At 44.5% G+C, this 115,343-nt stretch carries 104 protein-coding genes, 2 pseudogenes and 1 riboswitch (2 of these 107 only partly in view); of the genes and pseudogenes, 63 read left to right on the top strand and 43 right to left on the bottom strand.

What is annotated here, in order from left to right; all coding sequences use genetic code 11:
* The 4 genes from MHI45_RS02535 to murB all read left to right on the top strand — a co-directional run.
* On the top strand, nt 1-911 hold the 3' portion of the coding sequence (locus MHI45_RS02535; protein WP_076111155.1) for a FecCD family ABC transporter permease. It extends 124 nt beyond the left edge of the window; the window shows 911 of its 1,035 coding nt (coding positions 125-1,035); the start codon falls outside the window, past its left edge; its stop codon occupies nt 909-911.
* A gap of 117 nt (nt 912-1,028) precedes the next feature.
* Nucleotides 1,029-1,835, top strand: a complete 807-nt coding sequence (locus tag MHI45_RS02530) for an ABC transporter ATP-binding protein (RefSeq protein WP_038592689.1) — start codon at nt 1,029-1,031, stop codon at nt 1,833-1,835.
* A 44-nt stretch (nt 1,836-1,879) separates the two neighbouring features.
* The gene (locus MHI45_RS02525; RefSeq protein WP_076111154.1) at nt 1,880-2,689 is read left to right on the top strand and encodes a (2Fe-2S)-binding protein; all 810 of its coding nucleotides are present in this window, start codon (nt 1,880-1,882) and stop codon (nt 2,687-2,689) included.
* A 186-nt stretch (nt 2,690-2,875) separates the two neighbouring features.
* On the top strand, nt 2,876-3,787 hold the full coding sequence (gene murB, locus MHI45_RS02520) for a UDP-N-acetylmuramate dehydrogenase (protein WP_076111153.1): 912 nt from the start codon (nt 2,876-2,878) through the stop codon (nt 3,785-3,787).
* An 81-nt stretch (nt 3,788-3,868) separates the two neighbouring features.
* Here murB and MHI45_RS02515 read toward each other — a convergent pair whose 3' ends face one another.
* The gene (locus MHI45_RS02515; protein WP_076111152.1) at nt 3,869-4,204 is read right to left on the bottom strand and encodes a hypothetical protein; all 336 of its coding nucleotides are present in this window, start codon (nt 4,202-4,204) and stop codon (nt 3,869-3,871) included.
* 155 nt (nt 4,205-4,359) lie between these two features.
* On the opposite strand from MHI45_RS02515, the gene MHI45_RS02510 reads away from it, so the two are divergent.
* The 11 genes from MHI45_RS02510 (at nt 4,360) to MHI45_RS02460 (ending at nt 12,434) form a co-directional block, all read left to right on the top strand.
* The gene (locus MHI45_RS02510; protein WP_083675674.1) at nt 4,360-5,208 is read left to right on the top strand and encodes an ABC transporter ATP-binding protein; all 849 of its coding nucleotides are present in this window, start codon (nt 4,360-4,362) and stop codon (nt 5,206-5,208) included.
* Between the two features lie 5 nt (nt 5,209-5,213).
* A complete protein-coding gene (locus MHI45_RS02505) occupies nt 5,214-5,888 on the top strand; it encodes an ABC transporter permease (RefSeq protein WP_256718123.1) in 675 nt (224 codons plus the stop codon).
* A gap of 114 nt (nt 5,889-6,002) precedes the next feature.
* Nucleotides 6,003-6,046: riboswitch (PreQ1 riboswitch) on the top strand.
* Nucleotides 6,047-6,216: 170 nt separating this feature from the next.
* The gene (gene queF / locus MHI45_RS02500) at nt 6,217-6,717 is read left to right on the top strand and encodes a preQ(1) synthase (RefSeq protein ID WP_038592676.1); all 501 of its coding nucleotides are present in this window, start codon (nt 6,217-6,219) and stop codon (nt 6,715-6,717) included.
* 30 nt (nt 6,718-6,747) lie between these two features.
* On the top strand, nt 6,748-7,410 hold the full coding sequence (gene queC / locus MHI45_RS02495) for a 7-cyano-7-deazaguanine synthase QueC (protein WP_038592673.1): 663 nt from the start codon (nt 6,748-6,750) through the stop codon (nt 7,408-7,410).
* On the top strand, nt 7,410-7,892 hold the full coding sequence (locus tag MHI45_RS02490) for a 6-pyruvoyl trahydropterin synthase family protein (RefSeq protein ID WP_076111149.1): 483 nt from the start codon (nt 7,410-7,412) through the stop codon (nt 7,890-7,892). The genes queC and MHI45_RS02490 overlap by 1 nt, the downstream gene beginning before the upstream one ends.
* Entirely contained in the window at nt 7,885-8,607 is a 723-nt protein-coding gene (queE, locus tag MHI45_RS02485) for a 7-carboxy-7-deazaguanine synthase QueE (protein WP_256718120.1), read from the top strand. The genes MHI45_RS02490 and queE overlap by 8 nt, the downstream gene beginning before the upstream one ends.
* 179 nt (nt 8,608-8,786) lie before the next feature.
* Complete coding sequence (locus tag MHI45_RS02480) at nt 8,787-9,305, top strand: cysteine hydrolase family protein (RefSeq protein ID WP_076111147.1); 519 nt, start codon at nt 8,787-8,789, stop codon at nt 9,303-9,305.
* On the top strand, nt 9,302-10,144 hold the full coding sequence (locus MHI45_RS02475) for a VanW family protein (protein ID WP_076111146.1): 843 nt from the start codon (nt 9,302-9,304) through the stop codon (nt 10,142-10,144). The genes MHI45_RS02480 and MHI45_RS02475 overlap by 4 nt, the downstream gene beginning before the upstream one ends.
* 4 nt (nt 10,145-10,148) lie before the next feature.
* Nucleotides 10,149-10,334 (top strand): hypothetical protein, encoded by a 186-nt coding sequence (locus tag MHI45_RS02470; RefSeq protein WP_076111145.1) that lies wholly within the window; start codon nt 10,149-10,151, stop codon nt 10,332-10,334.
* Between the two features lie 301 nt (nt 10,335-10,635).
* Nucleotides 10,636-11,550 carry a DMT family transporter gene (locus MHI45_RS02465; protein WP_179091756.1) on the top strand — a complete coding sequence of 305 codons (915 nt, stop codon included), beginning with the start codon at nt 10,636-10,638 and terminating at the stop codon, nt 11,548-11,550.
* 50 nt (nt 11,551-11,600) lie between these two features.
* The gene (locus MHI45_RS02460) at nt 11,601-12,434 is read left to right on the top strand and encodes a class I SAM-dependent methyltransferase (protein ID WP_076111143.1); all 834 of its coding nucleotides are present in this window, start codon (nt 11,601-11,603) and stop codon (nt 12,432-12,434) included.
* A gap of 225 nt (nt 12,435-12,659) precedes the next feature.
* On the opposite strand, the gene MHI45_RS02455 is transcribed toward MHI45_RS02460, so the two are convergent.
* A complete protein-coding gene (locus tag MHI45_RS02455) occupies nt 12,660-13,556 on the bottom strand; it encodes a LysR family transcriptional regulator (protein ID WP_076111142.1) in 897 nt (298 codons plus the stop codon).
* Nucleotides 13,557-13,812: 256 nt separating this feature from the next.
* Between MHI45_RS02455 and MHI45_RS02450 the strand changes: the two genes are divergently transcribed.
* From MHI45_RS02450 to MHI45_RS02405, 10 genes are all read left to right on the top strand, one after another.
* Nucleotides 13,813-14,766: a phosphate ABC transporter substrate-binding protein PstS family protein gene (locus MHI45_RS02450; RefSeq protein ID WP_038592658.1), complete on the top strand. Its 954-nt coding sequence runs from the start codon at nt 13,813-13,815 to the stop codon at nt 14,764-14,766.
* Nucleotides 14,767-14,867: 101 nt separating this feature from the next.
* Nucleotides 14,868-15,770, top strand: coding sequence for a phosphate ABC transporter permease subunit PstC (gene pstC, locus MHI45_RS02445; protein ID WP_076111141.1), 903 nt, complete (start codon nt 14,868-14,870; stop codon nt 15,768-15,770).
* Nucleotides 15,767-16,663, top strand: coding sequence for a phosphate ABC transporter permease PstA (gene pstA / locus MHI45_RS02440; RefSeq protein ID WP_038592653.1), 897 nt, complete (start codon nt 15,767-15,769; stop codon nt 16,661-16,663). Before pstC ends, pstA begins: the two co-directional genes overlap by 4 nt.
* A gap of 37 nt (nt 16,664-16,700) precedes the next feature.
* Nucleotides 16,701-17,477: a phosphate ABC transporter ATP-binding protein PstB gene (gene pstB / locus MHI45_RS02435; RefSeq protein WP_038592650.1), complete on the top strand. Its 777-nt coding sequence runs from the start codon at nt 16,701-16,703 to the stop codon at nt 17,475-17,477.
* Nucleotides 17,478-17,768: 291 nt separating this feature from the next.
* Nucleotides 17,769-18,371 (top strand): nitroreductase family protein, encoded by a 603-nt coding sequence (locus MHI45_RS02430; protein ID WP_076111140.1) that lies wholly within the window; start codon nt 17,769-17,771, stop codon nt 18,369-18,371.
* 168 nt (nt 18,372-18,539) lie between these two features.
* The gene (locus MHI45_RS02425; RefSeq protein WP_076111139.1) at nt 18,540-18,740 is read left to right on the top strand and encodes a helix-turn-helix transcriptional regulator; all 201 of its coding nucleotides are present in this window, start codon (nt 18,540-18,542) and stop codon (nt 18,738-18,740) included.
* Between the two features lie 2 nt (nt 18,741-18,742).
* Nucleotides 18,743-19,207, top strand: a complete 465-nt coding sequence (locus tag MHI45_RS02420; RefSeq protein ID WP_076111138.1) for a DUF6773 family protein — start codon at nt 18,743-18,745, stop codon at nt 19,205-19,207.
* Between the two features lie 92 nt (nt 19,208-19,299).
* Nucleotides 19,300-20,019, top strand: coding sequence for an MBL fold metallo-hydrolase (locus MHI45_RS02415; protein WP_076111137.1), 720 nt, complete (start codon nt 19,300-19,302; stop codon nt 20,017-20,019).
* Between the two features lies 1 nt (nt 20,020).
* A complete protein-coding gene (locus MHI45_RS02410) occupies nt 20,021-20,593 on the top strand; it encodes a TetR/AcrR family transcriptional regulator (protein WP_076111136.1) in 573 nt (190 codons plus the stop codon).
* Nucleotides 20,594-20,651: 58 nt separating this feature from the next.
* Nucleotides 20,652-21,341, top strand: coding sequence for an AlkZ-related protein (locus MHI45_RS02405; RefSeq protein ID WP_076111135.1), 690 nt, complete (start codon nt 20,652-20,654; stop codon nt 21,339-21,341).
* A gap of 225 nt (nt 21,342-21,566) precedes the next feature.
* Here the strand turns inward: MHI45_RS02405 and MHI45_RS02400 are convergent, their stop codons facing one another.
* The 3 genes from MHI45_RS02400 to MHI45_RS02390 all read right to left on the bottom strand — a co-directional run bounded on the left by MHI45_RS02400 (nt 21,567) and on the right by MHI45_RS02390 (nt 24,521).
* The gene (locus MHI45_RS02400; RefSeq protein ID WP_179091755.1) at nt 21,567-21,740 is read right to left on the bottom strand and encodes a hypothetical protein; all 174 of its coding nucleotides are present in this window, start codon (nt 21,738-21,740) and stop codon (nt 21,567-21,569) included.
* A gap of 286 nt (nt 21,741-22,026) precedes the next feature.
* The gene (locus MHI45_RS02395) at nt 22,027-23,256 is read right to left on the bottom strand and encodes an aminopeptidase (RefSeq protein ID WP_076111134.1); all 1,230 of its coding nucleotides are present in this window, start codon (nt 23,254-23,256) and stop codon (nt 22,027-22,029) included.
* A 32-nt stretch (nt 23,257-23,288) separates the two neighbouring features.
* Nucleotides 23,289-24,521: an aminopeptidase gene (locus MHI45_RS02390; RefSeq protein ID WP_076111133.1), complete on the bottom strand. Its 1,233-nt coding sequence runs from the start codon at nt 24,519-24,521 to the stop codon at nt 23,289-23,291.
* A 163-nt stretch (nt 24,522-24,684) separates the two neighbouring features.
* Between MHI45_RS02390 and MHI45_RS02385 the strand changes: the two genes are divergently transcribed.
* Nucleotides 24,685-24,963: a hypothetical protein gene (locus tag MHI45_RS02385; protein WP_076111132.1), complete on the top strand. Its 279-nt coding sequence runs from the start codon at nt 24,685-24,687 to the stop codon at nt 24,961-24,963.
* A 78-nt stretch (nt 24,964-25,041) separates the two neighbouring features.
* On the opposite strand, the gene MHI45_RS02380 is transcribed toward MHI45_RS02385, so the two are convergent.
* Nucleotides 25,042-26,394 (bottom strand): TrkH family potassium uptake protein, encoded by a 1,353-nt coding sequence (locus tag MHI45_RS02380; RefSeq protein ID WP_076111131.1) that lies wholly within the window; start codon nt 26,392-26,394, stop codon nt 25,042-25,044.
* A 145-nt stretch (nt 26,395-26,539) separates the two neighbouring features.
* Between MHI45_RS02380 and MHI45_RS02375 the strand changes: the two genes are divergently transcribed.
* Nucleotides 26,540-26,893 carry a VOC family protein gene (locus tag MHI45_RS02375; RefSeq protein WP_076111130.1) on the top strand — a complete coding sequence of 118 codons (354 nt, stop codon included), beginning with the start codon at nt 26,540-26,542 and terminating at the stop codon, nt 26,891-26,893.
* A gap of 63 nt (nt 26,894-26,956) precedes the next feature.
* On the top strand, nt 26,957-27,469 hold the full coding sequence (locus MHI45_RS02370; RefSeq protein WP_439823168.1) for a GNAT family N-acetyltransferase: 513 nt from the start codon (nt 26,957-26,959) through the stop codon (nt 27,467-27,469).
* Between the two features lie 60 nt (nt 27,470-27,529).
* Here MHI45_RS02370 and MHI45_RS02365 read toward each other — a convergent pair whose 3' ends face one another.
* Nucleotides 27,530-28,852, bottom strand: a complete 1,323-nt coding sequence (locus MHI45_RS02365) for a hemolysin family protein (protein WP_076111129.1) — start codon at nt 28,850-28,852, stop codon at nt 27,530-27,532.
* Nucleotides 28,853-28,967: 115 nt separating this feature from the next.
* On the opposite strand from MHI45_RS02365, the gene MHI45_RS02360 reads away from it, so the two are divergent.
* The 10 genes from MHI45_RS02360 to MHI45_RS02315 all read left to right on the top strand — a co-directional run bounded on the left by MHI45_RS02360 (nt 28,968) and on the right by MHI45_RS02315 (nt 42,868).
* On the top strand, nt 28,968-29,735 hold the full coding sequence (locus MHI45_RS02360; RefSeq protein WP_076111128.1) for a DUF1836 domain-containing protein: 768 nt from the start codon (nt 28,968-28,970) through the stop codon (nt 29,733-29,735).
* A 90-nt stretch (nt 29,736-29,825) separates the two neighbouring features.
* Nucleotides 29,826-31,028: an MFS transporter gene (locus tag MHI45_RS02355; RefSeq protein WP_076111170.1), complete on the top strand. Its 1,203-nt coding sequence runs from the start codon at nt 29,826-29,828 to the stop codon at nt 31,026-31,028.
* A gap of 194 nt (nt 31,029-31,222) precedes the next feature.
* Complete coding sequence (locus MHI45_RS02350) at nt 31,223-32,812, top strand: TerB N-terminal domain-containing protein (protein ID WP_076111127.1); 1,590 nt, start codon at nt 31,223-31,225, stop codon at nt 32,810-32,812.
* A gap of 8 nt (nt 32,813-32,820) precedes the next feature.
* The gene (locus MHI45_RS02345; protein WP_076111126.1) at nt 32,821-34,140 is read left to right on the top strand and encodes an ATP-binding protein; all 1,320 of its coding nucleotides are present in this window, start codon (nt 32,821-32,823) and stop codon (nt 34,138-34,140) included.
* Nucleotides 34,137-36,335: a DEAD/DEAH box helicase gene (locus MHI45_RS02340; RefSeq protein WP_076111125.1), complete on the top strand. Its 2,199-nt coding sequence runs from the start codon at nt 34,137-34,139 to the stop codon at nt 36,333-36,335. The genes MHI45_RS02345 and MHI45_RS02340 overlap by 4 nt, the downstream gene beginning before the upstream one ends.
* A gap of 264 nt (nt 36,336-36,599) precedes the next feature.
* On the top strand, nt 36,600-37,970 hold the full coding sequence (locus tag MHI45_RS02335) for an extracellular solute-binding protein (protein ID WP_076111124.1): 1,371 nt from the start codon (nt 36,600-36,602) through the stop codon (nt 37,968-37,970).
* Nucleotides 37,971-38,086: 116 nt separating this feature from the next.
* Nucleotides 38,087-38,977, top strand: a complete 891-nt coding sequence (locus MHI45_RS02330; RefSeq protein ID WP_038592609.1) for a carbohydrate ABC transporter permease — start codon at nt 38,087-38,089, stop codon at nt 38,975-38,977.
* Nucleotides 38,978-38,994: 17 nt separating this feature from the next.
* Nucleotides 38,995-39,819: a carbohydrate ABC transporter permease gene (locus tag MHI45_RS02325; protein WP_076111123.1), complete on the top strand. Its 825-nt coding sequence runs from the start codon at nt 38,995-38,997 to the stop codon at nt 39,817-39,819.
* 77 nt (nt 39,820-39,896) lie between these two features.
* Nucleotides 39,897-41,663: a cache domain-containing sensor histidine kinase gene (locus tag MHI45_RS02320; protein WP_038592604.1), complete on the top strand. Its 1,767-nt coding sequence runs from the start codon at nt 39,897-39,899 to the stop codon at nt 41,661-41,663.
* The gene (locus tag MHI45_RS02315; RefSeq protein WP_076111122.1) at nt 41,660-42,868 is read left to right on the top strand and encodes a response regulator; all 1,209 of its coding nucleotides are present in this window, start codon (nt 41,660-41,662) and stop codon (nt 42,866-42,868) included. Before MHI45_RS02320 ends, MHI45_RS02315 begins: the two co-directional genes overlap by 4 nt.
* Nucleotides 42,869-42,954: 86 nt before the next feature.
* Here the strand turns inward: MHI45_RS02315 and MHI45_RS02310 are convergent, their stop codons facing one another.
* The 5 genes from MHI45_RS02310 to MHI45_RS02290 all read right to left on the bottom strand — a co-directional run bounded on the left by MHI45_RS02310 (nt 42,955) and on the right by MHI45_RS02290 (nt 46,775).
* Nucleotides 42,955-43,299, bottom strand: coding sequence for a DUF4190 domain-containing protein (locus MHI45_RS02310; RefSeq protein ID WP_076111121.1), 345 nt, complete (start codon nt 43,297-43,299; stop codon nt 42,955-42,957).
* A gap of 87 nt (nt 43,300-43,386) precedes the next feature.
* Nucleotides 43,387-44,172: a GNAT family N-acetyltransferase gene (locus MHI45_RS02305; RefSeq protein WP_076111120.1), complete on the bottom strand. Its 786-nt coding sequence runs from the start codon at nt 44,170-44,172 to the stop codon at nt 43,387-43,389.
* Nucleotides 44,173-44,190: 18 nt separating this feature from the next.
* Nucleotides 44,191-45,453: an MFS transporter gene (locus tag MHI45_RS02300; RefSeq protein ID WP_256718119.1), complete on the bottom strand. Its 1,263-nt coding sequence runs from the start codon at nt 45,451-45,453 to the stop codon at nt 44,191-44,193.
* 55 nt (nt 45,454-45,508) lie between these two features.
* Nucleotides 45,509-46,444 (bottom strand): LacI family DNA-binding transcriptional regulator, encoded by a 936-nt coding sequence (locus tag MHI45_RS02295; RefSeq protein WP_076111119.1) that lies wholly within the window; start codon nt 46,442-46,444, stop codon nt 45,509-45,511.
* A gap of 160 nt (nt 46,445-46,604) precedes the next feature.
* A complete protein-coding gene (locus tag MHI45_RS02290) occupies nt 46,605-46,775 on the bottom strand; it encodes a hypothetical protein (protein ID WP_179091754.1) in 171 nt (56 codons plus the stop codon).
* Between the two features lie 167 nt (nt 46,776-46,942).
* Between MHI45_RS02290 and MHI45_RS02285 the strand changes: the two genes are divergently transcribed.
* Nucleotides 46,943-47,470, top strand: a complete 528-nt coding sequence (locus MHI45_RS02285) for a GrpB family protein (protein WP_144024335.1) — start codon at nt 46,943-46,945, stop codon at nt 47,468-47,470.
* Nucleotides 47,471-47,557: 87 nt separating this feature from the next.
* On the opposite strand, the gene MHI45_RS02280 is transcribed toward MHI45_RS02285, so the two are convergent.
* Nucleotides 47,558-48,688, bottom strand: a complete 1,131-nt coding sequence (locus tag MHI45_RS02280) for a C45 family autoproteolytic acyltransferase/hydolase (RefSeq protein WP_076111118.1) — start codon at nt 48,686-48,688, stop codon at nt 47,558-47,560.
* A 312-nt stretch (nt 48,689-49,000) separates the two neighbouring features.
* Nucleotides 49,001-49,192, bottom strand: coding sequence for a hypothetical protein (locus MHI45_RS02275; protein WP_076111117.1), 192 nt, complete (start codon nt 49,190-49,192; stop codon nt 49,001-49,003).
* A gap of 233 nt (nt 49,193-49,425) precedes the next feature.
* On the opposite strand from MHI45_RS02275, the gene MHI45_RS02270 reads away from it, so the two are divergent.
* Both MHI45_RS02270 and MHI45_RS02265 read left to right on the top strand, forming a co-directional pair.
* Entirely contained in the window at nt 49,426-49,824 is a 399-nt protein-coding gene (locus tag MHI45_RS02270) for a hypothetical protein (protein WP_144024334.1), read from the top strand.
* Nucleotides 49,825-50,012: 188 nt separating this feature from the next.
* Nucleotides 50,013-50,336, top strand: coding sequence for a YolD-like family protein (locus MHI45_RS02265; RefSeq protein ID WP_076111115.1), 324 nt, complete (start codon nt 50,013-50,015; stop codon nt 50,334-50,336).
* A gap of 78 nt (nt 50,337-50,414) precedes the next feature.
* On the opposite strand, the gene MHI45_RS02260 is transcribed toward MHI45_RS02265, so the two are convergent.
* Nucleotides 50,415-50,636 (bottom strand): hypothetical protein, encoded by a 222-nt coding sequence (locus MHI45_RS02260; RefSeq protein ID WP_076111114.1) that lies wholly within the window; start codon nt 50,634-50,636, stop codon nt 50,415-50,417.
* A gap of 368 nt (nt 50,637-51,004) precedes the next feature.
* Here MHI45_RS02260 and MHI45_RS02255 point away from each other — a divergent pair, with 368 nt between their 5' ends.
* Nucleotides 51,005-51,262: a hypothetical protein gene (locus MHI45_RS02255; protein WP_076111113.1), complete on the top strand. Its 258-nt coding sequence runs from the start codon at nt 51,005-51,007 to the stop codon at nt 51,260-51,262.
* A 113-nt stretch (nt 51,263-51,375) separates the two neighbouring features.
* Here the strand turns inward: MHI45_RS02255 and MHI45_RS02250 are convergent, their stop codons facing one another.
* Entirely contained in the window at nt 51,376-52,236 is an 861-nt protein-coding gene (locus MHI45_RS02250; RefSeq protein WP_083675671.1) for an AraC family transcriptional regulator, read from the bottom strand.
* Nucleotides 52,237-52,508: 272 nt separating this feature from the next.
* On the opposite strand from MHI45_RS02250, the gene MHI45_RS02245 reads away from it, so the two are divergent.
* The 5 genes from MHI45_RS02245 (at nt 52,509) to MHI45_RS02225 (ending at nt 56,703) form a co-directional block, all read left to right on the top strand.
* Nucleotides 52,509-53,807, top strand: coding sequence for an alpha-glucosidase/alpha-galactosidase (locus MHI45_RS02245; protein WP_076111111.1), 1,299 nt, complete (start codon nt 52,509-52,511; stop codon nt 53,805-53,807).
* A 172-nt stretch (nt 53,808-53,979) separates the two neighbouring features.
* The gene (locus MHI45_RS02240) at nt 53,980-54,660 is read left to right on the top strand and encodes a succinylglutamate desuccinylase/aspartoacylase family protein (protein WP_076111110.1); all 681 of its coding nucleotides are present in this window, start codon (nt 53,980-53,982) and stop codon (nt 54,658-54,660) included.
* 165 nt (nt 54,661-54,825) lie between these two features.
* A complete protein-coding gene (locus MHI45_RS02235) occupies nt 54,826-55,206 on the top strand; it encodes a GntR family transcriptional regulator (protein ID WP_038592576.1) in 381 nt (126 codons plus the stop codon).
* Nucleotides 55,203-56,072, top strand: coding sequence for an ABC transporter ATP-binding protein (locus MHI45_RS02230; RefSeq protein WP_076111109.1), 870 nt, complete (start codon nt 55,203-55,205; stop codon nt 56,070-56,072). The genes MHI45_RS02235 and MHI45_RS02230 overlap by 4 nt, the downstream gene beginning before the upstream one ends.
* The gene (locus tag MHI45_RS02225) at nt 56,065-56,703 is read left to right on the top strand and encodes an ABC-2 transporter permease (protein ID WP_076111108.1); all 639 of its coding nucleotides are present in this window, start codon (nt 56,065-56,067) and stop codon (nt 56,701-56,703) included. The genes MHI45_RS02230 and MHI45_RS02225 overlap by 8 nt, the downstream gene beginning before the upstream one ends.
* Before the next feature lie 85 nt (nt 56,704-56,788).
* Here MHI45_RS02225 and MHI45_RS02220 read toward each other — a convergent pair whose 3' ends face one another.
* Complete coding sequence (locus MHI45_RS02220; protein ID WP_076111107.1) at nt 56,789-57,130, bottom strand: ribosomal protein L7/L12; 342 nt, start codon at nt 57,128-57,130, stop codon at nt 56,789-56,791.
* Between the two features lie 183 nt (nt 57,131-57,313).
* On the opposite strand from MHI45_RS02220, the gene MHI45_RS02215 reads away from it, so the two are divergent.
* Entirely contained in the window at nt 57,314-57,658 is a 345-nt protein-coding gene (locus MHI45_RS02215; protein WP_076111106.1) for a hypothetical protein, read from the top strand.
* Nucleotides 57,659-57,677: 19 nt separating this feature from the next.
* Here MHI45_RS02215 and MHI45_RS02210 read toward each other — a convergent pair.
* Nucleotides 57,678-57,871 (bottom strand): annotated as a pseudogene (locus MHI45_RS02210) (AraC family transcriptional regulator); the annotation flags it as partial.
* Nucleotides 57,872-58,173: 302 nt separating this feature from the next.
* Here MHI45_RS02210 and MHI45_RS02205 point away from each other — a divergent pair.
* From MHI45_RS02205 to MHI45_RS02190, 4 genes are all read left to right on the top strand, one after another.
* Nucleotides 58,174-58,884: a response regulator transcription factor gene (locus MHI45_RS02205; protein ID WP_076111105.1), complete on the top strand. Its 711-nt coding sequence runs from the start codon at nt 58,174-58,176 to the stop codon at nt 58,882-58,884.
* Complete coding sequence (locus tag MHI45_RS02200) at nt 58,874-59,917, top strand: sensor histidine kinase (RefSeq protein ID WP_083675669.1); 1,044 nt, start codon at nt 58,874-58,876, stop codon at nt 59,915-59,917. Before MHI45_RS02205 ends, MHI45_RS02200 begins: the two co-directional genes overlap by 11 nt.
* A 79-nt stretch (nt 59,918-59,996) precedes the next feature.
* Complete coding sequence (locus MHI45_RS02195; protein ID WP_076111103.1) at nt 59,997-60,761, top strand: ABC transporter ATP-binding protein; 765 nt, start codon at nt 59,997-59,999, stop codon at nt 60,759-60,761.
* The gene (locus MHI45_RS02190) at nt 60,751-62,709 is read left to right on the top strand and encodes an FtsX-like permease family protein (RefSeq protein ID WP_076111102.1); all 1,959 of its coding nucleotides are present in this window, start codon (nt 60,751-60,753) and stop codon (nt 62,707-62,709) included. Before MHI45_RS02195 ends, MHI45_RS02190 begins: the two co-directional genes overlap by 11 nt.
* Before the next feature lie 154 nt (nt 62,710-62,863).
* Here the strand turns inward: MHI45_RS02190 and MHI45_RS02185 are convergent, their stop codons facing one another.
* A complete protein-coding gene (locus MHI45_RS02185) occupies nt 62,864-63,616 on the bottom strand; it encodes an SDR family NAD(P)-dependent oxidoreductase (RefSeq protein ID WP_076111101.1) in 753 nt (250 codons plus the stop codon).
* A gap of 3 nt (nt 63,617-63,619) precedes the next feature.
* The gene (locus tag MHI45_RS02180) at nt 63,620-64,033 is read right to left on the bottom strand and encodes a MarR family winged helix-turn-helix transcriptional regulator (protein WP_076111100.1); all 414 of its coding nucleotides are present in this window, start codon (nt 64,031-64,033) and stop codon (nt 63,620-63,622) included.
* A gap of 632 nt (nt 64,034-64,665) precedes the next feature.
* On the opposite strand from MHI45_RS02180, the gene MHI45_RS02175 reads away from it, so the two are divergent.
* The 3 genes from MHI45_RS02175 (at nt 64,666) to MHI45_RS02165 (ending at nt 66,560) form a co-directional block, all read left to right on the top strand.
* Entirely contained in the window at nt 64,666-65,313 is a 648-nt protein-coding gene (locus tag MHI45_RS02175; protein ID WP_076111098.1) for a FusB/FusC family EF-G-binding protein, read from the top strand.
* Between the two features lie 275 nt (nt 65,314-65,588).
* Complete coding sequence (locus MHI45_RS02170; RefSeq protein WP_341118891.1) at nt 65,589-66,059, top strand: DinB family protein; 471 nt, start codon at nt 65,589-65,591, stop codon at nt 66,057-66,059.
* Nucleotides 66,060-66,110: 51 nt separating this feature from the next.
* Nucleotides 66,111-66,560, top strand: a complete 450-nt coding sequence (locus MHI45_RS02165) for a DUF1905 domain-containing protein (protein WP_076111096.1) — start codon at nt 66,111-66,113, stop codon at nt 66,558-66,560.
* A 903-nt stretch (nt 66,561-67,463) separates the two neighbouring features.
* Here MHI45_RS02165 and MHI45_RS02160 read toward each other — a convergent pair.
* The 4 genes from MHI45_RS02160 to MHI45_RS02145 are packed head-to-tail and all read right to left on the bottom strand — an operon-like array spanning nt 67,464 to nt 72,605.
* On the bottom strand, nt 67,464-68,954 hold the full coding sequence (locus MHI45_RS02160) for a TniQ family protein (protein WP_076111095.1): 1,491 nt from the start codon (nt 68,952-68,954) through the stop codon (nt 67,464-67,466).
* 21 nt (nt 68,955-68,975) lie between these two features.
* Nucleotides 68,976-69,944 carry an ATP-binding protein gene (locus tag MHI45_RS02155; RefSeq protein ID WP_076111094.1) on the bottom strand — a complete coding sequence of 323 codons (969 nt, stop codon included), beginning with the start codon at nt 69,942-69,944 and terminating at the stop codon, nt 68,976-68,978.
* A 14-nt stretch (nt 69,945-69,958) separates the two neighbouring features.
* Nucleotides 69,959-71,941, bottom strand: a complete 1,983-nt coding sequence (locus MHI45_RS02150) for a hypothetical protein (protein ID WP_083675666.1) — start codon at nt 71,939-71,941, stop codon at nt 69,959-69,961.
* A complete protein-coding gene (locus MHI45_RS02145) occupies nt 71,919-72,605 on the bottom strand; it encodes a TnsA endonuclease N-terminal domain-containing protein (protein ID WP_076111093.1) in 687 nt (228 codons plus the stop codon). Before MHI45_RS02145 ends, MHI45_RS02150 begins: the two co-directional genes overlap by 23 nt.
* 165 nt (nt 72,606-72,770) lie before the next feature.
* Between MHI45_RS02145 and MHI45_RS35085 the strand changes: the two genes are divergently transcribed.
* On the top strand, nt 72,771-72,983 hold the full coding sequence (locus MHI45_RS35085; RefSeq protein ID WP_076111092.1) for a helix-turn-helix transcriptional regulator: 213 nt from the start codon (nt 72,771-72,773) through the stop codon (nt 72,981-72,983).
* 11 nt (nt 72,984-72,994) lie between these two features.
* On the opposite strand, the gene MHI45_RS02140 is transcribed toward MHI45_RS35085, so the two are convergent.
* On the bottom strand, nt 72,995-73,309 hold the full coding sequence (locus MHI45_RS02140; protein WP_144024333.1) for a hypothetical protein: 315 nt from the start codon (nt 73,307-73,309) through the stop codon (nt 72,995-72,997).
* A gap of 142 nt (nt 73,310-73,451) precedes the next feature.
* Here MHI45_RS02140 and MHI45_RS02135 point away from each other — a divergent pair, with 142 nt between their 5' ends.
* Both MHI45_RS02135 and ku read left to right on the top strand, forming a co-directional pair.
* Nucleotides 73,452-73,793, top strand: coding sequence for a helix-turn-helix domain-containing protein (locus MHI45_RS02135; protein ID WP_076111090.1), 342 nt, complete (start codon nt 73,452-73,454; stop codon nt 73,791-73,793).
* Between the two features lie 90 nt (nt 73,794-73,883).
* On the top strand, nt 73,884-74,705 hold the full coding sequence (ku, locus tag MHI45_RS02130; RefSeq protein ID WP_076111089.1) for a non-homologous end joining protein Ku: 822 nt from the start codon (nt 73,884-73,886) through the stop codon (nt 74,703-74,705).
* 117 nt (nt 74,706-74,822) lie between these two features.
* Here the strand turns inward: ku and MHI45_RS02125 are convergent, their stop codons facing one another.
* Together MHI45_RS02125 and MHI45_RS02120 are read right to left on the bottom strand one after the other, a co-directional pair.
* Complete coding sequence (locus tag MHI45_RS02125; protein ID WP_076111088.1) at nt 74,823-76,496, bottom strand: hypothetical protein; 1,674 nt, start codon at nt 76,494-76,496, stop codon at nt 74,823-74,825.
* Nucleotides 76,493-76,798 (bottom strand): hypothetical protein, encoded by a 306-nt coding sequence (locus MHI45_RS02120; RefSeq protein ID WP_144024332.1) that lies wholly within the window; start codon nt 76,796-76,798, stop codon nt 76,493-76,495. The genes MHI45_RS02125 and MHI45_RS02120 overlap by 4 nt, the downstream gene beginning before the upstream one ends.
* Nucleotides 76,799-77,173: 375 nt before the next feature.
* On the opposite strand from MHI45_RS02120, the gene MHI45_RS02115 reads away from it, so the two are divergent.
* Complete coding sequence (locus MHI45_RS02115) at nt 77,174-82,156, top strand: ATP-binding protein (protein ID WP_144024331.1); 4,983 nt, start codon at nt 77,174-77,176, stop codon at nt 82,154-82,156.
* Nucleotides 82,157-82,337: 181 nt separating this feature from the next.
* Here the strand turns inward: MHI45_RS02115 and MHI45_RS02110 are convergent, their stop codons facing one another.
* The 5 genes from MHI45_RS02110 to MHI45_RS02090 all read right to left on the bottom strand — a co-directional run bounded on the left by MHI45_RS02110 (nt 82,338) and on the right by MHI45_RS02090 (nt 96,272).
* Nucleotides 82,338-85,883, bottom strand: a complete 3,546-nt coding sequence (locus MHI45_RS02110; RefSeq protein ID WP_076111084.1) for a hypothetical protein — start codon at nt 85,881-85,883, stop codon at nt 82,338-82,340.
* 111 nt (nt 85,884-85,994) lie between these two features.
* A complete protein-coding gene (locus tag MHI45_RS02105) occupies nt 85,995-87,071 on the bottom strand; it encodes a hypothetical protein (RefSeq protein ID WP_076111083.1) in 1,077 nt (358 codons plus the stop codon).
* Nucleotides 87,072-87,736: 665 nt separating this feature from the next.
* Entirely contained in the window at nt 87,737-88,879 is a 1,143-nt protein-coding gene (locus MHI45_RS02100) for a DUF3800 domain-containing protein (RefSeq protein WP_076111082.1), read from the bottom strand.
* A gap of 1,054 nt (nt 88,880-89,933) precedes the next feature.
* The gene (locus MHI45_RS02095; protein ID WP_076111081.1) at nt 89,934-90,776 is read right to left on the bottom strand and encodes a hypothetical protein; all 843 of its coding nucleotides are present in this window, start codon (nt 90,774-90,776) and stop codon (nt 89,934-89,936) included.
* A gap of 1,734 nt (nt 90,777-92,510) precedes the next feature.
* A complete protein-coding gene (locus MHI45_RS02090) occupies nt 92,511-96,272 on the bottom strand; it encodes a hypothetical protein (RefSeq protein ID WP_076111080.1) in 3,762 nt (1,253 codons plus the stop codon).
* Between the two features lie 322 nt (nt 96,273-96,594).
* Here MHI45_RS02090 and MHI45_RS35080 point away from each other — a divergent pair.
* Nucleotides 96,595-96,901: pseudogene (locus MHI45_RS35080) on the top strand (transposase); the annotation flags it as partial.
* Nucleotides 96,902-96,967: 66 nt separating this feature from the next.
* On the opposite strand, the gene MHI45_RS02075 reads toward MHI45_RS35080, so the two are convergent.
* From MHI45_RS02075 to MHI45_RS02055, 5 genes are all read right to left on the bottom strand, one after another.
* Nucleotides 96,968-97,225 carry a hypothetical protein gene (locus tag MHI45_RS02075; protein ID WP_144024330.1) on the bottom strand — a complete coding sequence of 86 codons (258 nt, stop codon included), beginning with the start codon at nt 97,223-97,225 and terminating at the stop codon, nt 96,968-96,970.
* A gap of 72 nt (nt 97,226-97,297) precedes the next feature.
* The gene (locus tag MHI45_RS02070; protein WP_076111078.1) at nt 97,298-98,152 is read right to left on the bottom strand and encodes a hypothetical protein; all 855 of its coding nucleotides are present in this window, start codon (nt 98,150-98,152) and stop codon (nt 97,298-97,300) included.
* Nucleotides 98,153-98,227: 75 nt separating this feature from the next.
* The gene (locus MHI45_RS02065) at nt 98,228-98,917 is read right to left on the bottom strand and encodes a hypothetical protein (RefSeq protein ID WP_076111077.1); all 690 of its coding nucleotides are present in this window, start codon (nt 98,915-98,917) and stop codon (nt 98,228-98,230) included.
* A 717-nt stretch (nt 98,918-99,634) separates the two neighbouring features.
* Nucleotides 99,635-100,618, bottom strand: a complete 984-nt coding sequence (locus tag MHI45_RS02060) for a restriction endonuclease (RefSeq protein WP_076111074.1) — start codon at nt 100,616-100,618, stop codon at nt 99,635-99,637.
* Between the two features lie 116 nt (nt 100,619-100,734).
* Complete coding sequence (locus MHI45_RS02055) at nt 100,735-101,361, bottom strand: hypothetical protein (RefSeq protein WP_076111072.1); 627 nt, start codon at nt 101,359-101,361, stop codon at nt 100,735-100,737.
* Nucleotides 101,362-101,466: 105 nt separating this feature from the next.
* On the opposite strand from MHI45_RS02055, the gene MHI45_RS02050 reads away from it, so the two are divergent.
* The 3 genes from MHI45_RS02050 to MHI45_RS02040 all read left to right on the top strand — a co-directional run bounded on the left by MHI45_RS02050 (nt 101,467) and on the right by MHI45_RS02040 (nt 110,057).
* The gene (locus MHI45_RS02050) at nt 101,467-102,021 is read left to right on the top strand and encodes a papain-like cysteine protease family protein (RefSeq protein WP_076111071.1); all 555 of its coding nucleotides are present in this window, start codon (nt 101,467-101,469) and stop codon (nt 102,019-102,021) included.
* A gap of 96 nt (nt 102,022-102,117) precedes the next feature.
* Nucleotides 102,118-106,239, top strand: coding sequence for a hypothetical protein (locus MHI45_RS02045; RefSeq protein ID WP_076111070.1), 4,122 nt, complete (start codon nt 102,118-102,120; stop codon nt 106,237-106,239).
* Nucleotides 106,240-106,256: 17 nt separating this feature from the next.
* Nucleotides 106,257-110,057 carry a hypothetical protein gene (locus MHI45_RS02040; protein ID WP_076111068.1) on the top strand — a complete coding sequence of 1,267 codons (3,801 nt, stop codon included), beginning with the start codon at nt 106,257-106,259 and terminating at the stop codon, nt 110,055-110,057.
* Between the two features lie 1,036 nt (nt 110,058-111,093).
* Here MHI45_RS02040 and MHI45_RS02035 read toward each other — a convergent pair.
* The 6 genes from MHI45_RS02035 to MHI45_RS02015 all read right to left on the bottom strand — a co-directional run.
* On the bottom strand, nt 111,094-111,576 hold the full coding sequence (locus MHI45_RS02035) for a hypothetical protein (RefSeq protein ID WP_076111066.1): 483 nt from the start codon (nt 111,574-111,576) through the stop codon (nt 111,094-111,096).
* Nucleotides 111,577-111,660: 84 nt separating this feature from the next.
* Nucleotides 111,661-112,410: a sigma-70 family RNA polymerase sigma factor gene (locus MHI45_RS02030; protein WP_076111065.1), complete on the bottom strand. Its 750-nt coding sequence runs from the start codon at nt 112,408-112,410 to the stop codon at nt 111,661-111,663.
* Between the two features lie 84 nt (nt 112,411-112,494).
* Nucleotides 112,495-112,890 (bottom strand): hypothetical protein, encoded by a 396-nt coding sequence (locus MHI45_RS02025; protein ID WP_144024329.1) that lies wholly within the window; start codon nt 112,888-112,890, stop codon nt 112,495-112,497.
* A 286-nt stretch (nt 112,891-113,176) separates the two neighbouring features.
* Nucleotides 113,177-113,374 carry a hypothetical protein gene (locus tag MHI45_RS35075; RefSeq protein WP_076111063.1) on the bottom strand — a complete coding sequence of 66 codons (198 nt, stop codon included), beginning with the start codon at nt 113,372-113,374 and terminating at the stop codon, nt 113,177-113,179.
* A gap of 555 nt (nt 113,375-113,929) precedes the next feature.
* Nucleotides 113,930-114,520 (bottom strand): thioesterase II family protein, encoded by a 591-nt coding sequence (locus MHI45_RS02020; protein WP_083675662.1) that lies wholly within the window; start codon nt 114,518-114,520, stop codon nt 113,930-113,932.
* A gap of 36 nt (nt 114,521-114,556) precedes the next feature.
* Nucleotides 114,557-115,343, bottom strand: the 3' portion of a protein-coding gene (locus tag MHI45_RS02015) for an MFS transporter (RefSeq protein ID WP_076111062.1). It continues 479 nt past the right edge of the window; only the last 787 of its 1,266 coding nucleotides appear in the window; its start codon lies beyond the right edge, outside the window; it ends in the stop codon at nt 114,557-114,559.

The raw sequence follows: 115,343 nt of genomic DNA, 5'->3' as shown, positions 1-115,343 counted from the left end.
GATTATCACCGCTGGATGTTTTACACACAGTCCTTGGAGAGGGGACGCAGCAGCAAAAGCTGATTCTCTTTGATTTCCGGCTGCCGCGCATAGTGATCTCTCTGCTTGTCGGCGCAGGATTTGCGGTTTCCGGCTGCATTCTGCAAAGCTTGTCGCGCAATGCGCTGGCAGAGCCTTCCACACTGGGGATTAATGCCGGTGCCGGGTTTGCGGTGATTATCTTTATCTCATTTGTTCCGGCAACCTCGGCAGCTCCAATCTTTGTTCTTCCGCTGCTGGCGCTGGCCGGAGCAAGTCTTACGGCTGCACTTATTTATTTCCTGTCTTTCCGGCGCGAGGATGGCCTCTCGCCGACAAGAATGATACTTATCGGGATCGCTGTAGGTGCAGGCATCTATGCTTTCCAATTGATCCTGTCGTTAAGGCTGGATCCGCAGAATTATCAGTTTGTGGCGATCTGGATGGCCGGTAAAATCTGGGGCGGCGACTGGAGATTTGTGCTTGCGCTGACACCTTGGATAGCCATCTTGCTGCCATTTGCGTTCTACAAAGCCCGGGTGCTGAATGTACTTAACCTCGGGGACCAAACCTCGGCCGGGCTGGGCATGCCGGTGGAGAAGGAACGCATTCTGCTGCTGGCCGCCGCAGTCGCGCTGTCCGGCTCCTGTGTCGCCGTAAGCGGCGGCATAGGCTTTGTGGGGCTGATTGCGCCCCATCTCGCCCGCAGGCTCGTTGGACCGAAGCATCAGGTGCTGCTGCCCGCCTGTGCCTTAATCGGTGCGCTGCTGCTGCTTACCGCGGATACTATTGGCCGCTGGATTCTGCAGCCGGCTGAAATACCGACAGGTATTGTAGTTGCGCTGATCGGCGCTCCCTATTTCCTATATTTACTGGCCAAATCAAAAGCCTGATTAACTAAAGGAGCAAAATGCTCCATAAAACTAAGCGAATGCTTACGAAGTCAGTTTTATTGCGTCGTTAATCTTAAAGGAGCACATGCTCCATAAAACTTTCAAGGAGTGAAGATCATGTCGGAACGTTTGAATACAGAACAGCTGAGTATTGGTTATGCGGAGGCTACGATTGTTAAAGGGTTGAACCTGTCACTCCCAACAGGGAAGATTACAGCGCTGGTAGGAGCGAACGGCTCCGGGAAATCCACGATTCTCAAGACGATGGCACGGATTATGAAGCCTAAGAGCGGCAATGTCATGCTCGACGGCAAATCAATTCATACCCTATCTACTAAAGAAGTGGCTCGTCAACTGGCCATTCTGCCGCAAAACCCGACGGCTCCGGACGGACTGACTGTATCCGAACTGGTTGGATACGGGCGTTACCCGCATCAGAAGGGCTTCGGCACCATGACTCCTGAAGACCGGGCGATTATTGCCAATGCGATTTCTGTTACCGGGATGGAAGAGTTCCATGATCGTCCAATCGACCGCCTCTCCGGTGGACAGCGCCAGCGTGCCTGGATTGCCATGGCTCTGGCACAACAGACAGATATCCTGTTCCTTGACGAGCCGACCACGTTCCTTGACATGGCTCACCAGCTGGAAGTACTGCAGCTGCTGCAGAAGCTGAACCAGGAAGAGGGCCGCACGATCATTATGGTGGTGCATGATTTGAACCATGCCTCCCGTTACGCGCAGCATATGGTAGCGATCAAGTCGGGCACCGTAATCAGCGAAGGGAACCCGATGGAGGTTATGACACCAGATGTGCTTCGCAAAGTATTCGGAATCGAATGTGATATCGTTCCCGATCCGCGTACAGGTGTACCTTTATGCCTTCCTTACGAGCTTGCTGCTTATAAAGCTGTCGGCATGTAATTTACAAGTGAAGGATTAGCTGGGGGAATTAAGGAGGAAACGAAATGAATGAGGCACAGATAAAAGACATAGGCAGCAAATTTGATCTTTATCCATCTCCCCCAGACGAGGCGAGGTATTCATTTACAGCGCAGGATCTGATTAGTGTAGAGGGTATGAGAGCATTTATGGACTGCTACAGACCGCTGATGAAGGCGCTGGACGATAAGGCTGTGGCTGCATACTTCGGCGGCTGGTTCTCCAGCGTGGCGCTGGCAGTACAATATTCGGTCTCGTTATATTCCAATGTTCCGGTGATCAACTTATCTAATTTGCGCATTCATCTCATTCCGGCGAGCGGGTATTGCCGCGTTGCCTTCTCCTTGGATTCCTGGGTGATAGATCCAGCGCCTGCTGACGAACAGGGTCGGGTTACTTGGCGTAATAAAGTGTTCACAGAGTTCTACAGGAACACAGCAAGCCCGCTGCTGCATGCAATGTCTGCCGCCAGTGGTTTGAGACTGGGAGAGATCTGGGGACAGCTCCCCTCTAAGTTCAACTATTATATTGAAATGCTTGCAGCAGGTAGCAGCAATAAGGAATTTCTGATTCATGTGCAGGACGACTACAGTTGTCTAAGGAAAGGCCTGGCTGCAGAAGTGTTCCAGCTTCCCAGAAATCCATTTGAAGTTGAGGTGCGCAAGATCGAATCCCTTGCCGATCCAGAGCAGAGGGTACACATGCGTAACCGCTGCTGTCTGTATTACCGAACTGAAGGCGGAAGTGTCTGCTATACCTGCCCCCGTCTGAAAGAAGAGGAACGGGCCACACGTAGAGCCGAATACCGCATTCAAGCTGCGTCACCGCAGGTTTAGGATATAACTGTAAGAATTGTTTCATACTAAAAATTGCAGGCATACCGCAGCAGGCTCCCGTCATTGACAAGGGAGCCTGTTCGTTGTTAAAGTTGTGGTTGCCATAGTTCAATGTAAAGCTGGATCAACATAAACATTATAAAAGGTAAGATTTATTATTTTCATAGCGTAAAAGGAGCATGAAGGATGAATATCAGCGAAATTCAAGAGGATCTGCAGCAACTGGCTCCTGCCGGTACGGTAAAAAGCCATGAAGTGCTTAAGGATTATGTATTCACCCAAATGGGCGGCCGTGCAGATATACTGGCTGAACCTGCCACTTATGAGGAAATTCAAAATATTGTTACATATGCCCGGAAGAATGATATTCCTCTCACAGTACTGGGAAATGGTTCAAATGTAATTATCCGTGACGGTGGAATCCGCGGGATCGTCCTGCAGACCTCAGGCCTTAACGGTATGGGGATTCAAGGAGATCTTCTATACGCCCAGTGCGGTGCCAAGATCATTGATGTATCCAGGTATGCCCTGGAGCAGGAGCTGGCAGGTCTCGAGTTTGCCTGCGGCATCCCCGGAACAGTTGGTGGTGCTCTCTATATGAATGCTGGCGCTTATGGAGGGGAAGTTAAGGATGTGCTGCAAAGTGCGCTTGCTATCAATAAGGCAGGGCAGCTGGTCACCCTGCAAGGGGATGAGTTTCAGTGGGGATACAGACAAAGTGTCTTTGCGAGCGGTGAATATATCGTGCTGGAAGCCAGATTCGCACTGATTCCGGGGGATTCTGCTTTAATTAAAGCTTCCATGGATGAATTGACCTATCTGCGTGAATCCAAGCAGCCGTTGGAATATCCGTCATGCGGCAGTGTCTTTAAACGGCCGCCGGGCCGTTATGCCGGACAGCTGATTCAGGAAAGCGGGCTTCAGGGGACCCGGATTGGCGGTGCGGAAGTCTCACGTAAACATGCCGGATTTATTGTTAACGCAGATAATGCCACTGCGAGCGATTATATCGGACTCATTCAGCATGTGCGGGCTGCAGTGAAGGATAAATTCGGAGTCGAGCTGGAGACTGAAGTGGAAATTATCGGAGAAGAATAACTTCATTTCGTTGGCCGCGGGAGCAATTACCGCGGCCTTTCTTTGCATAGAGACATGTGCAGTGGGCTCTCAGTATTCTGATTAGCTTATGGAGAGAGCATACTTGGCTCTAGCTGTCTGGAGTTCCGCGTTACCTTCACCAAGATTATCCAAATGTAGTCCGCTGACGGCAATTTCATAGCTATGCTGTGGAAGCGGCACAAGTTCACCATCCGCATTCAGGGTATTGCCTGAGCCCCTTAAGATAAGCGCATCATCCAGATAATCATCGATCGTATCCTCAGCAGTGCGGTACTCTACGGTTTCCAATTGAAAGTGGACTGTATCGAGATCTTCAAGCTCCTGCTTTTTGATTACAATGGTTTTGTTTGCGTGAGCATCGAGCCAATCTATAAGCTTCTGTACCGTTTGATCCATACGTTGATCCCATCCTTATTTAAGAGATTATTAATTCTAAGTTACCCCTTTCGTTGAAATTGAATCCATATTTCTGAAACAGTTCCTTGGGATATTCTCAATTTCTACGAATAAGCTTGAAGGAAAGCAAACTTTAGGCAAAGGTGGGTAGGCCATTGATTCAGCTTACGGAGGTATCGAAATCGTTTCAGGAGAAGCGGGCGGTAGACCGGCTGTCTTTTTCAGTGGGGGAAGGGGAAGTATTTGGCTTTCTAGGCCCCAACGGGGCGGGGAAAACAACAACCATTCGGATGATGACCGGCCTGCTTCAGCCTAGTGAAGGACAAATATTAATTAATGGCATGAATATTTCACAACATAAAAAGAAGGTTCACGCTCAAATCGGGGTTGTCTTTGAGCTGCCAAATCTTTATGTACGCAGTTCGATCCGCGACAACCTTGAACTTTTTGCCGATTTGTACGGTGTGTCAAAGGGTCGGGTGGATGAAGTGATTGGCAGCCTGCAACTGGAGGAACGACAGAAATCCAAGGTTGGCAGCTTGTCCAAAGGCTGGAAACAGCGTGTGTTAATCGCCAGAAGCTTGCTGCACAGGCCCAAAGTACTGTTCATGGATGAACCGACAAGCGGATTGGATCCCAACTCGGCGGCGCTAATCAGGAAATACATAATGAGGATTAAGGATGAAGGAACCACGATTGTTATCACCACCCATGATATGCATGAGGCGGAAGAATTAAGCGACCGTGTAGGCATTATGCATGCAGGACGATTGGTGGCACTGGGTAACCCGCTGAGCTTGAAAAAGGCTTACGGAAAGGCAGAGATAGAAGCTGAATATTGGCAGGAGGATAAAGTGATGAGCACATCCTGGCCATTGGCAGATGAGATGACGAAAGACCACATTTATCAGCTTATGGCGAGCGGGAAGCTTATCAGCCTGCACAGCAAAGAAGCTTCTTTGGCTGACGTATTCGCCGCCCTGACGGGAAGTGAGCTGAGTTGAGTCAAGTGATGAAGCTGATCCGTCATGAATGCAAGGATTTGCTCTGCAACCCTTCTATAATTATCCTCGTGATGCTGCCGATTTTTATGTCCAAAATCATCATCTCGGTCATGGACAAAAACGGGATTAACTTTATGCTGCTGTCTACGTGGATTTTGTTCGCCCAGGTTATGGTAGGTATCATGATGACCGGTCCGGGTCTCATTGAAGAACGGGAAAGTAAAACCTTTGATGCGCTGCTTATATCACCGCTTGGCAGAGGACAGATTATCGTGGCGAAAGGTTTGACAGTTCTGCTGTTTTCTGTCTTGTCGCAAACAGTTGTATTTCTGCTCAATCAGGGATTTGCCTCAGAATTGCTGTTGGTATTTCCGTATATGCTGGCTGGAGGGATCCTTTTTGTAGAGGTTGGAATGATCATCGGATTGAAGATCGACTCTTCTAAGAATGGTTCTGCCGTCAGTTCTGCGGTCATGGTTATTTTTTTCCTGCTTGCTTCCGTATATCAGGCACTGCCGGACTGGACTTATCCGTTCTTCGCCGCTTTGCCAAGCATTGAAATCGTGGAAAATTTAAATCGTATTCTAAACGGTGACGGCCCGCTACTTTTCGAGAGTCTGCTGCTCCCGCTGTGGATGACCGTTCTGGCACTATGGATCTGGAGAACCGGCAAAGAGTAGTAATGGCAATTAGTCTGTTAGCAGGCAAATTCTTAAGGGTTGTCAATCTTCTGCCAATCATGTTATAGTTCAAGACGTTAATAAAAAGCTTAAGAAGAAGTCTGCGTGTACATCGCAGGAGAGGTTCGCAAACTCCCTCTATAAAAAACTAAGACATCTTGATGCATAGAAAGTCTCCGGTTGAAAGGGGCTTAAGGGAGTATAGGGAGATGCCTATACTTATTTCCTGCTATGCTGTGTAATTTCTTAGTAGGGCCATGTTTTCGAAATCTCGTTCTTCTTTCCGGTTCCGGCAGTAAGCCGGGGGAAAAGAGAGGGGTTTTTTGTCATGTCAGAAGGCAGATTGAAAGAGGAAATGCAAGAGGTCACCCTGCTGGGCAATCAAGGGACGCAGTACAAATTCGGTTATGATCCGGAAATTCTCGAGGTGTTTGACAACAAACATCCCGGCCGCGATTATTTTGTGAAGTTTAATTGCCCCGAGTTCACCAGCCTGTGCCCTGTAACCGGACAGCCGGATTTCGGTGTGATGTACATTTCGTACGTTCCGGAACAAAAGATGGTCGAGTCCAAGTCCCTGAAGCTCTATCTGTTCAGCTTCCGCAATCATGGTGACTTTCATGAAGACTGTGTCAACATTATTATGAATGACTTGATCTCGCTCATGGAGCCGCGTTACATCGAAGTATGGGGCAAATTCACCCCGCGCGGCGGAATATCCATTGATCCTTACTGCAACTGGGGGCGTCCGGGAACCAAATATGAGGCGATGGCCGAACACCGGCTGATTAATCATGACCTATATCCAGAAAAAGTGGATAACCGATGATCCCAGATCGTGGAGAGGAGAGAGTGTGAAATGAATAAAAAAGCGCTCGTCGTATTCAGCGGCGGACAAGACAGTACAACCTGCCTCGTATGGGCTATTCAGCACTTCGAGGAAGTTCAGGTCGTTACTTTTAACTATAACCAGCGCCATGCCGCTGAAATTGAGGTTGCGAAGGAAATTGCCGCCAAGTTCAATGTGAAGCAGCATATTCTTGATTTGGGCTTGCTGAATCAGCTGGCCCCCAATGCTTTGACCCGTGATGATATAGAAATTGTATCCGGTGAAGGGGATGAATTGCCCAGCACCTTTGTAGATGGCCGGAACCTGCTGTTCCTGTCCTTTGCGGCAATTCTGGCGAAGCAGCTGGGGTATGCCAATATAGTCACCGGCGTATGCCAGACCGATTTCAGCGGGTATCCAGACTGCCGCGATGTGTTTGTGAAATCATTGAATGTAACTCTCAATCTGTCCATGGATTATGAGTTTGTCATTCATACACCGCTAATGTGGCTGGATAAAAAAGAAACCTGGAAGATGGCCGACGAGCTGGGCCAGTTTGATTACATCCGTCAGCACACACTGACTTGCTACAACGGTATCATTGGCAGCGGCTGTGGTACCTGCCCGGCCTGTTTACTTCGTAAGCGTGGCCTTGAGCAATATGTGGCTGAGAGAAAGAAGGTCGGCTTATAATGCTGGGCGAAGTATCGGTCTGTAAAATATTCACTTTTGACGCTGCACATCAGCTGATTGGACATAAGGGAAAATGCAGCAATCTCCACGGCCACACCTACAAGCTTGAGGTGGTGCTGAAGGGCAAACCTTCCGTAGAGGCGGGGCATTCGGACGAAGGCTTCGTGATTGATTTCAGCGATATTAAAAGCACGGTACAGCAGAGTCTGGTCGACCGGCTGGATCACGCTTTTCTGGCGATGGGCAACGAGCCTGTGCTGGATACATTGACAAATACGGGATCGAAGGTAGCACTGCTCTCTTTCCGCACGACGGTGGAGAACATGGCATGTTATATAGCCTACAAGCTGAAGCAGGCGGCGTTGCCGCTATATTCCGTTAAGCTGTGGGAGACGCCCACTTCCTGGGCGGAGGTGCTGGCTGAGGACATTCCGGAGGATGGACCCTCCTACCGTATGCATGGGGGTTGTGACTGTGAGTAAGATTCCGGTGATAGAAATGTTCGGCCCAACCATCCAGGGGGAAGGCGCGGTTATCGGAGTGAAAACCATGTTCGTCCGTACCTATGGCTGTGACTATCGCTGCAGCTGGTGCGATTCCGCATTCACATGGGACGGTTCGGCCAAGGATAAGGTGCGGATGCTTACGCCAGAGGAAATTATGGCCGAGCTGCTCTCACTAGCCGGAAATAATTTCGACTGTGTAACCATCTCCGGTGGCAATCCTGCACTAATTGGCGAGGCGATGGGTACGTTCATCATGGGGTTGCACGAACGGGGCATTCAAGCAGCAATTGAAACGCAGGGCAGCCGCTGGCAGGAATGGTTCAACGATGTGGATGTGCTGACAATCAGCCCCAAGCCGCCAAGCTCTGGCATGAAGACAGATTGGGAGATCCTCGATGGTATTATGGGGAAGCTGCATGATAAAGGCAAAGCTGCCCACAGCCTGAAGGTGGTTGTCTTTAACGAAGGCGATTATGAATATGCCAAAGCAGTGCATAAACGATACCCTGAGGTACCACTTTTCCTGCAGCCGGGCAATGAAGATGTAACGGAGGAAGGTGACATTTCCGTACGTCTGCTGGGTAGACTGGAATGGCTGTTTAATCAGGTGATCGTCGATCCGGAGATGAACCGGGCGCGGGTACTCCCTCAGCTTCATGCACTCATCTGGCATAATAAACGAGGGAAATAATCAGGATTCGAACCGGACTTTTGCTATGCAGAGGCCCGGTTTTTTGTTGTACAAGAAATTATATAAAGAGATGACAATTTCATAATGTTTGAAGATGAATTTGTAAAATATCAAGGGGATTCTTCACATATTCTTCTGGTATAATTATTGAAAAATCAGGGAATAGCGAGGGAGCATACATGACAACAGCCTTATTAATTATCGATGTCCAAGAAGCCATGTTCTCTTATGATGTGAAGCTGCATGATGAAGGAGGCGTGATGGACCGGATTATATCACTATTGAATAAAGCCCGCTCCGCAGGGGTCCCGGTTGTTTATATCCAGCATACCGAGGATGAGGAATATACGAAGGGTTTGCCCACCTGGCAGATCAGCAGCCGAATTACGCCGAAGGAGGAAGACTCCATCGTCGAGAAGCCGACTTGGGATGCTTTTCACCGTACCCGGCTGCATGAGGAGCTGCAGCGTTTGGGTGTGACCGATCTTGTCATATGCGGGATGCAAAGCGAATTCTGTGTCGATACAACCACTAGACGGGCCTACAGCATGGGGTATTCCAGCGTACTGGTCCAGGATGCGCATAGCACTTTCGGCAATGCCAATTTTAGCGGTGAAGAGATTGTCAGACATCATAATTCAGTACTGGGCGGGAGATTCGCCGTGCTTCGGCCGGAGCGTGAGGTAGAATTCCAATGAATGCAGGGAAATCTGCGATGAAGCCAGTGCGCCGGTCCAGGTTGAGATTGTTCGCCGGCAAGCGATATTTTACCTGGAAAAGATACTGGACATGGTTTATCCGGCGCGGGAACAAGGCAACTAAACATCGGTCTGAGGCATTGCCCTATAAGGCAGCCGGGCATTCAACCCCGCTCCTGCGCAGACTGCGAAATGTGGACATGCAGCTACAGTACAATAAGATTGCAAATCTGCGTCTGGCCGTCGCCAGGCTGGATGGTCTGGTGATCTCTCCAGGAGAGACCTTCTCGTATTGGCAAACGATCGGCAAGCCAACCCGGCGCAAAGGTTACTTGGACGGAATGGTTCTATATTACGGTGGTTTTCGTTCCGGCACAGGAGGCGGATTATGCCAGCTGTCCAATCTGATCTACTGGATGACGCTGCACACCCCGCTGACCGTGACCGAGCGGCACCGCCACAGCTATGATGTATTTCCCGACGAACAGCGGACACAACCTTTCGGCAGCGGGGCTACTTGTGCATATAATTATTTGGATCTGCAGCTTCAGAACAATACAGACCGGACATATCAGTTGAAGCTGCACCTGGATGATACTCACCTGTACGGCGAATGGAGATGCGATGACAAGCAGCTTTATCATTATGAGGTATACGAGGCTGATCATGTTATCCGTCTGGAGCCATGGGGCGGTTATGTCCGCAGCAACAGCATCCGCCGCAGAGTATTTACGCGGAGCGGCGAGCTTGCAGGGGATGAAGCGGTAGCCGAAAATCATGCCCTGATGATGTACTCTCCGCTGCTGCATCCGCCCACAGAATTAACGGAAGGGCGATGAACCGATGAATCTTGACGGTGATTGGTACTGGAAGTCAGATGATGAAGTGGGAATGGGACGCTCAAGCAGACTGAAACGCAATATTAGGGTATGGGCTGTGTTACTTGCTGCTCTATTGGCAGCGGCTGCGCTTGCAGGCTGGCTGGTACTACAAGGAATATTCGATTTCTTTGAATATTTAGGCATCTAGGAAAGAGACTTCGGGGGGATAACGGATAAACACCGCGACTTTGGGGTTATAACATAGTATGTTGCTAGCCAATCAGCAGAGCGGAGCATGGCTACCAGGTGTTCGGAGACAAGGAAGAGGATTGTATCAATCAAATATACGAAGGCATGGGTTTCCGCCGCAGGCCGGGAGGCCATGCCTTTGATGTTTTTCAGGAAGCTGCAGCCTTTGTTGCGAATTTTCATGAAAAAAGCTGCATTTTTCCGGATTCTGCGGTAAATTTACATAAGTGACTTTTATCTGAGCCGAAAGGATGCCTGCCGTGACTTCAAAAAAACCGCCTGTTCCCATTCCGCTATTGATGCTGATTGGAATTGTGGCTATTTCTTTTTCTTCTATTTTTATAAAATGGTCATCCGCTCCGGTTTCGGTTCAGGGGATGTACCGGCTGCTGTTCACCTCTCTATTGATGCTGCCCTTTGCCCGGCCTTACAGCGGTGCCGCTTTTGCCCTGCGCCGGAAAGACTGGCTGCTGCTGGTTGTGTCCGGGGCGATGCTGGCTCTGCATTTTTTACTATGGATGGGTTCACTGAAATTCACCTCTGTAGCCAGCTCGACGATGATTATGGCACTGGAGCCGGTGTTTATTATGCTGGGAGCCTATTTGCTGTATAAAGAAAAAAACAGCATGTCCGCCATAGCGGGGCTTGCCATCGCGATCTTTGGAGTTGTATTTATTGGCTGGGGAGATATCGGCCTGTCCTCCGATAATTTAAAAGGTGATTTGCTGTCCATTGGCGGAACAGCAGCAGTTGCCGCTCATTTGCTGATCGGACAGAAGCTGGTAGCCCGCATGCCATCGTATTTGTATAGCCTGATTGTATTTATCGCAGCGGCTATTGTTTTTGCAATATACAATCTGCTGGCGGGCATTCCGTTCTTTGATTATCCGCCAAGGGAGTGGGGAATCTTCGTATTGCTGGCAATCGTCCCGACCGTATTCGGCCACATTTTGTTTAACTGGCTGCTGCAGTACGCTTCGGCGACTACCGTTTCGATGAATATTCTAGGAGAGCCGGTTGGCGCAAGTATTCTGGCCTTTCTGCTGCTTGGCGAACAGTTGACAATCCTCCAATGGGCCGGCGGTGTATTGGTAATGGGGGGGCTTGCAGTCTATTTGTATGCAGGACGAAGGAAAGCGGAGAAGAGAAGTGAGGCTCTGACCAGCATCTCCTAAAGCACACATTCTAACAGACAACTTATCAACCTAAAGGGGTATTTCACAGTATGAATGATCAAGACTTAGAGCAAGAACCGCAAGACAATCCGGGAGCTGCGCCTTCCAGTGAAGAACTCTGGAATGAGGATACCTATGCCGCATGGACCAGCAGATTTGGCACTCCGTCAGAGGCAGCAGCAAAGTTGTCTAAAGATCCAGTGTCCCGGCTGTTCCCGTTAAACGCTTATTTCGGTGAGGTTCGCGGGAAGAAGATGATGAATCTGATGGGCTCGAACGGCATGAAGGCGGTAGCCCTTGGGTTGCTGGGAGCTGAAGTGACTGTTGCCGATTTTTCGGAAGCCAACGCCCGGTACGCGGCGGAATTGGCGCAGGAAGCCGGAGTCGGGCTGTCCTATATCGTTTCGGATGTGCTGAAGCTGCCGGACGAAGTGCTGGACAGCACGTATGATATTGTTTTCGCTGAAATGGGGATTGTCCATTATTTCACCGACCTGACCCCGTTTATGGATACTGTCTGCCGTCTGCTGGCTCCGGGGGGAACCTTCGTGCTGCGCGACTTTCATCCGGTAACGACCAAGCTGATTTCTTCCAAAGGATCAACCGCTAAAGTACGGAAGCACAAGGTAAGCGGCGATTATTTCGATACGGCTATGGAAGAGAAAAAGGTGTCTTACTCGAAGTATTTGCCTGCTTCAGGCGGTCAGACAGGTGAGAAGCATAGTGTTGTTTATTGGCGGCGCTGGACTTTGGGGGAGATCGTTACGGCAGCCGCTGGTAGTGGTCTACTCATCCGAGAACTGGTGGAGGAGCCCAACCTGTCTTCTGAGGTTTACGACAAAGGAATTCCCAAGACGTTTACGCTGGTAGCAGAGAAACGTTGACTTTACGATGGAGTAGCTTTGGTGTCCTTTTAAGGACGGTGGGCGTTTCTGCGGAAAATCGAAAGATAGTTAATGTCATGAATAAATGAGAAAATGTACCTCACATAGAGCCGGTGGTCTGCTTTGAGCTGAATCAATCAGCCTGAGTGGAGCACCGGTTTATTTAATTCACATCATTAATTAATCATATAGTTAATGACATTAAATAAATACAATTAACTGTTATCATACCAACACGCTCTCAGCAGCAGCCATTTCCACAAACGCCTGCTGCAAGGGAGTTAAGGTATAATCCTTTCGCCAAGCCAGTACATAAGTCACAAGCCCGGGCGAAATCCCCGGGAGCGGAGCATAACTTAAACGGCCTAAGGCCGCCTCGTCTGCAACCCCTGCTTTGGAGAATAGTCCCACATTTCCGCCTTCACTAATCATCCTTTTAAAGGCCTCCGGCGAATTAACAACAGTATTATTCCATACACGCACATTGTTCAGCTGTGCCCATTGGTCGGCTGTTCCTCTCAGGCTGGAAGCGGGATCATGCTGAATCCATGGCTCTTGCGCCAATAGCTCCGGGGACAGCACTTTAATTTGAGCAAACGAATGACCGGGTGCAAATATAAGAACAACCTCATCCCGGGCAACCACCTGTGTATGAAAGGAGTCATCTCCGCCATCACTGTCTTGCAGTATCCCCAGTTGGATCTCCCGCCCCCTCAGCCGTTCGCGCACAAGGTGGTCCGATTGTATCGTAAGCGACACATCTATCCCCGGATGAAGATTGATAAATTGCGACATTATATTAGGAACAAAGTAAGTACCAGGCATATACCCGGCCTCAAGTGTAAGGCTTCCTGATGTGAGGGAGGAGAACTGTTTGACGCTCCGCTCCGCTTCTGCAGCGAGTGAAACTATACGAACTGCGTATTGAAAAAGCGCCCGTCCGGCATCGGTTAACAGCACACGCCCGCTGCGGTATTGAAAGAGGGAGGCTCCAAGCTCATTCTCAAGGCTTTTCATATGAAAGGAAACGGTAGGCTGCTTTAGGCCCATTTCGGCAGCGACATCCGTTACTTTTTTATATTTTTCAATCAGGACTACAATTTGCAGCTTCACAATATTCATGGATTTCCTCCGGTCTGGATGGCAATAAGTTAATAAAACATCTTCTTAATATAGATTATATCTATACTGTTATACATTTTCTATTAGAATTTTTATCTTTCTTTTTACAAACATAAGCTTTTTCTCTAACGAACGAGCTCTAGAATAGGAAGAGTCATAAGAGATACACACAGAGGAATGCTTCCAAAGTGAGTTTTGTAAGAAGCAGATTCAATGGGTCAGACACACACAAAACCTTTAGGAGGAACAAACAACAATGCAATTCAGAAAATCGTGGATCATGGCTTTGGCTTTAACCAGTGTAGTAGCACTTTCGGCATGCGGTAACGGAGGAAATAATGCGGCAACTAATAATGGGGGAACTAATGCAGCTGCGACAAATACACCTACAGAAAGCAGCGGCGCAAAATTAAGCGGATCGATTCTGGCTTCGGGCTCCACAGCGCTTCAGCCACTTGTTGAAATGGCAGCTGAAGGCTTTATGGATGCAAACGCAGGCGTTGATATTCAAGTACAAGGCGGAGGAAGCGGCACGGGCTTGACTCAGGTTGCTGAGAAGCAAGTAGATATCGGTAACTCCGATGTGTTCGCAGAAGAGAAGCTGAAGGATGCAGATGCAGAAAAAGCAAAATCACTCGTTGACCATCAAGTTGCGGTTGTAGCGATTGCAGCAGTAAGCAACCCGAAAGCTGGAGTAGACAGCCTGACTAAACAGCAGCTGGTTGACATTTTCACAGGAAAAATTAAGAACTGGAGTGAAGTTGGCGGAGCGGATCAAGCGATTCAAATTATCAACCGTCCAGCAAGCTCGGGTACACGCGCAACCTTTGAAAGCTTCGCACTTGGAACTAAAACAGAAGACCAAGAAGGATCGATTCAAGAAGACTCTTCCGGTACTGTTAAGAAAATGATCGGCGAAACTCCAGGGGCTATCGGATATCTGGCATTGTCTTACCTTGATGAAACTGTAAAAACGCTGAACTATGAAGGTGTTGAGCCTTCTGTAGACAATGTTATCTCCGGTAAATATCCGGTGTGGGCTTACGAGCACATGTACACAAATGGTGAGCCTGCTGAACATGTCAAAGCATTCCTTGACTACATCATGACAGATGAAGTGCAGAACGGCGATGTAGTAGAGCTTGGATATATCCCGGCTTCGAAAATGCAGGTTTCCCGTGATGTAGAAGGCAAAGTATCAACCAAGTAATTCCTGGCTGAAAAGCTTTACAGACTTCATCCATTAGAACTTCATGTGATTAGAGGCGGAATCCTTCTGCCTCTCTTTTCACTTTAGAAAGAGGGAGCAGCTTGAGTGTAAAACCTAAGAAATCCAAAATTGAAAAACATCATATCGAAGATTTTATCGGGCGTTCTTATATGTCCTTCTGTGTACTCCTATTGATAGTAATCATTGTATCGATGGTGTATTTTGTGGCGTCCAAAGGGATTGCTAACTTTACCAGCGGTGAAATTAAGCTTTCTGATTTCTTGTTCGGCAAAAAATGGTCCCCGGAAGGCGATAATCCCTCTTACGGAGCATTGCCTTTTATTACCGGCTCATTTCTGGTTACGCTGCTTGCGGCGCTTATCGCAAGTCCGCTCAGTATCTGCGCAGCCCTGTTCATGACTGAAATTGTGCCAGGCTGGGGGAAAAGGCTGCTGCAGCCGGTTATCGAACTGCTGTCAGGTATCCCATCAGTCGTTTATGGCTTTGTGGGTTTGAGCGTCATTGTGCCGTTTCTGCGTAATACCTTGCCAGGTCAGGGCATCGGGGTTGCTGCAGGCGCGCTTGTCCTATCGGTAATGATTTTGCCGACGATTACAAGCGTGGCTGCAGACGCGCTGGCTTCTTTGCCGCAAAACTTAAAAGAATCCTCCTTTGCGCTCGGTGCTACACGGTGGCAAACGATCTCCCGGGTGATTCTTCCGACTACATTCCCTGCAATTATGACGGGGGTAGTGCTGGGGATGGCCCGTGCTTTCGGTGAAGCCCTTGCTGTACAGATGGTAATCGGGAATGCACCTTTCGTGCCGCGGTCGCTTTTCGAATCGGCTTCAACCTTGACCAGCGTAATTACGCTTGGCATGGGGAACACAACGATGGGTTCAACGCACAATAATGCGCTGTGGAGTATGGCGCTGGTTCTTATGCTGATGACTTTTGCTTTTGTCCTCATCGTAAGAATGCTTGAAAGGAGAAATAAAATTTGAAGCCGAGAACAGCAGACAAGGTTGCCACTACCGTTATCGTCTTTTTCGCATTACTTATTGTAGCCATTCTGGTTGGATTGCTTGGATATATTCTGATCCGTGGCTTAAACCATATCAGTTGGGATTTCCTGACTTCCGCACCGCAAAAAATCCGCGCAGGCGGAGGTGTGGGTCCACAGTTGTTCAACTCACTGTTCCTGCTGGTGCTGACGCTGATCATAACTGTACCGCTGGGTCTTGGAGCGGGGATCTTTATGGCAGAGTATGCACGTCCAGGTAAACTTACGAACTTTATCCGCCTGATCGTAGAAGTCCTGTCTTCCTTCCCTTCCATTGTCGTAGGTTTGTTCGGTCTGTTATTGATCGTAAACACCTTCAATCTGGGGTTCTCCTTAATATCCGGTGCTCTCGCACTTACCGTATTTAATCTGCCGCTGATGGTGCGTATTACGGAGCAGGCGTTCCGTACAGTGCCCAAGCAGCAGAAAGAGGCAGGATTTGCCCTTGGATTATCCAAGTGGAAGATTGTTACCTCTGTACTGTTACCCGTGGCGCTGCCGACGATTATCACCGGTACGATCCTCTCCGCTGGCCGTGTCTTCGGTGAAGCGGCCGCTCTGATGTTCACGGCGGGCATGAGCAGCCCGCGTCTGGATTTCACCAACTGGAATCCGCTTAGTCAAACTTCACCGCTTAATCCTTTCCGTCCGGCTGAAACCCTGGCCGTTCACATCTGGAAAGTCAACAGCGAAGGGCTGGCGCCTGATGCCGTACAAATCGCAGCCGGAGCTTCGGCCGTGCTCGTTATTACAGTATTGATCTTCAATCTGGCCGCAAGATATTTCGGCAGATATATTTACCGCAAGCTGACTGCTTCCAAAAGAATGAACTAAAACTTTGATTATAGAAACATTTTAGGAGGAGTAAGAGATGGGAATAGCGGAACCTGTGGTGCGTGAATCATTTCAAACAGAGGACCTGAGCATATTTTACGGCACATATGAAGCAGTAAAGGGAATCAGTCTTCCATTTGGCCAGAATACTGTTACTGCACTTATTGGCCCGTCGGGCTGTGGTAAATCAACTTTCCTTCGTTCACTTAACCGTATGAATGATGACATCTCCGGTTCGACAACGAAAGGGAGCATCTGGATTGACGGCGTGGACATCAACGCTCACGGTACGGATGTGATCAAGCTGCGGCAAAAGATCGGCATGGTCTGGCAGAAACCGAATCCGTTCTATAAGTCGATTTATGACAATATTGCTTTTGGTCCAAAATACCACGGCATTAAAGGTAAGCAGGCACTGGACGAAATTGTGGAAAGCAGTCTGCGGCGTGCTGCATTATGGGACGAGGTTAAGGACCGCCTGAAGGATTCAGCGTTGGCGTTGTCCGGCGGACAGCAGCAGCGGTTATGTATCGCCCGTGCATTGTCGGTTAATCCGCAGATCCTGCTGCTGGATGAACCGGCATCGGCACTCGACCCTGTATCGACCGGTAAAGTGGAAGAGCTGATCAAGGAACTCAAGGAAGAGCTTCGCATCGTTATTGTTACGCATAATATGCAGCAAGCGGCGCGGATTTCGGATTTTACCGCATACTTTTACCTCGGTTCACTTGTGGAATACGACAAGACAGAGAAAGTCTTCAGCAATCCGGAGAATCAAATGACCCAGGAATATATCATGGGCCGTTTCGGCTGATCGAAAAGAGCTACAGGCACTGCCCGTTCGGGCGGTGCCTTTTTTGAAATATAAGGGTTATATGCTTCACGCTATAAATTATCCTTCTATTTCTCGCTGAAACGGATACCGTCCTTTTTAGGACGGCGAGGCCGTTTCGACTTGGCTGTACAGCAAACAAGCGCATTCACTCCAAGATACAGGATAGGCTTGACGAGTATGATCAGGACATTCCCCAGTTTGAAAAAGCATTTGGAATCATGTACAATCACTGAGAATGGTTATCACAACTTACTGCTGGAGGGAATCCTTATGAATCAGAACCAGTCTGCAGCTTACGGCAGCATTGCCGAAGTGATCAAGGAGCGCCGCTCCATTAAACAGTTTAAGCCTGAACCCCTGCCTGAAGGCCTGCTCGAGGAACTGCTGGATATCGCGGTGTGGGCGCCCAATCACGGACTGCGGCAGCCGTGGAGATTTATTGCTTTTCAGGGGGAAGGGGCGGAATTCCTTGGGGATGCTGCTTATTCATTCTTGAAGCGCGGGGCAGCTGATCCGGAATTTGCAGCCAAACGCAAAGAATATCTTTCATCGATTCCTTTAACCGTAATCGTCGTGATCCCTGAGGACCCGCGTCAAAGAGAGTGGGATGAGGATTTTGCCGCTGCATCCGCACTTGTGCAGAACTTCCAGCTGGCGGCATGGGAACGGGGAGTAGGTACGATTTGGAAGACGGATCCTTATATTTACGCTCCGGAGTTCCGCAGCAAGATTGGCGTGAAGCCGGGGGAGAAAGTGATTGCGATGATCCATGCCGGTTATCCGGAGATCATTCCCGCCAGCCGTCCACGCAAGGAAGCTGCTCAGCTGCTTACAGTTGTAGACAGCTATCCGGAGAGTGGAATTGTAGAATAAACAACCAAGCCGCTGTTAGGAACAAAAACTGGGCCAACTCTTATTGAAGCATCCTGCGGGATGCTTTTTTTCATGGGATTGAAATTAAAATGCAATATATATTGTACATAATGACGGTTATAGATTACAATGGAGCTGTAAGTGAAATTATTCTCCGGGAGGGCTCTGGTGAGTGAGAAGAACATCAAGCTGAAACTGTCGCGGATTCAGAAGGACCTGTCCCAGGAACAGCTGGCGGAAGCGGTGGGCGTGACGAGACAGACGATAGGACTGATTGAAGCGGGGAATTACAACCCGACGATCCGGTTATGTATTGCCATCTGCAAGGAACTGGGAACAACTTTGAACGATATATTTTGGGAGGAGTAGTTATGAAAGGTAAGGGGATCAAGGATGAGCGGATTCAAGGTGAAGTACATAAGTTGATGTCGCACGGCTTTACGATTGTGTTTGTGGGCATAGCGGCCAGTGTTTTTGTTAAAGTATTTGTTCTGCACTTGGATCTGAAGTATTGGCTGGACAGCTTCCTCATCCTGATGGCAGCTTGTTTCTATGTTACGCTCCGGAGCATGCGTGGTGGGCTATTCCTCCTGCCGAGCAAGGCCGGGGAAGTGAAGCGGCTCAAAAAAACCAATCTGATCAGTGGAGCTGCAGGTGCTCTGATATGGGCAATATTAATGATCAGCTATGACCTGCTGGGTAAGGACGAAGTTGATGTAGTTGCGAGTGTAATGAGCACATTGGTTGGCTCCGTGGTCTTTTTCTTCGGGATTACCTGGATACAATGGTTCATGATTAAACGCTCCAATCAAAATGCGGATAAACATCTGGAATAGACGGATGTAATGCTTGGGAAAGGGCCTCTTGCAAAACTAATGTAATTAGTTTATATTATAACTAATATCATTAGTTTTTAAGGGGTGTATCTATGAGAATTACTCAAGAAGGAAAATTGCTGCAGCTTACGTGGATGCCCGGATGGTTTCCGGTCAATTGCTATCTTGTTGTAGAAGATCAGGAATTAACATTGATTGATGCGGCAATGTCTTTTAGTGTCCAAGGGATCCTCCGTACAGCGGCTAAATTGAACCTGCCTATTACCCGAATCGTGCTGACCCATGCTCATGGAGATCATGTTGGAGCACTGGATGAACTGAAGAAACGGCTTCCTGAAGCTGTTGTATATATCTCTGAGCGTGATGCAGCTTTGCTGCGCGGAGACCGTTCGCTTAGACAAGGTGAACCGCAGACTCCGATTAAAGGGAGCGTACCTACCAAAATTTCTACCAAACCGGACATTCTGCTCCGTGACGGAGATACTGTCGGCTCTTTAAGCGCAATTAGTACTCCCGGCCATACCCCAGGCTCGATGTCTTTTCTGGATCAACGGAGCGGAGCTCTGATAGCAGGGGATGCTTTTCAGACATTTAAGAGAACTGCGGTGGCCGGGACGGTTGTGCCATGGTTTCCATTTCCGGCATTGGCTACCTGGAATAAGGAGCAGGCTGTGGCCAGTGCAATTAAGCTTGCAGGAACGTCTGCAGCGGTGCTTGCTGTTGGACACGGCAACCTGCTGAAGGCACCTGGAGAAACCATGAAACAGGCTGTGAGCAAAGCTCAAATGCAGCTAGGAAAGGAAGGAAGATAAGATGTCACCTAGGGTTGGACTGGATACACGTACGCTGGTATTGGCTGCAGCAGAATTAGCGGATGAGCAGGGAATGGGAGAAGTCACGCTGGCTTCACTCGCGGCTAAGCTGGGCGTACGCTCTCCGTCGTTGTATAATCATGTTAACGGACTAGCCGGGCTGCGGACTCTGCTGGCTGTACACGGCCTGGAACAGCTCCACACTGCGATGACAAAGGCTTCTGAGGGGATAGCTGGTGATGCAGCCGTTCACGCTATGGGGCAGGCTTACGTGAACTTTGCAAGGCAGCATCCGGGTCTATACGAAACAACACTGCAAGCACCTGATCAAGGGAACACAGCGCTGGAAGAGGCAGGTGAGCAGATTTTATCCTTTATCCTGCATGTGCTGTCAGGCTACGGGCTTGGAGAAGAAGGAGAACTGCATGCTGTTCGGGGACTGCGGAGTATTCTGCACGGATTTGCTGCACTGGAGAACAAGGGAGGCTTCGGCCTGCCGCTCGATTTGGGAATCTCCTTATCCCGGCTGATTGATACATTTATTGCAGGAATCAGCTGCATGAAGACAGTGTAAGCAGTCCAGAACAACCATCATTAAGTAATTTTACCATTCCGTTAAGGGGGAAAGTGAGATGGAAAACGTGGAAGTGCAGGGCGGTGTAACAACTTATAAGGAGATGGCTGAGGTCATTGCCAAGCTGGGGATTGTACCCCTTGCTTCACTGATTCCGGAGCATCCGTCATTAAATGGGCTGACCAAAGCCGAGAACTGGCATACCGGTTCAGAGCTGGATCCATGGCGATGGCGTGCACAGTTTCCCGGTGAGGGACTGGCCGGGTACGGTAAGTTTATTAAGAAAAAGGCAATTCTCGTCTCGCGGGACTGGTTTCCGGCATTTGTAAAAGCCGTGGGCAGCTCTAAGGAACTGGAAGAACGGTACAATAACGGCCTGGCCAGCAGAGAAGCATTGACATTGCTGCAGGTGATCCGTGCCAACGAGGGCATTGATACCCGCCAGTTGCGTTCTTTGGGTGATATGAAAGCAAAGGAAAAGAAGACTGCCTTTGACAATGCCGTCACAGAGCTGCAAGGCACCCTTGATACTGTAATCTCCGGAGTTCAGGCACGCCAAAATGACTTGGGAGAAGTAAATGGTTGGAGCAGCACTTCGTTTGAGACAGTAGGGCATTGGATGGGGATTCATGGCCTTACACCTTATGAAGGTTCCCGGGAGGAAGCTATAGCTTGGCTGCGCTCCAGAATGGATGCTACCTGGTCGCCTGCTGCCATAGCCTGGATCAGCAAGGCATTGTCCTGGTAATCACTAAATAACGGTTTCAAAGTTCTGGCAAGTACGGTGAAGCTGTTATTTGTAGAAAGAAAGGTTCTGCCGTCCGTTGAGGAAGGCAAAACCTTTTTTTGCGTGCTCCCATTTGTGGATAACCTTAAGAAGGAACAATGCAAGAAAATAAAAACGGCTATTGGACTCCATCAGGAGCTCAATAGCCGTAAACGCTTTCTATTAAAGCTATATAATGAAGCAACCTCATAGCATAGGAGCCAGGTATGCAATCAGAAAGTATAAGAAACCGAATAGTAGCATGATGTAAGCTGTGTATTTGATTGCATTGGATGCGATAATGCTTGAGTCTGTAGGGGCTTGAACACTTGGACGTTCATGCTCCGGCCGTTCCAGCTCTGGGGATATCGACTCTTTCATCAGGATGACCTCCTAAAAGTTTTGTGAGTATCGTTCAGCACTGATTGGCTTCATCCAACACCTAAACTGGATTGGAAATACAATCCTTAATTGTATTGTGACATATTTGTGAATTAATTTCAACAATATTGTGAATATTCTTTGAACATAATTTTAAATTTGGGTTAATCATGCCTTTAACTATCTTCTGGCAAACCAAAAACACCCCGTTACCCTCTATTCAGAGAGCAACGGGGTGCGGCTATAAGGGATTAATCGAACGGACACAACAGCTCAGAAACTTTGCTTAAGCCCAGTTCCCTGCTCGGAAGATGGGTTCAGCAGTTCCATCGTCGGTAATTCCGTCGATATTCATTTCCGGGGAACCCATCATGAAGTCCACATGGGTCAGACTTTGATTCATCCCTTTGTCAACAAGCTGCTCCTTGGTCATAGAGATGCCCTCCTGCAAGGTAAATGCATAAGCGGCACCAAGTGCCAGATGGCATGAAGCATTCTCATCATACAGTGTAGTGTAATAGAGAATGCCGCTTTCCGAGATTGGAGAGTGGTAAGGGACCAGCGCTACTTCACCGAAGTAAGCGGCTCCTTCATCCATAGCCAGCAGGGAAGCCAATGCTTCCTGGCCGACTTCTGCCGTAAAGTCTGTGACCTTGCCATTCTCTAGGGTAAGCGTAAACCGGTCGATGATGTTGCCCCCATAGCTGAGCGGCTTCGTGCTGCTGACTTTGCCGTTAGCGCCAGTCTTCAGCGGGGCAGTGAATACTTCTTCTGTCGGAATATTGGCGAGGAAAGAGACTCCGCGTCCATTCACGGCTCCGGCCTGACACCAGATATGCCCTTCGGGCAATTCGATGGTCAAATCCGTTCCGGGAGCGGTATAATGCAGCTTGCGGTATTTTCTGGCGTTCAGAAGGTCACAGCGCTGCTTTAAGCCGCCCAGATGCAGGCTCCAAGCTTCAACGGGGTTCTCTTGGTCTGCTCGGACCGCCTTGAAGATAGCATCCCAGAGCAGGCCAACCTGTTCTTCCGGCGGTGCATCGGGAAATACCTTGGCCGCCCAGGATGGCGACGGAAAAGCGATACCGCTCCAGCTGATGTAATTGTTCATCATCATTTCACGGTACGGGGCCATAGCCTGGCCTGCGGTGCGCTGATGATCGGATATCCGGCTGGCTTCTACACCGTTCAGGAGATCCGGGTTGGCGGAGATCACCGTCAGGATGGCCGCACCGTTGCGTGCCAGATCCTCCAGCTCATCCGCCTGCCATTTCGGCGGTTCAAGGAAGCTGGCCGACGGGGCCAGATCGTAGCGGGTCCGTGTGACGAACTCGTCGGTATAATTGACCTTGACCAGCTTAGCACCGGCCTCATAAGCTTTCCGCACAATCAGGCGGACAAGCTCTGCAGCAACGATGTCTGCATTGAGTACGAGCGTCTGCCCGGGCTGTATATTGACTCCGATCTTTACAGCCAGCAGTGCGTAATTCTCCAGCTTTTGCTTGAAACTCAACATGATTTTGCTCCTCCGCTATCTGTAGTCTGTGTTTAAAACGCCCAGTTTCCGCTTTTGAATACCGGTTCCCGTGTACCATCAGCTGTAATTCCGTAAATATCCATGTCAGGTGAGCCGATCATAAAATCGACATGGGTGACACTGGTATTCAGGCCATGGGCAATCAGCTCATCCTGGGTCATCTCTTTACCGCCCTCAAGGCAGAAGGCATAAGCTGTGCCGATGGCCAGGTGGTTGGAAGCATTTTCGTCAAACAAGGTATTGAAATACAATATATTCGATTCGGAGATCGGGGACTGGTGAGGCACAAGCGCAACCTCGCCGAGATATTTGGCGCCTTCATCCAGACTGATCAGATACTCCAGTGAATCCTGTCCTTTACCGGCGCTTACACTGATGATGCGGCCGTTCTCGAAGGTGATGGAGAAATCATCAATAATGTTGCCGCCGTAGCTGAGCGGCTTGGTGCTTCTGACCGTGCCGTTTACACCAGTCTTAAGCGGTGCAGTGAATACTTCCTCTGTTGGCATATTGGCGACAAAGGTGTGACCTTTGGAATTGATGCTGTCTCCTTGCGCCCAAATGTGACCTTCTGGCAGTTCGATAGTCAGGTCTGTGCCGGGTGCTATGTAATGCAGGCTTTTATACTTCTTGGCATTAAGCACATCAGCCTTCTGTTCTAGTGTATCAAGATGCTCCTGCCAGGCGGCAACCGGATCTTCGCGGTCAAGACGGACAGTGTGGAAGATAGCTTCCCATAGTTTATCCACACGTTCTTCGGCCGGAACATCAGGGAACACTTTGTCGGCCCAAGCTTGTGTAGGGATGGCGACAATACTCCAGCTGATTTTATCGGACATTTGGAAATCACGGTATTTCGTAAGCGCAGCACCGCGTGTTTTTTGGTAATTGGCGATACGTTCCGGATCAATGCCTTTCAGTGCGTCGGGATCCTCGGCGATTACAGTCAGAATAGCGGCTCCATTCTCAGCGAATTCGGTCATTTCTCCCGCGTACCACGTTGGAGCTTTCGTGAAGACTTCCGGTGCAGCATGTTCAAACTGCTGGCGGGTAATGCTTTCGTCACTCCAGTTTACTTTGACCAGACTTGCCCCTATGGCATAAGCTTTGGCTGTAATAAGCCGTACGAATTCTACTGCTGAAACGGGGGCGTTCACGACCAGTATTTGACCCGGTTGAACGTTGACGCCGATTTCGACTGCCAGATCTGCATATTTGCTAAGCTTCGCTTCTAAATTGAGCATTGGGTTTCCTCCATTTACTATATTTTAGTGCTGTATGAGCATTGTATTAAATTATTAACCGCCGGATGAAAAAAGTCAATTGCAGCGGAAAGAGAGGGATTTGCTTTCATTTCAATGCTATACTGGGAGAGTGTGGACGATCAGATGAAAGGAAGGAAAGCGCATGAACGTGGAAATTATAAAGGCGGAATTGAAACGCGAAGAAGATAAGAGCTATGTCGGGAGGACGGTGTTCACGCTCGACAATCATAAGTCTCCGTATGAAATTACGTTCTTCAGCAAACGGGGAAGCGAATGGGATTACAGTTTCAGCTTTGCCGGCGAACCGGGGAGCGAAGAGCAGTTCCTGGAGATCAACACGCTGCTGGAGAATGATGACGATCTGTTTAATCAGCTGCTGGATGCCGCACTGGATACCCAGGACATTCAGGAAGAAGAATAGCATCGCAAAAATGCGACCGATGAAGGCATTCACTGCCGGCGAACGGTCGCATTTTATATAGGTATAGGTTCGAAAGCTCTACCCGATCGTAATATTGCCTTCAGGATAACGGTAGAGCTCCTTGCTGTTCTTCGGTTTAAGCGCATATGCAAGTGTCAGCGGTCCGGTACGTCCGACAAACATCAGAATGATCACCATAACCTTCCCGATGGTCGTCAGTTCCGTAGTCAGCCCCATTGTAATGCCCGAGGTCCCAAAAGCGGACACCGCCTCAAACAGTACGGTCAGGAAATCTGCACTCTCCGTCACGGACAACAGCATGGTCGCAATGACTACCAGCATCAGTGAGAGCAGTGTCATCGTGATGGCCCGGTACACGTTTTCTTTGGAGATCCGGTGGCGGAACATGACGATGTCTTCCTTCCCGCGCAGTTTGGCATATGCTGTACTTACCAGTATGGCAAAGGTAGTAATCTTAATCCCACCGCCGGTTGATCCAGGCGCCGCACCAATGAACATCAGCAGAATCATCAGAAATTGAGTGGATTCTCGCAAGAGCGGAATCTCAATGGTTGTCACCCCTCCGGAGCGGGGGGTAATCGCCTGCAGGAAGGAGGCCATTATTTTGCCGCCGGCATGCAGCGGTTTCAGCGTGGTATTCAGTTCAAGCCAGAAAAAAATTGCCGCCCCGACCAGAATCAAGATGGCTGAAGTGGAGAGTACCACCTTGGAATGCAAGGTCAGACGTTTGCGTTTGGGGAAGTCGATTACGTCGGACAACACGATAAACCCAATTCCGCCAAGGAAAATGAGCAGCATGGAAGTGATGTTTATAATTGGATCTTCCACGTAGCGGGTAAGACCGCTGAATGGCCCGTGCACATCTCCGAAGAGATCAAATCCGGCGTTGTTAAAGATAGAAATGCTATGAAACAAACCGTAATATATCGCTTTTCCGAAAGGCATGTCCAGCATGAATCTTACGGCAAGCAGGGCTGCTCCGCTAAGCTGTATGACCAGGGAATAGATCAGTACCCGGCGGATCAGCTTGACGATGCCCTGCATGGAGTTCTGATTCATGGATTCCTGCAGCAGCAGCCTTTCTTTGAGTGATATCCGTTTGTTAAGTACAAGTGTAATCAGCGTGGCCATGGTCACAAATCCGAGACCGCCGAACTGGAACAGCACCAGTAGGACAATTTGTCCAAACACCGTCAGTTGTGTTCCGGTGTCGATGACAGCGAGCCCGGTGACACAGGTCGCTGAAGTCGCCATAAAGAGGGCGTCGATAAAGGAGATTCGGTCTCCTGTCGAGGCTGCCGGGAGGCATAAGAGTACTGTTCCTGCCGCAATCAGCAGCATGAATCCGAGCGATAGTATTTTGGGTGGCGTCAGCCTTAGGTGCCCGAGGGATAGATTAGCCAAATTCATTCTCCTGACGTCTTGATATCATCTGTCCAGATTATATCATAAGTTCCAAACGATCAACTTGCGGGGGAAGGAAATTAGCATATTTTATCGAATTACTAAAAAGTAATACCTATTCTGAGAAAGCATAGAGGAGGCTGTACTTGCTGTGACAAGTCCGATTCTGAATCAGATTGGCGCCGTATTCATTCCGGTCAGTGATATTGAAAGATCAAAGAACTGGTATTGCAGCTTGCTGGGGCTTCCGCTTGACGGTGAGGTATTGTTCGGTCATCTGTATGTGGTGCCGATGCAAGGGCCGGGTATTGTGCTGGACAGCAGAATTTTCACAGCCGAGTCGGTTCTGAATGTGCCTTCCTTTCATTTAAATACGGAGGACATCGATGCTGCTTATGATTTTGTCAAAGCCAGCGGTGCGGAGATCCTGACTGACATTGAGAATGATCACTGGTTTAACTTTAAGGATCCTGACGGAAATGTATTGATGATTTGCCGTTGTTAAGCGATGTGTGAAAGAAGTACATCGGCAATTAGTGTTATACCGAGCAAGATCGGGCAGGGGGAAATGATGAATATAACGCTGAAAGAGCTGGTACCCGGGGATGCTGCTGAACTCCTGAGTCTGCAGCACCGGCTGGATGAGGAATCTTCATTTATGCTGCTGGAGCCGGATGAGAGGCAGACCGGACTGCAGCAAGTAACAGAGATGATTGAGAGCTTTGCTAAGGCCGAAACTTCGATTCTGATCGGCGCTGTGGCAGATGGCAGGCTGGCGGGTTACTTATCCGTCAGTGGAGGAAGCCTAAGCCGAAATAAACATAGCGCGTATATTGTCATAGGCATCTTGGCGGATTATCAGGGAATGGGTATCGGCAGCGGCTTATTCCGGGAGATGGAGAGCTGGGCAACCGGCGTCGGCATTGTGCGCCTGGAGCTAACCGTTATGACGCATAATGATCGAGCGGTGTCATTATACACTAAGCGCGGTTTTGAAATTGAAGGCATCAAGAAGAAATCGCTGAAGGTCAGCGGGAATTGGGTGGACGAATATTATATGAGCAAGATTTTGTCTAACTAAGTTCCGCTACAACAAAAGGCGCTCCGTCAAGGAGCGCCTTTATTCATATATATTCAGCTATTATTCCGTTTGTTGCCCAGATTCCAGGGAGTCCTTTTCCCCAATAAGCACCTCAACCTTGCGGATGCGGTTTTTGTTCATCTCACGGACTGTAAGCGTAACATGTTCGTAATTCATGCTTTTGCCGATAGTGGGCTCGCTCAGGTGACTGTATAACCAGCCGCCAATGGTCGTTACTTCATCATCGTGGAAGTCAAGACCTGTCAGCTGCTTGATCTCCAGGAGAGAAACCTTGCCGTCGAACAAGTAATTGACGTCGCTGAGCTTCTCGATGTTTTTGCGTTCATCCCCGTCAAATTCGTCACGGATCTCCCCGACAATCTCCTCGAGAATATCTTCAATCGTAATCAGACCGGAAGTTCCGCCGTATTCATCAAGCAGAAGGGCGATATGCACACGTTCTACCTGCATACGGGTTAACAAGTTCTTCACCGGGGTTACCTCAGACACAGTCAGAAGCGGCAATATCAGGCTTTTGAAATCGAAATCCGGGTTGTTGTCATACTGCAGGTACAACTGTTTGGTATTGATCATCCCGATAATATTATCTTTGCTGCCGTCAGCTACAGGGAATCGGGTGTACTGCTCTTTACGGATGATGTTGAAATTCTCCGCCAGCGAGTGGTCGGTGAATAAGCACACCATATCTGTCCGCGGCACCATGATTTCTTTGGCCAGCATCTCGTCAAAATTAAAGATCCGGTTCACGTAGCCATATTCGGCTTTGTTGATTTTGCCGCTTTCATAGCTTTCGGACAGAATCAGACGAATCTCATCTTCACTGTGCGCATCGCCGTGCTCGCTGGCCGGCTTCATACCGAACAAGCTGACAAGCAGATTGGCGGAACCGTTCATGAGCCAGATCAGAGGGTACAATATTTTGTAGAACCAAATAATCAGCGGGGCTGTAATTTGACCGATTTTCTCCGGAATGTTGATAGCGGCCGTCTTCGGTGCAAGTTCTCCGACTACGACATGCAGGAATGTGGCAATAATAAATGCCAATGCAAAAGCAATAGGTTCGCTCACACTGTGACTGATATCAGCCAAATCGAATAAAGGAATCAGCAGCTGCTCAAATGCAGGTTCTGCCAACGCCCCGATACCGAGGGCAGTGATTGTGATCCCAAGTTGACAAGCAGACAAGTAACCGTCAAGGTTCGCTGCAACTCTTTGTACAGCTAAAGCGTTTTTCTTTCCCTCGAGAACCATTTGACTTACTTGGCTGCCTCTCAATCTCACTACTGCAAATTCCGTGGCTACAAAAAAAGCGGTTAAAATAATCAAAATGGCCACCAACGTCAAACTAAGTCCTATACCCATAAAATCTTTACCATCCCTCTCGTTATTAAAATAGGTTATACTCATATTATGAGTTCACTTGAACCTATTGTACGAACTTTTCATTAAAATATCAAATGGCGAAGGGGTGCCATCTATGGAAGCTTTTACTTTAAGCCGAAAAGAAATGTCTGGATTGCTGCTCTCGCTGACCGGAAACTCAGAGCAAAAACCGCTGCATATTCTTCAGGAGGTCTGGACGAAATTTCATCACGAAGAGGTGAAACAGGGGATGTCCCTGCCTGCGTTCCTCTCTACGGAAATCCCGCCGATCCTGCAAAAGATCATAAAAAGAGGGAACGTCAAAGGGTTCTCGCTCTCGGACATTGCTGCTCTTGGACATCTCATAGAGTATTCCACACTGAGTGCCACCGCTATGCAAAATTGGGTGAAGCGCGACTTCAAGGAATATCTCGGCTCACCGAGGGAAGGAAAAAAGTATTCGGTTAATCAGGCTGCACTGCTATTTATCATTGATGACCTTAAAGCAGCGCTTGATTTCGAAAGTATACGTCAGCTCTTCCGCCTGCTTTTCCTGAAACCGGAACGGGATGATGATGATTTGGTTGAACCGGCTCAGCTGTATCACGGGTATGCGGAATTGTTCGAAGAGATTAAGCGCAGCCCTGCGCTGCAGGCTCAAGGGATGGCTGAACGAAGCGCAAACAGAGATTATTCCTGGAAAACAGACAGCTCGCTAAGAAGTGCAATGGATAAATTGATGAACCGGCTGAATCATCTGACAAGACCGCAAAGGGATGCTGTGCAAAATATGCTGATGATCTCGGCAATTTCTGTACAAACCTGTTATTTTCAAGCACTGGCCCGGCAATACTTTAATGCTGCTTTATTCCTTGATTTTTAGAAGCGGCACTCTTAGAATGTGTAAGTGAAACTAGCAATATCAGGGTAGAATAGTCGGAGTAAGGGAAGAGGGTGCTTGAACTTGAATCAAATGACGCTGCTGCGAAATCCGAAGCAAAGGAAACTGCTGTTCAGTGCGGGATTAAGCTGGATGTTTGACGCGATGGATGTCGGAATGATTTCTTTTGTGGTTGCAGCGCTCGCCAAGGAGTGGTCGCTTGAACCGGAGCAGATTGGATTTTTGACCAGTATTAATTCGGTGGGCATGGCAGCAGGGGCGGCAGCGGCGGGGATTTTGGCCGACCGTTTCGGACGCAAGTCAGTATTGCTGTGGACCTTGTTGATTTTCTCAGCGGCCAGCGGCTTGTCGGCTTTTGCTACAGGCTTCGGGATATTATGTGTACTGCGTTTTGTAGCCGGGTTCGGGCTGGGCGGAGAGCTGCCTGTTGCTTCAACGCTGGTGTCGGAAAGCATGCCTGCAAAAGAGAGAGGCCGGGCGGTTGTGCTGCTGGAGAGCTTTTGGGCGGTAGGCTGGATCTTGTCCGCTTTGATTGCCTATTTTGTCATACCGGATTACGGCTGGCGTATCGCCTTCGGTATAGGTGCCGTACCCGCACTTTATGCGCTGTATTTGCGGCGTGCCATCGATGATTCCCCGCGGTTTGCGGAGATTAAGAAGGCTCCAGTTTCGTTGAGTAAACGCATTGCTATCGTCTGGTCGCCGGAGTACCGCAAATCGACGATCATGCTGTGGATTCTATGGTTCACGGTGGTGTTCTCCTATTACGGTATGTTCCTGTGGCTGCCTACGGTAATGGTGATTAAGGGCTTCAGCCTTGTTAAGAGTTTTGAGTATGTACTGATTATGACGCTTGCCCAGCTGCCCGGATACTTCACAGCTGCTTATTTCATTGAAAAGTTCGGGCGTAAGTTTGTACTGGTAATCTACCTGCTGCTCACAGCAGTCAGCGCAGCCTGGTTCGGAAACGCGACAACAGAGGGCATGCTGATGGCTGCCGGAATCTGCCTCTCGTTCTTTAATCTTGGCGCATGGGGCGGCATGTACGCTTATACCCCTGAATTGTATCCGACTGCAATCCGCTCGACGGGAGCAGGGCTGGCCACCTCCTTTGGCCGGATCGGCGGTGTGATCGCACCGCTGCTGGTAGGTTTTCTGGTAGGCGATAAGGTCGGCATCAGCTCAATCTTTATGCTGTTCTTCGTAACCATTATTATCGGTGCGCTGGCGGTCTTGTTTCTGGGGAAGGAAACGAAAGGAACTGAGCTGCTCTAAGAGAGTATTCCTTGCGGATCTACTTGATGTTAATCCTGCAACAATGCTAATATTAGATGTGAAATGTACAGCGGGTTCGGATAATTCGAGAAGAACAAAACGGTTCCTTCACACCATGTGAACAGGACCGTTTTTTCATAAGAGCAGGAGCAGGGTCTTCTCGGATTACGTTTCAGGATTGGAGCGATGGAAGAATGAATAATGAAGGGAAGCTGCCGCACTTTACAGAGCTGGTCTGGGAAAGCACGGAGAGTAATGTGCCGATTCCGCCAAGGGAAGCTGCCGGGAATGTGCAGCCGAAATCAGCCGCCGCCAAGGTGAAGAAGAAAGAGCCTTCGAAGGAGACGGTACAGCTTCAGCTCTGGGATATGGAAGAGAAGCAGGAACCGGTAACTACTACGGAAAGCCAATTTGTGCACCGGGCACGTGAGCTGGTGGAACAAAGGGAAGCCGCAACACTGTTTGTTCCATTCAAGAGTTATTGGCCTACATACGGGCATATGACGGGAGCGCAATACAGATGGTATTTCTTCTGGCGGGATGAAGTCAGACATGGCAGATATCCGAAGACTGATCTCTCCTATATCTTTCTGCATGTCTATGAGCTGATTAACGGAGTAGGCTGGGAAGAGCCGCAGGAAGGGTACAGACAGCTGTCCTTGCTATGGGAAGCTTACCGGGATCAATACAAGCGGCTCGATCAATATCTTGGCGGCTGGATTGCCGATTTTGCCTTCGTGCATAAACTGGACGTACCGCTGTCAGGCATCGTTGCCCGTTCACGCGGACTTGCCGGAGATCTGGCGGAGCTGGAGCTGATGAGGTGCCTGACTGCTGCGCCGGAACAGCTGACTTTTGCCGTGCTGACGGTCATGTCGGATTACGACATCAGCAAATCCAAGTTCTACACCGGTGAAGGCAAAGCGGCGGCTGAGCGTTATATTCCTCAAGTGGTTGCATTAATAGACGCCTATGTAGCCCGCAAACATGGCTCCAAGCTGGTGGAAATGTTCCCGCCCGGCCCGCCGGTACCACGGGAGCGTTACCTGTTCCGCAGTGCAGTTTATGATATATCGCTCTACGGCTACTCCGTACTGGTGCCTGTCGTAAGGATCAGTAAGTCTCTGCCGCTGCGCAGCCTGATTACGCGGCTTTTCCGGCTCACCGAAAACAAGCTGCGCGAGCTGATGGGCTTCCGCGGACGACTGAAAGACGTTAAGGTCGATGCGGATATGGACGACCTGGTGACCCGTTTTCTGAAACGGGAATTCCGCAAGGCAGAGCAAGCCGATAAAGGTCCGGCGGTCGTTATTGACAAGAGGAAGCTTGAACGGCTGGAGAGCGATTCCGAGATTGTCCGTACGCTGCTTACCATAGAGGAGCCTGAGGATTCAGCGGAGTTGGAGGATTCAGAGAATTCCGGGGATTCGGAGCTTGATTACGCTGTCCCTTCCTTTATAAAAGAAGATCCTATAGAAGAGGTTTATGCTGTTCCCGAGACCATAAGTGTTCCAGCATCGCCCGCTGCTGCGAGCAGCGCAGACAATGAGTGGGAGGCATTCGCTTCCGTACTGTCACCTCTGCAGCGGCAAGCAGTGTCCGCACTCGCTGATGAGGATGGAATGAAGGCTGTGCAGAAGCTGGCCGCTGCCGGGGGGACGATGCCGGAGCTGCTGTTTGACGAAATTAACGAACTTGCCATGGACATGCTCGGCGATCTGCTGATCGACGGTGAGGAATTGACTGAGGAATTTATGCCCGTGCTGCAATATTTGAAGAGGTGAATCCCTAGATGAATGAACTGAAAATACCGAAACGGATGACAACCGCACTCGTAAACTCGCTCACGGCGGGTGTAGTGCCGCGAATCGGACTGGAACATATTGCTGTCGGCCGGCGGCCGGAGGTGGAAGCCATCCTCAGGGATATGGACAATATTGCTGAGGGCGGAGCGGCTTTCAAGCTGATTACCGGTAAATTCGGCAGCGGCAAAAGCTTTCTGCTGCAAATTATCCGCAACTACGCCATGGACCGGGACTTTGTGGTAGCGGATGCCGATCTTTCGCCGGAACGGCGGCTGGTAGGAACGAAGGGACAAGGCCTGGCAACCTACCGGGAGCTGATGAGCCACCTCTCGACCCGGACCCGTCCAGACGGTGGAGCACTCGAAATCATGCTGCAGAAGTGGATTATGACGCTTCAGCAGGCGGTGATGCAGGAGAAGGGGTGTGGACCTGACTCCCTGCAGCTTGGCGAAGAGGTGGAGCAGCGAATTTATACAGTAGCCTCTGAGATGCGCGGTCTTGTGCATGGCTTTGACTTTGCCAAGGTGCTGGCTGCTTACTGGAACGGTCATAAGCTTGCCGATGATGAGCTGAAGCAAGATGCGCTGCGCTGGCTCCGCGGTGAATTCGCCACCCGCACCGAAGCGCGCAAAGCACTTGGCGTAGGCGTCATAATTGATGATGACAACTGGTACGATTATATGAAGCTATGGGCGGAATTCACAGGGGCTATCGGCTATAAAGGTCTGCTGCTCTTTATAGATGAGGGAGTTAACCTCTACAAGATTACCAACAGCATCTCCCGCCAGAGCAACTACGAGAAGCTGCTGACAATGTTCAACGATACGATGCAGGGCAAAGCGGAACGGCTGGGCATCTTTATTGGAGGTACCCCGCAGTTCGTTGAAGACGGGCGGCGCGGATTGTTCAGCTACGAGGCTTTGCGTTCACGGCTGGTGGCGGGCCGCTACGGTTCAGCCGAGCTGAATAATTTCACCGGACCGATTATTGCGCTGGACATGCTGTCCCATGAGGAAATTCTGGTGCTGCTACAGAAGCTGCGGGATATCCACGCTCTGCATTACGGCTATGATGCGAGACTTACCCAAGAGCAGCTGGTGCATTTCATGGAAGAAGCCGTGGGCAGACTGGGTGCTGATGAACTGCTGACCCCGCGCGAGGTCGTGCGTGATTTCATGGATCTGCTACACACTCTTCACCAGCATCCGGAGATTTCCTTCGAGAAGCTGGTGGGCGAGCGCACCGTAAAACCGGCGGAGACTGAGCAAAACGAACTGGACGGATTTCTTGCGGAGTTTGACCTATGAGCGACAATCCGTTCTACAGGCTGGCTCCTTTCATCAAGGAGTTTATTTACAAGAACCGGTGGGAGACGCTTCGCGAGGCCCAGGTAGATGCTTGCCGCGTGTTGTTTGATACCCCGCATCACCTGCTGATTGCCTCCGGTACGGCCTCAGGCAAGACGGAGGCAGCATTCTTTCCCGCATTAACTGAGCTCTATGAGCGCCCGTCCGATTCGGTGGGGATTCTCTATATTGCGCCGCTCAAAGCGCTGATCAATGATCAATTCACACGGTTAAATGATTTGCTGCGGGAAGGCAATATCCCGGTCTGGCATTGGCATGGCGATGTGCCGCAAGCGGATAAGACGAAGCTGATGCAGAATCCTTCCGGAGTGCTGCAGATTACCCCTGAATCGCTGGAGGGGCTGCTCATGAACCGCCCGAATGCGATCCCCTCCTTGTTCCATGATCTGCGCTTCATTATTGTTGATGAAGTGCATGCCTTTATGGGGGCGGACCGCGGCATCCAGGTGCTCAGCCAATTGGCCCGGATCTCGCGGATGGCTGGCTGCCATCCCCGGCGGATCGGGCTTTCGGCCACACTGAGCGATTATGCTTCCGTGACCGAGTGGCTGGCCGCCGGTACGCGGGAGAGCGTGGAGGTATCCGCTCCGCAAGGGGGGCGCAAGCTCCGGCTGAGTGTGGAGCATTTCTCCTTCCCGGATGCGCGGGATGAGGTGCAGGCTGAACACCTGGAGCGGGCCCGCCAGGCCTATTACGGGTTCATTTACGATCATACGCATCTGAAGAAGGCGTTGATCTTCACCAACAGCCGTACGGACGCCGAGGAGGCGATTCTGGAGATGCGGCGCATGGCAGCCAAACGCGGCGAGCGGGATGTGTTCCATGTGCATCATGGAAGCATCTCCGCGATGCTGCGCGAAGAGACGGAAGCCGCGCTCCGGCAAGGTCCCGGCGCGGCGGTAGCCGCAGCTACGCTTACCCTGGAGCTGGGGATAGATCTTGGCGAGCTGGAGCGGGTGCTGCAGCTCGGCGCACCATACAGCTGCGCCAGCTTCGTCCAGCGGCTGGGACGCTCCGGCAGACGCGGTGACTCCGCTTCGGAGATGATCTTCGTCACCCCGGAGGAAGAGGACGAGGAGGCGCAGCTGCCCGCGCGGATGCCCTGGACGCTGCTGCGGGCGATTGCGGTCATTGAGCTGTATGTGCGGGAGAAATGGGTAGAGCCGCTGAATGTGCGCCAGCTGCCGGTTGGGCTCCTGTACCATCAGACGATGAGCATTCTTAAGAGCATGGGGGAAGCCGAGCCGGAGGATTTGAAGGCAGCTGTTCTGAGCCTGCCTTCCTTCCGGGGAATTGACCCGGCAGATTACGATACCTTCATGGAGTACATGGTAGGTATGGGCCATATTGAGACACTGGAGGAAGGCGGACTGCTGATCGGGCTGGCCGGTGAGAAGATCGTCAACAATTTCCGTTTTCTTGCTGTATTCAAAGACGATGAGGAGCATGTCGTCTACAATGGCACCGAGGAAATTGGCTCCATTACTACCGTACCCCCACCGGGCTACTGCTTTACGCTGGCGGGCAAGCTGTGGAAGGTGGAGGAGGTAGACAACCGCCATAAGGCCGTCTATGTCAAAGGCTCGCGTGGTAAGGTTGATACCCTCTGGCTTGGTGCTGGCGGTGATGTGCATACCCGGATCATGGCCAAAATCCGTGAGGTATTGGGAGCGACGGTGCTGTATCCGTATCTGGCGCCAAGCGCAGCGGCCCGGTTGGAACGGGCCCGCCGCCTGGCTAAGGAGAGCGGTCTGCTCACGCGCTCGGTCCTGCCGGCAGGCGGCGATTCCATGTTCATTCTGCCGTGGGCGGGAAGCCGGCAGTTCCGGACTTTGGAACGGCTGCTGAAGAATAACCTGAAGGGCCGGCTGGGACTTCGTTCCATCACGCCAATGGAGCCTTATTATATGGTAGTCGCCGGCAGTGTGGATGCGGATACGCTGGAGGAAGAGATCATGGCTGAAACAACCGCTGCGACGGACCCGCTTTCCTTGCTCAGCAAGGATGAAGCGCCATATCTCGGAAAGTATGATGAATTCATCCCCCATGACCTGCTGCGCAAAGCCTTTTCACTGGATGGGCTGGATGTGCCAGGGCTGCTGAATGTGATTAAGCAATGGCGGCTGGAGAACTAGGCGTCAACTACAATCTGTAATACGGAAACACTATGAAATCTAAACTTCATAGCCTTAATGATGCGGCAGCAGCCACGGATGAGCATATCCCTGGCTGCTGCTATTTTTCTTAAGGGCAAGCAAATATCGGAAAGAGATATCGCAATATGCTTGCTTTATTTTATATATAGAAAAAACAAACCTTTATTCTGCAGTTCCCACCTTGTTGGAAGCGCTTAATCGAAAGATAATGAACATATCACGAAGACAGGGGGCAACAAACAAATGGTCAACAGAAAAATGCAAAAGACATTCTCCATCGGTCTGACTGCAGCTATGGCATTAACCTTGGCGGCATGCGGCAACTCCAACAACAACAGTAACAATAACAGCGGGGGGGACAACGCAGCTCCGAAGAGCACCAACAGCGCTGCGGAAGCTACCAAAGACAGCGGCAAAAAAGTAACGATTACTTTTCAGAACATCTATCCTGACCCTGCAACACCCGCCTACAAAATGATCCGCGAATTGGTGGGGGAATATGAAAAAGAAAATCCAAACATTCATATTGAACTGGATACTTTGAACACTGACCAGCAAAAAGTAAAGCTCAAAACACAAGCGGCCTCCAAAGAAGTGCCAGACATCACCATCGTTAACCCTGCTGCACAAATGAAGCCGTTTGTAGATGCCGGACTATTCGCTCCACTGAACGACATGCTGGAGCAGAACGGATTGAAGGATACGTATCAAACCGGACTGCTCGATTACTATAGCTTCAATAATAATGTGTACGCACTGCCTGACGGCAACAATATCGAGGTTGTGTACTACAATAAGGAGCTGTTTGAGCAAGCCGGCATTGCGAACCCGCCAACCACATTCGAAGAAATGCTTAAGGATGTAAAGATCCTCAAAGAGAAAGGCATCACACCCCTTGCGATCGGTGAAAAGGACTCCTGGACAGGCTCATTCCTGTTCATGAACATTCTGCTCCGTACCAACGGTGGCCCGGGTTTCCTGCAAGAGGTGCTTGACGGCAAGAAAACGTTCGAAGATCCAGCATTCGTAGAAGCAGTAGACGCCTTCCAGCAGCTGGTCCAAGCCGGCGCATTCCCTGATGGTGCAACATCCATTGATGCCAATGCAGGCGGCAATATCTTCAAAACCGGTAAAGCGGCAATGTGGTCTATCGGTTCATGGGAAACCGGAGCCATTGATGCTTCATCTGTAGCCGGCAAAGTAGGAGCTTTCCAATTCCCTACAGTTAACGGCAAGGGCGACCCTAACGAATTCATGCTTGCACCAGGCAGTGCATTTGCTATTTCTGCGAACAGCGAGCATTTGCAGGAAACCAAGGATTTCCTCAACTTCTTCGCATCCAACTATCCTAAGAAGCAATTTGAACTGAAAAATGCCGTAGGTCTGGGACAAAAAGTGGATGGCGATTTGAAAGCTGCCGGTTACTCCGATCTTGCGATTAACATTGCAGGCCTGTTCAATGAAGTCAAAGGCGGCGACCTGGCGTTTGACAATACGATGAATCCGGCAACGGCGCAAGTTCACTTGAGCAGCATTCAAAACCTGTTTGTACAAAAAGTGGATTCCGCCGCAGTGGGCAAGGAACATCAAACCGCATTCGAAGCAAATAAATAAGAAGCAATAGAAACATTCCCATTATCTATCGATGCGAAGCGAGCTTACCAGAGCTTCTTCGCATCGATCTATGATGGACATAGAAAAAGAATCTGCTTGTTTAGGAGGCGGGAAAGATGAAAGTACTAAAGGTGCCAGGACGAACAATAGCCGTCTTCGTATTGCCAGGTCTGCTCTTGTATGTGTGCCTTGTGTTTGTTCCCATACTGGTTTCATTGTATACAGGCTTATTGAAGTGGGACGGTCTCACTTCTGCAGAGTTTATCGGTTTCGGCAATTTCAAAGATATGTTTTTTAATGATCCTGTCTTTTGGCCATCAGTAAGAAGAACACTGCTGTATGCGGTGGCTTCCATGCTGGAAATTCCACTGTGCCTGTTTATGGCTATTCTACTTAACCGTTATTTGAAAAGAGCTAATACTCTGGTTTCGATCTATTTCACACCGGTTATCCTCTCCGTCGTCATTATCGGCCAATTGTGGAAAACGGTCTACAATCCGGCTTCCGCAGGAGGGATGCTGAACGGGGTTCTGATCTCCCTGGGACTGGACAGCTGGACACATAACTGGCTCACTGAACCTAAGATTGCCATGTTCGCACTCTATTTCGTATCGCTTTGGCAGTTCTTCGGCTACCATCTGCTGATTCAGTATACCGGGGTGTCCAATATTCCGGATGAGCTTTATGAAGCGGCTAAAATTGACGGAGCAGATGGATTTAAGGCGGACCGCTACATCACCCTGCCGCTGATCGTTCCGATCTTTAAAATATCAATTGTACTGGCGTTTATTGGTTCACTGCAGGCCTTCGATCTGGTCATGGTCATGACAGCGGGGGGCCCGGCACATGCTACCGATGTAATCTCTACCCATATGTATAACAGTTCCTTTATGTCCTTCAAGTATGGATACGGCAGTGCGATTGCCACCTTCCTGGTTGTGGTCTGTCTGGTCTTTACCGGATTCATCAATACCGTATTCAATAAAATCGAGCGGAAATTCAATTAGAAAAGGAGTGCGCGATCATGCGAAAATTCAAAAAAGGAATCGTGTATCTTCTTTTCGCTATTCCTGTAGTGACCCAGCTGTATCCCTTGTTATGGCTGTTGCTGTATTCCCTGAAGACCAACGAAGAAATTATGGATGGCAGCTTCTTTTCCCTCCCTAAATCGTTTCAATGGCATAACTACAGCGAAGCCTATACTTCAGGAAGTTATCTGAAATACTTATCCAACAGTGTGTTTGTTACGGCTGTTACGATGATTTTCGTCATTGTGCTGGCCTCCATGGTTGCCTATGCGATTTCACGGTTCCGCTGGAAATATGGAAACATTGTAATGATGGTCTTTCTGATGGGAATGATGATCCCTATGCAGGCGACTCTGCTGCCGCTGATGATCATTTTCAAAAATATGCATATCCTGAACACACATTTATCACTGATTCTGCCTTACATTGCATTCTCCACACCAATTGCCGTATTTATCCTCTCCGGGTTCATGAGAGACATTCCGCATGAAATTGAGGAATCTGCATTTATCGATGGAGCCAGTGTATACCGCATCTTCCGCAGCATTATTCTTCCGGTTTCGATTCCGCCGGTAATGACGGTGTGTATCCTGACCTTCATCAACATTTGGAACGAATATATTCTGGCGGCAACCTTTATTTCTTCCGAGAAACTGAAGACCTTGCCATTCGGGGTCTACACTTTTGTCAGCCAGTATTCAGTCAACTATGGAAATATCGGCGCATTCCTCGTCATGGGCGCGCTGCCGGTCATCCTGATCTACTTCTTCCTGTCCAACCGGATTACAAAAGGCATGGTGGCAGGAGCCGTTAAGGGTTAATGGGCGTTGCAATTAAATTTGCATTGGATTTATAATAGGGAACGGCAGACACAGGATGTTGAAAGGAGGAGAGTCCTATGCGAAATGGCTTTCATTCCATCCACCATCGGTTGTTTCTGCTGTTTCTTTTTTGCATGTCCAGTATTCTGCTGATTGTCAGCCTGCTGTACTATAACCGGACTACTGTTCAGCTGCATGAAAAGATCAGTGATCTGTCGCAGAAGAACGTTGCTCAAACGGCCGGGCTATTTACCCTGCTCTATAAGGGGTATGATTCCCTATCCAAATCACTCAGCAATAACTTTGAGATGGTTCGCCTGCTCAATGAAACAACCGATGAACCGGCAGTGGCTTTTATCAATGAACAGACCATCACGAATATCATTGGCTCGATTTTTTATTCGCGGGATGATCTGGTAGGCATCCATGTCATCATGGACAAAGGCAAAATTTATAATTACGGCAACTACATGAACGTGGTAGATCCGGAGTATCACACCGAGGACTGGTACCATGAACTTAAGGCTTCTACGGGGAAAATGGTCTGGCTCGGCGTGTACGAACATTCGCTCATTGATGAGGTCGAGGACAGTCCTGTATTCGCTTTCGGGCGGCAAATTTATGATCTCAATGAACACAAACCGATAGGCATCGTTCTGTACGAAACGAACCCGCAGCCTGTTCTTGATGCGCTGGATAATCTGAAGCTGGGAGCGCACAGCCAGGTTTATCTGATGTCTCAGGATGGGCGTTTTGTATCCTCGGCTACGGACCCGTCACCAGTCGTGGAGAACTTGCCGTCCCTGCAGGGGGATAAGGATGTCATTGTGCAGCAGGAAAGCGACCGCTTAATAGTGGCCTCCAAGCTGTCTTTCTCCGGCTGGTGGGTAATGAGTATCACGCCGGACGAAGATCTCAATGTGGAATTGAACGAAATGAAGCGATACCTGCTGATTGTAATTTCCATTTTGATTTTCGTATCCACCCTGATTGCTTCCATTGTGTCGCAGACCATATCCTCACCGCTCAAGAAAGTGATCCGGGAGATGAAGCAGGTGGAAATCGGAAACTTCCGGGGCGTGGTTAATGTGTCTTCCTATCAGGAAATCAATATTCTCGTCGCTTCTTTCAACCGGATGGTCCGGCGGATTGAGGAATTGATCGAACGGGTCAAGCTCTCTTCCGTCAGTGAGAAGAACGCCGAGCTGCATGCGCTGCAGTCCCAGGTGAACCCGCATTTTCTCTACAACACCCTGGATATGATTTACTGGATGCTTGATGAGGAAGGGAATGAGCAGCTGGGCGAGCTTGTACTCTCGTTATCATCCATGTTCCGTTACAGCAGCCAGTGGGAAGACGGCGCGGAAGTTACCCTTGAGGAAGAGATGGAGCAGATCGGCCATTATCTAAAGATCATTTCCATCCGTCTTGAAGGCAGGCTGCATATTGTCGCCGAAGTCGATGAGCGCTGGCTGAACATCCGCGTTCCGAAGATGACGGTGCAGCCGGTGATCGAGAATGCTGTCAAGCATGGATTGGAATCGCTCAACCGTCAGGGCATCCTGAAGGTATACACCCGTGAAGAAGGGAATGTTCTGAAATTATTCGTTGAAGATAACGGTAATGGCATGAATGCGGAACAGCTGGAGCGGCTGCAGGATTCGCTAAACGGCGACAGTCCGAAAGAAGGCGGCAAAGGCGGCATCGGCTTGCAGAATCTCCACCGCAGGCTGCAGTATATGTTCGGGGATGGTTACGGTCTGCAGATTCAAAGTTTACCCGGAGAAGGGACACAGGTTGCCATCATGCTTCCGATTAGAGTGGAGGGAGACACATACAAGTGAACATTCTCATAGCCGATGATGAACGGGTTATCCGCGAAGGCATCAAACGCACGATTAAGCATCTGTACCCGGAGTATCAGGTTTTTGTGGCTACAAGGGCCGAGGAAGCCGTCAAGGTGCTGGAAGAACAGCGTATCCACATCGTGTTGACTGACATCCTAATGCCGGGTATGAATGGCCTTGAGTTTATGAAAATTTCCAAACGCAGATATCCCTATGTGAAATGGATCGTGATCTCCGCTCATAGTGAGTTCTCCTACGCACAGGAGGCGATCCGTCTTGGAGCGAGGGATTATCTGCTCAAGCCGATCGGCAAAAACAAGCTGGAGGAGATCATCAATAATCTGACGCTGGAGATCCAGAAGGACAACGACATTTCACGGCAGGGGGAAAGGCTGAAGGCAAGCCTCAGATTTCTGCGTGAAGGTGTATTCCAGCGGCTCGCCTCTGGCCTTGATATCGGCAATTTGGATATTGGTCCGTTCATCGAAGATTATCACAACTTTTACTTGGTGATGGTACAGCTGGACCCGGGGGAAAAAAGCGCGCGCCTGGAGCATTTTATCGTGGAGAATGTACTTTCCGAGCTGATCGAGCTGCATGGGAACGGTTTTGTCGTTAATTTCGACCGGCAGAGTTTACTCGGCCTGGTTACCTTGAGGGAGAACGAGCGGATTGAACCGTTTCAGGAGGAGCTCCGTGCCCATCTCAACCATTATCTGAAGATGCCTTTTCAAATCCTGCATTCCGGCTTGAGTTACGATTTCAATACCGTGCCGCAGGTCGTGAAACGGATGAGGGAAGCATCCGCTTCACAAGCGTTTGAGGCGGAACCGCTGAAGGGAAGCGGAGAGAAGGCCATTGACGTCGCACTGCATTTTATCAGGGAGCATTACAACGAGGATCTATCGCTGGAGAAGATGGCCTCTGTCGTGTTCCTGAACCCGGCGTACTTCAGCCAGTTGTTCAAGCAAAAGACAGGGCAGGGGTACAAAGAATACGTCACCTCACTGCGGCTGGAGCAAGCAAAGCTGCTGCTGTTGAACCCCAAGCTGAAGCTGGCTGAAATCGCAGAACGTGTGGGGTATCAGGACATGCGCCATTTCACTCAGATGTTCCGCAAAAAGTTCCAACTGACTCCGACTGAATACCGCCAGCAGCAGAACATCAACATTCTTCTGACCAAAGGCAGCCCGCCGCAATAAAAAAGGAAGCTGACGCCGATTATCGAAACCGGTTCAGCTTCCTTTTTTGTCCATTTACTCGAAAATCCTGCATTTCTTATAGCCTATCAGATGTTGCTGGTGCCGTAAAAAGTGTTAACCGTGTCCATTTCATTGAAAGCAAAAATAAACAATATAAAAAGCAGAATAAGTATGGTGTAAATAATCGTCCCGACAATCCCGCAGACGAGACCGGCGATGGCAAGACCTCTACCCTCTTCATAACGGGTACGAATCTCTTTCAGGGAAATCGCGGAAAGTATAATCGCAATAATCCCGAACACCAGCCCGATATAAGGTGCCACAATGGACAGAATCCCAAGCACCAATGAGGCAATGGATTTGCCGTTTGTCTGTGCCGGCGGGCGTGGCGGCGTATAATACTCCTGATGCCCAAACGGTTGATAGCTCATGAACGAACTCCTTCATATAACAAATTGTTATTGCTGCTCCTTGCATTATATAACAATTTCCAGAATATTACGGTGAGAGATTTTTGATCATTTCGGCTGCTCTATATAATTTAGCCAATGCTCCAGCTTCACCGCTAGCGTGAGGCCTACGGATTCGGCCAGACGAATGGAGGCGATATTAGTATCCTCCACCTGGTATCTTGGAATATAACCTCTCTGCAGCGTATGGAATACCGCAGTGCGGACGACCCGCTGTGCAAGTCCGCTTCTTCTGCCGGCTTCGGCCGTACGCACGGCCCCGATTTCCCAGATTTGTTCCTCGTTGCGGAAGACGAGGCAGGTGCTGAGTGGCGCGTCTCCCCGGAATATGGAAATGGAAAAAGCGCCGTCTGCAAAATAATGCTCAATTTCTTCCTTGCTGTAATCATTCGCCCGCCATAATGGAAGCAGCCGGTCATCCATCTGTTCGTTCAGCACGGCTTCGGCGTCCGGAGCGAAACGTTGTCCTGCTGTAGAACTATAGGAATAAAAGCATCGTACTTTGTGCAGCGGAAATTGACCGGCAATTGAAATCCGTGTCTGCTCCTGAATTTTGAATACCAGATTGATTTCTCCGGGTAATCGCTTTAGCAGCTCGGGCAGCACCTCAGGGCTGCTGTAATCCATCAGCACTATTTTCTCGGCATTTGGGTATATCCTTTGATCAAAGGAATAAGCGTCCGCAGGCAGAAGCAACAGAATGCCCCAGTGTTCCTGCTGGTGGACCAGATAGCTGTCAATAACTTGATGATAAGCGGTCATCATCTTTAACGGGGTTACATTTTTCAGCGGATTCTCACGCAAATACTTCATAATCAATTCAGTCTGGCCCAATGAACTTCACTCCTGTTCTTATTTATATTCACGAATTACTTTAAGTCCGACTGCAGCTCCGGTGCCAAACAGAAAAAGGATAAGACCGGCAGCAAGCATCGTTCCAGAGGCTCCAAAATGGTCGGCGGACGCAGAAAAGACAGCAAGTCCCAACGGGGGCCCCACACTCATTAAGGACCCCAGTACACCGAACATCCGCCCTTGCAGGTCCTCAGGAACCTCGAGTCTCAGGATGATATTAATCAGTAAAGTGCTGAACGAGAAGGTGAAGCCGATTAGCAGAATGAGCGGGATGGCCAGCATCATTGAGGTAGTAACCGACAGCAGGGCGTACAGCGGACCCAACAGCAGGAGACTGACAGCGACCAGCAGACCACGGTGCCTGATCCTGTTCCCGGCAGTCAATATCAAGCCCGATCCAAGCATGTACCCGAGCGGGATGCAGCTCTCCATCAGACCGAACTGAAACGGACTTGCCTTCCATACCTGCACGGCCATGACTTGTGTCAGCATGAGGCAGGAGAGGAAAAATAGTGTGAGTACGGGAAGCAGTAAGGTAACAGCTCTAGCAAATGGATTACTCCAAATATAACGGAAACCGCTGAAAATATCTTGCTTGAACGTTTTTTTTGATCCACGTACGGCTTTAACACCAGTGAATGAGCCTGAGGCTAGCACCAGCACGAAGGCCAACAGAAAGGTCATCCCATCTACAAAGATTGCCCAAGCGCCACCGAAGGCAGCGACAAAGATTCCGCCGAGAGCGTAACCAACAGTACGGGAGATGTTCTCTGACAAGGTCATCCAGCCTGCTGCCTGCTGGATATGCTCTTTGCCGACGACAGTCAGCAGGGAAGCCTGGAAGGCAGGAGACTGAAATTGTCCGGCAGAGGTTACAATTCCGGTAAGACAAACAATCAGGACGAAGGAGAGATTAGGGCTGGTAAGGGCGTAAGCGATTCCCAGTACGGTGATGCTCTGTACCAGATAGGCACATACAATCAGCGTTCTGCGGTTGACGCGATCGGCGAGTGTACCCGCTATGCTGCCTAGCATTGAACAGATGACAAGGTTGCTGACAGTCATGATGCTCATCATTTTAGCACTGCCAGTCTCTTGCAGTACCCATAGACTAAGAGCGAGACTGTGAAAGGCATTTCCCAGTATCGTAAGCGTACTGGCTGTGAACAACAGCAGGAAAACTTTGTTTTTGCGTAAAACCGGATAGTTCACTTGGGGCACAGGTGGGGCATTCACCATCTCAGCGCTGGGAATATTCATCAATAAAACCTCCTCGTAATTACTTAACTTAAACGTTTAAGTTATTATAGAGAATTTATTGGAGAACTTCAACCAAAAATTGATTGCTGCCTGTCAGGCTGGTATCGTACTGTTCGCGGAAAACAGATGTCATTAATTCATAGGCGGTCAGTGCTCTATCGTTCTGAAACTGTATGATTGTCGTGCTGTCCAGCAGGATTTCCGGTACCCCGCAGGTGCAAATCGCTGTAACAGAAGAGGCCAAGGCAGTTTTTTCAACAGCTTTTGCCAAAAATTCATTGATGACGATGACGTGCTTATCCCGGTTAAGGGCCAAAAAGCTCATGAGTTCACTTTGTGCCTCTTGCGAATTGTTAACGATATGAATATGTTCCTGCGGCAAGGCGGATTCAGCAATGACCCACTCCGATAACGCCTTGTTATAATAGCTCTCCATGACCAGACAGGAGGGAGCTGCGGAGGAGGATACAGCGGCCTGCAGCGCTTGCGGATAGTTATAATTAACCTGATTAAATAGACGGTCATCAATGATGCTGTCGATCAGAATCAGCGGCACGCCTTCCACAAAATTGGCGGATATCCGGTAGAACATCTCATCCATAACATCCAGCACAAAGACAGCATCCAGTTTACGTTCACGGATTACATCCATCGCAGGGTTATGGGGATTCAAACGGACAAGCAGTGTATGATAGCCGGCTTCTGTTAGCATCGCTTCCAGACTTTCCACCAGCGACATGTAATTTTGGCGTTTCCAATAGGGCAATGCAGATGTCCGGTTAATCAGAATGCCGACCAGTCCGGTCCGCTGTTTGACCAGGGAACGCGCTGCGAGATTGGGGACATAGTTCAGTTCCCGGGCAATTTGCAATATACTCTGCCGGGTCGGGTCAGGGATCGTCTGGTTCTTGACATTGTTCAGCACATAGCTGACCGTGGCTACTGAAACGTTTGCCTGGCGGGCAATATCCTTCATTGTCGCTTTTTTCATCGGGCATTCTCCTTAACAAGGCTTAGAAGAAAAGCCTATCATTCAGCCACGGGACAAGTCAACTGAATGGAAAACTAAATTATTTACTTGGAGACAAGAATAGGCTGCTCCCCGTCATTCAGCGACGGGGAGCAGCCTGTTTGCTGTACAATTTTACAGCTTAAGTTTCATTTTTGGTGACGCCATTCAAACTGGGAACATAATCTTCAGCCTTATTGGCGTTCAACATCTGGGGTTCTTCAGTAAGATGTGCATGGTTTTGCTGGTTGTTTTTCTTATCTGCTTTATTATTTGCACGGTCGTGTTTGGGATCGGCACTATTTTTGGGCATGATTTCACCTCCATCTGTTAACAGATAGTATGAGAAACTGGTTTGCATTTTATCCCAGCCATCTGAAATCGGGGGCGTGCAGCCACTTTGGAGTGTGTACCGGATCATTTACAAAGAGCGAAGGCTTAGAGTAAGCTGACTTTAAAATAACTAACCCAGCAAAGAAGGTGACGGACATCGCTGTAAGGCCTGTTCCTATTGAAGTGGTTCCTTATAATCCCGCCTGGAAAGCCGAATTCAGCAGAATCAAAGAGCGGATGCTTGAGATCCTCGGAGATCTTGTCATTGCTGTCGAGCATGTGGGCAGCACCTCTATTGAAGGTTTGGCGGCCAAGCCGATTATAGACCTGGATGTTGTGATGGAGAGCTATGAGGCACTGCCTGATATTATCGAGAGGTTCCGGGAATTCGGTTATGTGCATCTTGGAAATCTCGGGATCGAGGGCAGAGAGGTATTCGAGTGCGAGAAGGATGACGGTTTGATGCATTATCATCTTTATGTATGTCCTAAGGACGGTAAAGGTTATCTGGAGCATATCGCTTTCCGGGACTATCTGCGGAGTCATCCCGCTGCGGTTCAGGCGTACGAGGAAGTAAAGCTGGCCCTGGCAGAACAATACCGCAATGACAGAGAAGCCTATACGGAGGGCAAGACAGCTTTTGTGCATTCCATCCTAAACAAAGCCATGCAGTGAGCGGAGAAAAGAGCATGAATAGAGCGGCAACCGGACCCTGAATGAACAGGTCAGCCGGTTGCCGCTCTTTTTCAACATGAAAGGTTCTTAAAGTATATTGCTCCAAAACTGTGCGTCGGACTGTTCGTTAGGCAAAGTAGCGGTATATTCGTTTATGCCCGGCGGATCACTGAACCCAAAGCTTCTCCAAGGGTTACTCATGGGTGAACCGAAGCATATATGCGCCTCCCGTAAGGCATTGTCACAAACGATTGACCATAACGTCCCGAAGCCTTCATCGTAGTGATGGCAGCAGACGCCTTCCGGCAGGTGCTGACCTGCCAGTTGTTTCATTGCATCCAGCGGATTGTAGTCCGTTCCTGTGTTCCAGAGAGTCGAGTACATCGCCTCTTGCCTCGCTTGCGAGTTATGCATCAGCTGTAGGTTATGTTGCTGCATGGCTGGCAGCGTATAGTGATTGGTGGAAACGATAAGCTGGGGAAGACTTACCGCGCTGGCATCATAAACCTCAATTTCCTTATGGGCTCCAGCTGCTTCGATCAATGCCATTGAACCGTGCCTGTCGGACACCAGAAAGTTCCGGTAATCGGAGATCGGCATGCTGCGCAGCAGGGTAACAGCTTCTTTGGTTGTTGTGCAGCCATCGAGCAGGGCCCGAACCACTCCCGGGAACACAAAGCCCTCACCTGTCATTTCTGGCCGGATTCTGCCGGAGGTCGTGGTCACGCTGAGACCTTCGTCATTCATGCCGTCATACCGGCCGAAGAGCTGAAGTGAAAATCCGATGTGGGCAGGCTTGCCCGTCACACGGGTGGTGCTCAGCAAAAGCTGATTATAGGGAGCATCCTCCCAGCCAAAATCATACGTCCGCATGTGATATGTACGGCTTTTGTCTGTAGGACCGGTTCGCAAGGCTGCCTGGCTGCAATGGCCGGCTGACTGGAAATAAGAGAAGTAAAAGACAACCGCTTCTTCCCGGATACCGGTTTCATCGGCGAAACCTTTGATTTCCTGATTGACCCCGGGACAATATTTCTCGAACATATTCATTGCCTTATCAGCGGCAGCCGGATGGAGCGGCGGACTGCCCATAAACGGCGAGGACATAAAGGACATAAAAGCAGTGTCGTGTTTATAAAATGCCCCTAGTGCGCGCCCGACTTCATAATGTGTTCCTTCCGTAACAATATGCTGGTAAATGGATGATTTGAGGTCCATATGAAGCTCCTTCTACGTTTACTCTCTGCGCAGAGTAGCTCTATTATAAAACTGTTACCGCTACGGCGGCAAAGCCGTGACAATACTGAATCGAACGCTGTGATTCCAAGGTGAAGTTATTTCCCGGCCTTTATGTGCTATATGCTTGGCTACAGTTGAATTTTCTTGTATTCATGGCATTTTGATGGTAAATTATAGATATAAGTTTGGGATTCAAATTTAGCTGAAATTGTATGAAATGCGTACATTAATCAACCCGCCAGTCCGTATGTTGGCGGGTTGATTTTTTTGAAAAAATCCAGGCTGGTTTGTCTATGTTCTGCTGTGAACAAAACGTTTTATGGTCCAAAAAGGTACCGTATGGATACCATTATTTGTTGAAATGCTTAAGGAATCCGAAGGATGATCAATTTCACAAAGGCCGGTAAAAGTTTCACCGCTCACAAGATGAACACGCTGCTTCATACTTTGCTCCAAGGCCGACTGGATTTCTATTTTTCTCATTCATTTCACTTCCTTTGAAACTGTGGCATTATGATCTCTACTTATCATTAAACAGGATTAGAACAATTTAACAGACTTATTGGTTACAATATTGTATTATTATTATATACATTGGCTTGAAACGGGGTTATTCTTTAAGTAACTGTTTACAGTGAATCTAGACCCAAGCACCCTCCAGGTTAGGACGGCAGGTTGATTTTCTCAGAAATATGGAGTTGGAGAGGTGAATGGTTGTGGATACAAGGAAAGTTATCAAAGGAATTTATCAGGAGATCCTTGAACGGATCGAATTGCTGTTATTGAACTCAAGTCTTGAGTATGTGGAGCACTCTTCTGAAGTAATAGAGGGGGGCGTGTATGCTTGGGGACAAGTTGACGTATTGAAAGATGCGTACCGGATGGCTTTGATTGAAGAATATTTAATTCTTGTTACCCGAATGCGCTTGGATTTGGAAGAGAAAGACAGCAAAGCTCTGGCCAGTTTTGACCATAGCTGCAATATTGTATTAACGTATTTAAAGCAGGAAACGTTTGTGTACGAGAATACGACAGACGATGTATTGAAGACGATTGAAAAAGAATTGGCTATTCAGTACTTCCTAATGAACATGCCGGTGGAGAATTTGAAGTAATTGTCCCCATAACCTGGTCGTCGCGGTGAATCGGGCATATCTTTATTGGTGAAATATTCAATCTAATAGCGTTTAGCTCTCAGTCCGCCAGTGTTCAACTGGCGGATTTTTCCGTTGCTTTAAATTCTCATAGATGGTTATAATACAAACAAGTGTTCTTATTTGTGGGGCTGAGGAGGTCAGACAACATGAAGAAATTTGACAGCATATTTGACTGCAGCCGGATGATGACTCCGGAGCACAAACGCCGAATCATCCAGGATGAAGAAAAACAGTGTCTGCGAAGCAAACCCGTGCTCGATGCTCAGGAATGGGAGCTGATAGATCAAGTACTTGCTTATTCCAAGCGTTATAACGAACAGATCACAATTACGCTGTTCGATCCAGAACAAGACCATAAGATCAGGGGCGTTGTCATGTCGGTGGACCTGCAACTGAGACAGGTCAAATTACAGATTGAGTATGAATATGATTGGATTAAGATTGACGATGTTATTCAAGCGACTACATAAATAAGGGTCCCAATCCTGGGACCCTTTCTTTAAAATTTATATGTTCATGTCATAAAAGATTTTGCATTCTGCTTGTTACTACAATGTTGATGCGTATGGTTTGAACTCGTCCGGTATAGCCGTTACCCCTATTATAGCCTCGACAGCTTTCCAGGCCGCTTCAAAACTTGTTCCGCTGTAGCTTGTTCTATCCCGCGCGGGGCCAGACAATGACATGTCAAACACTATAAATTCTCCGGACTCTTCAATGAGTCTGAAGCTTACGGCGCGGTCTTTTGATTGCATTCGAATCTCCTTCAATTTGACAACCTCCTTAATCATTTCTGCACTAGTATAAAGTCTACACAGCAGTATACCGCATCACCCCAATTGCATCAATTAACTAATACGCTGCAAGGAGCAACATTGACGGGAAGGTATTGAAACACTACAATTAGCACGAGTAGTCTTTGGAATAATTTAGGGTTTCATTTCTTCCATCGGATAAATAAGAAACCCATTAGGCGGGCTAACAGGAGGTGAAGCAAACAATGAAAAGGTCGGTTAACCTGTTTAAAGTTTTGCTTGTGATGATCATTGTCTACTTGCTGGTTAGTCTTGTCGCAGGTGTAATCGGGATGAATTTCAACAAACTATAATGAGTCTGTTCTGCAGATAGGAGGAAGTCAATGAAAGGCGAACATTTAAAATATTTAGGCGGCGGTATAATTGTTCTTGGACTGATTGCTTCGATTCCTGTAGCCATGAACATGGGCACATTATCTGCCGGTATCTATCTGTTCATCTGGTCCTGCCTGATTGGTGTGTTTTTTATCGGTTTCGGGGAGCTGCTGTATTCGGTGCAACGGATTGAGCTTAAGATCGCCGGAGAACGTCCTCACTATGATCCATTGACAGGACAATATGTTGACAAGGACAGGAAATAAAGCTGCGCTTAGACGGGCCTTTTAGATTAAAGGTACGCAAGAACATATATAGTGACTAATAGGTTTAAAACAACCCTGCCGGTGAACTCCGTCAGGGTTGTTCAGCATTACCCCTAGCCTTCCCGGAGAACGGCGCGATACTCGCTCGGCGGCATGCCGGTGTATTTGCGGAACTGCTTGGAGAAGTAGAGGGCATCGTTGAATCCGACGGATGAGGCCACCTGATCAATGGTGAGTGTTCCCCCCAATAGTTCCCTGGCTTTGTCCATCCGCATCTTCAGCAGATACTGCTTGGGAGACAAACCGGTCTTCTGTTTGAATGCCTTGGACAGATGCACCCGGTGATAGCCCAACGTCGCCGCCATGTGGTCGATGCTGATCTGCTGGTGGAACTGCAGCGAGATCCAACGGATCGCCTGGTCGATCTGGCGGTCAATGACCTCGGGCATTTCTTTGGGACGGGCTGGAAGGACACTGAGGTTGGCCAGCCCGAACTGGTGGAGCAGCAGCCGGGTCCAGCCGGAGGCCTCCAGGCTTTCCAGCCGGGGATAGGGGGATTGCTGGAAGGCCAAGCGAATATGTTCGTATAGGCTGTGCAGCTCGCTGGGGTTCCCGGAATGCAGCAACGGACGTTCCTTGGTAATCCCGGCATCGGAGAGCAGTGCCGTAACAGCTTCACCCTGTAAGGCTACCCATACGTAGTGCCAGGGGCTGTCCTTGTCAGCCTGGTAACTGAATAGGGACCCCGGATAAATAACAAACGTGTCTCCGGTCCGGCAGTGCCGCGAGACATTCCCGCTTTGAAAGAAGCCCTCACCATCCAGCACGGTATGGATCAAAAAGTAATCATGCACGGAGGGGCCGATCTTGTGTCCGGGTACGGGTCTGCCTTCACCACTGAATAATACGGCTATGTCCTGCTCTTCTGGTACGAGATTAAAGCTGGCAGTGAAGTACGAATGTTCGAGATTCATTGAAGGGCCTCCCATACATGAATGACTGAGTCATATTGATATTGTATTTAATCTCAGGCTACTACATCATGATTCCAAATGCAACAAAGATCCATATCTCACTTGTATTTCTCCATACTCATTTCCGGCATTCTATTTTATAGTGAATATAGCAAAAAACAGCGGATAATGACTGTCGTTACTGCAATCATCTGCCCTATTCATCCTTGCTTAAACTCCTTATTTGCTTAAGGCAGGCATTCTTACCGCGACCAACGGGAGGCGTATTGTTCATGTCTAAAATTACATTTATCGGTGCGGGAAGCACTGTTTTTGCCAAAAACGTTCTGGGTGACTGCATAGCGACAGCGGCGCTGCAGGGTTTCGAGCTTGCCTTGTTCGACATTGATCATCAGCGGCTAAAGGACTCAGAGAACATGCTTAACTCCATTAAGAATAGCAGCGGCAGCACATGCAGGGTTAACGCTTACTCCGACCGCAAAGAAGCGCTGCGCGGCGCCAAGTATGTCATTAACGCGATTCAAGTCGGAGGTTACGATCCCTGCACCATAACCGATTTTGAAATTCCGAAGAAATACGGTTTGCGGCAGACGATTGCGGATACGGTGGGCATCGGCGGCATTTTCCGCAATCTGCGCACCATCCCCGTGATGCTGGATTTTGCTGCGGATATACGCGAGGTCTGCCCGGATGCACTGTTCCTGAACTATACCAATCCAATGGCTGTTCTGACGAATGTAATGAACACCTATGGCGGTGTGCAGACAGTAGGACTGTGTCATAGTGTGCAGCAGTGTATCCCCGGATTATTTGACCACCTTGGAATCGACCAGACGGGAGTGCAGGCGAAAATCGCCGGAATCAACCACATGGCTTGGCTGCTGGAGGTCACGAAGGACGGGAAGGATCTTTATCCGGAGATTAAGCGCCGTGCGGCAGAGAAACAGCTGGAGCCTCACACAGATATGGTACGTTATGAAATGATGCTGAAGTTCGGCTACTACATTACAGAATCGTCTGAGCATAACGCGGAGTACCATCCTTATTTTATAAAAAGGAACTACCCGGAGCTGATCGAACGCTTCCAGATTCCGCTCGACGAATATCCGCGCCGCTGTGTGGAGCAGATTGGCCGCTGGCAGCAACTGCGCGAGGAACTCGTCGGTAACCACGAGCTTCAGCATGAACGCTCACATGAATATGCCTCTTATATTCTGGAAGCGATCGAGACGAATGTCCCGTTCAAGATCGGCGGCAACGTGATGAATACAGGGCTGATCACCAACTTGCCACGGGAGGCCTGTGTCGAAGTTCCGTGTCTCGTGGACAGCAGCGGGGTTACACCTACCTTTGTGGGGGATCTGCCTCCGCAATGTGCCGCTCTGAACCGCACGAACATAGGCACACAGTTGCTGACCATCGAGGCGGCAATCACCGGCAAAAAAGAGCATATCTATCATGCGGCCCTGCTAGATCCGCATACGGGGGCAGAACTGTCGATGGATGATATTGTGAACATGTGTGATGAATTGATAGCTGCCCACGGCGACTGGCTGCCGCAGTATCAATAGCATATAAGTATGACTAACAGAGCCCGGGAAACCGGGCTTTTTGTCTGTCTAAACAGGGAGCCTGCTGAGGCTAATGGACGATGTTTTTCCCGGAGTGTCCAAACCGTAAGCAGCAGTACGAATACTTATATATAGATATTCCTTTACGGAACCGCTCCGGAGGTGAGATTCGGTGTTCGTCGAGAAAAGTATGCTTGCGCCAGATACGTCTTATTCAACTCCCTATTATGTCGTTAGCAGCCCACGTCCCGGCCCGGTCTTTATGGTGGTATCCGGAATACACGGGAATGAACCGGCCAGCATCCGTGCAGCGCAAAATCTGGCTGGAATGTTCACCCGCAGAGAGCTGATCCTCCTAAAAGGCAGACTTATTATAGTCCCTCTGGTGAATAAAAAGGCTTATCGTAAGAAGATCAGAGGCAAGCCGGATTTAAACCGGACCTTTCCTTACCGTGGTAAATCGAAGGCCAGCCATTCACTGGCAGGAGCCTTATTTCAGCTGGCGCAGCACCATAGCCCTTCGTGGTATCTGGATCTGCATGAAGCGAACGGACTTTCACAAAAAAATTCCAAACGGGTTGGCCAGACTTTAATTATTAGTCCAGGAAGCCGTACAGCTAGAGTGGCCAAGCAAATCGTTAAACGAATGAACCGGTCCATAACTCAGTCCTCCTATCATTTCAATATCCGGCGGCGTGAGCGAAACGGAACCTCGCGGAAGGCGGTTCAGGAAATTCTCGGTACGAAAGCGGTCACCGTTGAGACCTGTTGGAGTCTGGACTTCTCTTTACGGGTGCAGTATCAGCTGGACATCGTGTGCCATTTCTTAAGAACAACCGGATTTATTGGTTGAAGATGATGAGAAGAGGCTATTCACTTCAGGCTGAACCCGCAAGCAATTGAGAGTTCAGCCTGTTTTGCATCCTATAAAAGGATATTATTGACATGCCTATATATAATGTATATATTACATATATACATTAACTACATTGTTACAAAAGGATGATGGTGCAGCAACATGAACATTTTGATTTCGAGTACCTCGGGTGAGCCGATATACGCCCAAATTGTGGGGCAGATCCGCCAACTGATTCTACAGGGTGAATTGGTATCCGGGACACCGCTGCCGTCTATCCGCCTGCTGGCCAAAGAGCTGCAGATCAGTGTCATCACGACGAAGCGGGCATACGAGGAACTGGAGAGAGAAGGGCTGATCAATTCCATCGTCGGCAAGGGTTCCTTTGTGTCCGGGGCTGATCAGGAATTTATCAAGGAGCAGCGGCTGCGGATTATGGAGCTTAAGCTGAAGGAAGTCATTGATGAGAGCAGGGCGCTTGGACTCCAATACACCGAGATTGTGGACATGCTGAAACTGCTATATGAGGAGGAGAAGGGATGAGTAACTGTATAGAGCTGAGTCACCTGCACAAGCGTTATGACCGTTTTGCGCTGCAGGATATTTCACTGGCGATGAAGGAAGGGTATATTACCGGTCTGATCGGCCCGAACGGAGCAGGCAAAACAACGCTGATTAAAATGATCATGGGCATGGTTCATCCGGATCAGGGAGAGATCAGCCTATTCGGGCTTGATAACCAGGAACATCAACCGGCCATCAAGAGTAGAATCGGTTATGTGTCGGATGAGAATATTTACTACGAGCAGCTTACCGTCAAGCAGATGAAGAAGATTATTGCTCCTTTCTACAGCCGCTGGGATGAGAATACATACTTGAAATACCAGGAGCTGTTCAAGCTTCCGCCAGGCAAGAAGATTAAGGATTTGTCCAAGGGAATGAAGATTAAATTCTCGCTGGCGATTGCCTTGTCACATGGAGCTGATTTACTCATTATGGATGAACCTACATCGGGTCTAGATCCTGTGTTCCGCAGAGAAATGCTGGATCTGCTCACTGAACATATTCAGGATGAGAAGAAGTCGATTCTGTTCTCCACGCATAACACAACAGATCTTGACCGGATTGCCGATTATATCGTCTTTATCAATGACGGGAAGATGGTCTTTAATGAGATGAAGGAAGCGCTGACGGAGAAATATCTGCTGGTCAAAGGCGGCAAGGAGCTGCTTGACCGCGATGTCCGCCGCTTGTTCCTTGGGATTCGGGAAAGTGCGCTTGGCTTCGAGGGTCTGGTCGGGAACCGGGCAGAGGGGGAACGCTTCTTCAAGGACAATGCAATTTGCGAGACGCCAACGCTGGAGGAGATCATGTATTTTACTGTAAAAGGATGTGATGTGCATGTATAACTCGCTGTATCTAATCCGTAAAGACTTCGTGCTGGTGCAAAAGTTCGTGCTGCTGCTTGTTCCGTACTACATCATTATGGGCTACACCAACTTTGATGGCTACACCATGTTCGCCTTGTTTCCGGCCATGCTGCTCCTGATCAATTCCTGTACACTGGATGTGCAGCAGCACAATCAGAAATTCCTGATCAGTCTCCCTATGCCGAGGCAGCAGATTGTAATGGCCAAATATTTGGCGCTGATTCCTTCTTGCCTGCTCAGTTTGGTTTGTACCCTGCTGCTGTATGGAATTGCCTTCCTTACCGGGCGGGCCACAGAGCCCATTGCCTGGAGAGAGCTTGCCCTGTGCATTGCGAGCTTCCCATTGCTAGCCGCAGTGTACCTGCCGCTGCATTACTGGCTGGGCCAAAAAGGGACTCAGGTGGTCAATTTTATTTTTATCATGTTAATTATGCTTAATTTCGCCGCTTTGACCAAGCTCATGACATGGTTACCTGATCTGGCGAACTGGGTCAGCACGGGCAAGACCGAGAGCATTCTGATCCCGGTTATCAGCGGTCTGGCCTATATTATAATCCTATTTGGCTCTTATCTGATTTCGTTGCGTATCTTCACGAGTAAGGATATATAGGATTATCAATACTCGCAAAGAAACGGCTGCGCCATTCCTTTAAGGAGGGCGCAGCCGTTTCTGATTCAAGCGGGTACAGCTTTCCTTATTTCCCCCGCTCCATATCATCAATATAATTTTTGGCATCCTTCAGGGATAAGTCCCGCGCTTCACGCAGTACTTTTATGGCTTGGATTTTCTTGCCTTCGGCCAGCAGCAGGCGCAGCCTGTTCTCCAAATCCGGCATTAAATCCATATTCTGCACAAATTGCGGCGTCGGGGCAGCAATTCCCGTCTTGATAAAACCTCCATCCATCGCTGACCGGCTGTCGATCCGTTCCAGCTGTGACTGCAAATCGTTGACTCGCTTATTGAGACTGATTACCCTGAGCATAAGCAGCGACGTGAGTACCAGTGCCGCGAGTGAGATCCAATCCGTATTTTCCAAAGATATAGCCTCCCTATTATAAATGGTGTGGTGTATTCTCTACATCTCAATACCCGTCATGTACAGTCGTGAACAATCAGCCGGTAATTGTTGTTGCCAGAGAATGAAGAATATCATATCCCTCCGCTGAAGAACATGATATTTTTGGAAAAAGTTTTTAGTGAAGCATAAGGGGGCTTTGATATGATTACTCCACAAACGCTTGATGAATATTATGTAAGGATCGGCAGGCTGAAGCAACGTTATTTGTCGGAGCGGTTTGAACAGGATCTCCCTGTATTCAGCTCACATACGGAAGCGGTTGAGTGGTTCAAGGCACTTTTTCAAGGCAGCTTCATCTTTGTGGAAGAGATGGAAGGTGCTCATTCCGAGAGCTACTATTTATATGACATTATTCATGACAGAGAAATCTGGGAACGAAGAGAGAGGGACTTAAGAGAAAAAGGTCAAGCTAATGGGCTGGGCATGCTGCTCTGCGCGCAAAGAGTAGATATTTACAAAGACGGTGCAGTACATTTGGCGGTTTAGCGGTGTTCACTCCATGATTTTTAATCAAGTAGTCATACGGGGTCATGTGAATTGTTTTCTTGAAACTACGGTTGCACTCCGAAACACTTAAATGTGCTACATCAGAAATTTCTTGCAGCATTATATTAGTGGAGTAGATATCAAGATTAACCATAGTTGTACGGTTCTGATAGAAACCTCATATTCCCATCCCCATTTTTTTGTCATCTCAAATCAACATCTCCCTTGATTACTAGAGACACATTGGATGATCAATCGTTAGTTTATTTTCTTGAACAGCAGTGTAAAAGTGGCCTCCTGGGAGGCCACTTTGCTATGTGGCTGGACAAATTAAGCTTCGCAGATTCAATCCCTTGATATAACTCCACAGTCGGAGTATCCGGATTCAGCTTCAGCCAGACCTCATAAGGCTCTAGAGCAAGATTGCTGTTTCAACGGTGATGCATATTATCATATCTATTTCGAAGGAAATATGAGATTTTTTGATGACATAGGTAGATGAAAGAGGTGGCGCTTTGTTCAAGATCATGATTGTTGAAGATGATACCCGGATCCGGACGTTACTTACGGATATTTTGCGTAAATATGGTTATGAAGTAGTGGCAGTTGAAGATTTTCTGCACGTAGAGGCTCTGTTTGAGCAGGAGGCACCGCAGCTGGTGCTGCTCGACCTAAATCTCCCTTACTACGACGGGTTTTATTATTGCCGTGTCTTCAGAAGGAAGACAACTGTACCGATCCTGATCATATCCGCCAGAGATGAAGAAGCCAGCCAGGTGCTCTGTATGGAGCTCGGTGCGGATGATTATATCGTAAAGCCGCTGAATGTTCAGGTGCTGCTCGCCAAGATCATGGCAATTCTGCGCAGAGGGTATGGAGAGTATGCGCATAAGCCGGAAGCGGTGCAAGCTGCACTGCCCTTTCTTTTGGATGACCGCAATTTCAGTATTTCCCGGAGTGGTAAAGTGGAGGAGCTGAGCAAGAACGAATACAAGCTGCTGAAGAAGCTGCTGGAGAAACGGGATACGATTGTTACCCGCGAAGAACTGCTGGAGGAGCTGTGGGATGATGTTCACTTTGTGGTGGACAACACTTTGACCGTCAATGTAACAAGGGTCAAGAACAAGCTGCTCAGCCTCGGGTTCCAGGATGTGATCAAGGTGAAGCGAGGGGTGGGCTACATCTTCGATTCCTCTTCGATGGGAGGCTCGTCTGATGAACGTTAGATTGTTCAAGGATTTTATGCGGGATCATCTAGGGATTACTTTGTTCTACTTTATCAGCCACCTCATGGTGAGCCTTTACTGCAAGCATTACATTAGCGGAAGCATCCAGCTTATGTATATGTTCAGCATTTATCTGTATCTCTATCTCGTATTTATGATCTTCCGGTTTATTAAATACAGCTCAACCCGCAAAGAAATCATGATGCTGACCGAGAATGTTGATATTGAAGATAAAAGCTACTCCTGCGAGCAGTTGGCCATTATCACATTAATCCAGCGCATTCATCATACCTATCAGGAACAACTCCACGAGGTGCAGACGCAGGCAGCGAACACGCATGCCTTTCTATCCCAATGGATACATAATATGAAGACGCCCTTGTCAGTCATAGATTTGATCCTGCAGAATCATAAGCTGAACGGAACCGGTGAAGAGGTAGCCCTAAAGCACATTGAAGAAGAAAAAGAACGTATGTTCTCTATGCTGAATCAGATGCTGAAGTTCTTCCGGCTGGAGCAGTTTACCCGTGATTATAACCCGGAGAATATCAATCTGCTAGAGTCGCTGAGAAGTATCATTAACAGCAAGCGCAATCAATACATCTACAACAACGTATATCCTGTGGTGGAATGCCCGTACGAGAATATAATGGTCACGACAGACAGCAAATGGAACAGTGCTATGCTGGAGCAGATTATTTCTAACAGCATTAAATATTCGGATGCCAAGGAAAGGTCCAAGCCAATTGTTTTCCATATTGAACAGGCTGGTGCGCTTACGGTGCTTTCCATCCGTGATGAAGGCATCGGTATAGACAAGATAGATCTGCAGCGGGTCTTTCAGCCGTTCTTCACCGGTAAAAATGGGCGGTCACAGCATCAGGCGACTGGCATCGGCCTATACGTCTGCTCTGAAATTGCCAGGAAGCTGGGACATCCGCTGGAGATTGAGTCAAAGGTAGGGCGGGGTACTGAGGTGAAGATTACCTACCTTTCAAAAATGAAAGACAACGTAACGCAAATGAATGGATAACCCTTATACGCTTCAATACAATGGAGATAACAACTGAGATGAATGGCAGAGTCTATTCCGGTCAAGGGGGGAACGCAGCATGAGTGTCTTGGAGGTAAGAAGCGTTAGGAAAGTGTATGGTGTTCAAAATGGGGAGAATGCTACTGTCGCGCTGGATTCCGTCAGTTTTAATATGGAAGCGGGGGAATTTATCGGCATTATGGGGCCTTCCGGCAGCGGCAAGACGACACTGCTGAATATACTCAGTGGAATCGGCAAACCAAGCCACGGAGAGGTATATATCGGCGGAAAGAACATCACTGCTTTTGATAAAAATGAAATGGCGCTGTTTCGCCGCAATCATCTCGGCTTTGTGTTTCAGGAATTCAATTTAATGGACAGTCTCACCTTGAAGGAAAATGTCATGCTGCCGATGATCCTCGACAAACAGGATAAGGCGCATATGGAGGCAAAAAGCGAAGAAATTATGCGGCTGTTCGGCATTGACGGCATTGCCGGGAAGTACCCGTACAACATCTCCGGAGGCCAGCAGCAGCGGGTTGCGGTCAGCCGGGCGCTCGTCAATGATCCGGATATTATTTTCGCCGATGAGCCTACAGGCAATCTCGATTCCAAGTCTTCGAACGCTGTCATGAAATGTATGGAGACCATGAACCGGGAACGCAGCAGCACCATTCTGATGGTTACCCATGATGCCTTCGCCGCGAGCTTCTGCCAAAAGATTATCTTCATCAAGGATGGAGCTATCTGCATGGAGATTGTCAGTAATGGTGTCCGCAAAGAGTTCTTTGATCAGATTCTTGATTGCCTGGCAATTATCGGAGGGGAACGAAATGACGTTTAGAGATATCGCGATCAAAAATTTTAAACGGAACTTCAGGAATTTCTTCTCTTATTTCATCTGCAGCGCTTTTGCGATTATGATTTTTTTCCTGTATGCAGCGCTATTCTTTAACGAAAGCATCCGTAAGGAGTCCGCAGACGATTTGATCTGGATTGTGTTTCTAATGAGCTTGGCCGCGCTGACGTTGTTCTCGGTATTTTTCATCCATTACGCCCATTCCTCATTCATCAAGGCCAGGAGCAAGGAGTTTGCCATCCTCATGTCACTAGGTATGCATAAGAACGATCTGAAGAAAATCACCGCACTGGAAAATCTGATGATCAACCTGTTCTCACTGTTACTAGGCATTATTACCGGCACGATCTTCTCCAGACTGTTTCAGAATTCGGCGATTGACCTGCTTGAACTGAAAGGGGTTGCGTATTCCCTGAGCCCGGCAAGCTTTATTACAACTGTAGGGGTCTTTACCTGCATATTCGCCGTGTCGCAGACACTGTCGAGTGTGAAGCTCAGCCGGCTGGAGCTTTCTGACCTGATGAAGAATTCTCGTATGCTTGATAATTCCATGAACCGTAATGCCGTTAAGCTCGGAATCGCAGGAGTCCTGCTGGTTCTTTTGTCCACAATATTTCTCGTCATTGTTGCCAATCAGGAGAATCTCAATTCGAACCCTTTCCTAATTCTTGCTTATATCCTTATGTGTTTTACAGGGATATACATGGTGATCGCGCATTTGGGAAATACACTGATTGGCCTCTTAAAGAACAAAAGCTTTTATTACCATCATATTCTGCCTATCACGGAGATTCATCATAAATTTAACCAGAACAAACGGATCATGTTCATTCTCAGCATTCTCAGCGGCATGAGCATCTTTCTGGTAGCGTCCCCCTTTTCACTGCTTCAGCTGTCGGGAAGTATCGCCGAGAGGAATCCCTACGATATTGAGTTTGTGTCGGTAGGCGGTATTCACGCTATAGGGAAAGAACAGCTGCAAGAGCTGCTGAATGGGTCTTCGGAACCGTTCAAGACGATGGAGACGACCACCTTTTTAAGTCTCGCTATGAACCGGGAGGGCAGCAAATACGATGTTCTGCATAGCAAGCCGGTGATCTCGCAACAAATGTATAATCTGTTGACTGGGGAAAGCGTAGAAGTTCCAGTTGGGGAAGCTGTAAACATTATTACGGCCTGGGAGCCCGGGATGCATGGTATAGAGCCAGGAACAGCGTTAGTGCTGAGTGACGGCAGTCAAGCGTTCAGCTATACAGTGAAGGCTTCCTATCATGGCGGCTGGTTCGCTACAGCAAGTACGTATCCGTCCAGCTCGGGGATTATCGTCAATGACCATGATTACAAAGAAATGCTGTCTAAGGTCGGTTCTGGAGCAATCGGCACACATTACGGAGTGGATTTTGCTTCGTGGAGAGGAACAGAGAAGTTTCTGCAGCAGCTTAAGCATACGCTGGATGCAGGAGACCTGGATGGAAGCGGGACACTGTTCCCTGTCGCTTCGAAGCTGGATGCTTACAAAGAATTGAAAAAGAACTATTCGCTGTTTGTGTTCGTAACCTCGCTGATCGGCATTCTGTTCTTTACGGCCGGCGGGATGGTGCTGTATTTCAAGCAATACACGGAGATGGGCAATGCTATAGTCTTTTTTAGAAAGTTGTATAAAATCGGAATCAGCGAAAAGGAGGTTAGAAGTGTTGTATCTGCCGAACTGCTGATTACTTTCTTTGTACCGCTGGTGCTTGGTAGTATCTTCGGATACTCATTTATCTATCTGATTACGCATGTGATGAGCGGATCGGATATTTTACCGGAGTTTATGAAGAATACAACGCTTGTAGTGGCAGTTTACTTTGTCTTTCAGCTCAGCTTCTATACCATGACCAAGAGAAAGTACAGCCAGGAGGTTGTGCGCAAGCTTAGCAGTGCAGCATGAGGGTGAGGCGGATGAACGAACAAAGGTAATAAAGGATAGAGGTAAACAGATTTCAAACGAGAAAAGACCCGGGAAGCGGAGGATAGTCCGTCAACCTGGGTCTTTGGTATGCAATGCAGCTTGCTGTAAATGCAGAATCGCGCCCTATAATTATTTATTTGGCGTAGTATCCGCCGTCAATTGGCAGCTCAACGCCTGTAATGTAGGAGGAATCATCCGAAGCCAGGAACAGGACGCCTTTGGCGATGTCCTGAACTGTGCCCAGGCGCATAAGCGGGGTCTGTGCGAAGAACCACTGCTTCATTTTTTCATCCTTGAGCAGATCCTCGGTCATTGGGGTTTCAATATAGCCTGGATGTATGGAGTTGGCGCGGATGTTATGCTTGGCATAATCTACAGCAGTGGCCTTGGTCAGCATACGTACGGCACCTTTACTGGCAGTGTATGGACCTGCGCCGCTTCCGCCGGTCAACCCGGCGATCGAAGAGATGTTGACAATTGAGCCGCCGCCGGCTGCGATCATGTGCGGAATGACTGCTTTTTGTCCGAGGAAAATACTGGTTACATTGATGCCCATCGTTCTCTCCCAGCGTTCCACGGTTTGTTCCATAAATGGAGTCGGATCAGAAACACCGGCGTTGTTGACCAGAATGTCGATGTGGCCGTACCCCTTCAAGGTTTCATCAACGACCCGTGCCCAATCTTCTTCGGAGACAACGTTTTGCTTTATTCCAATGGCTTCGCCGCCGTTTCCCCGGATCTCTTGGACAACCTCCTGCAGCTTCTCTTCCTGTAAGTCAGTAATTACAACTTTGGCACCTTCTTTGGCGAACAGCAGGGCGTCTGCTTTACCCATCCCGCCGGCTGCTCCAGTAATTACCGCTACTTTATGATCTAATCTTCCCATGTGTTATTCCTCCTGTGACTTTGTATTGGTTATGTTCATATTCAGCTCTAAATGATCGATCATTTTCTGATAAGAATGGATGAGAAGGTCCAGCTCTGTGCCGGAAAATTCACTCCATAATCCGTCTGTCAGTTGTTTGTACCGTTCCAGCATCCGTTGTTCGACTTCACGCCCTTGGTCTGTGATCTTCAAGTGCACCTGGCGCCTGTCAGTTTCAGATACCACGCGTTCAATATATCCCTTCTGAACGAGCTTACTGCTTAAATTGGTGATGGCAGAGAGCGTTACACCCAGCACATTGGCAAAATAGGAGCTGGTCTGCTTGTCATGCTTCGCCAGGGTCTGCAAAATAAAATATTGGGGCGCCGTTAAATTGTTGTCCAGTAATTTGGTGTAGCTCGCTACCAGTGTCAACATATGGCGGCTGATTAAATAAGATAGCTGATTTTGCTTGTCCAGTAGTCATCACCTCAAAAAATATACTTTAAAGATTTAAATAGTTAATATCGTTTAACTATTTAAATGTAAACCTTTTTAGGATGTCAGTCAACTGAACTGGAGCATGGGAGGGGATGGTAAAATTTAGCTTGAGTGATGCACTCATTGACTACTACTGATACCATGCCTAAAAAACCACATAATTTATGCGGTCCCTTTATTGTAAAGAGCTTATATCCATTTGAGTTGAAGTATGAGCATGCAGAGCGGAGCGGAATTGAGCTTACAGGTACATTTTCAAGAGCGGGGAGCTTTTTTATCTTAATACCGCTTACATGTATTGGTAATAAAATAGATGAGAGCGAAACAGAAAAATTGCACCTCCTGGGATATCTTGATATACTTTTCACATGTGAATTTGATTGGGGGTTGTACTGATGGCAAAGCAGAATTGCTCATTAGCTAGGAAGTCCTCATGCAAAGCCTAATCTGGGGCGATACTTTGCGTGGGGGCGGTAGGATGGATACGATCGCCCAACCTTGACTTTATCGTTTCTAATAATAGGCTTTGCACCTTATGTTTTATATAAAAAATAAGGGGCTGAAGAGCTATGAATACACCATTTATTAGAAACCATCAGTATAACGTCATTAAGAAACAAACGGATTTTCTGCAGAAAACGCTGCGAACCGTCGCGGATCGAAACGTCTTGAAGACTGTAAGATATCGTGCAGCTGCGAATATTATTGAAGCCATTCCTAATCTTACAAATGATCAGCAGCAAATGCTGGAACAAATATCGGCCTTCGAAAGTGCATATGATTTCCAGAGATTTCTGGGCGCATTAGAACCCTATCTGGAGCCATTTCCACCAATTACGTTGAAGCAGATTCAGAAACTATTCCCTAAGAATAAGAAGCTGAAGGTGCCTGACTTAGGATCTATCGACTTCCGATATGTAACGTATCTGAGTTGGGTAGACATAGCTACGAACAAATTATTCATTGTCTATCCGTTCGAGGGACAATTCATTGGTATCGAGGGAAGAATCACGCCCACTAACAAGAAAGGGTACTGCTTGTTCTGTAATCGCCATCAAGAGCTTGCATTCCTCACAGTTAAGACCAAGCCAGCGAACGCCTCGCCGGATAATATTTCTTCTATTGGCCAGTACGTATGTCTGGAGAGCGATGCTTGTAATCAGAGCATTACCGATATAGGATCATTGGAGAAGTTCATTTTTTCGGTTCGAAAATAACATTAACTACGACAGGCTGCCCTAGAGGCAGTCTGTTTTACTTTATTCTATGTATAAGAGTGCTTATTAGATCGCGTAAACTGAATGTTGAAAGGCGATACAGCCTGAGCGACGAACGCCGAAGTGATCAGGAAACTATTTGAAATACGTATCGGGTGGAACTAGCTTGGGGGTTCACAAATTTGCCAATAGCACTGCTGAGAATGAGAAGGTTTTGTTTGTTGAAATCAAGAATATAGTCACAATACTAAATTATGAGAATTGAGTTGATGAGCATGAGTGACCAGATGGTAGCTGTCTTAAGAAGACAGTTTGAACCGACGTTAGAAATGTTGAAGCAACTTATCGAAGTATGTCCTGATGATTTTTGGATGGATGCCAAGCAAAAATACTGGAAGCAGATATTTCATGCTACAACCAGTATGAAATTTTGGTTTAGGCAGCAGAAGGATGAAGAATTCAAAATACCTGACTTCGGTAAGGATATAACAGAAGCCCTAGATAAGGAGTGCGCTGACTACCCTACTAAACAGGAAATGACGGAGTATGTTGAGGAGATATTGAGCGTGGCTCGTAGGTTTTTGGATGAACTTACTGACGACAAATTATTGGAACCATGTGTACTATTCGAAGAAATAACTAAAACTGATGTAATCCTAATGCAGATCCGACATGTTCAACATCATATAGGTTATTGCAACAACATACTGAATTCAAATCACCTAGAAGCAGTAAAGTGGTTATGATAACGTGAGTCATAGAAAGCAGCTTCTTTACAATGAGGAGTGTTATTCAATATGGATTATGAATTTGAAAGTGAGATAAAGATGCTGGAAGGTAAAATGAAATGGAAAGTAGTCTATTTCCCTTATTCAGCAAGGGAAGTATTCAATACTAATGGTAAAGTATCTGTTCAAATCACCGTTGACGGGCACGAGTTCGACCATACGTTGTTGCCGTCAAAAAATGGGCATTATTTTGTGTATAATGAATTTATTCGAAGAGCAGTACATAAAGAGCTCGGTGACAAACTCCATGTAGTTCTTAAAAAATGTGAGGAAAACCGTAATATTGTTTTGCCTGATTACATTTCAAAAAGCCTTGAAGATCACCACATACTGAATACATTCCTAACTCAGCCTGATTACATTAAACGAGAGCAGATAAATTATATTGAAATTGCTAAAAAGGAAGAAACAAAAACTAACCGAGTAATAGCTTTAATTAATAAACTTCAAGATAAATAAATCCTGTAGTATGAAAATTACACAAAAGTCCCGCAATCTATAAAAGAAAGTTGATTGCGGGACTTTTGTGTCTGAAAAATCAAATGGGGGTTTTAATTGCTTCAACACTACAAATGTTATAGAAGTTCAGATTTAGATGTTACTGGACATTCTGCGCGTGTAGTTCCTTGTAAACTGACTATATAAGTGAAGGACTTCATGATGAAATCAAAATGATTCAGGAATGGATCATGTTTTAAAATGTTATTATATGGTAAATATTTGATGATAAAATAGGGAGGTGACATGAGTTAAAAAATAGGATCAACTTATCTGAGGAAATGTAATCTGTAAACCTAATAATGAGGCAGTTAACAGTGTAAATGAAATTTTATTGCCAAATTAATTTACAGGACTAATTGGATCCATAAGTAAAGGAATAAATGAATTAACGGCAAATCCTGCAGTTGGGACTGCAGGATCAGAATTAAGTAAGATCCGGAGAAATTCATTTGATAATTCAGACGATTCGAGTTACATAACCAAGTACAGTCTAATTACAGAATATCGTATTGAATGAACGCATTAAATAAATGAAAAGTATCATGCAGGAAAAAGAAATTAATATTCTAAAAAAATGATAAAGAGTAGTAAAATTTCATTTATATTATTACAAGCATAATAAGCCGGATCAGAAGCAAAAACGGCTTGAATTAGGCTGGTCCGGTTTATTTACTTGATACTTATTCACAAAACCCGTATTTTGTACATATGTATGTAGGTTGATATATACTCTCCCTTTTAGGACAACACAAACAAACTGTCGGTGGACAAGAACATAGTCCCTTGTAGGACAAGAACTTAGTCCCATTGCCGACAAGGCCCTCTCTTGGCCATAAAAAAACAACTCCTAATGAGTTGTTTCTAATAATCATGTTTCTTAATATAGGAACTCACGTAATTAATCAATTCATAATTTTTAGGGTAATCCATGAATATTCGTGCCGGTAAATATGATTTCATTTTTGAAATAGCTCTCTTTTTTTTTAAGCTATGATTTGGACATCGATGTTCAGGTATTTTAGTGTTAGCTGTATTCTCATAATACATCTTAAAATTTATACCTTTATCGCGCTTTCCTTTAATCTCTTGGTATTTAAAAGCAATTTTAAAATTAGCTTTTGTGCTCATGAGGATCTTATCCCAATCCGTATGTTTCTTGCCATACAGCAGAATATCGTTGGCACAGTTTAGACAGTCATAAAAAAATGCTAGACTAAATCGATATGACCATTGTTCTTGAATCCACTCCAATGTATCCTTATTAACATGTTTCCCCTTACTACTAAGAACATATTCTTCTAATAATAATTTAATGTCATCAGTTATTGCATTAGTAAGAAGCTCATATCCGTATCGTCCTCCACTTCGCGCCACAACACTACTTCGGGTATCAGAACTATAGAAACGTTCAGACTTTAAAAGTGTTTTACGCCAGTTAACATACGCATAAGCGTATGGACAAATATCAGGGAAGTCTTCCCCATCATTTTTTAGTAACTGCCAAAATTGTTTTATACAATTAGAATGGTTCCTTAGTACTTTCTTTCTTATATAGCGATCAACAGTTTGGAATGTATTCACATTATTATTATATAGCTCCTTATTAAATTGAGTAGAATAATAAAAGTCATCTATCAAGATTTTAATATTATTCTGAGTAAACGTTTTCATTGATACATATGGATGAAAATCGGAAAGTATATTTAGGCTCGCAGATTCAGGAGAAAATAAAGTTCGGATTCCTTCAAAATTAAAGGTTTTGGATAACCAGAGTAAAGTTGCTGGATCCACTATCTTAAATTTTGTATCCCAATTTTCCCATAGTATATTTGAAAAATCAGCAAATTGAAATCCGCATTTACAGGAAAAAGCGTTTCCAAAAAATCGGTTGGAAAATATGAAGGGAATATTCATCTCACATTTTGGACAGGTCTCTTTTAATTTTGTATTGTGAAAAGGACAATAATCCAATAATTTAAATTGATGTAACCAGCTATGATGTCCGTATGAAATGCACTCGCTACACCATCGTAGATGTTTAGAAAACCAGGATGTGACTGGATATCGATGGCTATGTAGAGGAATTGTCAGTGAGTGTAAGGATTGTTGAGTAAACTTTACTAAGTTCACTTCAAAAATCGTTTCTAAGATCGTCTCGTCAAAGCTTTTAAGGGAGAATAGATCAATTTTTCGTTCATCTTTTTTTGGATTGTTTTTATTTTTCTCAAAACTATTTGCAGCAAATTTAAAAATATTGCCTCTGCTTATACGATTAGCAAAAGATAATTTCTCGAATATGGACCAAGGAGTCTCGTATTCATGAATCCATTCGTTTCTCCAAATTGCTTGCATCAATATTCCCCCTAGATCAATTTAAACAAGAGCCATGTAGATCTCTGACTCTACATAACCCGACATTTCAATGGCTTCCCTCCACTGCGCTTTATTAATCCAGTAATGTTGATCACCATGTATCCCGTACTTTTTTAAAGCATTTTCAATGGTAAAAGAGAAATATTCCATAGGAATTTCTAAGGCTGCAGAAACCCCATGTTCTTTTCTCAAATCCGCAAATAGCTCAAATAACATTTTTGCTTCGCTCTCCAATCTTTCCTTCTTTTTATAACCTTCTGGAAAAAAATATTGACTGAAGCTACACCCGCTTGCTTCAGGATAACAAGAGATTTCTGGTGAATCATAGCCGCTTAATATCAGCTGCATATCTTCCCAGGTTCTTATTCCATGAAAGTCATGTTCATGTGTCATAAAACGACCAATAATTTGAGATCTCTTTTGCTCCAGAAAAAAGGTTCTTCTTGAAAGTAGTTCTTCTTGGCCAACAGAAATAACAGTCATTGAAATTTTTTTCTGGACAAGCGCATTATAAATATCCATCAACCAATTATAATGTGCCTCTGTGAGCCGGTGTGCTTCGTCAATGATGAGAACCAAACGCCGTAGCTTTGATTTTTCTGCTTTTTCAAGCATGAAATTAACAACCTGTCTCCGTAATTCTGATGAATTTCGTTTTGATATAAAGGGAAATTTAAAGTCGCTAAGTAGATCTGAGTAGAATTTTTCCTCACTTGGTACACGGTATGAATTACAGTTGGCATAAAGAATAGGCAGTGGTGCATCAAAATTTGTAGGTAAATGATCGATGGCAAAACGTAAAGCCCATGTCTTTCCTATTCTCGGTCTTCCGTAAACGATCATTCCTGGAAGACGATTGTTTACGATTCTGGTCATACTGCCCATTAGGCGTAAAACTTCCTTCGTCGGTATGATATAGTCACCTGTCTCAATCGGGTGTGTGCCTATCTGTATTTGAGGTCTCTCCATGACAATCCCCTTACTTATAGTTTCGTTTTGTACAGCTTCATTAAGTCTTTATATTCGGTGTACTCCCTATCGGTTTGTTCTTTTTTGGTATGTTCCCTTGCTCTCTCAAGCGCTGCATTGCGCTCCTCTACCCTCTCTAAAGCCTCTGTCTGGCCCTCAGGTTCATTGATCGTTGTTCGCTTGCGAGTTGATTCTTTAACCTGCGTGACCGTGTTTGCAGCTCCTCGCTTTCCCTTAGTTGCGTTAATTCGTAGGTACTCAGTATAAACAAATATTGGATCGTCCCAAGTAGTAAGATAAATCAAGCGCTGACGGACTAAAGAGTTTATTGCCTTTCGTATCTGTAATGAATGCGGAGTAATAGACCATTTACCCGCTGCAGCAAGATAATCAAATTCACTCCCGTCTGGCAAAAATGTTCTAATCGTTCGTAGATCGTCAACATTAACATGAAGGATGAGTTCTTTGTTTAGAAGGTGAGCTGATTGGCCAAGTTTGTCACTTCTATACTCCACACCTTGAAACTGAATGTATGGTTTTTTTCCAGATTTTAACGATCCTCTAATCGTTGCTGTCTTTGTCACTTGCATAAATAACACCTCTTTGCGGAGTTCTTCTTCTAATTGTCTCGGTAATAGTCCAGCATTCAAACGTTTTCCAAGTAGTTCCAGAGGTGTTTGGTGATAAATCCCACCGTGCGGCTTTCCATTGTAATCAGATATAAGGATATCTATGAGTTGTTTTAAATGATCAAAGCTCATCTTGTATTTAACAGCGTTCTTTTCGGGATCTGTTCTCCGTGGATCGTCTGGATTACTGCCCGTAGTATTTGGAAGCCGGTGAAATCCTGTTTCTTCTAAAATTTTAAAAAAGCGCTCGATAATCCCTCTTCTCATTGGTAAAGCAACAGGTCCTAAATTAATATCACATCCAATAAGATGTTTAAGTCGATCCTGTACTAAATTGGCTAAGTGCGATTTTGCATTATCAAAATAAATCATATCCCAAACGGCCCAGGCAGTTGATGATGGATACACTTCAGAAGGAAATCCACCCGTTTGATTGTATTTGAGACCTTCAATTGAAACCGTGACCTTTTCATGTGGAATCACAGTGTTTCGAAAACAATGCATTACATCAACTGCACTATATTCTTTATTCAAGCTAATGGCATAACCCAATACAACTCTTGTAGCCACATCAATTAGTGTTAATATCCAAAAGCGGTCAAGCACAATTGGAATCAGGTCACCTTCTGGCGTCATGACTTCGATTATAAAAAAGCCGTCAATACGATGAGCATCAAATTGTACTTTTTGATATGGATGCAATGTTGAAGGGTGATTTTGTTCGCCTTCTCCTGTATGTTTAGCTTTAGTAATCGCATCTTGTCCATATCGGGTCCTGTTTTTCCCAAAATACATGAAGCTTAATTTGGTTACGTATCTTTGAAGAGCCTTAAATCCCAAATGGTCAGTGTTAAAGGGGTATTGATGTAATGGAATTCCTAAAGTTCGGCATGTGTCTATAAATTTTTTATGAATATGATGGGGTTTCATGGCAGGTTCTAAAGAGCGACGGTGATTCCCCAGAAACAGATCTTTAATTAAGTCCTGAAGCGGCGGGTACGTTTCCAGTAAAAGCTTAAATTCACCGGTTTTTCTGCTTGGATTTTTCTTTTTACTTGATAGATTAAGTTGATAGGGCTTTACCTTCTTTTGCGGAATTAATGCTCTAAAGCCCCAAACAAGACCATCATCTGAGATTAAGATGCAGCGGTGTATAAGCCTTCGGAGATTTTTGGGATGAACTCCTGTTTGTTCATGAATTCTCTTAAGTCCAATTCCTTTAAAGTAAAGTACTACCGCATTTTTTCGATTTACATAAACGTTTCTCTCCTCTTCAGATAAAAGCAGCTCATCCACAACAGGCCATAACTCAGGATTCATTTGCTCTGGAAGTAAATGTGGGTTTTCAACTATCTTTGTCCGGCTCAACCTTCGACACCTCCATATCCAAATTCAAAATCGCTGAATCAATATCAGCTTTAAGTCTTCCTTGATAGTAAAGCCAATAACAAGCTAAAAACACATCGTAAACTCTTAGCTTCATCAGTTTGTTACATAGATGCTTTAAGCTTATCTTTTCATAAGCAATACATTCAGCAACATCCTGAAGAAAGCATGGTGTTTTCTGGTTTGTAATGCTCTTTAGAATTTTTATGCGATTTTCTATGGCAAATGGGCCTGTACGGATATTTTTCTCGGTTCTTACTTCATGTTGTACATTATTCAGCCGGCACCATTCTTTCTGAGCTTCAATTTGTCGCATAGTCACATCGTACTTCCTGCTGGTTGGTTTCAGGTCTTTTTCATATTTCACTTCAACAAAAATCCGGTTGCCATTCTTGTGAAGCTCACACATATCGAAAATTGTTTTATGCCGTTTATCATTTAGAACATACGTGATCTCTAATGGTTGTTCACAATATTCGATCACATCTGGAGTAGTCTCGATTCTCACCCAATGGTCGTATTCTAAGTCGCTATAAAGAATGACATCTCTATCTACTTTAGGCCCTATACTGTTCCAGTAATTGTTTCCATACTTCTTACTTCTAGGCATTACAATTGGTGAATACGGTAATTGACGATGTTTCATGAAATGTTTCGTTCCTTAACATTTAGGATTTTATACTTCTGTATTGCCTTTTTATTTATTTTTTAATCCAAGGTATGGTTGTTGCATAAATGTTAAACGAAGAGTTCTATATCTCTCGTATTCTGTCAATACTAGAGTTAATAGATTGTGAGAGGAGGTTTTTTTATGTATAGAACATCATGTTATAGGGAAATTGGAAGTCTAATACGCACTTACAGAGAACAACTTGGATTAACTCAAGAAGCATTATCACTAAGCATTCGTCTCTCCAGACCAACCATTACTAACATCGAGGCTGGCCGGCAACATGTAAAAATTCATTACTTGTATCGAATCGCTGATGCTCTTAAAATTTCTATACATGACTTACTGCCTTAACTTAGTGCATACTACTCTTTCCTGTATAGTTGCAGCCTGCTCTTCAGAGACTGGACTGTTTCAAAGTATTTCTTTTCAATCTCTGGATCAATCTTTTGATCGCTCAAACTAATTGCAGAAGCAGTTATGACTTGATATGGATGTAGTATATATATTTCCGAAACATCGATAGGGTCAAATAAAATCGGTATCCTCCACTCCCCTTCTATGATGACCCTTTCAAACCAACCAAGCTGAATTATTTTAGCGTTTGTGTAGTATAAATCATTAAAGTTAATCCCTTTGGCAGTTATCACTGCAACACCTAATTTCAGACTCCCTATCATTTGCATCTCTATCACCTCACTAACTACTATTACCAAATATCGATTTAATAATACGCATACATATCATTTAATATAAATGACTTATATACATGAATGTATCGCTTCTTCCCCATTGTTTACACTTACATCAAGAGGTGTAACAATGGAAACTTCCGTAATGAAAAAAATAGGTCAACGTGTCCGAGACATCCGGAAATCTAAAGGTCTGTCACAAGAACAGCTGGGTGAAAAAGCCGGCTTTCATTTTTCATACATAGGCGGTGTCGAAAGAGCGGAGAAAAATATTACTTTAACCAATTTAATAAAAATTGCCGATGCTTTAGAGGTTCCTATAATTGAACTGTTCTCTTATACAAGACATCAAAAATCTGTGCTAAATGAAAAAGACATAATGTTAAATCAATTGGTCGATGTCTTGATGGGATTAAAGAAAAGTGATTTACGCAAGGTCCAACTATTTTTAGATGAGTTTTTTGAAAAATAGTATTTTTAACCGCAATCTACACCAGGGTTGCGGTTTATTTGTCTTTAAATATGGGAATGAATTCCTAATAAATATTAGGAGGGATTTTCTATGCATACCATATGGAAAGGTGCAATCAGTTTTGGGCTTGTACATGTGCCCGTCAAACTCTATGCAGCCACCGAGGAAAAAGACATCGCTTTGCAATTGCTTCATCGCAATTGTCATGGGTCAATTAAAAACCAAAGGTTTTGCCCCTCTTGTGGGACTTCCGTGGAACAGGAGGCAATTATTAAGGGCTATCCGATTGATACCAATCAATATGTTACTTTCGAGAAAGAAGAATTGGATAAGATACAAGAAGAGTCCAGCAAGAGGATTAACATCATTGATTTCATTAAAGAAGATCAAATCGACCTGATGTTTACGCAGAAGGCTTATTTCCTTGGTCCGGATACTCATGGGAGTAATGCCTATTACCTGTTCCTAAAGGCTCTGGAAACATCCAAACGATTGGCAATAGGCAAACTTACGCTCCGATCTAACACTAAGCTATGTATAATGAAACCTCTTAATGGGAATTGCATTCAGCTGGCCACCATGCATTATGCAAATGAGATTCGTTCAATAACTAATGTCCCCAATTTACTAAGCAGTAATATTGTTGAGGAGAGCCAATTGAAGTTGGCTTTGCAGATTGTGAAGGGGATGTCAGGAAAGTCAGATGTGGCCTCCCTCTCCAGTCCTGAGCAAGAAAGACTTTTAGCAGCCATTCAGTCTAAGATTGCTGGTCAGCAAATCATCTCTAAACCAGCACAAGAGGCTGAGGTTGTAATCGATTTGTTGGAAGCACTTCAGAAGAGTGTTAAGATGAGTAAAGTCAAATCAAAACCAAGACAAACTACTCAGAAGAGTGAGGAAAAGTTGGGGTGAAATGAAAAGAGTTCGCTGGCTGAGGTGTACTACCATAAATCTAAAACGGCACGGGGAACAGCCCTGTGCCGTTTGTTTGACAGTCTGCCGTTAATACACGAATACTCCGCTGTTACATTAAACTCTTAATACCCGGTTACCTGGAAATATTGGGCTTGGATATAGGAGTTCCTTTACTTTATGCATCGATGCTGATCCACCTGTGTTCTCCAAAAACACACCCGGAATCCCATCCCCGCAAAACCGCGCATTTTCTTTTCCGAATATTTCAATAACAGAAGTGATTGTGCGTATAAACGAGTCCTGTGGTGCATCCTTTCTTAATTTATCTAGGAAGCTATCTATTTGATCTTTGCCAATCCATCCATCGGTCGGAATAGCACTTTTTCCAACAGCAGAACAGAATATCCCTTTCCCTCTGTTCTTTCTGGCTGACAGCAAGCTTCGATAGATAACATCATCGCTCGGTAATGAATACCCCATTAGGACCACATGCTGTGTTCTCTCCAGAGAAACTCTCATGTCCCGCTGTATTTCTTCAACGAAAGAGGGATGCTCGCCTTTAAAATTGCTTTGCATAACAAGCGGAACATGTTGAGCCTCAGTTATGGTCCCACAGAAGGTACACTGAATTGCATCACTTCTTCCATTATCCTGCGCGTTTTTCTCTTGAAGTGATTTTACTTCATACCCGAAGCTGAGAGAAGGCAGCGGTAATGGAGGAAACAGGGTTGCCGTATCCAGTCCCCATTCACCGCCCATATACATTGTCAGCTTCCCACAATTGGGGCACTCCCGCCAACCCGAGCAACCATGAGGAAAATAATATTTCCCTACACGTACTCTTCTGGAAGTTATGTGGTCCTGATCGTTCATTCTTTGTACAACAGTTTCATTGAACGGATACCAGACCTGTGGGGTGTTGCCATCAATTTTGCGAACGCCCATAAAATGGCCCATATCATGGAATAGCTTAAGGGGCATAGGTGGCTCCCCTATAACCGGAGGTGACGCTCCATTGTTATGATTATTGTGTACATTGAATAACAACCACAGCAGAATCGGATCCCAGTTCATCGATATAATCGAATGGCTGAATAAATAGAAGGATCGCTCTTGTAGTTTATCCGGTACGTCCTTGTAGAAATCAAATCCTTCTTCTATCATTAACTGATAAAGTACTTCAGCAAAAGACTCGTAATTCTTAATCAGGTCCCTTTTTTCGGTAATAGCAAATTGAAAGTCCAAGGTATGCATAAGAATCGTCAGCATTTTCAAGGAATTACGGGCACCAATCATTCGGTTGAACGGAATAAAAGAAGCATCCACTTCATCCGGAACATAGAACCCCTGCCGGTTCAAAATATGCATGTCAAGAATATTGAATAGATCCTGCAGTTGAAACTCTTCTTTCGTATTGCCTGGGCAGATCTGAATAATGCGGTACAGTGTATTCCAGTCGTATGTACTCCTTAATTCCTCAAGCCGGGTTCGCTGCTGATCCTCGTTCAATAACGGAAATTGTCGACGGATGGACTCTATTGCCTCTGTACTTGTATCTGGATCACCCAGTATATTTAACAGATCGACTACGGCCTCCAGCCATACTGGTTTATCATCATATCCGATAGATTTCTTCACCCGGTCGGTTAAAGTAACATCTTTTTGTGCAAGCAGGTAAAAAGATTCACTAAGTTTCTGCGTGGTCCGCATCCCTATAGAAGCAGTAGCCCCTGCACCCCAGAATACAGCAGTTTCCGGCCATATCGGTGTATAATCAAGTATTGTCATTTCGAGTCCCTAACGCAGATTCTCGTAATTTTATTCATACTTTCCACCGTAAACTCTGCCGCAATATGCTTGAAATACAGTTCTGTTGCAAAAGCTTCTAGGTCTGGGGAAAGGGAAAAATTTGTGGTTTTGAGGCTTAATTCGATTGATATATTACTCGCTTCATCCGCAGTATAAAACAAATTGAATTTCGCCTCAGCATCATCCGGAAGCTTAAACGAGTATTGAGGTAAGCTAGATAAGGTGATCTTCATTTGAGCACCTTCTTTTTCCAGTATTCTTATTATGGCTATTGTTTTCACATTCATCTTCCTCTCTTTTGGGGAATTATTCATCATTACTGTTAGATGAAAGATTCCACACGCAGAATTAAAATCCTTTTTTCCACATCATTTAATGAGAGAACAACAAAATATCGTTTTGTAAAGGCCGCTTTACTATTTGTCGCTTCTCCTGATGATGGCACATTGCTCTCTCAGATTGTCAGAAAAGCTCAATCACCGAGGTTGAATAGTCTATGACAGTCGGACGCTAAGCATAACCCTCAGAATGCATTGCAGCCACAGAGTGTTCCCCCCGGGCAGAACAAGAAGTGTCGTATTAAGCATATTATTCCAATGTAAAGTATAGTAAAATTAATGCATGTTCAAATAATTGTCAGATAGACATATTAACTTTTGGAGGTAGTTTTTCTGAGCCACTTACACTCAATATCTGGCTGTGAGAATGAAGAACGTCAAGCAGATGTCATATTCGTCCATGGACTTGGTGGAGATGCGATTGATACTTGGCGCCATGCTAACAATTCTGAATACTACTGGCCTAGTTGGATTGGCCAAGATTTTCCTGAAGTTGGAGTGTGGTCTCTCGGGTATGCAGCTTCTATTTCGAAATGGCCTCGTTTTCGTAAATGGTTCCCAAAAAGTAAGCGTGAGTCTGGATATGCTATGGCACTTCCAGATCGCGCACGACAAGTGTTGGATTTAATGGTACAGCATAATCTTGGACCAAGGCCAATAATGTTCGTATGTCATAGTTTAGGCGGTCTTCTCACCAAGCAGATTCTTAGAATGGCATCTGATGAAGGAGATAACTCTCCAGAACGGTTAGTATTTGAAAGTACTCGTGCTGTTCTTTTTCTTGCAACACCTCACCAAGGTGCAGATCTCGCTACACTAGTAGCAAAGTTTCGTCTTGCGTTCCCTACATTGGCTATCGAAGATTTAAAAGCGCATAATGCACATTTACGTGATCTTTTCGAATGGTATCGTAACCACGTAGATGAATCAATAAAAACGCGAACTTACTATGAGTCTCGGCGTGTAAAAGATGCGCTTTTAATTGTGAACCCCTCTTCTTCCCATCCTGGCGTAGGGGCGAACCCTATCCCTCTTGATGAAGATCATCTGTCCATAGCAAAGCCAGTCAATCGAAATTCACAAGTATACACCGCTACAAAGATGCTTTTACAAGAGTGTTTGATAGATCCTCCAATTTTTCAAGGGTATCGTAAGGATATCGAAGTTCTCTCGAAGCAAACTAAAGCCACACTAACGGATTTAAGTGAGTTATCGATACTGCGCGTTGGTAAAGGTGAGATAAAGGTTATCCGGAGATGTGTTCATGAAATTCGAGATCAAATCGAAGAGCAATCAATAGTAGTTGTTGGTGAACCTGGGACCGGTAAGTCAGGTGTACTATACGACCTGGTCAACGCATTAATAGAAGAAGGTCGAGATACTGTATTCCTTGCAGTAGATCACATTACTGCTAAAACGCATTCCGAACTAAAAGAACAACTTGGGATAAATCATGAACTAGAAGAAGTGCTTACAAATTGGAATGGAGATAAACCTGCATTTCTAATAATTGATGCTCTTGATGCTGCACGTTCTGAACAGACTGTGCATTTACTTACGACTTTATTAGCTAGAGTAGTTCGGAGAAACGACCGATGGAATGTAATCACTTCTATTCGCAAGTTTGATCTGCGGCATAACCGGGAAATACGCAATATATTTTCTGGCCAACCGCCCATTGAGGAGTATTGTGATTTTGAACTTAAAAATACATGTCACGTGCAAATTCCTGAATTTTCAGATGAAGAATTAAGTATAGTTTCTCAGCAATCTCTGTTGTTGCAAACTCTAATTGAGACAGCGGACGAAACAATGAAGCAATTGTTACATGTACCGTTTAATTTACGTCTCATGGGTGAGCTAATCGGTGAAGGTACATCAATTGTGCACCTAACTCCTATCAGGACACAACTAGAATTACTAGATCGATATTGGGAAGAACGAATAATACAGCCCCATGATGGTCGTCGTGATGCTCGAGAAGATATTCTTCGATATGCAGTTTCCTATATGGTGAAGCACCGGACACTTCGCGTTCCACGAGGTTTTGCAGCTACTCCAGAGTCAACCCGCGAGCTTGATCAAATACTTAGCAAGCATGTGTTGATTGAATGGCAGCCTTCACTTACATTTTCTCCGGATTCTTCAAATTTAACGTTCGCACATCATGTTTTATTTGATTATGCGGTGGAACGAATGTTAATACGCAGCCAAGTTGATGTTACACAAATGTTGGCTTCTGATCCGAACCTCGTCTTGATTATTCGCCCGAGTTTCGATATGCACTTCCAGCATGTTTGGTCTCAAGATCACTCGCGTTCGCATTTTTGGAACTTGGTCTTCCGTTTTATGAAGAGTGTTAATATTCCCGAAATAGCTAAATTAGTTGGTCCTGTTACAGCAGCAAGATTTAGTGTGAGCATGTCTGATTTGTCGCCAGTGATTCAAGGAATTGAATGCATGCCGACTAAAAGTATTGGAGAAGAAGCATTGCTTCATACCGTAAGAGCATTGTCTGCATTGGAATCTACGGAATTTACAAATCTTTTAACTGGTAAAACAGCATCACCCTGGGCAGAATTAGTTGAGCATTTAAGTAAACAGCTCTCTGACAAAAATGAATATATTATTCGTATTCTACTTTCTTTACTGTGTAAGCATTTAACGAATCTTACAACAAAACAGTTGGAACACGTTGGTGCTGCATCTAGAAATTATTTGGATTATGTCTGGTCGCGAGAAAACAGCTTGGAAGGGTTGGTAACACTTGCAATTCCCTGGGTGTGTCAGACCTATCATAGCAATATAATTGAGTCCAGCAGTCTATTAAAGCGAGTACTTCAAAAGGAACGACTTAGTAATTTTGGATATTTGGAAATACCTTGGTTGGCGTACAATGTCAAAAATATCATGAATTATGACCCTGCCTTTGTAAAGGAGCTATATATTTCTGCTTTCAGCTATATTGAAGATAGTAAAGACACTACCACCCTTGGTGGAAGTAAAATTCTTTCTTTGAGATCGAACCGTAGACAAGACTACGAAAGTGGATTGTACCAACTTGCGGAGGATTTTACGCATTTTATTGAAATAGCCCCCATAGAGGCAATCACCGCACTAATTACAATTGTTGAAAACCATGTTTTAACAAAGCAAATCTATCTTAGTGTGGACGAACTACAAGATAATTTTCTTGTAGATGGAATCAATGCAATTATATATGCGGATAATAGCTATATTTGGGATACCGGGATCCATTCTCCCGGAGATGAAATTAACAATATGCTTGACGCTTTTCAAGCTTATTTAACAGGTTTGAGCAAAGATCTGAGTAAGATTGGGAACTTACAGCAGATAGTAATCATCTTTATTAAACATAACCGTATGGCAGTTTTATGGAGACGATTGCTCATCAGTGGAACATATTCACCCTCAACTCTTGGCCTAGAAATTCGTTTCTTAGGTTGGACACTACCTGTTTTAAAATGCCAAGATACAAGTAATGTAGTAGGAGATTACCTCGGGGCTGTATATAGTTACTTGTCTCTAGAAGACCGACAAAAGATCGAATTCATTATCCATTCAATTCCTTCTACTCTTGAAAGTGAAAACTTGCTTCAAGGAGAACGTATACGCGATCGTCTTCTGAAGAAACTACCGCTTGAGTATGTCTGCACTTCTGATACTAGAGAGCGTATTTCGGAACTCAACTTATTTGAAAAGGCCGATACAGAAAGTCCGGATTTTCCTATTTGGGAATCAAGTGAATATAGTTCAAGGGATTATTTAGCTGATGAAGGAGTTCCAGTAGATGAAGCTGCAAATCTTCGAATTCAAGAATTGGAGCTGCCAGTCAAATTATTTTGTGAAGAGCATCGTAACTCTCACCCCACATTAGAGGCTGTTAAGCTAATATTGCCCAATTTACGCGAACTTTGGGAAGCCCTCTCAAATGCTGAAACTGATGGGGTACATCCTAAACAGCATAATCACTCTTGGGGGTATTTGGCAGAAGCTTGTTCCAGAGCTACCAAATGCGGAGATATAAATTATGATGAGGAGATGGGGAAATTCCTTCTCTCTGTTTTACTAGCAGCCTCACAAAATCCGGAGCCTATGAGCAGTTCACATGACGATCAGTTTGATGAAACTCCTAGCTGGGGTAAGCCGGCTGCACGTATTGATGCTGCTGAAGCTTTGACAGAACTTGCCCGCTTCCAGTCTTTTGCGACACCTGGTTTGTTAGCCATTATGGAGGAACTCATAATTGATCCAGTGCCAGCTGTGCGTTATCAAGTGACAATTCGGCTATTAAATCTCTACAGTACTGCTAACTCCTTTATGTGGGGGTTAATTGATCGTGTAGTAAATGAGGAAACGAATCGCGGAGTTCTCCATGGCCTTGTTCAAGGTGTGCTTACTCGATTGACAGCAAGATATCCTGATAAGATTAATGCACTTGCAGGGATAATTTATGATCGAACCGCTCCGGGTAATCGCCTTCGCCACTCATGTATAGATATTTTTGAGCGACTATATATTTTTTATAATCATTCCGACGCTAGAGTGAAGATCCAAAATCTCATTCTAAACCCTTTAACAAACACCAATGAAAGCCGATATTTTGTGGTTCAACTACGAGATGCATTCATTAGCGGTTTTAAGGAACAGCGGTATACAAAAACAGAATATGCCTCCATACGGAAAAGAAGCTGGGATATCCTATTGCAAATTCTGCAAGAAGTTAAGGTTGAGTGTCAGAGCTTAGTAGAACAAGCACCAAAAGATGATGTGTTGTCTAAAGAACTTCAGCAAAAACACTCTGATATTATTGAAATCGTTGATGCCGCTAATATGGCAGTTTACTTTTCCTCAGGTGCTCACGATAAAAAAAATGGCGAAGATGGCTCGGTTTCTAATTCCTTTGATTTCGAGAGGGTGAAAGTTTTCTTTACTGAAGCAGATAAAGTACTTGATGAATTGGCTGATTTCTCTATTCCTGGAGTCACTCATCACTTGCTTCAAACGCTAGAGTTTTTAGTACCAGTGGATCCAGTTGCAATTTTCATGCGTATCGTGCGAACAATTCGAGTTGGCCAAAGTGGAGAGTATCAATTAGAGTCGATGGGAGCGGACCTGCTTGTCAGACTCATAGAGCGGTATATGGCAGAATATCGTATAGTCTTCCGTGACAATCCTGATTGTCTTCAATCGTTAATAGAGGTACTCGATATATTTGTTAAAGCAGGCTGGTCTAGTGCACAGAGATTGACTTATCGAATGGAAGAAATTTTTAGATAACATAAAGATAGAAGCTCTTCAATTGAAGCTTATACATTCTCTCTTCACCTAATAGAAGTTGTAGGGAAATAATAATTAATATGGCCTACACAAACAAATATTTAATTGTGTTTGTGTAGGCCAAGTAAAAATAAATTACAGAGCTCAATTATAATGAAATCATCAATTTTTGTAGCGAGTTCTATTCATAATTAATTATTCCATTTTCTTGAATAATACGTTGTGCCTCATTCTCATATGTTGCTGATAATTGTCTAAGGGTTACTGCGAAACGTTGGTAGCCTAAATTCTCAACATCTTCAGCCTTTTGCTTATACTGCATAGAAAGCTCTAATTCAGGTTTTGCCGTAGGATCTACCCAATGTACACCACGTGAATTAAAAGCTCCCGAGCTATATCCACTCCTCATATCTTGCACTTCCCTATGATTCAATTCTTTTGCTACAATATGATTTATCCATAAACCATCAGGGTCTGAAGGGGCATAATTCAGCACTTCACCTACTTTAACCAGTGCTATTTCTAGATGGCCAGACTCTGTACTCAATTCTTTAACTCGCTGAAGCCAATCAGAGAATAATGCACCATCAAAACCTCCGTTCTTTTGTGTACCTGGAACCACACTCCAATTTCGAAGTAAGTGCCATGCATTATCAACAATTGCTTTTTTCTGCTCAGTTAAATCAAGTACAATATTGCTTTTATTAGAGCGATAAACCAACTCAATAATTTCACAGAAAAAATCAGGGTCACTGGCAAGTGTAAACTCAAGCGTTTTAGGTTTCCCTCTATTATATCTGTCTAAAAGCTTTAAGTACGCCCACTCCAGATTAAATAGATCAGCCTGCGGAATTTCAGATGAATTCTGAAGTACTTTAATTAATTCTACGATATTAGAAGAATTCATTAGATAGGATGCTTCAGAGGAAGAAAGTGCTGACATTAGAGCAGTTACACATTGATTGAGATTAAGCGTTTTCTGCTGATGAAGTATAGTATGCAAACAGTTAATAGCGGCATACGGTCTTCCATAAACTAATAGCTTTTCTATAGCAAATTCTAAATCTCCTCTTACAACGTATGGATTGAAATCAACATTTGTCCAATATTCAACTTCTGAGTTTTTTAACCACTGTGATGCTCGAACCCATACCTCATTTGTAAAAGGCAAAAAGCTTAAAAATTTCGCGATTTGCTTAGTACTCCAACTGTCTTTATCAATGACATCCACCCAAGCCCATCCGTAAGTAAATTGGCGGCGCCAGATGTAACCTCTAACAAAGCTAATATATATATCATCATCGGAATCTAAATATTGAGGGAATAAAGTTGCTTCTACTTTTGCTTCATCAAAACTCCCCAAAGCCTCCCCTACCTTTATGGGTGATTGTACTTCTTTAACAAACTGTATTATTTTAGCTACTCCATACAAATCAAGGATTTCTTTAATTACTTCTTTTCGTTTTTCATCCAACTTTCCGATTTGCTCATCCCAATCATCTCTATCATCGAAAAGATCATAATCATTTTCAGCAAACAAATGCCGATAAAGCTTAAGCGGATGAACTGGGGCGAGTTTTGATGCAACTACTTCAATTAATGAAAGGAGGTCATCTTTTAATGACCACTCTGCATCAACAAAGGAACGATGCTTATTTATAAAAATTAGAAGCTTATCCCATAAAGGAAATCTTTCATCTTCCGAAAGCGCTAGAATTTCCTCTGAAGAAAGTACATTAAGCAGCTGATCAAACGCACTTCTGGGAAGATTGTTTAAAAGTTCAATAGCTACTATTAGTTTCGTTGTATCTAATCCTGCCATCGAAATAAGCATCTCGGCATAAAACGAAACTTGCTCCCAATATTCAATTTGGGTAACGTCATTTTTCCATTCTTCCGGGATGATTTTTCGCCATTTGGGCTTGTAAGTCCCTCCTGAAGTTGTCTGTTGATCTGGAAGTAGTTCAATAACTAGTTGCCATGAAACATCTGGACGTTCATTAGATAGTAATCGTACAGCTGCTTTTCGCTTCTTAATTGGAGCAGTTGTTTGAGGAAACCATGGTAATAAAATTGTCGATAGTGAGTTATGAGGCCGGTTTCCTGAATTACCGCCAGGATCAAAGGTAGCTAATTCGCCAAGGATAGCACAAACTCTTATTAAATATTTTTCATCCCAAGCTAACGCTTCTAATGCCCACAACAAGCCAGTCAAATAATTGTTTCCAGTTATACCTTGACTCTCTTGTAAAAAAAGCTCTGCCAGCGGACAAGGATTAGCAAGCAATGCATTCTCTACTGAATACAAAAACTCTTCAGGAACAGCTTCTGCCAAAATCGGTAGTAAGTTATTTAAACTCCCCCAAAGTTCCCACTTCAAATACTCATGGAATATTCCACGAATAGATAAGATTGCTGTTACATTAGCCTTATCAAAAGAGCAATTAATTAATGCATCACTTCTATTCCCGAGAAGCGCCAAACTATCTGCTAAGTTTCTTCTCAAGATAGAAGAATAAGTAAAAACTTTCCCGTATATATTTGCTGCAAATCTATTTTCCGGAGGCAGTTCAAACGCAGGATTTTTCTCCGTTAATACTTTTACAATTATTTGAGTAAAGGTATCAAGATCACTATCATAGATATGTGATCCGAGTGCATCCCATAATGAGACTCGATCAGAATCAGAAATTTTCCAAAGACCATTTTTCAGTGAAAGCGGACTATCTTTTATTTGAAGTAATTCTCTGGCTTTTATTATAAAATCAGCGTAGTTGTTATTAAATAATAAATTTATAATATCAATATCTGCTTCATTCTTTTCTTCCCAAGCTCCAATTAAATTTACTAGTGCAATAACACGTGCGTAAGTATTTTTGCTCCAGTCAATATTCGATTCCTCAGGTGATATTATCAAGTCTGCTGGTATGTAGGTAAGACTTGGTTCTTTAAAAACATCTTTTAAATCTTCTGGTATTCTAGCAAGAGTAATTGTTCCTGCATTCTGGTTCCAAGTTTGAACAAAATCAACAATACGCGCCCAAATAAATTGTGGGTTCGCTTTTTGGTACTGAGAAATATGTGAATGGAGTAAGGATAGTACAACGCCTTCTTCGTTCCCAAGATCATAGCCCAATACATAAAAATGATTTAAAAAAGCATACAAATCAATCTCCGAAACTTCCTGATTATTATTCGCTAACTTTAGATGATGCTTGAATACCTTTAATTTCTCTTCACTTTTTGGTGGGCTGAAATTTGTTCTAGTTACTTGTCTCTCAAATTCATCAATATTTTTAGTGCATTTAGCCTGATTTAACAGCCATTGAATACTATGAAAATCCGTTGCATTAAGTGGTCCACAGATCAAAGCAATAGTATCTTTCCCTTTTGTAAAGATTTTAGGGTTATTAAAATCAAGCCATGCTGCTCGGATCACTTCTGAAAACACAGCGTTTTCTTTAGTTATGTTTATTCTATGCTTAATCTGTCCGTGTAATTTCCGCTTCTCTCTATGATCTGGATTTTGAACAATGACAATTAAGTCATCTGTATTAAATCCATCGATTCTACCTTGCAATTTTATTTCTGTTATTGGCCAATGAGGTAAGCAAGGCATGACTCCTCCAGTTAGCATCAAAGCAACAAAAGAAGCTTGAACATGTGCTTCAAAATGTCCCCCTCCATTACCGGTAGAAAAAGGATTACTGAGTTGCTTCTCTTTCATAATACCCCGTCCTTTGTATACTATTGGAAAAGATACAGAACTTAAAGTATTTCTCATCATGCCCATGAGTTAATACTATTGGATTAGTCCATAGTGCACATTTATTCACGCCTATTCGCTAAATACCTCTTCAATAAGATTGCCTTTGAAAGCATCAAGAATAAGGTCGGGATCATCAAAAAAGTGTAGTATCATCTTTGCCCAATCTAATACGCTAATTTCGCCTTCAACGAGCCATTGCTTAACATGCAAATTTGCATGGGCATTTATTTGCTGATTTACCCGTACTTTATATTTTTCGTTGTTATAAAAATTAAATGACCCATCTATATGGACAAATTTATTAGTTAATGGATTGAATATAGAATGGAGATACCTCGTTACAAACAATTGATTTTCTTCTCTTCCATGAATGTCCCAAAGCTCTTCGACTTCAATCCATCGTTCCGAGTCCTTTCGATGGGAAATTCTGAATTGAACTTTTTTCATAGTTTCCGGATTATATACGCAAAAGAATTCACTGGTTCCAGAATGGATAGGGAACTGGATGTTGTCTAAGTTGATTTCTCTCCCTTGATACACCTCAAAAAAGAAGCGCATGAATGGTTTGTAGTGTTCCTTTTGTAAAGCTATTGTCTGGTCTAGCCTCAATGAAACGGTATTATTGTTTGTCATTTGCTCAGTTAAAAGCATAATGAGTGGTGGTGGTGTTGCTGCGTCCCTTCTCGCCCCATATAACGGACTGTAATAAAAAAATTGCTTTCCATGAAAAACACCTTGATGATTGGCAGAACTTTTATCATTAAGCAGCACGACTCCGTATTTTGAATCTGCATCATCTGGAAGTGTTTCAAGAGGAACGGTGAAAATTTCGTAGATATCAAGTGTCTTATTTAAAAAACTTAGTATAACCAGTTCAGTCTCTATGCTTGTCTCGTCCAGTAAATAAGCAAGATATGGATCAATATTCCATAAATATTCAGCAACATCTTTTCTTAATATGTTATTTTGCTCCATTAATTTATGAATTTCATCAAATGCTGGTTGAATGAGATCTCTATAGCCAATATCATCAAGATATTCGCGCTTCTGGGGAACTTCATAGTATGCCATCCCCATTGAAAATAGGAAATAAATTGCTTTTTTTATTTCAATCTTTTGTTTTAAACTCTCAATAAAGTCAATCACGGTCACTCTCCCCCTTTATATAAATAGAATGAACCAAATTAGTGTATCTTTTCTTGCTCATCGCTTTTTAAAACAACACTATTTGCTCAGTTGCTGTTCGTATACTTCTTCGGAAAAGCCCCATTCCGTTCCATGGACTAAAATGAAATCTTCAAATGTTAAAATTTTCATTTCTCGATGACCAAATACATCTCCTAGAGAATTTCTTTTTCCTTTATTAAATTTGAACATAAATCAATTGTTTCTTGATTCGTCGATGTATTCGTAACTTCACGCCGATAATAGTTTGATGGGTAGCTGTCTTTTATTATACTCAAGGTGGTAACACCCTCTTGTTATACCGCCCTTCCCAGTTTCCCTGCGCCCACTGCGCCTGGCTATTCTCCATTAATACCGGTCCACCCGTTTAGGCTACAATGCCCTACGATCCGGCGGGCGGCTGGCCGTTGAAAGTTCTCTTATACAGTCTTAACAAATTGTGGAGGGTCACAAGTATTACAAATCATGTTCTATATTTTCCCGTTCAACCAGAGAGGTCAATGTTTAGTATGATATTTAATAAAAGCAGCGGAAGTTCAAGATTTGATAATTAACTCTTAGACTCCCGCTGTTGTCAAAGTAAACAAATCGTGAAAATTATTATACTTATTCCTTTTGAAAATTTATTATTTATTCAAAGCTAAAGGGAACTCTGCATCGATAATTCTTAAATGATCCTCACTTGAAAATTCAGCATTTTGGAATATTGCTGATAAAAAATCTGTTAGAAACTGATATTCTCCATATAGGTTCCATAATTTTATTCCCACGTCATTGAACATATCATATAAATGTGCCAAGAACTGAAAAACAATTATAGAATTATCATCAATTCTCTTCTTTGTAGCAATTTCTTGAAAAGTTTTTGAAACAAATCCACAGAGCAAATCGGCTGCCTGAATGAGTATTTCGTCTTTAGAATTCAGTAACGTCAATGAATCTATATGTGGAAAATTTGATAAAAAAGGTTTACTATCGGTTCCAAAGATTGACGGAATGGCTTTGTGCAAAAATTTTGATCTCAAATCATTGAAAACATCATCATAATTTCTTAAATTATCATGATATACAGACACATATGATTTTTGCATAGCTGAATAGAATTCAATATTTTTCAGTAGTTCTATCAACATTGTGCCTGTAAGAGCAATATGCCTCATTCTAGTACCGTTGCTTGTTAAAGCTTCAAATTCTTTAATCATCTTTGATAAATTTTCATCGGATAAGCTTTTTAATGTATCAGCAACTTTTTCTTGATTTTGATCCTGAAAAATCTGAATAAGTTGCTCATTGATCTTTTTCATTAAATCTATTGTAACAGTACCGTTTTTAATTAAAGTTGAGAAATTCTGCATGACTTGCTCATCTTGAAATATGCATACTGCAAGAGCTTTTTTAAGTTCTACAGGACGGCTTAAATAATCATTTACATTGGGATTGTAGTCACAATCAAAAAAAGTTTCCACTATCTTTGCTGCTATCATAAACTTTTTATCTGTTACACCAAAAAACGGGAGGAATCCGAATTCGATCACTAACTTCTTAAAAAGATTATAGAAACGGTACGTTCCACTTTTGCCTTTCAGAAAACTTTTCGCCTTTAGTTCTGAACCCTGTATTGAAGCAAGAATGCCATTCAAATAATTTACAGCCTCTTCTTTTCTATCATCTGGTACAAGCCAACCTCCATACACAAAGTATGGTTGAGTTTTGTCGTCCCAATTAGTTCCGGTATTTCCGCTTTCATCAATATAAAACGAAGCGTTCACTGTAATCTCTCATTTATTATTCTAATAGTCGTTGCTATACATAAAAAAATATAAATTTTTTCCCGCATATAATAATAGTCTTTCTAAAATTCATCCTAAGTGACTTTCATCTCAGAAGTGAACTTTAATGTCTCTAATTTTTTAGCTACCGAATATTGTAAATATCCTTTGCGTAACGATAACCAGACTTTGTTTTATCAACATAAATAGGTCTGATAAACTTTTTATGTTGGTGATAATAAGTAACTTCTTTTTCAATCTCTACAATCGACGGACTCTTTGGGACTAGCTTGAGATCAACAGCTATATTAATTTAATTCGGGGCGATGCGGAAAATTTGGACTCCCGGCAATACTCTATTCATATGAATCCGCTTCTTTTCAATTACTCAGTGACTGAAAAGTATCTCTCCTCTACAGAAATTCGACTTCTAAGCTTAATATCAACTTTGATCAGCTCATCTATGCGTTTGGCTTAGTTTGAGATGATAATCTAATCGGCAATAGTACCATGTTCTTGACCTTTTTCGGCAAAGGGATCAAGTTCTTATCCTGCGAAAAGCACAAGAACTTGATCCCTTAAAATAGAAAACCCGCGTGAGGTACGGGTTTTAATAGGACAGAACCATAGCCTTTTTTGACAGAAGTAACTCTGCCATAGGGTGTCCACTGTCGGGAAAGGATCAGTTCCACCGCAGAAACCGTATCTGGAAAAGCTCCTGCAGGCCCATGAAACGCAAATATTAAGTAGGCTTATTTCCGTGCTAACGACAAGATATCCGCCCGGCGCAGTCAGGCTAACCATCATAAGACGCCGGACTGAGCGCAGGCAAGCGGCTCCGGAAGAGCCCCTTCAATGCTACTCTACATATCATCAACCAGCGCCGCTGTACGCTGTAGTGCCCTCCTAAAGCTAAATCCTCTAAAATTTCTATTTTTCTGTTGCCTGAATAAACGCCTGACTTGGACATAGAAATAGAAAAAACTCACATTCAAGTTGTTGGTTTATTTAATCACCCAGCGGCGTTCTGAGTACTCTTTTTGGGCCGCAAAAATTAATCTGTTTCTTCGCTATCCTCTGATGGATCTTCATCTAGAGCAAAATCGGCTAAGAGTGTCTGGCTTGGAATTGTATAGTAGAATTCTCGTTCATCGCCATAAATAACGTCATCTTCAATGTTCAGGCTGTTAATCCATCGAACGATAATTTTTCGATCATGCCGATTTTGAATGGCATATTCAATATCGCTTTCAAAAGCCGGTATCGAAAAATTGTCCATAGTTTTCGAGAACATGTCATTGATTATATAAGTATTTTTGAAATGCGGATCGTGATTGGTAGTCTTCCCGATGAATAAATGGTAACCGCTAATATACCTACCATCCGTCCCAACTTGCAAGATAATGACCTTTCCGATGGTGTTACCCATCAACTTGGCATCCACAAAAAAACGATGGTAATACTTCATCAGCACATGCCTAAAGTCGTGTTCCTTTAAAATATCAGCTATGTCTTCCCACGACCAAACGATCACCTGCATTTGATTGGTCGAAAGCACTGCGGCAGCCTGCTGCAATTGGGTATCTCGTTTCGCAGTAGTGGCAATAATATAGGTGCTGATGGCTGGATTAAATCCTGCTGTACCAGCTACTTCTTTTGTAACATCTTGAATGGTCAGTTTCTTTCCAAACTCTTTCACCTTACACTGAACACCAACCCATTCCAATGTATCCTTATCACGGCCAAACACATCAATCGAATTCTGCGCCTGTCCACGGGTGCCGTTCAGTAGCACCCCATCCGGGCTTTTTAAACGTACCCGCATTATATCTTTGAGCAAATTTTCAAAGACTTTTTCATCCTCGATCGGCGGTAGTTGATGACTGTCAACGTTCATCTAGATCTCACTCCACATATTTTGTCGTATATGAAGTCCCCTGTCATTGCTCGGCTTTCAACTAATAAAACGTTGATTCATAGTTAGAACAGAGTCCTTCCAAACCTATCGGTGAACAGCCTCCGGGGGGGCGCCGGCAGGTTAAAATATACTACATTCTCCTTTTTATCAAATAAAAAAAGAATTTGATCAAATAGCACCCAAGAATTTACTTCCACCAGATAGCGTTATCCCAAGAAGGGTCTTGTCTATTGATTGCTTCAATAATTCGTTTTGCAACCGCCGACAGTATGTCGTACTCGTCGCTTGTACAATATTGCTTAATCTGTTCCATCAGTTTGAGGAAAAAGATCCCGAAGAGATCACTTTCGTCACATGGAGAATCGCCCTATAGGTTAAGGCTATGAAAGCGATAACAGGCAGGTAAAGGCACTCTAATGAGCTATTGCTTCCTTCGTTACCTCAACTGGACAACATCAATACATTGGACTACCTAACAACTGTTCAGTATCGCCAAGAAGCCCTTAAAAAGGTTGTCTGATTTACTGTTGACAATCCATCTTTGTTTTTCATTCATATCAAGTCCCCCTTCCGTCTTAACAATAATAGTTGCAAATATACGTGCTTCAACAAAGTGGGACAATGATTAACAGCAATTATAGTTACAAAATTTTGAGTTGAAAACCTGAAGAGTACTAGTTATTCCCTGGGCAAAGCAATCTGTGCTGGCGAAGTTCAGTTGGCGTACACGGCACATGTATTGTATGGAAGAAAGTAGGTGCCAAGTGCATTACCAGCGGGCTACGCTGTCACTGTTAATGTCCGGGTAGCTACCAGATAAGTGATGCTACATCAGTCGGCCATCCCGCGCGCATACGATATTTCTCCCAGGATAGTAGTGGTCCAAGCCATCAATTACGTATTCTTCTGATCAGATCTTTGAATCCTTTTATACAGAGGTCTGTAAGATTGAATAGCGGCACGTTCGAATCCTCTTAATGCCGCTGTTACTAGATACTGATATAAAGTTAAATCATCATCTGGTATGTCCAATTCCCACCAGGGAAACTCTTTGATTCGAACCCTTGAATAACGATGATTCAAAAAAATTGTGGGGAGTTGGTGGTGTGTTCTTTTGTTTGAAGAAAATAAGGTATTAGACCAGAGTTGTTGCTTCTATGAAGCCATCTGTAATGAAAATCGTCAGGTAATAATAAATAAGTAGTAGACTGAGGCACAAAGAAAGTGCCCAAAAGGAATCGAAGCAGAAAAAAAGTATTAGACAGAAGCACGCGCTATCGCTGGCCGACGTAGCTGGTTGCCGATCACGGCGCCCGGCGCTTTCGGAGAACCAGGAGCGGGAGCTGAAGCATGCGAAGCAGCTGGACGGCGTAGACGATTGCCGATCGTGGCGCTGAGTCTAATACTTTATTTTCTTTCAACACGTACCACACTGGGCCATTTTCTTACCGAGGGCGTCTGGGGGAGGAACCGCTGATTCTCTTAGGCCACTGTTCTCGGTTGTTCCGACCAGTCCTTGAATCATTTGATTGATTTATAGGACAGGACATTCACTTTCCCGGACGGCTCTGTCTATACGAAAATCGACCGGGTTTGTACCTTGCTCAGCTCTAACCTCACCCTCCTTATTTAGTTCTTAAATCCATTGATTCCTGGGGAGCACGCTTTTATTTGCACCCTCTTTAGATTCAAGTCTGCCTTAGACCTGTTAAATCAATAGTGATCTAAATCTTCTCTTAGTTCAGCCCTTATATCCTCCTGTTGAGCCTCCCTGTTGTATTTGTCAGCGATAGAACGGAGTAGTGCAGTTGTACGTGGCCAACGTGCACTAGAGATATTTGCGTAACCATTATATCTATCGGCAAGCTTCTTCTCCTGTGCCCCTCCCTCAGTTGTACTTCTACTTACAACACCCCTACTGTTATATATACCTAGAGTAAATCCTTTTTCGAGGTTTGTGTTGCTGAACTGCTCTATAACATCTCGAACGGCTTCATGTGGCCATGCACCATCGTCCCCAACAATTGATGCACTTAAGACTTCACCAACATACTGAGCCCCAACTGTACTTCTCCCCAAATCAAGAGTGAATTGTAAAGAGTTGCTAACCCAATCAAGTAACTCCTGCCTGTCAACACTGTTATTTTCCTTAAAACCTGGTACAGTGCGCCATGATTTCAAAAGGTCATAACCTTGAGATGCACGCTGACGTTCCTCGTAGGTAGCTTCTTTCGATTCCTCATTCTCTGCGTTATAAACTAGAGATATTATTTCTGCAAAAAAGTTAGGGTTACGTGCTAATTCACGATGAAGAAGTTTAGGAGCATGGCCGTATCGACCTAGGATAGGGAGGTATGCCCATTCCAAAGATGCTATTTCCCCTTCTTCAATATCATTAGAATCCTCCAATTTCTGAAATAACTCAGAAATATGGTGGGAAAATGAATTAGAGGGCAAATTGTCTTTTAGTGATACATCAAGTGTTTTTCTCAAGGTCTCCACTATTTGAGCGGGTTTGGCAATTTTTATGTGTAATGCTAATAATTCAATTGCGGAATAGGGCAAAGTATATTGTAAATACTTGTGAACCGCCTTAACTAACCCTTTATCATTTATAGAATACGGGGAACTTAATGACCAGTATCTTTTCTCAACCTCATTTCCTGATTGCTGTACCAAACTCCAGGTAGTTTCATTAGAAGGTAAACATATTAATATTTCTGCTTTTTTATTTGCCTCCCATTCTTTGGAAACTTCAAGCTTCCTTACTGCCCAGTCATTTCCAAGAGTCTTAACACTACCTAAAATATATCCACGAGCGAATTGTGCGAGTTTCTTATCAGGTGAGTCCAAGTAATTCAGAAGAAACCTATCCTCTTCCGTTTCTATCAATCGGATTTCTCCAAGCGTTGAACCCAACTGAAATGGATGTTCGACATTTGTGATGAGATCAATTACTTCCTCAATACCAAATCTTTCATATATATTATTTAGTGCATTTGCCCTTACTTCGTGAAGTTTTTTTCCACGCTCTTCCCAATCCTCTTCACGCCCTTCTGGCAATTCAGGCCGAATACTAAAGAGCCAACTATAACGGGGGGCTGGTTCTTGCGGTTCAAATTTATGAAAAACTTCTTCTATACTATCTACTATTTTTTCAGGAAGAGCCCAATCTGCATCAGGGAAAGAGCGATGCCTCGATATTTCTTTTCTGAGCGCGTTCCAAATCAGCGCCTTATCTTCTGACCCAATGTCTATAGCGCTTAGTCTATTAAGTTCATTTAAAACAACATCAAAGTCCTCTAAAGATAACATTGGTAAAGCTTTAATGATTTCATCCCAACGTTCGCCTGAGTCTCCTACTTCCGTTAATAAGAGCTTCACAATCTCATGGGTTATTTTGTCATACTCTGCTACTAAAACGTTTCTCTTATGATCTGGAGCCCAGTCCCTCCATTTTGGCTTAGATGTATTGTGTCCTACGCCATGGAACTGTGGTAATAACCTACATAACAAATCCCAAGTAATTTTCGCTTCCCTTTTTAAAAGTACTTCAAGGATTTGAAGACGTTGGTCAACAGAAGCAGAAGTTTGCGGATTCCACGTCAAAAATATTTCACGAAGACTATTATTAGGTCTATTCGTTAACTTTCCACCAGGGTCCAACTTACTTAGCCTAGCTAGTAATATTGAAGCTCTACCAAGGTATTCTGGATTCCAAGCGAGTGTCTCAAGTGCCCAAAGTAGCCCAGTATGAGGAGAAGAACTAAACATAGTATCTTTTTGATCGTTAAAAAGCTTTAAAATTGCCTCCTCATTTAATATTTCGTCTTCAAGTGCTTGCAGAAACTGTGTTGGCGCTGCCTCTGCAAGAAGTGGGAGGACAGAGGATAATGTAGACCACACTTGCCAACTTCCTTTTGAACTATTAAATAACTCATAAATAATAGTAGAGGCATGAGTCCTCAACGATATGGTAGGATGAAAAGAATCCTCCTTAGATCCCATAAACGCTAGTGTATCAGCTATATTTTTTATGAAAAGTCCTGAATAATTAGATGAATGACCAATTGCCCCTGCCATCCACTGCTTCTCGTTAGGCAGATCAAATTTAGGATCAATTGTAGTAAGAACTTTAAGAGCTACTGATCTAAATTTTTCTATATCTGTTGGGGTAACGTAACGAATCAAGAGTGACCATGCATCTTCTTTTGAAATTATGTACCATGCGTCTCCTATACGACGGACAGGAGGGTCAAATTCGTTTGCCCATCTTACTAGCGATTCAGTAAGATCATCGTAAGAACTATCTGCTAATTCAATGAGAGCTTCTTTATCACCTTCTTTTGTTTCATTCCAAGCACCTGCAATTAATAATGGAATAAGAGATCGTGCTTCACTTGGCCGTGCCCATAGAGGCTGCCTTATTTCTGGACTAAGACCAGCCTGTCGACGAAATGTAGTAAGTCCTCTTCGGGCTAAAAGTCCGAGTTCACGCGAGTAGTTTTCATCTATTCCAATTTCAATTAGGATTTCTGTCACTTTATTACGGGAAAGGCGTGGGATCTTCAAAGCGCTTGACGATGAACTATCGGAACGCCCCAAAGGTATCATGATGTGATGGCCATTCCTAATTGCACGGCTTAAACCTTCTGAATCAAAAGCAGGAATTAGTATAAGGTTATTTTGCGATGATGATAGATAAGTCCACGCTTCTGAATTATTTACCACTATTGCTTTTGATAGAAAAAAATCCTTTTCTGTTGAGGGAAGCAGACTAATAGAGGCAGCAAATACAGCTATAGCTTCATCACGTGTTTCTGCTTGTAGCCTTAGTGGAGAATTTGAATTTTTCAGCCATTGATATATTTCTGCTTTGATATTTTCACGCCCTGCTAATACCATCTCTGAAGAGATAGCAGGTTGGGTTTCCTCCGACCAATCTGTCCAATAACTACCTAGATCAGTACAGTTTTGCGGGTGCTTACCTAATAGTATAGACAACCAAACATGAACTGTAGGATTTTGGCTTAACCACGTTTCAAGATCATCGGCATCATAAACACGAACTTCCTTCCAAATCCCTTCTTTTTGCCTTTCTTCAGTCCATTTATCTTTATCTCTCCACCGCCTAGGTGTGATAAAAACATATGAGGTTTCTTCAGGAATCATAAATAAAGGGTTTTTGCTTCGTTTCTCGTAATCGTCATCAGCTTTCCCTTTGACAGTTCTGTTTACCCCCATTTCCCACACTGTTGTTCCTTTTGGTACAAAACTACTGCTTTCCTCGGCAATAGTAGTACCATCCCATCCGCCAAGACTCACTCCTTCACCTGCAGCAAAGCTAATTTTTTCAATGTGATCACTACTTGAGAGTATTAAACTTCGAATAAGCTGAGGTAGTACGGATTGTGAGTCACGTCTATCTGCCCATTGGACTAGATCAGTTGCATCAACTAGTAATGTAGAATGCATAAAAATATTCCTCCTAATCTTATAAACTCCAACTGAGATCATTATACTAAATCAAACTTAGTTTAACTATTTGATACGTAGTAAAAACAATGAAACATAGCAACACTCACCAAAAATAGATGCCAAATGATAAAGCGAAGATTGGCGTTTTCAAACTCCCCTATGCCCATAGTATCCTCATGTGTCGGATTAATCTCATAAGGAATACCCTCCAGACAGTCCCGGATGACTGCCCATTGCTCTATCGTCATGAGTCTGTAATATATTGTGTAAACTCTCAAACCCATTAAAATGAAAGTAAGAGAAAGGTTGGGGAGAACATATGAGACTTTGGTCACAACAGCAACTTCGGGAGTTCATTAAGGAGAACAATCTTGTCAGTGCACAAGATGCACAAATTGCCTTGAAAGACCTGTTTGCAGAGACGATTCAGGAGATGCTGGAAGCGGAAATGGATATCCATTAGGGCTATAAAAACATGAGGTGAAGGCAAAGCTCACTCCAAAAGTCGAAATGGAAAGAGCCGTAAAACGGTAGTCAGTGAGTACAGCGAACAGGAAATCTTCATTCCTCGGGACCGGCTGGATGATTTTGAGCCCTTGGTCGTCAAGAAGCATCAATCCAATGTAGCTTCCGGCGACATCCCTGACGCGCCGCCGTCATTGATGTGCCAAATGTGCCTAAACCTGGTCTTGTCAGTGTACCAGTACAAGCTTGAGGACTAGCTGCAGCTTCTTCACGCTGTTGCTGCCGTCGCCGCCGATATGCAGATCGGGCCAAATCTGTGGAGCCGGCAGTGGAACGACTAGGACAAACCAGCAGCGTGGAACTATTGTAACTGTAATACCGAGCCGGCACAGTTCGTCCGCCGGCTTGTTTGGAAGCAACCAGGTGTGTAGGGCTGCAGCGGCTGGCCATGCTCCTGATCGCTCAACTTCATAACGTTCTGCCATTCTGCAAGTTTATTTTCTCAGTCCAATAATTAATTTTCTTCTAACAACTCAAAACTCGATAAGCTTAAACCATCACTTTAGTTTAATTAATTTTTTTAACAATATATCAAACTCTTTTATTCTTTTACTGTGAATTGTTTCGTCAGTAATGATTTCATATACATCCGATATATCGGAAACGTCTCCGTTAAATGGTATTTTGTTATTGATTATTTTTTCAATTTCTTTTAGGACATCATCATCTGAAAGAAGTGAATAATTTTTATCCTTAATTGAAGTCAAATTCGAAAATGTTTGATTCATTTGATTCAAAAAATTAATCATCGCATTATTGCTTTCTTCCATTTCTGGCCGCATGAAAACTTGTTTTGAAGTGTAGCCAGAAAAGTACTTATATAAAGCTTGATAATTCCCTTTCAGTGTCGATAATACACTGCAGATTTCTTCAAATACTTTCTTTACCTCTGAAGAGTGCACAGGAAGATATTTTTTTACTATTTCCGGGAAATTATCTTGAAGTAATTTTGAAATCTTAGAGTTTGAATAAAACTTGAACTCACATTCGTACTCCTTAGCTTTCACCTTGCACATTTCGATTTCAACATTCTGGGGATCGAAGTTCAGAAAAGCAACGCACAAAGCTCCAACGTTTTTATCTAAGCTCTTTAGCTGGTTTAAACTTTTATTTAGATCGTCTATGATTTTACCTTTTTTTGGGTCACCTGTAGCCTGGATATAAACTAATGTACCATCCTCTCTCTCACACCAAGCATCAGGTGTACCCTTTCTAGTTTTGTTGGTGCCTTCTACTCCTCCGCTTTTATTAATTCCCTTCCAGTTTGTATGTAGAAGAGGAAGCATATCACAAGCTAATCTCTGCAGTGATCCCGAATCTAAGGCCCTTAGCATTATTTCAATTGCATCCATATAAATTTCTCCTCTTCATTAAGAATACGATGCATTTTCAATCCATGACTTCGGTCGAGACATCCAATCAGCTCTTCACACTAATAAGCCATGTTTAATTAGTTTTGTCCCTAAGTAAGTTACATAAAACTGAGAATGCTCATATATCTCACCTTCAAGTCCAAAAGCAGACAAATTAACTTGGCTAGGATTTAAGCTAAATCCTGTGTTTTCGATTAACATCCCAGTGGCAACTAGATGTTCATAATCAGTTCCCAATAACCAAACTTTCTGTGTACCCTCAATTGGCGACTCAAGTTGTCGAATAAATTCATTTTTTAGAATATTCAGATCCCCAAAAACAACTTTATCCAAAATGGACATTAATCTAACAAGCGCAGTATAGTCAATTTTTTCGTACAAATAAGCTGTGAATATGTTTGCTAGAATTCCTGCTTTTTCATTTGTCTCTTGTCGATCCAAATATATTAAAATTTGCTGACTAAGATTATTCTGATTTTTGGCAATTTTATCGATGAATCGCCTTCTATCTTCTAGCGGAATACTATATAGTTTTTCGAAAAATATAGTCAATTTTATTAGTAAATGTCTGTTACGAATACTGTCTATTAAATCTAATGTATCAGCTATCGATCTTAGAACCGGGATACTTTGTATCAGCTCATTATGGGAAGCATGGTCAAGTCCAACTTCCCCAACGGATATAACTATTTTTTTAAAGTGCTCCATTTTTAAATAATCGAATAGGTTAAAAGCTTTTTTCATTATATATTCTCCTTTATTACACTTTTAAACTTTGGTTTTATGTTCTCTTTCATTAAATAATAAACTACAACTTAGTTGAGGACGAAAGCCGATATAAGCAGCAGCGCACCAACTACATTGAAGATAAACTATTAGAGCGGATAGGTAGCCAACTGCACGAATAGACTGTGGTTTATACTTTGTGTAAATGAAGGATAAATTTACATAAAGGAAATATAATTATCTTCTTGTAATAAGATTCTTGTAATAAGATTCTTGTAATAAGAAAAGGACAAGAACATGCCCTCACAGAACCCACGATAGGCGCGGACTATGTTCTTCCACCGGCACTGACAATGCACTATTGTATGACTTAAGTATATATGTCGGCGCTACTCATTCATTGAAATTTGGTAGAATTACCAAAAATGCTTTTTGACGGTTGAAATCCGATTTCGGATCACTTTATCTGTGGCCTGCTCCACAAGTACATCAAGTCTGGCCTCGACTAGCGGGTGCACAGTCGTTTTGTCTACTCTTGAAACTGTTACAAACATATAGAACATTTGCATTCCCAAAAATGATATATAAACCAGTAACATCGTATTCAGTACGTTCAAGACAATTTCTTAAAGGAAGGCTATCCATAAACAGACTAGCAGGAAAGGAATACTTTTGCATTTAAAATCTTTCCTCCTTTCCTTATAAGATTAATGAAAAAATCTACCCGAAAATCATTTAGTAGAATCTGTCAATTAATATTGAAGAAGTATGAAGAGCATATTCATCACTACATTCTTTAATATGCCTAATAATTGTTTTATTTTCTTGGCCACGAAATAGTATCACTTCAACTCCTTCTCCTAAATCATTGTAAATTACTAAAAGGTTAGCGGGAATCATCTTTCCATCATAATCTATTGTTAATATAGCTTTTAAATAATTTGTGTATATCTCGTTTTCAGTTAAAGATCCAAATCCTACTTCTGATCCTTGAACAACATTAAGGGTTGTGAAAATAGCAGTTTCATGATTATCCTGACTTATTAGATAACTAACAATACTATCGAAACGTTCTTCCAATCCTTCCAATAAACTGGTAGTATCAAGCCCGTCGGTGGAAATCGCGCATGTAATACAAAGAAAGCTAAGCTCATAAGGAGTCAATTTAGTATAATCAAGATCATTGATAAGAATAGATAAAGCCCTTCTATTAGGAAGGACATTGTGATAAGTCCAGCTTCTAATTGTATCAATAAGTAGTTTCTCTGATTCGGATTTAAAATATTTAATTACAATATCCGAGAATTGTAAAATTAATTTCTTCAATTGTTTCTCTTCTATAAGATGGAAAAAAAAGCGCTCATGTTGCATTCTTAACTCTACCCAACTACGAGCAGCAGTTGTTAGATATGAACTAGTAATAATGACAAGATGTCTTGCACACTCTACACTAGCCCAATCAAATTTTGTGCTGATCTCATTAACTGGCACACCATGTGTATAATATTTACATTCGATAAACCATTTTTCAGTGATAGGTCCAGTCAAAGGATTACCTGTTGTATAAAGGGCCTCAATATCTCTTCCGTTATCAGCTCCACCTTGTCGCCATTTTAATGTATGAAATCCTTGTCTTGACAAAAGGTCATAGCTTAGCTCTTCAAATTGATTGGGACTGGTCAATAAGGAGAAATTTATATCATCCTCAGAAAAATACATTATTATCATCCTTTCTAAAAATGTGTTGCGGTCCGGTTCTTTCCGATTTCACCGCATGGATGCAGTGGGAACACCTTCCACATTAGCGATGGACTGTCTAACGTTTCAATAGATCGTCAAATCATGGTTGCTGAGCGCTCGGCCTGATTTCCTTCCACGACAAAGCGAGCATGTGGTAAATGTTTCTTAAACCTTTTACGCCGGATTAAGCGTTCTGAGGTGAACGGAATACCGGTGCGTAAGCATCCGTACTTACCTTGTGCTTCTCCGATAAACATATGTCCGGGTCTTTGCCAGAAGAGTATGATGAAGTAATGCAAAAGATTTCGCTGCTTCATCTTTATATCCGCGTAAGTATCAGAGACGTTCGGGAAAGCACGCTTGGCGACTATCCGACTAACAATTACTCGCACCTTTTGATCGAACTCAATCTCCTCGTCCACCACGGGATACTGTAATCTGTATACATCTTCGAAATATCCTTCACTGTTTACTCTTAGACCTCCATTCATCTCTACCGCGCCTTCCAATATCACTATTATACTGTGCAGTATTCCTAGGAGCATCCAGCAAAACCGGTGATTTTTCCTATAACGATCCAATATTGCTGTTAGGACGCTTATAGGAATATTTCCGAATATATTAGTTTTTTGGAAAAATTCTTCGATTAACCAGGTGAACGTTACATACCACACCCATATAACCAGGCGGAAACCCTCTTTTGTTATATCCATTTTCATCATGTTTTTTTCACAATTCGAATGCATGCTAAAAATTCGAATCATTATTGAGCATAAAAATTAGTGCTCAGGGAAAATTAAAATTAAACAGTAAAGGGGCTGAAACGATTGAATAAACAAGAATTATTAACAATCGAAAATTACAAAGTACCTGGGACAATACCGGTTATTGCACAAGAGTTCAACAACGGATGTTGGGCCACTGTTCTAACTATGCTAACTAATTGGAAAAATAAAACGAATCTTGCTATTGAAGCAGTATTATTAACGCTTGAAGACAAATACCTTGATATCTACATTCATAACAACGGACTATATCCAGTAGATAAAAAGAACTTAATTGGTAGTACTGGTTTAGTTGGTGAAGCTCCACAAAATTATAGCCCCGAAGGAATTCTTAGTCTGTTGAAACTCTACGGTTTACTCTGGGTGACAACTGTAGAGCGATCTAACGACAAATTTTCCATTCACGCACGGATCATTTATGGGATTTCAATTGAAAAATTGAACATGGGGACTAGGACTACGCTTCATATTGCTGATCCAAGTGGAGGCAAATTAGTTGATGAAGCATTTGTTGATTTTATAAATAAATTTGAACGTGAAGCTCGTTCTACGAACTCCCCTGATCCGCAGCGCATTCAAATTATTCATTTTGCATAAAAAGTCCCGATATAGATATTTCAGATACCTTTACGGCCAAGTAGAGTTTATGAATCTAACATTTTTTAACAAAACAAATCAATGGAAGGTGAGCTTGTGAGCGTAGAATTGAATATATCATATTTGAAACAACATCGTTATCCTGGCATCTCGATTCCTTCTCCTATGCAGAAACAGACATCTGTTGTGAGAGTTGAGTCGGAACGTGTGGTATTTATTCACGGAGGAGAAGAGCGATGGATAATAGATCCTAAATTTTTTGACGGTAAGCCGAAACTTAAGGTGCATAACACTTCGCACAACAAAATTGAAATTACACTGAAAGATGCTTATTTCCCTGGAACCGATATCCTAGCCGATCTGATTTGTGAAGTTTACTCCGATGAAGGTCGCGAAATGATGAACTTGAAAATGGATTTAGGGCTAAATAATTACGATGTTATACTGGATGACTGGCTAGCTGGTGAGCAACCGTTGTCAGGGTGGTCAGTTTTTAATAATACAACCGTATGTCATTTTGGTATTCATGGAGAACTTTCCTTTAATGGATTGGTAAGCACCCGTTTTTTTCCCAACTGGATCGTTCATTTAAAAGGTGAACAAGGTCTTGATGTTGCTGCATTCAATGTAATGGGTATTCCTGTCTATTCAGGTAATATCGTCTTTGGGGTACCTTCCCTTAGTCACGCAAGTCTCTTCAATATAAAACCCGAACGGCGCACTATTTTTAGTTTGCAATCGGTTCATAAATACCTGCCTGGATCTTTAATTCATATGATCGATTTACCTGACGGATGGACAATGCTTTCGACTAATCAACCTTATGATGATTTACACATAGAAGCTTCTATTAGCCAAAAGGGAAATAAAGAGCAAGCATTTATTATTCAGACAAACCAAGGCGATATTGATAAATGGGTTCTTAATTTCCAGAATAGCCAGAAGTTCGCCTTTCCTCTTCACAACGTTATGTATGCCATGGGATTTGATGGTAAAACAATTCATGCCATGCAATTCGGCAAATTCAATACTAAACCCAAATGGTATCACCTAAGTGGCAGTAGTCTGCTTCTAGGTGATGGCACAGATGCAAAATTCGAACTCATCGCAAGGAACAAGCGTATTGAAAGTGCTTTGGTGGCTCCAGCTCTGTTCTCTTTTGCTGCTCCTTTGGAAGGATTGGTTATTGACATTATACCCGCCAATCCTTTCAAAGTTTTAGGTATTTATCCTACCGGATCTGGTCGGCATCCTGGCTTTGCAGAAACAGAGAAGTTAGGGTTACCTGCACTTCAAATTAATCCGAAGTTACCTTCACCCGTTCTAACTATGTCGGATCTATCCTTTTCGTTATTACGGACAAAGGACCTCCTACTGCTCCGATTCAAATTTGAAAATTTTGCCTTTCAGACAGGAGGTGGTAAGCGCGCACATCTGGAACGTCTATCGACCGACACCCCTGCCTATATGGCTGTGCATTTTCCACCGCAACACATCGCGGAGCAAGTATTTGAAGAAAAAGAGATCAACAATAATAAACACTCAGAACCACCAGTTTCTGCACGTATGTCTGGACCCAGCCGCTTAGTTTTTCGCATTCCTGAAAATGTGAGAGAGCTTCAATATACCCTAGAGACACTTCTAAACTGGAGTAGCTATGAACAGAGTGTCGTGCCGACGGCGATGCCATCTCCAGTCTCCCCCAACCTCCTACTTACACGCTTGACTGGGTATAATCTAGATGAAACTCACCCATTACTTCTGCCTGAACTCCTTCCCGACGAGAAAGTAGCTCCGAAAGCCGAGCATACAGCAATAGAGGCCCCATATCGTCTTATACTGTCACCTAACTGGTTTGGCGGTTGGAATCATGTTTTTTATCCGGCTACATTTCTAGGATTGACTGAACTCTGGCATACTCGCCTTGGGGTGCGAACAAAGGATGGCATAGATGAACAGGAGTCCTTCTTGCGCACAGTACGTGCAGTCTGGAATATGGACCAAGCTCCCCCCCCTAAGTTCACTATGTCACTCAACGAAAAAAATCGTTCGGATATAGTTAAGAATTCTTTGGAATTTAAAAATGCTATCCAAGTTAATCGTATGATGCTTTCTTCATTAGGAATTTGGTTGGACCTTGATGGAAGTTGGCAAGTGGGACCACCAAATTTAAGTAAATGGATTCATAGGTCTGCTATGGGACGCGACAATTTTGTCAAAATAGTTTATGAAGGGTACCTGTTCCCCTTCGGGCACCGCGCATCAATGATCACCTTCACTGAGCGAAGATGTGAAGCATCCCCATTAAATAAGGACATGATTGCCTATCTTGTTTCCTGGACAATAGTTGTTGTCCGCGAACCTGAGAGATACTTTCCAGTACCAGGTATGCCTAATGAGGGGCGTCAATTACCATTCCGCCGTATTCGTTTAAAAACTCTGCAGACTCCACCACTTAATAAGGTCCGATTACCTTGGTTAAGCGTTGATGAGAATGACTTTTTATTTCATGTGGAGGGTGAAGATCAAGAAGGCCGCCTGATTGAATTCACAACACCTCTTGCCTTCGTTGAAAGTATATGTCAAACACTGATTGACGATTTTAATACTAAGCCAGACAATCTAACACGCCGAACACGGTCGATGGATGGACAAAAAGTAGCATTTGCACCAACCAACCAACCCGGAAACACGAGTTTCACCGTGAAAACAATGAGCTTTGAAGCAGATAAAAATTGTGAATTGCCGGGTTTTTATCCTGTTATTGCTGCTGCAGACGTTAATATTCCCGCAGCTGACCAAATTGCAGGTGTAAATAATAGTTATCTTAACAGTGCTGATAATTCAATCACTGTAGAGTATCATCAAACTTACCTTCAAGAAAGCTTTAACACTACATTTAACCCGGGCGAAGTGTTTTTCGAATTACCTGATCAAGTTCGAAAGGACTTCCCCATTGATAAAGTCGGAGGCATTGTAACCCCAAATTTTAATATAAATGGCTTGTCACGGACCTATGGTCCAGTGGCGGATGCTAAGATTCAGAAGTGGTTAGAACCTGACAAAATCCTCGGAGACGCCAAGCTGATGGGAGGAATACTGCTTAAAGACATAGTCGAGATAGTAAACATTTTCGAATCACCAGGCAGTATTCCAAAAATGACTACCCGGGTAATTTATCCGAAGGTAAATGGCAAAGAAGACACCAACGCCATACCTGAAGCCATAGAGACCCGTTATATGTTTGAACCTGTATTAAAATCAGATGATAAGAAGCTCTTTGAGGTCATGAATAATTCCACAATGAAGCTCACAACCTTAATGACCACCACATCTTCAAAATCAACGTACGATGTTACGGGAGAACTACGAAATTTCAAGGTTAATTTGATAGGGACGAGTCCAACCACCCAATTTTTGATTCTACATTTCAGCCAATTGACCTTCAATGCTCGAAGTGGTCAAAAGCCTGTAGTTACACCAGTGATTAAAAACGTTGAGTTTAGTGGATCACTCCAGTTCGTGACTAACCTACAGGATTTCTTAAAATCCATCAAAGAAGATTCTGGTATTAATGTAACTCCACTGGGTGTTGCTGTGAGTACAAGTTTGGCAATTCCTAAAGTTAGTTTGGGTATATTGAGCCTCGAGAACTTAACATTCATTAGTCGCTTCCTTCTACCTTTTGATGGTACTCCAGCTACTTTTTATTTTGCATTTGCCTCACGTGAAAATCCATTCTTACTTACGGTCGGAACATTTGGCGGAGGTGGATTTTTCGGTATCATGTTGTCACTTGACCCAAAGAATCCAATAAAACTACTCGAAGCTTCTTTGGAGTTTGGCGGCAATCAAGTACTCGATTTGGGGGTTGCAAGCGGTGGTATCTACCTCATGGCGGGCATCTACTATCGCATGGAGAACGATTTTCAAAACAACCAAATTTGTCAGCTTACCGGTTACGTGAGATGCGGCGGTTCGTTACAGGTGCTCGGCTTAGTAACGGTTTCGACAGAGTTTTATCTTAGTTTAAACTATCGCGATCCTGGAGTGGCTTGGGGTCAAGCGACAGTAACGGTTAAGATTAAACTACTCCTTCATAGCAAAAAAGTGAATCTGACAATGGAAAAACAGTTTGCGGGCTCTGGCGATAACCGTTTGATCGATGAAATGATTACTGAAGAAGACTGGTCAGAATATTGCGATGCATTTGCTTAATATGAGGAGGATTAACTATGCTAAAACAAACTGTCCTATGGACGGCGTTACCGAATGGAATTAAGAAGGACCATACCCAAAGTCTAAGGTTATCAGTCATGATTTCACCAAGATTAATGGCAGATGCTTCAGATTCAACAATACGTCAAGATGGAACCATTGAACTGAAACACTTCAACGACTTCCTTAATTGGCCAAGAATGCATCCGGAATTTTCTATTAGCTTTGAAAATGGACCTACCCTAAAGGCAAACATTGTGAGTTCTAAACCACAGTTTGATCTATGGAGAGCTTTGTTTCCTCCCCAAACAACTGTAATGCCTTACGTGTTTAATCCTGACGAGGATCATTTACGAAGAATTCGTTCGTTCCCGGTAGGGAACCTTCATTGGCTGATTAAACATATTTACCGAGAAATAGCTCAGCATAATCCTATTGAGTTTCCTCGCTTTGACCGTCCAGAGTGGGAATACTTACAAGAACTTATCCCACGAAGTGATGACGACTTAATTATAGAAAAAAAACTTGAGTTAAAACGTGCTCTTCAGCGTGAATCAATAAAAAATCGTACCTCTCGTCAATGGCGATGGGATTTTACACAGCTGAAACGATTTTACGTACCTCGAGATCCTGAAAAAAGAGTAAAACCTCAAGTCCCTAGTCTTGATTTTCATCAAGCAGTCTCTAGCCTAGGCGATTACCCACTAATGATGCGATACCTGGGTTTAGTATTTGATCTGGAGGTTGATCTAGATGTGGGGATTCCATCCAACGGAAGTGTAACAATAATCCCTACCTGGTCACCAACCCTTCACAATAGCATTGACAGATGCCCACGTACTCGTTATGAGCTAGACCTTGGCGAAAATAGATTCATTTCAGCTCCTGCAAGTACAGATACAGAAATAATAGAAGGTTATTTGAAACTGGTTGATCCAGCTGTGGACCCCAATAACGAGGTTGACCTTTATTCTGTCACACAATTAGATGCCGACAGTGCTGCGATTAAATTTATAGACTTCATTCGTAACATTGCAGGAAATCGAGACTGGGACCGTTCCAAGGGAAGTTCCCTCCCTTCCCTCCGCTCCCATGGAATATCGATAGCGTATTCAGATCGAGCTCAAGAATTGTATCAATCTCTTAATAAGAGTGTTCAGCTAAATACTGACCTCGAAAGTGGGGGAGGATTCCTATCCGCTGAGCACCTGGTACGTGGTTATCGTGTCGATGTATGGGATTCGATTTCAAATAAATGGAATTCTTTGTGTAGCCGAAATGGAAAATATCACTTTTTACGAAGTGATCGTGTGATTGAGGAAAAAGACGAGGGATTTATTGATATGGCCTTAACAGCTGCGGCTGACGGCTCAACGGAAGATCTCAATCTCCACCAATCACTTTTTACATGGGGAGGCTGGAGTCTCGTAGCGCCAAGACCTGGTGTAACGGAAAGTAATAGTTCAAGCAGCGAATTCAAGCTGGAAACCCACTTCAAACCGGTTTATAAATCATTACCCAAACTGCGATATGGCAGGACTTATCGATTCCGCTTAAGGACGGTAGATTTAGCTGGAAACAGCCGGAATTTGGAGGAGGATTCATCGCATACGGATATTACCCAGACACGTGAATTATTCTACAGTCGATACGAACCTGTGGAATCGCCGGTTGTTGTTTTAAGATACGATATGGGACCAGGCGAGTCAATCCATACTCTGGTTCTTAGAAATAATTATGATAGGGTTGTAGAGCGGCACATTGCACCACCTAAAGTAACTCAACTGATGGCAGAACAACACGGATATTTCGACACACCATCAGGTTTTGATCCACGCTCTTATGGGTTAATGACCAAAAATACTGGCAGCATTGATGGTGGACCTCACCGAGAGGAACAGCTTGTTATTCCATACATCTCTGATCCTATTTCAAGGGGGGCTGCTTTTTTAGGGTTACCCGGTATGGAGAATGATAAGAACAAGAAAGTACCTTTTTCTAATTTTCCTAGGAAGGATTCTGCATCTTTCCGCTTCCAAATTCAAGAAGGATCGGGGAAGCCTATATGGGACTCGCAGAGTAGGGTATTGAAAGTGTATTTACCTATGGCGGAGTCAACAACTGTACGGATGAGCTCATTCTTATCTGAAAGAGATTTGGAGCTCATGGGTGTCTATCGTATGTTTGAAGAACCGACTTTGAAGACAAACCAAGGTAGGAATACTCCATCTCCTACTGCCGACGAGCTACGTACTTATGCGCTAGATGGTCGCCACTGGATGATAACACCTTATCGAGAATTAACTCTGGTACATGCTGTCCTGCAGCCATTGATAGCCCCTGCTTATCAAAACCTTACTTCGAAGAGAGAGTTGGGACAAACCTCTGCAACCTTAGCAGATTTCATAAAAATCTGTGGTAAATCGACGGTGAAGATCGATATTAACGCATCATGGAAAGAACCCGTAGATGCTTTATCTGAGTCAAACTGGAAAGTTATATCACAAAATAGCCGTGTTTGTGAGATTAAAGTAAATTCTGATGTGACTGAGCTCCCGCTTTACTACCGCCATGAATTTGGCGACACCAAATATCGTCGGGTGACCTATACTGCAGATGCTACCAGTCGATTTAGTGAGTACTTTCAATTTCCTGCTCAAGAAGATCGCACTCTCTATCGCACAGAGCCAATGCAGTTGAGTCACAATCTAATTGTCGAACAAACAGAGATCGTTCTAAGCAAGGATATGAACATCCAGTACGAACGAGAAAAAGATTACACAATTGATTACGCTAGGGGAACCATCGCTCGCACTACCACTGGAGCAATCCAAAATGGGGAGAACGTTGGAATTCAATATTCGTATTTTCCTGGTCCAATCACGATACCGTCAGAAAAATATTTTTCTCTCGATATCCTTAATTCGGCACCACCTGCAGCTCCGAAAGTGTTATACGCTGTCCCCACATTTAGTTGGGAACCTCAACATGATGTTAAGGGGAAAAAAATCAAACGAAAAGGTGGCAGCTTACGGATATATTTAGACAGACCCTGGTATTCATCTGGCGATGGAGAATTACTCGGAATAATTCTTTGGCCTGATCCAAATACCTCTCCACCAACAGAAGTAGAACCCTATATAACAAAATGGGCCAAAGATTCCATCAGAAAAGATGATTCCATACTCCCTTCCCTCCCTCAGTCCAATCATTTCACACGGGCTACAAATGTAGCAAATGTGAAGTTAGACGAGTTGCCAAACTGTAAGGTACAAGTGGTGGGGCATAATGTAGAGTACGATTCAATTCGTAAACTATGGTTCTGTGAGGTAGACATCAATACCCTAGATGCCAACTATCCATTTATTCGTTTGGCTCTTACGAGATATCAGCCAAATTCTATAGAAGGTGCTTATCTCTCCCGCGTGGTTTTGATGGATTATATCCAGGTAGCCCCCGATCGATTGTTTTCAGTCGAGAAGGATACAAGCAATCCTATGAAATTGAGGGTAAACTTAGCTGGTCCATTTTACCTTTCTGTTCTTGATGGAACATTAGGGGGAGAAGTTGAAGTACAGCTCGAAACAAAGGAATCAAGGTCATCCAACCAGGGATGGCTACCTGTGCCAAACGCTAGGTATCCTTTATCGACAATGGAAGACCCGAAAGAGTGGTCAGCACAAATTACTTTGCCTTTACTTCGTGGAGAAGAATTGTACCGTTTGATCGTTTTCGAGTATGAACGTTTTGAAATCGATGAAACTAACAATAACAATACTGACCGGCGTCTTGTATTCGCTGCAGAATTGGAGATTTAAAAAACGCACATGTAGAAAAATTGAAATAGACTACTCTAAGTGGCTAATCTATAAAAGTGGTATCTCTCCCCATGTCAACTACAAAACAGTTATATGTAATGACTGGCTTCTCTCTAATCTCAACGGTACAAGTTGGGTCGATTTGGTCGACCCAACTTGTACCGTTTTCATCTTTAACAAGCCGATTTTACATGTTCTCTTAATAATTAGGACTATTAATCGTAGGTGTAACCCGCTAACCAATAAGACCGTCTTCTATCCCCACTATACTGATTCCAAATGAATGTCCCGATGTCCACATTATCCCAGCTAGAGAAGGGTTCTTGCTGATGCAAAGTTATTAGGATTTCTGCATTCATGAGGACGATGGATGTGTCACGTAAATTCATCATACTGTTTAAGCCTAATTCCTCCGTTAATGGACAAGTGCAACTTGCGTATAAATATTAAAGAAGTGTTCTGGTACATATATATTCAAAATCTAAAGCAGCACCATGTCCCACAGGAGACAGTTTGTTGGAATTTAATGAAATATTTATTTCTTAGCTGCAAAGATAGCCGTAAGAATTTGATCTTTCAATTTTTGAAATTTATCTTGTAAGGAATCGCCTTTGTTCTAGGCGACGCAGTGAATTAAACTCCATTGAATACCCTTTTGTCCTGCAACTTTTTTCCTATATTATATCATAACAGTCGGAATGGAACGTATGTTAGCAGGCAATTCGACCTGTCTTGAAATATGGACATGATACGATGTAAGTAAACGGCGTGATGTTATGAAGTGGCATTCGTTATGTGGGTTGGACGAGCCTTTCTTTGGTTTGGAATGCGGTTCCGGAACGTTAAAAAATCTTGATAATATAACAATCAAATCAAATCGCACGGGATTGTATTTCTCACTAGAGAAGCACTTCTTTTGAAGATAAGCAGTATATAAGGTGCGAAGCTCGACGGTCCTCGCTCGCTTTAATTAACTGGGACTGCGTTGCGTAGCTTACTTCTTAACGCTACCTTCGAAACCTAAATAATTTTGTGATTAGACATTCATCAAATCGGCAATAGTATCAAGTTCTTGTCCATTTTCGGCAATGGGACCAAGTTCTTGTCCTTTGCTCGGGACAAGAACTTGGTCCCTTAAAACAGAAAACCCGCGCTGGGCGCGGGCTCTAATGAGACTATGTTCTTGTCCTCCGACAAAAATTGTTAAGTTGTCGGTGGACAAGAACATAGTCCCTTGTTCTACGATGTTTAGGTTGAATGCAGTAAGCAACTTTTCTCCTGTAATACCGTTTGTATAGAATGATTGGTGAAAGTGGAGCTCATCGTACAATTTTTCAATGATGGCTATACATTCTTCAAAATCAACAAGATTAAGTTTATCCATCATGTGGTATTCAATAAATCTTCTATGTTCTACTCCCAAGCGCTCAAAAAACTTCTTTGTTATATTAGCCATAGAAAACTCGCTGCTTAAAGCAACAGATAAACCATTTCCAGCCAGAAGGACTATTTTTGACAATGCAGAACCTCCTCTCGTAATTTTGAAATTTATTTTTTTATTGATCTCATGATATCTCATACTCCACATCTCAGTAATGAATATTTATAGAAGTGGTGGTAGTGAGATGTTACTATGATTACTCCCCTTATCTAAGGCTTCAGCAATGGCTTCTGAGATATAAGGCTGTAAAAGATCAATATCCGATACAACCGTTGATTCAAAGTTATAAACCATTTCAAACTTTGTCTCTTCACTATCAATTATTGAAAAAACTATTGTGAAAATATTAATCTCATATAGATATGGGTCTTTAATTATTGAATCCAATTGAATTGTTAAATAGTTGTCGTCAGATTTCATAATGCTTAACTGCAAAGCTAAGCTTGTCTTTAGTGTTTTTACTATGTCATTTGTAGAAACAATAAGTTTATTAATATGTTTAAACAATAAGATATCATCTGTAGCATTGTAAATTTTGATCGGGAGATTACTACTACTAATGAACTTTTGAATTTCAAATTCGGGGAGAGCTTCGCTCGCCTCATAGTTATAATCTTTTTTTGAACGCAGATACATCAGGATTTCATTTTCTATACATCTTGCAGCATAAGTAGTTAATCTAAAACCTTTATCTAATACAAAGGTATCTATCGCTTTAATTAATCCTTGTACTCCTATAGAGAGTAAGTCATCAAAATCTTCCTTCATGTGTTCGAACTTTTTCGCTATATGATGAACTAATCTTAAATTATGTTCAATCAATAAATTACGCGAAATCAAATCTCCGTTTGACATATCATTTAGTAATTTTTTTTCCTCAACTTCACTTAAAGCTCTTTTAAAATCATTCATCTCTTTACCTCCAAACGACACATATGGTTGTTTATTCAGCTTGAAGATTTATTGTATATTTTATAGGTAAGTGATCTGAATAGCTTATACGGTTAGGGATTGATCAAATATATGCCAAAAGTTAACATCTGAATCTTTGTTTCGGGGGATAAAGTGAATTGTTCCAGGAGGGGCATTATTGCCTTCTAATGTAAGATCATTGGAAAAGGCTCTCCAAGAAGGATTAAAGTAATATGGTTTCTTTGTTCTATTGGATAACACAGTTTGTTTACAATGAGTTGCCTTAAAGGCTTTTTCACTGACCATCCCTTTGTCAAAGGGATTCATATTAAAATCACCGATTACTATAGTTTTATCTATTCCCCATTCAGCTTCAATTCTTTCAATATTTTCATTTTGTTTTGTAGCATCCACGTACCTATCATCTATAGGAGCTGATATAGGTGAGAGAAGATGAATCCCTACAACCAGCACTTTCATTCCGAGAAGCTCATATATAATGAATGTTTGATATTGATCTACACGGCAATAAATAACATGGTCGACCAGAATTCGAATACGCAACTGCAAGGTCAAAGATTGGACCGATTCCAATTCCCATGGCCCTTCCTGCCTCTCCTCCTGCCAAGATAAATACAATAGCCCTGTGGTTAATTAACCCATCAAGGGAACGGCATTGAAAGCTGTGGCGGAAGTGCTGCCATCCTCTACTGGTGACGGCAGATAGCCCCCGGCGGGACGGCCAGAGCCCGCCAGAGGCCTTCGATCAGGTGCGGAACCGGTCATCACCGGCCCCAAACAGCGCTCGCGTCCGGGCGTCGGCCCCGTCCATGATCCCTGAGTGCCGGTCCGCGCCGACAGCCAGAACCCGTGTCTTGGGTCCGCTCTCGGTTACCATCCCGGCCGCAACCTGCACAGCGAACAGGCTTCCGCAGGACATCGCTTTAATGTCGAACCCGTACATTTCGCCCAACTCCAGACCGACCCCATGGTCACCGCCGTGGCGGGTTGCGGCTGGATGGGTGTAAAGGTTGTCACGCGCGCTAGTGGCGGTCCAGAGTTGGAAAGCTGTTCTCCACACCACGTCGAACGTCTTTACCAACGCCGCATCCCGGTCGTGCGCCAGCTAAAGCCATAATACCCGCGTCGTATGAAAGGGGTAGTGGAATTTTTTTCACTTGATAGCACATACAATGTACTTAGCTTACATTTCCGTATGCTCAATTCCCTGTACAAGTTGCCTTCTTCTCGCTTAATGCATCGAGAGCCTCTTATAACTCGACTCGATCATCTTTAGCAGCACTAGCGTTCTCTATGTATATACGTTCACAGCCAGCACTGTTTTAAGAATCTATTTGTAAATCTAAAATTGAAAAATAAACAGCACTGGCTTTATTTTATCCTTGCAATGTCTTATTAATAAAAGCAACCACTTCCGGAGCATTTTGGATAACAAAAAAATGTCCCCCGGAAAATCCTTTAATTCTACAATCTGCCTCGCTGTACAGCGCCCAATGCTCTAACTGCTTGAGATTATCAATCGTATCATCCTGACCGAACAAGACAGAAAGATTAGATTGTACAGGGTAATCTTATCAACAGATAGGCGGTAATTCTTAACCATCTGCATATCAGACCTAGTAATTGGGAGGAACATCTTAAGCAGATCATCATGTTGCTGAAGTTCAAGAGAAATCCCGCCGAGACTTACAAGATAGTCCAAGAACTCATCATCGGGAAGAAGGTGCTGGCTGCCCTCTACTGCAAGATGCAAAGGAGATCTTCCAGAAAAAAACACATGGACCGGATCCAACTGCAGCTCATTATGTATCATTTCGACAAGCTCATAGGCAAGTATCGCTCCTAGACTATGACCAAGTACGGCAAATGGTCCCCCATTCATTTCCGGCTTCACTTGTTCTAGCAGATCACGAACGGTCTCGGATACATCAGTAGATATAGGTTCTCCGAAGCGTCTTCCCCTCCCGGATAATTCGAGCGGGTACAGCAATATGCCAGGACTTATATACTGTCTCCAACTGTTGTAAGCCCCCGCAAGCCCGCCTGCATAAGGGATACAAAAAAGTTTAACTTCTTGTTCCATACTCATTTGTCGTCTCCTTTCTCTGGACCCACGTCTTACAAGTTACTGCATAATTGTGGGGCTTGTTGTGGAATCAAGCGGTGCGGCCCTCTCCTCCATTCTGTTCATAAAGATTACAAATAACCAGGCCGCCATCACTCCTGTACCCAGAAAAAGCAATCCCATCAGCCACACCGGAAGCCAATGACCAATCGTAATCGCCGCTCCACCCAGCATTGTAGCGGCCCTGCCAACCAGGCTATTGACCGCCATATATACGCTGCGGCTCTCCGCAGGTGCAATTTCCGCCAGATAGGTTTGTTTTACCGGATAAAACATCAATTCTCCAACCGTAGCAGGAATCATCATAGCCAATAACAGCCAGGCATTGTTACCAATCGCAATAAAATAATAGCCAACTGCGTTTATAAGAACCCCTAATATGAGAAGCCACCGATCCTTAATAATTCTGCTTAATAAGCCGACTGTCAACGAGAACAGGATTACGATAACCGCATTCTCTGAACGCAACAGCCCAAAAAGCTCCACACCACCTAATGAGAACTGAAAGCGGTCCGTACTCCACAAGCTAAACTGATCCGTACTATTCGATAACCGCACACCTGTATAATTCATTACCTGGAATTCCAATGATAATGCCAGTATCGAGGCCAGAATGTAGATCATAAACAATTTGTCGTTCCAGGTAATTTTATAATCATAATATAACTTGCGCAGGTGTACACGTTCCTTGAACTCTGTGAAGAAGGTCTCCTTTATGAGAAATTTCACGATAATAAATGATAGCAACGAGCCGGCAGCCGCGATAATCAATAGTTCGAACAAATGG

This window comes from Paenibacillus sp. FSL H3-0321 (genome assembly GCF_038002865.1).
Taxonomy (GTDB): domain Bacteria; phylum Bacillota; class Bacilli; order Paenibacillales; family Paenibacillaceae; genus Paenibacillus_AQ.
Note: the sequence above shows the minus strand (reverse complement) of the source record. Positions and strands in the feature narration are given on the sequence as shown.

Coding starts and splice junctions, on each gene's coding strand:
- MHI45_RS02530 (WP_038592689.1), top strand. CDS start 1,029: ATGTCGGAACGTTTGAATACAGAACAGCTGAGTATTGGTTATGCGGAG.
- MHI45_RS02525 (WP_076111154.1), top strand. CDS start 1,880: ATGAATGAGGCACAGATAAAAGACATAGGCAGCAAATTTGATCTTTAT.
- murB (WP_076111153.1), top strand. CDS start 2,876: ATGAATATCAGCGAAATTCAAGAGGATCTGCAGCAACTGGCTCCTGCC.
- MHI45_RS02515 (WP_076111152.1), bottom strand. CDS start 4,204: ATGGATCAAACGGTACAGAAGCTTATAGATTGGCTCGATGCTCACGCA.
- queF (WP_038592676.1), top strand. CDS start 6,217: ATGTCAGAAGGCAGATTGAAAGAGGAAATGCAAGAGGTCACCCTGCTG.
- queC (WP_038592673.1), top strand. CDS start 6,748: ATGAATAAAAAAGCGCTCGTCGTATTCAGCGGCGGACAAGACAGTACA.
- MHI45_RS02490 (WP_076111149.1), top strand. CDS start 7,410: ATGCTGGGCGAAGTATCGGTCTGTAAAATATTCACTTTTGACGCTGCA.
- MHI45_RS02480 (WP_076111147.1), top strand. CDS start 8,787: ATGACAACAGCCTTATTAATTATCGATGTCCAAGAAGCCATGTTCTCT.
- MHI45_RS02475 (WP_076111146.1), top strand. CDS start 9,302: ATGAATGCAGGGAAATCTGCGATGAAGCCAGTGCGCCGGTCCAGGTTG.
- MHI45_RS02470 (WP_076111145.1), top strand. CDS start 10,149: ATGAATCTTGACGGTGATTGGTACTGGAAGTCAGATGATGAAGTGGGA.
- MHI45_RS02460 (WP_076111143.1), top strand. CDS start 11,601: ATGAATGATCAAGACTTAGAGCAAGAACCGCAAGACAATCCGGGAGCT.
- MHI45_RS02455 (WP_076111142.1), bottom strand. CDS start 13,556: ATGAATATTGTGAAGCTGCAAATTGTAGTCCTGATTGAAAAATATAAA.
- MHI45_RS02450 (WP_038592658.1), top strand. CDS start 13,813: ATGCAATTCAGAAAATCGTGGATCATGGCTTTGGCTTTAACCAGTGTA.
- pstB (WP_038592650.1), top strand. CDS start 16,701: ATGGGAATAGCGGAACCTGTGGTGCGTGAATCATTTCAAACAGAGGAC.
- MHI45_RS02430 (WP_076111140.1), top strand. CDS start 17,769: ATGAATCAGAACCAGTCTGCAGCTTACGGCAGCATTGCCGAAGTGATC.
- MHI45_RS02420 (WP_076111138.1), top strand. CDS start 18,743: ATGAAAGGTAAGGGGATCAAGGATGAGCGGATTCAAGGTGAAGTACAT.
- MHI45_RS02415 (WP_076111137.1), top strand. CDS start 19,300: ATGAGAATTACTCAAGAAGGAAAATTGCTGCAGCTTACGTGGATGCCC.
- MHI45_RS02410 (WP_076111136.1), top strand. CDS start 20,021: ATGTCACCTAGGGTTGGACTGGATACACGTACGCTGGTATTGGCTGCA.
- MHI45_RS02405 (WP_076111135.1), top strand. CDS start 20,652: ATGGAAAACGTGGAAGTGCAGGGCGGTGTAACAACTTATAAGGAGATG.
- MHI45_RS02400 (WP_179091755.1), bottom strand. CDS start 21,740: ATGAAAGAGTCGATATCCCCAGAGCTGGAACGGCCGGAGCATGAACGT.
- MHI45_RS02395 (WP_076111134.1), bottom strand. CDS start 23,256: ATGTTGAGTTTCAAGCAAAAGCTGGAGAATTACGCACTGCTGGCTGTA.
- MHI45_RS02390 (WP_076111133.1), bottom strand. CDS start 24,521: ATGCTCAATTTAGAAGCGAAGCTTAGCAAATATGCAGATCTGGCAGTC.
- MHI45_RS02385 (WP_076111132.1), top strand. CDS start 24,685: ATGAACGTGGAAATTATAAAGGCGGAATTGAAACGCGAAGAAGATAAG.
- MHI45_RS02380 (WP_076111131.1), bottom strand. CDS start 26,394: ATGAATTTGGCTAATCTATCCCTCGGGCACCTAAGGCTGACGCCACCC.
- MHI45_RS02370 (WP_439823168.1), top strand. CDS start 26,957: ATGATGAATATAACGCTGAAAGAGCTGGTACCCGGGGATGCTGCTGAA.
- MHI45_RS02365 (WP_076111129.1), bottom strand. CDS start 28,852: ATGGGTATAGGACTTAGTTTGACGTTGGTGGCCATTTTGATTATTTTA.
- MHI45_RS02360 (WP_076111128.1), top strand. CDS start 28,968: ATGGAAGCTTTTACTTTAAGCCGAAAAGAAATGTCTGGATTGCTGCTC.
- MHI45_RS02355 (WP_076111170.1), top strand. CDS start 29,826: ATGACGCTGCTGCGAAATCCGAAGCAAAGGAAACTGCTGTTCAGTGCG.
- MHI45_RS02350 (WP_076111127.1), top strand. CDS start 31,223: ATGAATAATGAAGGGAAGCTGCCGCACTTTACAGAGCTGGTCTGGGAA.
- MHI45_RS02345 (WP_076111126.1), top strand. CDS start 32,821: ATGAATGAACTGAAAATACCGAAACGGATGACAACCGCACTCGTAAAC.
- MHI45_RS02340 (WP_076111125.1), top strand. CDS start 34,137: ATGAGCGACAATCCGTTCTACAGGCTGGCTCCTTTCATCAAGGAGTTT.
- MHI45_RS02335 (WP_076111124.1), top strand. CDS start 36,600: ATGGTCAACAGAAAAATGCAAAAGACATTCTCCATCGGTCTGACTGCA.
- MHI45_RS02330 (WP_038592609.1), top strand. CDS start 38,087: ATGAAAGTACTAAAGGTGCCAGGACGAACAATAGCCGTCTTCGTATTG.
- MHI45_RS02325 (WP_076111123.1), top strand. CDS start 38,995: ATGCGAAAATTCAAAAAAGGAATCGTGTATCTTCTTTTCGCTATTCCT.
- MHI45_RS02320 (WP_038592604.1), top strand. CDS start 39,897: ATGCGAAATGGCTTTCATTCCATCCACCATCGGTTGTTTCTGCTGTTT.
- MHI45_RS02310 (WP_076111121.1), bottom strand. CDS start 43,299: ATGAGCTATCAACCGTTTGGGCATCAGGAGTATTATACGCCGCCACGC.
- MHI45_RS02300 (WP_256718119.1), bottom strand. CDS start 45,453: ATGAATATTCCCAGCGCTGAGATGGTGAATGCCCCACCTGTGCCCCAA.
- MHI45_RS02295 (WP_076111119.1), bottom strand. CDS start 46,444: ATGAAAAAAGCGACAATGAAGGATATTGCCCGCCAGGCAAACGTTTCA.
- MHI45_RS02290 (WP_179091754.1), bottom strand. CDS start 46,775: ATGCCCAAAAATAGTGCCGATCCCAAACACGACCGTGCAAATAATAAA.
- MHI45_RS02280 (WP_076111118.1), bottom strand. CDS start 48,688: ATGGACCTCAAATCATCCATTTACCAGCATATTGTTACGGAAGGAACA.
- MHI45_RS02275 (WP_076111117.1), bottom strand. CDS start 49,192: ATGAGAAAAATAGAAATCCAGTCGGCCTTGGAGCAAAGTATGAAGCAG.
- MHI45_RS02265 (WP_076111115.1), top strand. CDS start 50,013: ATGAAGAAATTTGACAGCATATTTGACTGCAGCCGGATGATGACTCCG.
- MHI45_RS02255 (WP_076111113.1), top strand. CDS start 51,005: ATGAAAGGCGAACATTTAAAATATTTAGGCGGCGGTATAATTGTTCTT.
- MHI45_RS02250 (WP_083675671.1), bottom strand. CDS start 52,236: ATGAATCTCGAACATTCGTACTTCACTGCCAGCTTTAATCTCGTACCA.
- MHI45_RS02245 (WP_076111111.1), top strand. CDS start 52,509: ATGTCTAAAATTACATTTATCGGTGCGGGAAGCACTGTTTTTGCCAAA.
- MHI45_RS02235 (WP_038592576.1), top strand. CDS start 54,826: ATGAACATTTTGATTTCGAGTACCTCGGGTGAGCCGATATACGCCCAA.
- MHI45_RS02230 (WP_076111109.1), top strand. CDS start 55,203: ATGAGTAACTGTATAGAGCTGAGTCACCTGCACAAGCGTTATGACCGT.
- MHI45_RS02225 (WP_076111108.1), top strand. CDS start 56,065: ATGTATAACTCGCTGTATCTAATCCGTAAAGACTTCGTGCTGGTGCAA.
- MHI45_RS02215 (WP_076111106.1), top strand. CDS start 57,314: ATGATTACTCCACAAACGCTTGATGAATATTATGTAAGGATCGGCAGG.
- MHI45_RS02200 (WP_083675669.1), top strand. CDS start 58,874: ATGAACGTTAGATTGTTCAAGGATTTTATGCGGGATCATCTAGGGATT.
- MHI45_RS02195 (WP_076111103.1), top strand. CDS start 59,997: ATGAGTGTCTTGGAGGTAAGAAGCGTTAGGAAAGTGTATGGTGTTCAA.
- MHI45_RS02190 (WP_076111102.1), top strand. CDS start 60,751: ATGACGTTTAGAGATATCGCGATCAAAAATTTTAAACGGAACTTCAGG.
- MHI45_RS02185 (WP_076111101.1), bottom strand. CDS start 63,616: ATGGGAAGATTAGATCATAAAGTAGCGGTAATTACTGGAGCAGCCGGC.
- MHI45_RS02180 (WP_076111100.1), bottom strand. CDS start 64,033: ATGTTGACACTGGTAGCGAGCTACACCAAATTACTGGACAACAATTTA.
- MHI45_RS02175 (WP_076111098.1), top strand. CDS start 64,666: ATGAATACACCATTTATTAGAAACCATCAGTATAACGTCATTAAGAAA.
- MHI45_RS02170 (WP_341118891.1), top strand. CDS start 65,589: ATGAGTGACCAGATGGTAGCTGTCTTAAGAAGACAGTTTGAACCGACG.
- MHI45_RS02165 (WP_076111096.1), top strand. CDS start 66,111: ATGGATTATGAATTTGAAAGTGAGATAAAGATGCTGGAAGGTAAAATG.
- MHI45_RS02160 (WP_076111095.1), bottom strand. CDS start 68,954: ATGCAAGCAATTTGGAGAAACGAATGGATTCATGAATACGAGACTCCT.
- MHI45_RS02155 (WP_076111094.1), bottom strand. CDS start 69,944: ATGGAGAGACCTCAAATACAGATAGGCACACACCCGATTGAGACAGGT.
- MHI45_RS02145 (WP_076111093.1), bottom strand. CDS start 72,605: ATGAAACATCGTCAATTACCGTATTCACCAATTGTAATGCCTAGAAGT.
- MHI45_RS35085 (WP_076111092.1), top strand. CDS start 72,771: ATGTATAGAACATCATGTTATAGGGAAATTGGAAGTCTAATACGCACT.
- MHI45_RS02140 (WP_144024333.1), bottom strand. CDS start 73,309: ATGATAGGGAGTCTGAAATTAGGTGTTGCAGTGATAACTGCCAAAGGG.
- MHI45_RS02135 (WP_076111090.1), top strand. CDS start 73,452: ATGGAAACTTCCGTAATGAAAAAAATAGGTCAACGTGTCCGAGACATC.
- ku (WP_076111089.1), top strand. CDS start 73,884: ATGCATACCATATGGAAAGGTGCAATCAGTTTTGGGCTTGTACATGTG.
- MHI45_RS02125 (WP_076111088.1), bottom strand. CDS start 76,496: ATGACAATACTTGATTATACACCGATATGGCCGGAAACTGCTGTATTC.
- MHI45_RS02110 (WP_076111084.1), bottom strand. CDS start 85,883: ATGAAAGAGAAGCAACTCAGTAATCCTTTTTCTACCGGTAATGGAGGG.
- MHI45_RS02095 (WP_076111081.1), bottom strand. CDS start 90,776: ATGAACGTTGACAGTCATCAACTACCGCCGATCGAGGATGAAAAAGTC.
- MHI45_RS02090 (WP_076111080.1), bottom strand. CDS start 96,272: ATGCATTCTACATTACTAGTTGATGCAACTGATCTAGTCCAATGGGCA.
- MHI45_RS02075 (WP_144024330.1), bottom strand. CDS start 97,225: ATGGCAGAACGTTATGAAGTTGAGCGATCAGGAGCATGGCCAGCCGCT.
- MHI45_RS02070 (WP_076111078.1), bottom strand. CDS start 98,152: ATGGATGCAATTGAAATAATGCTAAGGGCCTTAGATTCGGGATCACTG.
- MHI45_RS02065 (WP_076111077.1), bottom strand. CDS start 98,917: ATGAAAAAAGCTTTTAACCTATTCGATTATTTAAAAATGGAGCACTTT.
- MHI45_RS02060 (WP_076111074.1), bottom strand. CDS start 100,618: ATGTATTTTTCTGAGGATGATATAAATTTCTCCTTATTGACCAGTCCC.
- MHI45_RS02055 (WP_076111072.1), bottom strand. CDS start 101,361: ATGATGAAAATGGATATAACAAAAGAGGGTTTCCGCCTGGTTATATGG.
- MHI45_RS02040 (WP_076111068.1), top strand. CDS start 106,257: ATGCTAAAACAAACTGTCCTATGGACGGCGTTACCGAATGGAATTAAG.
- MHI45_RS02030 (WP_076111065.1), bottom strand. CDS start 112,410: ATGAATGATTTTAAAAGAGCTTTAAGTGAAGTTGAGGAAAAAAAATTA.
- MHI45_RS02025 (WP_144024329.1), bottom strand. CDS start 112,890: ATGAAAGTGCTGGTTGTAGGGATTCATCTTCTCTCACCTATATCAGCT.
- MHI45_RS35075 (WP_076111063.1), bottom strand. CDS start 113,374: ATGTACGGGTTCGACATTAAAGCGATGTCCTGCGGAAGCCTGTTCGCT.
- MHI45_RS02020 (WP_083675662.1), bottom strand. CDS start 114,520: ATGAGTATGGAACAAGAAGTTAAACTTTTTTGTATCCCTTATGCAGGC.